Origin of the sequence: Myroides indicus (assembly GCF_004364575.1) — a bacterium.
GTDB classification, from domain to species: Bacteria; Bacteroidota; Bacteroidia; order Flavobacteriales; family Flavobacteriaceae; genus Flavobacterium; species Flavobacterium indicum_A.
Genome location: NZ_SOAG01000005.1, coordinates 1 through 115,343, shown reverse-complemented (window position 1 = coordinate 115,343; position 115,343 = coordinate 1). Strand labels below are relative to the sequence as shown.

Genomic DNA, 115,343 nt, shown 5'->3' with positions numbered 1-115,343 from the left:
AGGACCTATACGGTTGAAAAAAAATACGAAGCCAAGCTGGAAACCGCCATTAGCTGTAACGGCGATGGTACGTACAAAGTGGTGCTGCACAACAACACCCTAACGTATAATATACCGCTTAGTACGCTGAGCTATGCTTATTCCGGACCGGGCGTTTCGGCAGGAGCATCCGGCAACAGTACGACCATAAGCAGCATAGGACCGGGTACCTATACTTATACCATGAAAGTAAACTCTACCCAGGGTACGCCGGAATGTGAAACTTCGGTAACGGTAACTTTAGAACCCGAACCGGATCCGAACTTTACGCTGTCGCCGTTAAATTATTGTTCTGAGGAGGTGATTACTTTAACCACACCGGATTATAACCCCAACAACACCTATGAATGGAGCTTTAATGGCACATCTTTTATTACAAAGGAAGAACACACACCAGTTCAGTTTGCGAAACCGGATGATTATCAAGTTAGTTTAAAAGTTACTACCCTTTATGGTTGTACTTACACATCAACTAATACTGTTGAAGTAATTATCAATGAAACTGATTTAAGTACAGGAACTATTTTGCCCGTTAATCCGGATTATTGCGATGGTAATGCTACACCATTAACTTATGAATCGCCACTGGGGTCAACACCTCCCGCCGATGTCATCTGGATGCGCGGTGATCAGCAAGTAGGTACGGGCATGACCTATCAGCCGGTACAAAGCGGAAGTTACTGGGTGGTATTGGTGGATGACAAAGGGTGTAAGAACTATGAGATGGTGTTTTATCCTAAAAATTATGTTTTGCGTCAGCCTCCGTTTGCTATTATCAACGGAAACACCAGTGTGTGTTATGGCGGAGGTACTGTTTTGGTGGGTATAACCACAGATAATGTGGTAGAACACCGCTGGAGCGGACCGGCACTGCCGGCGGGGTATAATACGTGGGTAAGCGGAAGTACCAATATGACGTTAACCCTAAACGGACTGTCTCCGGGTACGTATAACTATACCTTCCATACCCGTGCGGCAAGCGATCCGCTGTGTACCAACAGTTTTACGGCAACGGTGGAGGTACATCCTCCGGTAACCCAGCCAGCCATTAGTTACACCGTGATTAATTGCGATCCGTACACCATCCGATTAACGGCAACCGGACCGGTAACAGGGGTGTATAACTGGAGCAACGGCATGACCGGAAAGGTGATAGAAGTAACCCACGGCGGGGCGTATAGCGTAACCTATACCGAAACGTCCGGATGCAGTGCTGTTGGCTATCTGCAGGTGCCTCATAACCCAAACCGCGCATTGTGGGTAGTACCGGATGGCTGTTATACGGTTTGCGATGCGTATTTGTTAGGACCTTTGGGCGTTTATGAAAATTATAAATGGGAAGTAAACGGGGCGGTTACCCAAAGCGGAACTTATTTTATTCCTAACCAGTCAGTGAATACGGGTGGCATTTACCAGTTAACGGTTACTCAGGACGGTTGTACCTTTGGCAGCAATACTCCTTCTATTATGTTTGACCTGGACAGATGCCCGCCAAATGACTGTGGATTTGAACCTCACTTTGAAAGGATGGAAATTATACCGGGCGGAATCAAGTACTACGTTCAAATGAATAACCCAACGGGCAGCCCGGTTACGGTACACCTGAACAGTGCTAACGCTTACGGAACATTTGTTCCGTCTGTGCTGGTGCTTAATCCGGGCTTCAACTCTTTTGTGGTTGATTTTTACGTCAGCGGTGCTTATATGCCCGGAGCGCCGGATCTGTTTGTGGTAAGCGGACCAAATTGTGCAGACACCGTACCGGTAGAGCTGCCCGATATCTATAGTAAAACCACAACAAACGTAGCCACGCAGGCTGCTTCGCTGATACTGTCACCCAATCCTGCTTCACAAAATACAGTGCTGACGTTTAGCACGGGTACTAAGTACAAAAACGCAGATGTTATTGCAGTTTATGACCTTTTGGGCGTACAGCGGTACAAACAGAAAGTAAGCGGCAAAACGGGCGAAATCACACTGGATATCAGCCATTTTGCTCCGGGAACATATATTGTTATACTGGAAGCAGACGGCAAACGCATTGCGACCGAAAAATTGATTAAAAAATAACCTGTTTAATTCAAAAACGGTGCTAAGAGCTTGACTTTTAGTGCCGTTTTTATTAATTTTAGATTTTATTAACTTTTTTTTCTGTTATCCCCACCGAAGCGGAGGGATCTTGCAAAATATAATTATCATTTAAAAACTAACAAACTATGAAACAAAAAATACACATATCCTTTTATACTGAACCGTCACTACGAGTAGCGGAGCGTATCGAGAAGTCAGCATCTCATTTTCAAATTCCCAAATTAATAAATTTCCAAATCCTTCTATTCTCCATTCTCCATTCTTTATTTTCAATATCTGTCAACGCCCAGCAAACCCAACCCTACCAGTGGCAATGGGCAATGAACGGCGGAGGAAGGTGGGGGGGATTAGGAGGGATAAACGATGAACAAATCCATGATATAAAGGCGGGAACCGATAATAATTATTATTTTATAGCTACTTTAAAAGGACCCCGCGAAACAATTTATAACGGAGCATGGACACCCTCAACCCACTTGGACGGCGTACCGGTTCCGGCATACAATACTTCAAATGCTCGGGAAGGAGGAACTAAAGATATTTTTTTGTTTTCTACCACTTGTGAGGGAGAAGTACGGTGGAGCCAGACCATAGGCGGGTGGATGGATGACGATGCATATAATTTAGTATTAGATAACCAAAACAATGTATATGTAGGGGTTAATGTCAGGAATGACAGTCCCGGTGATGGACCGGGGATCCGCCCCCCTTTGCACTTTACAGAAACTGATTCCGTTCCTTTTGCAGATCTGAAAAATGGGAATGCAGAAATTCCACAGGAAGGGTTTAAAACAACCTATCTGGTTAAATACAACAGTGACGGAAAACTGGTAAAAAGAGTTGCTTTGCAAGGTGACGTAAATAGTTCTAATTTTCAATCCAGGGTTTTGGACTTGGCAATCAGTAATAATAAAATACATTTTATTGTCGCCTTCGATACCGGTACACATTTAGACGGTAATGTAACTGTTATAAACGATACCACCAACCATTTTAAATTTTTGATAGCACAATATGACCTCAATTTAAATTATGTAAATAGTTTTGAATTGCCTGTTGCGCCAAATACAGGTTTTGATGCTTATGGACGAACTCGTTTTGCTTATGATGAAAACAAAAAACAATATTATATTGCCGGAATGAGAGGAAATATAACTGGTTCTGTGCTACCTTTTTCTTATGAAAGTAAAGCATTTGTAGAACGTTCGTTTATATTAGCTATAAATGATCATGATGGTAGTGAAGTATGGCGTAGGGAGATTTATTCTCAGCTTACGGGCGGGGGAAATCTACCCCCAAATTGTATTTTTTCCTTGGTTGTGGATAAAGACTCCGATGTATATGTGGGGGGGAGTTTTTTTAGGCGTCCCAATGAAAACAACGTTAAAATATATGATCCGACCGATTCATCTGTTCAACCCTATTTTTTTACCCCCGGAGCTCACGGAACGGTTCCTATGATTATCAAATTTAACAGTGATGGCGATGTACAATGGGTACAGGCTACAGCAGCTTATGCAGGAAGTGGCAAAGGAGTTGCACCACGTTATGGTAAAGGCATTGCAGTAAAAAATGATGAAGTTGTACTTGGAGCACAGGGAGGGGGGGATTTTTGGGATAATATAGAAATAGTACGTCCAGTAAAAAATTACCAACCTGATCCTATATTAGTTCGTTTTGACAAGCAGTCCGGAAAAGTGTTAGGTGTACACGACATAGCGGGAGAAGCTATTAGCAGTAAAAGAATGACAGCCGTTGCCGTGGATAATGACGGCAATTATATTGCCGGAGGTAGCTTTGATGCCAATTTGTTTTGGGACAACGATTTGGGGTTAGATCCTTTAATCAGTACCGGCGAAGCCGATTTTTTTGTTGCCAAACTGGCAAACAGCGAATGCGGTTCGGGCAATATGGGTACGGATGAGTTTAATAAACTGTCATTTAATGTCTATCCCAACCCAACCACGGGGATTGTTAATGTGGAAACTACAGATACCCTGTTGGGTTACACGATATATGATATGAGCGGTAAAGAGATTAAACAAAGCTTGTTTGCAGGCAACAACCAGATAAATCTGGAAAACGTCAGCAACGGTGTGTATTTTATTGTTATTACCACGGTTGAAGGCAATAGTGGAACGGTTAAGGTGGTGAAGCGGTAGGTTTTACACTTTAGACAGTAACTTATAAGCAAACTCTGGCAGAGTTGTTAAACATAGCAAAACTTAAAATTAATTATACACTTTAGAGAAAACTCATCCATAAATTGTACTTAATTAGTATATACCTAATTCATTGATTATTCATAAATTTGTATATAAACAAAATCCTGTGAAGAAACTGTAGTTTTCCTCCAATATGATTAGCAAGAGAAGATTACAAAATCAATTAAACATATAATGAAAATAAAAAATAAAATTTTAAGAGTATTATTTTTCACGGGAGTTATTACCCTTATGAATTCCTGTACATCTATTCCCAAAAATGCTAAAGCAGTTGAAAATTTTGATGTTAATAAATACTTAGGAACCTGGTACGAAATTGCCCGTTTTGATTTCCGTTTTGAAAAGAATCTAAACAATGTTTCTGCTCAATATAGTTTAAACGAAAAAGGAAATGTCATTGTACTCAACAGCGGCTATAATTTTATAGAAAAAGAATGGAAAAAAGCAGATGGTTTAGCTAAGTTTAGAGGAAATAAGGATACTGCAGCTTTGAAAGTAAGTTTTTTTGGTCCTTTTTACTCTGGTTACAATGTAGTAGCATTAGACGGAAATTACCAATATGCTTTGGTTGCAGGAAAAAACCTGGATTATTTATGGATTTTGTCAAGAACAAAAGATATTCCTGAAACTATTAAAACAGATTATTTAAAAATTGCAGAAGAAATAGGATACGATACATCCAAATTGATTTGGGTAACACACGATAGAGATGACAATCCATTTTTGAATGAAAAGTAAAACGCTTTAACACGAAAATAAACAAAAATCGTACTATGTTCAATCTATTCTCATTGTTTTAATTATCAATGACATAGTTATGGTTTGCAAGTATTACATTGGTTGTCAATTTGGATAAATGAGCTTCTGATTAAAAAAAGTGTATCATATAGCCATCGTATTTGGAAAAAGGATTAGGTTGCCCACTTAAAGCGAACTTGTTTACGAATGAATATTTGGTTTTATATTTATAATTAATATTCAAAAAGATGCAAAAAAATACAAGTCAAGATTCTATACCTGTTGTAAGTATTCAGGGATATCGGCAAGAGCAATCGGCGGGGCGGGAGGAATTGCTGTTTAACGAATTGCATGGTAAACGACATATTGATAAACCACATAAGCACGATTTTTTTATCATCATACTTTTTGATCGGGCTTCTGGAACGCACAGTATTGATTCTAAAGATTACACAATTGGCAATCGGGAAATCCATGTTTTGTTTCCGGGACAAATTCACAAATGGGATATTAACGACGGAACTATTGCCTATCAATTAATGATAGAGCGCGCTTTTTTTGAGCAATTTGCCCCTTTTTTTCGATTTTCTTTTACCAATTATCAAAATCATCCGGTTATAAAATTAACAAATAATGCCTTTGCAATGTTGATGTACGAATTTGATGCCATTAAGGAAGAGTTAAACAATGATGATTCGCTGGTACATTTGATTAATGCACGGGCTGCGGTTATTGCAGCAATAGTAAGCAAGCAGGCAGAGCACACTTTTACGGAATTTAAAGTATATCAATCCAATCCGAGGCTGGCTAAGTTTAACATGCTTATTGATGAATTTTATAAAGAACAAAAGTCGGTGGCTTTTTATGCGGAACAATTGCATATTTCTGCAAATTATCTCAATATTTTATGCAAGAAAAATTTAAAAGTTTCTGCTTCTGGACTCATTCAGCAGCGCGTTTGTACCGAAGCGAAAAGATTGTTACAAATTGAAAGATTATTGTCAATTAAAGAAATTGCCTTTGAATTGGGATATGCTGATCACGCTTATTTTTCTAACTTTTTTAAAACACAAACAGGTGTTACGCCAACTGAATTTCGAGAGAAAAATGCTTCTATCTTATTTTGACTTCTTCTTTTTTAATACAATTGGATTGTCAGGAAAATGACAAATACTTGAAAACACTCTAAAAAGATAAATTTTACAAGCATTCGCAGTTTTTATGATAGTGTGAGTAATATTTATATCGCGTACTTTGTGGTGAACATAAAATAAACTCATTATGGAAAAGATAAACCTATCGCGTAAAGATTTTTTAAGAAACTCTAGTTTAGGACTTGCCGGGTTAACACTTGTTCCGGGGATGTTGCATGCAAAATCACAATCAGCTAAAACTGCACAAAACGAAGATGAAACACTTTTAAGTCAAATAAAATCAAAAAGTTTTAAATTAAAAAACGTTCGGTTAGAAACTGGCTTCGAATATGAAAATGATGAAGTCATCGGAACAAAAACAGAACTTTTTACGATTGATATAGCCGACGGAAAAATTAAAAAAATAAGTGCTAATCAAACTGATATAAACGCAATTGATGCCAAAGGCTTGCTTATGCTGCCATCGTTTAAGGATATGCACATCCATTTAGACAAGACTTTATATGCCGACCGATGGCGTGCGGTACGCCGTTCGGGTGGAATTAAAGGAATGATAGAGCTTGAACAGAGAACGCTTCGGAATATGCTGAAAAACTCTACGTATAAAGCAGAAAAATTGATCGAATTATTGCAGTCTTTTGGAACAGGATTTGCCCGCAGCCATGTTAATATTGAGCCTACTTCCAAAATGGATTCACTAAAAAATCTGGAAATCGCTTTAGAAAACAAAAAAGACAGCTTTGGCGCGGAGCTGGTTGCTTTTCCTCAGCACGGATTATATTATACCGATTCGCTTCCGTATATGAAAGAAGCTGCAAAAATGAACGTTGACTTTATTGGCGGGCTGGATCCTTCAACTGTGGATGGCTCAATTGGAAAAACGATAGATACAACCGTTCAATTAGCATTGGATTACAATAAGGGAATCGATATTCACTTGCATGAATCAGGAGAGTCTGGATTTAAAACTATTGAATACCTAATCGAGAAAGTCAATGAAAATCATTTTTTAAAAGGAAAAACATTTGTCAGCCATGCTTTCGCACTGGGGACTTTAGAAAAGGACAAACAAGAAGAAATAGCAGAAAAATTGGCTGCAGCACAAGTTGGCATTATTTCTACTATCCCGTTTGGCGGATTAATTATGCCTATTCCAATATTGTTAAAACACGGTGTAAAGGTGATGACAGGAAATGACAGTATTATAGATTATTGGAGTACGATGGGAACCGGAAGTGTTTTGCAAAAAGCTAATTTAGCTGCCCAATTATATGGACAGGTTACTGAGTTTGGATTATCCAGAATGTTAAAACTGGCTACAGCAGGACCAATTCCTTTAGACGACAAAGGTGTTCAGCAATGGCCAAAAGCTGGCGATGATGCTGATATAGTATTGATAGATGCAGGCTGTTCTGCAGAAGCAGTTTCAAGAATGTCGCCTGTACATTCGTTGATTTATAAGGGGAGTATAGTTTATTAATCTGATAGTAGAACAGAAAAATGAAATTAATTTTTATAGCATTGGCAATGATGGTGACGATAGCCTCATGTCATTCAAGAACAGACGATGTAAATACAGAAATTATGAATGAGGAGAATATTTTAAAAGCAGTTAAAAAGAACAACCTGCAAATGGTTGCTAAAGCTTTGGAAAACGGTGCAAATGTAAATACTGCGGACAACAATAAACGCTCGATATTATTGATTGCAGTAAATAACAAAAGTTTTGAAATGGCAAAATTACTGGTAGAGCATGGTGCAGATGTTAATCAGCAAGCGGATAATTTGGACAGCCCATTTTTATATGCCGGAGCCAGCGGACAAACTGAATTGGTTCGGCTTTTTTTAGATAACGGAGCTCGTTTTGATGTATTTAATCGGTATTACGGTTCAGCTTTGATTCCCGCTTGTGAACGTGGTCACGTAGAAACCGTACGATTATTGGCAAATACTAAAAGTTATCCTGTCGATCATGTGAATCGTTTGGGTTGGACAGCTTTGATGGAAGCCGTTATTTTAGGAGATGGAAGTAAAAAATACCAGCAAATCGTTCAAATTTTAAAAGATGCAGGAGCTAAAATGGATATTGCGGATTACGATGGTGTAACGCCTTTACAGCATGCCGAACGGAAAGGTTATAAAGAAATTGTTGCAATTATTAAATCGTAAATCGTTTGTCAGATGATTTATAGCATTTATTAAGGTCTGTTTACAAACTGGTCTTTTTTAAGGTAAATCAAAGTTTGCTGGAGTGTACTGTACTGGTTGAAGCTTATGGTTGTAAGTATTTTTGCTTTATGTATTGCCTAAAAGTGTAAATAAAACTAATCAAGGGTAAAACCGAATAATGCCGGCAGCGGATTGTATTTTATGAGAGTTAATACTGCAGTGGCTATCTCCCGAGCGCTTAAAGTGGATAAGAAAGAAGTGTTTTTTGCGCTATAAGTTACATGCTCAGAACTAACAGCATTTAACTAATAAATTATAAGGGGAAACTTAAATACCAATCTCAGAAAAGTATTATTTCTTTGATTTTTTGTAAATTAGACCTTATAAAAATATAAAGATGTCAAAAACGTATAAAAATACTACTGTTTACGAAGCTACTGTAAATCGTTTTGACTTTATCTATTCTAATTTCCGAAAAGTATATGTGTCTTTCAGCGGAGGAAAAGACAGCGGTGTGATGCTTAATATGGCTATTGAAGCAGCCAGACTTCATAACAGATTGCCTGTTGATGTTTTGATTGTAGATCTTGAAGCGCAATATCATCATACGATTGATTATATTATGCGGATGGTATCTCGTCCGGAAGTGAGAGCATATTGGGTTTGTCTTCCTATTCATCTGCGCAACGCGGTAAGCCAGTTCCAACCTCACTGGATATGTTGGGATAAAGAAAAACAAGGTGCTTGGGTTCGTGAATACCCTGATCATTCTTCAGTGATTAAAGATCAAAATTTTTTTCCGTTTTTTCGCAAGGGAATGGAATTTGAGGAATTTGTTTTAGAGTTTGGCAAATGGTTTGCACAAGGCGAAGATACTGCTTGTTTGGTTGGAATTCGTACGGATGAAAGCTATAATCGATACAGGACGATTACAAACTTTTCAAAGAAGCGCTATAAACTCCAACAATGGAGTACGGGGATAGCTCCTAATCTTTTTAATTTTTATCCTTTATACGATTGGGCTACAAAGGATATATGGATTGCTAATGGAAGATATAGCTATGATTATAACAAAGTGTATGACTTGATGTATCTGGCGGGTGTTCCTTTATCCCAGATGAGACTTTGTCAGCCTTATGGAGATGATCAGAGAAGAGGCTTATATCTCTATAAAATACTGGAGCCTGAAACCTGGACAAAAGTGGTTACCCGTGTGGAAGGAGCTAACTTTGGAAACAGGTATTCGGAAAACAAAAGAACCATATTTGGTAATTTCAGAATGACGCTTCCCGAGGGACATACCTATAAAAGCTATTCTCGGTTTTTACTCAATACAATGCCTCCCTATTTAAAGAATCATTACCTTAAAAAGATAGATAAATTTCTTGAATACTGGAAAAATCACGGGTTTGAAAATGATATTCCGGAAACTGCAGATCCAAAACTGGAATCGCAGCGTAAAGCCCCTTCTTGGAGAAGAATATGCAAAGTACTGTTAAGAAATGATTACTGGTGCAAAGGTCTTTCATTTTCCCAAACAAAAGGTGAAATGGAAAAGCAACTAAATATATTTTTAAAATTACCTCATTACGCAAATGATAACACAAATACTGGAACAGAATAAAGAAGCCTCTTTTGACGAAAAAGTGGCGATATACAATAAAATCACTAAACAGCTATATGAATTTATCGGATTGGAACATCCGGCACTCAATATTCAGCTGGTACCTATGGATTGTGTGGAAGGAAACGATTATAATCCGAATAAAGTGGCTCCGCCTGAGATGAAGCTGTTGGAATTATCTATACGCAAAGATGGCTTAACGATGCCGGTTGTAGTAGCAACAGAGAAAAAAGATGACAATTGGGTTGTTGTTGATGGTTTTCATCGTACAACAGCATGTAAAAATATACCGGATATAAAAGAAAGTCTTAAGGGATACTTGCCGGTGTCCTATTTAAATAAAACGATTGAAAACAGGGTAGCATCAACAGTCCGCCATAATATGGCTCGTGGTACACATCAAGTGGAGCTATCGGCAAAACTTGTTGCATTTCTTAAAAGAAATGACTGGACTAATCATAGAATAGGAGAAGAACTGGGGATGGATCCGGATGAAGTGTTGAGGTTAAAACAGATTACTGGATTAGCCGAAGCTTTTCAGGATAAAGAGTTTTCCCGATCATGGGAAGCGAGATAAAGAAAAGAAGAAAGGATATATTTATTTTTATGTTTGGAAAAGGGAGATTTGAAGTTTTAAAATAATACTTTTAATTTTACAATATGAATAAGCTTATAATTTGTATTTTATTATTGCTGTTTCCATGTATTGGTATTGGACAGAATAATATTAATGATTATTTAAAAGGTTATATAGAACATTCGGGAACATTTGAACAAAATGCTTCGGTGATCCAGAATGACCGTTACTATCCAATCATTGAAGTAGAAATAATCGGTAAAAAATATAATTTTCTATTTGATACCGGCGCAATGATGACTGTTGTTTCTGACAAAATAATTGATATTGATAAAATAAAAGAAGATAATAAAATTACAATATCAGGCGGAGCTTCTACCGATGAAAAAGCAAAGCAAACAGAGGCTTATACGGTTATTGAAAATATAAAAATTAATGATATTGAGTTTAATGATATTTTATTAGCCGTAGTCGATTTGGATCAGATTAATAAGCATCTTTGCACTAAAATTGATGGGATTATAGGGATGAATCTTATAAAACTTTGCAATTGGAAAATAGATATTTTTAACGGAACCGTATCCTTTTCTGACCGAGTTTTTGAACATCCGGATCAATCTAAAAAAATTGCTTTAAGCTATCATCAGGGCTTATTGCCTTTGGTAGATATAAGTCATCGCAGAAATAAATTTAAAGCATTATTAGATACAGGTTTTGATGGTACACTTCAGCTTTTTTCTGATTTTAAAACAACAAATAAAATGAAAACCAGAAAAGGAGAAGGATACTATACGTTGACGATTAATCAAATGGAAAGCGGTAAAAGAGAAGAAATTATATTAGATAAATTGTCTATAGGTGATGATTTTGAAATTAAAAATGTTACAGCATATATTTTGGATGGTAAACCGCTTTTGGGAATGGGCATACTCAAAGAATATATTACCTTATTAAACTTTGCAGAAGACAATATGATATTAGTTCCGAAAAGCGCTGAATCGGCTATTGGAGTTCATAGAGATTTTGGTGCTAAATTCTGTATAAACAACAGAGATGAATTGCAGGTTTGCTTTATGTGGGATGGTTCACAACTTAAAAAGAACGGAGTTAAAGTTGGCGATAAAATTACAGCAATTAATAATAATCCGATTGACAGAATTACGGAAGAACAATATTGCAACTTTACTAAAATACAAAAAGAAGACAGTATTCTAACCTTGACTTTTAAAACAAGAGACGGCGAAAAGACTATAGAAATACATAAATGAACAGGATGTTTATTGTAAAAAATATTAAAGCTTTATAATTAATTATTATGTAGTTTATATAAATAAAAACCGCCTCCTTAAAAATTTAAGAAGACGGTTTGACCAACTTACAAACAACATATTTCTTTTTCAGTGAAATAATCTCTTTTATTTGCTTCTCCTCGATATCCCTACAGTTTAAGCTTTCTATTTGTTGTAATTCCAAAGGCAAAGATCACACTGAAAATGTAGAAAGTCAATAGGTAATTTACCTATATTTTAGGGTAACACTGTTAAATTTAATGCTTTTAAAAGTTCTTGTTTTATATAGTGCTGTATAATAATCAAAATATTACTTATAGAAAATAGAGGTTTAAGATATTGTTTTTAATTTTATATATAGTTGATTATCAGTGTTTTGTTATAGATTAATTGCGTTTTTTTAAACCCGGTCTGTATGGAATCTTGAAACCGGTCTATCTTATTGTTGAGGTTATCTAATATTTTTGAGTTGTAAACAAATTTAAAATTACCTATGCAGACAATTCAAAGAGCAATTATCAGAAATAATTGGACTAAAGAGGAGATAGAGGCAATATATAACAAGCCTTTATTGGAACTGATTTATGAAGCAGCTACAGTTCACAGACAATATCACAAGCCAGATGAGGTACAGGTAAGTACACTTTTATCCATAAAAACCGGAGGATGTCCGGAAGATTGTTCGTATTGCGGACAAGCAGCAAGATATCATACCGATATTAAAGTTCAGAAACTCTTGCCTACAGAAATGGTTGTTGCACATGCTCAAAAAGCCAAAGAAAATGGATCTTCTAGATTTTGTATGGCTGCAGCTTGGAGAGAAGTGAGAGATAATAGGGATTTTGACAGAGTGATAGAGATGGTTGAGCAGATAAATGATTTAGGACTGGAAGTGTGCTGTACGTTGGGAATGCTTACCGAAGATCAGGCAAAGCGTTTGCAGGAAGCCGGATTATATGCTTATAATCATAATTTGGATACTTCTGAGGAGTTTTATGATGAAATTATCTCCACCCGAAGTTTTAATAACAGGCTGAATACACTTCAAAATGTAAGAAAAGCAGGTATTACTTTGTGTTCTGGAGGTATAATTGGCTTGGGAGAAACCGATAGAGATAGAGTTTCATTACTGCTGACTTTAGCTAATATGGAAACACATCCGGAATCTGTACCTATAAACGCATTAGCTCGCGTGAAGGGAACACCGATGGAAAATATGCCTAAAGTTGATATTTGGGATATGGTGCGCATGATTGCGACTGCACGAATTACTATGCCAAAATCGATGGTGCGCTTGAGTGCAGGGCGAATAGAAATGACAGAAGTAGAACAGGCATGGTGTTTTATGGCAGGCGCAAACTCTATCTTTGCAGGAGAAAATAAAACCTTATTAGTTACCCCTAACCCTGAATTATCTTTAGATATGCAGATGTTTAATCGGCTTGGAATAAAACCAATGCAAAATAGTAAGCAGGAAACAGAAACTGTTTTTTAATTTTTTTTGGTAGAAAAACACGTACAAGATTTATTATATTTTTTATTGTTGTATGAATTGATTGCAGGAAAACAAGGCTCGTGACCGGAAGGAGAAATGCAATTGTTTGATCCTAATATTAAAAAATAAGTCTCAATGTTTGGAATTTCTGTAAGATGTAAAAGAGTAAGTATGACAGATTGATTGGAATAGGTGCTTTTTAAAAAATATGAATTATTGTGAGTAATAACCTCAATATCTTTAATTTTTCCGGAGCAACCTGTAGCACTTTTAAAATAATTAGCGAGTTCGTTTTTTAACTCTCGTTCTTTGATTAGAAACAAGTATTGAAATAGAGTGTCATTTGCAAAGCTTAAAACTTTTGCCAGATTTTTTTCGTTTATTTCATAAGGTCTGTATACCGTTGAACTATTTTTTTGACCAAAACATACAGCAGAAACTAATAAAAGAAAGAAAATGCAGCTCTTCATACCTTCTAAAATTTGAAAAGTTGAGTACAAATAATGTTCCACAAAAGAATAAAGGTAATTTGAAGCAAGATTTAATTTTTAAAACAAGATAAAAACTAATGATTTTGTACTATTTTTGGTGCAAATAACAACACATAAGTATGATTCTTAAGTATAAGGGAAAGACAAAAGATGTATATAGCCTTTCCGACAATCAGGTTCTTTTGAAATTTAAAGATGATGTAACGGGAGAAAACGGAGTTTTTGATCCGGGTGCCAACACGGTAGGTCTGACAATTGACGGAGCAGGAAAAAGCGGATTAAAAATGACTAAATATTTTTTTGAAGTTTTAGCTCAAAAAAATGTTTTGACACATTATGTTTCAGCAGATTTAAATGAGGTTTCTATGATTGTAAAAGAAGCTGTTCCGTTTGGAAAAGGACTGGAGGTAATTTGCAGATATCGAGCAGTGGGTAGTTTTTTGAGAAGGTATGGTGCCTATTGTACCGAAGGGCAAAAACTGGATGCTTTGGTGGAAGTTACCATCAAAGATGACGAAAGGGGAGATCCTACGATTTCAGATGATACTTTGGCGGAATTAGGTGTTTTAAAACGGGAAGAATACGCCGTTTTAAAAGAAAGAACTAAAGAAATTTGCCATATCATAAAAGACGAGCTGGCGAAGAAGGATTTAGAGCTTTATGATATTAAATTAGAATTCGGAAGAGATAAAGCTACCGACGAAATTATCTTGATAGATGAAATTTCCGGTGGAAATATGCGAGTTTACAAAGGAGGAGTTTATATATCACCTTTAGATTTGGAAAAAGAATTTTTAGGATAAAATACATTTATTAAAACAAATAAGGTCGGAAATTTTCCGACCTTATTTGTTGTTACGCAGGATTATTATTGGTATCGTTTGTAATATCAGTAACTTTTGATCCTGTTTCTTTAGCTTGCGATGTTTGAACGTTAACATCTGCGTCACGGGTAGCTTGTTTAAATTCTCTAATTCCTGTTCCAAGCCCTCGCATTAATTCCGGTATTTTTTTACCGCCGAATAGTAAAAGAGCAATTGCAACAACAACTATGAGTTCTGATGGAGCTACTCCGCCTAAAGGAATAATTGTTGAAATCATAACAAATTATTGTTTTAAATGATGAAAACAAATTTAAAGGATTGTTTTATTACTGAAATTATTTTTAACAGAATATTAATGTGTGTTTTATGTAATTCAAGATAATTGTAGTCTGAATATTATACTGTTATTTTGGTTACATAATTGGAATTCATAATGCGGAGAATGCCCATATAATCCATGTGAAAAGGAATAGTATCACCTACTTTGAGTCCTCTTTTATTATTTCCCAAATCAAACACAATCATGTCAGAACTCGCTCCTACAAGCTCTACTTCTTTCCAAACGGGAGTGATGTGCTCCGAATCTATATCGAGTAACCCCAAATCAATAATAGCTCTGTAGTTGACAGAATTTTCCCATTCCGGATTAAACTCTACTTTTTCACCTGTCATATTAATGCCAATGTCTCCTTCAGGCATCATGGGCTTTTCGTATAGTTCTATTATTTCTGCGTGAAGCTCAAATATGTTTTGCTTCAGATTTTCATATACTCCGCCATCATAAGCATTAGTTCCCATAAATAAAGTTTCTCCAATTCTAAAGTGATTGATTGTTTTTGGCATACTATCGTTTAAAATAAGAGGAATTGTTACGGAGGCACCGCCTGAGAGATAGGGAATAGGATGATTAAACTTTAACTCCAAGAGTTCTTTGTATAAACTGAGCTGTATTAATTTGTCCTGATTGGGCAGAACGCCATACATACACGTAAGATTGGTTCCTAAGCCAATAATCTTAATATTTGGCAAGTTTATTACTTGTTTATAAAATTCGGTCAGATCTTCTCTTATTACGCCTTCACGAAGCTCCCCCAATTCTACCATAATCACTATTTTGTGAATTTTGTTTTGTTTGAACGCTTCTTCGGATAAAAGTTTTATCGTTTCTAAATCTGTATTAAAACTGATATCGGCGTATTCTACAATCTCGTCTATGCTTCCGTTTGGTGCAGGCTTAATGTAAATTGTTTCTATATCAGGATTTAAGCTTTTAATAGCTTTTAAATTTGAAACTCTCGAATCACAGATTTGCGATGGATTCATATCCAGCACTTCTTTTAAAAAAGTTTCGTCTCCGCATAAAACTTTTGCTACAACTGCCCATTTAACACCTGATTTGCTGAATAAATCATCTAAATATCGATAATTGTATAATAGTTTTGATTTATTTAAAGTGATAAATGCCATTTTTATCTGTTTAATCTCATTTCGATATATTTTTTCTCAAACCCTTTTTTCTCATATAAAAATTGAGCAGGATTAGATTCTTCCACATGCAAAGCGATAGCTCCGGAGCATTCTTTTTTTAATTGATCCATCAAAAGGCTGCCAATGCCTTTTCCTCTTACTTTGGAATCTGTAGCAATGTAAACTAAAATATGGTCGGGAATAAAACCACTCATAAGCGTATTTAAGATTACAGCTATTCCTACAATTTTGCTTTGTTCGTCTTTGGCGGTTAAAATAAACCCTCCGGGCTTATTATCTATACCTAAAGCATAGTCTAAAGCCTTTTTTATATCTTCTCTTTTATCTCCGTATTGTTCTAAATGCTGATATAGGAAATCTACGTAATATTGAACTTCAGTTGAATTAGGTTGTTGATTTTTGTCTTTTTTTTCAACAGTAAACATAATGTGATTTTTGTGCTTACCTGACTTAAAAAAGTCCCCCAAAATTAATTGCTAAAAAAGGATGGAGAAAATTCAGAAAAAACTAAAAAATAGTTTGATGTAGTTGATACTTTTGCATGTCAAATAAGCTTATTAAACATGATTTTTATACTACAAAAGTATTGGAAAATAAATAAAAAGCCAAATATTTTACCAAAAATATAAAATATTTGGCTTTTTGGTTGAAAATAAAATTGAATTATCTTTTTTTAATTGAGTTGGAAAAATTAAAAATCCAAACGAAATGTCTTGCGTCTTTTATGTATTTCCGGACTTAAATTTTTCCAAAGCTGTTGTATTTTTGTATTTTCTTCCAACATCGGGTTTGTTTCGATAAAAGTGATGTTGTGCTTTTTGAAGCAATTGTATATTTCTTTAAAAATCAAGGCAGTAACCCCCTTGTTTCTGTATTCAGGATCTACGCCTATTAAATAATATTCAACATGATTATTTTTTTTCATAGCCTGAAGAATATGCCAAAAGCCAAAAGGAAATAATTTTCCATTTGCTTTTTGAAAAGCTCTTGAAAAGGAAGGCATAGTAATGGCAAAAGCAATCATTTTATTGTGTTTGTCCATAACACATGAAATAAAGTCAGGATGTATAAAAGATAAATACTTTTTTTTGTAGTGTTCTACCTGAAAAGGCTCGATAGGTACAAAACTTTGTAAATCAGCATAGGTTTTATTTAATAGCGCAAACATTTCATCCACGTAAGGCATTAATTCTTTTATTGTTTTGAAATTTAAGTTTTTAACTCCGTAACGCTGGGCAACTATGTTAGAAATATGATTTATTTTATCTTCTTGAAACGAATCTATATCAATTTTGTATTCAACCCATTCTGCTTCCGGTTTTAACCCTAATTTTATCATGTGTTCCGGGTAATAAGGCAAATTATACAGACCTATCATAGTAGCAATGTAATCAAAACCTTCTGTAAGCATACCCGCTTTATCCATATTAGAAAAACCCATTGGTCCTTCCATATATTGCATATTGTGTTTTTTTCCAAAATTGGTTACTGCATTTAAAAGTGCCTTTGTTACTTCGAGATCGTCAATCATATCAAGCCAGCCGAATCTGACTTTGGGTTTGTGTAAGTCATTCACTTCTGACCAATTAATGCTACAGGCAACCCGCCCTACAATTTTATTGTTTTTATAAGCTAAAAGAAGCTGAACACTGACGGATTTGAAAATATCGTTTTTTTTGTTGAAACTTCTAATTTCTTCTTTGATAATCGAAGGTACCCAATAGGGATTATCTTTGTACAGCTTAAAGGGGAATTTGACGAAATCTTTCAGGTCTTGTTTGGTTTGAACTTCTTTTATCTGTATCATAGCGCATAATTACTTGTCTTCTGCTCTAAAAAAGAGAGAATACAAATATAACTTCTTTTAACTATTTGGCAATTTTGTATTAAAAAGCAATTTTTAAAAATCGGCTATTTATGTCTTTTTATGGTTATAACCTCATTTAAATTTTGCATATTAGGATATCTTTTGACCGAAAAAATATCTGCTTCATATTGTGTAGTATAATGATTGTTTCTATTCTTATTTTTTTTATTTAAAACGATAGTATTAAATATTATAAAACCATTTAAGTTAAGTAAAGATTTAAGCTTGTCTATAAAGTATTTTTCAAATAAAAAAGCAGGCATCTCTGCATCTTTAAAAATATCAATTACAATCAGGTCAAAAGTAGCTTCTGTTGTCAATACATATTCAAAAGCATCCATTTGCATAATGGTGTGATTTTCGGACAGGGCATCCAAATTAAAGTATTCATTAGCTACAAAAATAATAGCAGGATCTAATTCAATACTTGTTATAGTCCCTTTAAATTTTATATCTTTTCGCAGTAAATGAATGATACTGCCGCCACCTAAGCCTAAAATTAGCGCATTTTCCATGTTTCTAATTTTAGAAAAGCCAACATATTTTAATCCTTTTCGCAATACTTTTTCAAGATTTCCGAAAGAGTAATTAGTGTTTTCAGTATCTAAAACCAAACGTCCGTTATTCCACGTTATTTCAAGCTGTTTATTAGTTTGAGAAGGAATCTTCTGTTCTATAATTGGCGTAAAAAAACTGAGTAATTTCTTTATCATAGCTTAACTATTCAGACAAATATAATCCAAAAATATATTCTGAAATAATTGAACGATGTGTTTTTCAAGGCTACTGAGCATTGTATTTTTTAAATGTTCCATTTTTGTAAAAAACAACAATATTTTCTATTTCAGAATTATTATTTAATTCTTGTAGTTTAACAGGCTTATTATCGGCGATAGCAGAGGAAGAATTAGAAATGTTACAGCTGTTTTCATTTTCTTTTTGAAGGGTAATAGTTTGTTTTTCGAAATTTTCTTCAAGAGGAAGAGTAGGTGTTTCTTTTTGATTTAAAAAGTTATTTTCACCTTTTAAAAGCCATTCTAAATTGAACTCAGGATAGCTTTCATTTATTTTTAAAATAAGATCTAAACTAGGCTTATTTCTGCCAGATAAAAGATGCGATAAACTTGATCTTTGTACCCCGATTTTATCCGCAAAAAAGGAGGCGGAGATATCTAAATAGTCCAATATAAATTTAAGTCTGTTTACAAAGCCATTCATCTTTACATTATTTAATTATACTTTCTTTTGTTGTTTACAAATGTAATTAAATAAAATTTAATTTTTGTAAAACGCAATTATTTAAAAGTGTTTAATATAAAGTTAAGCTTTATTGTAACGTATTTAATGTACTGGATTATATGTTTTTAAATAAAACAAAACACGTAGATTTGTTTTTATATTGAAAAATTAATTTAGAAAAAGAGATATTGTTTACAAATGTAATTTAAATCAAAAACGAAGATGTTTACAATTGTAAAAGATAAGTTGTTTACATTTGTGATAGTAGAAAATAATGCAAAATGAACTATTTGGACTTAATCAAAAACTATACGTATAAACATCTTTCCGGAAGGTATATTCCCCTTGAAAAAATTAATCCTTTTTTGAGTATTCTGAACGGTAATTTTAAAGTAAAAACGGAAGGATTTTCTGTAGAAAATAGAGCAATAAAAACAATTGAATGGGGGGCTGGAAAAAAGAAAATTTTGATGTGGTCGCAGATGCATGGAAATGAATCTACCACAACGAAAGCCTTAATAGATTTTTTACATTTGCTCAATCAGCAAAAAGAAACTTTTGTAGCGGAATGGTATAACGAATTCACTTTTTTAATTGTACCGATTCTAAATCCAGACGGCGCATTTAAATATACCAGAGTTAATGCTAATCAGGTAGATTTAAATAGAGACTCCGTCAATTTGACCCAGCCGGAGAGCAAATTGTTGAGAAAGCTGTTCGATGAGTTTAATCCTGATTATGCTTTTAATCTTCATGATCAACGTACTATTTTTGGTGTGGGAAACTCTGAAAAACCAGCTACAATTTCGTTTTTAGCTCCTGCGTTTGATGAAATGTGTTCATTAAATCAGTGTCGAGAAAAGGCAATGAAGTTAATTATATCAATGAATCAGGAAATTCAGAAAGTGATACCGGGACAAGTGGGGCGTTTTGATGATGGGTTTAATATAAATTGTATAGGAGACTATTTTCAATCCAGAAACGTGCCTACTATTTTGTTTGAAGCGGGACATTATCCTGACGATTATGAACGCGAAAAAACAAGAGAAATAGTGTTTTTAAGTTATTTAGTTATTTTAGATTCTATAAAAGAGCAAAAATATCTTAAAAATGATACAATGGATTATATGGAGATTCCTGAAAATTGTAAAAATTATAATGATATTGCATTGAGAAATGTTATTGAGCCTCAAACAGGAGAACAATATATAGTGAAAGCTCAATATTTAGAAGTTTTGGAGGATGAGGAGATTAAGTTTTGTCCTGTAATTGTTGAAATTGAGAAAAAAGAAACTAACTTTGCACATTTAGTTTTAGCAGAACAATGTGTGTTTTTAAATTCTCTTTCAATTAAAGAGGATAAAATAGGTGAAAAACTAGAGGAAGTTGTAGATTTATCAAATATAGGAGTTAATTATTTGCTAAAAAAATAATAAAGTCTGTCTTTTTTATCAAAAAATGATTTTTATTCAGTATTATTGTGCAAGATTATAGATTAGAAAAAAGATAAATAATTGATTTATGAGTAAATTTCGTTTAGATGAAATCGATCACCAAATCTTAGATATGTTGATTGATAATACGAGAGTTCCTTTTACAGATATTGCAAAAAAACTTTTGATTTCTGCAGGTACTGTTCACGTACGTGTAAAAAAGATGGAAGATGCCGGAATTATTCAGGGCTCTTCATTGACTTTGGATTATGAAAAATTAGGATATGCATTTATTGCGTATATCGGAATATTTTTACATAACACTTCACAAACTAAATTTGTTTTAGAGAGAATAAATGAAATTCCGTTTGTTACTGTAGCACACGTTACAACAGGTAAGTTTAATGTTTTCTGTAAAATCAGAGCTAAAAATACTCGTCATGCCAAAGAGGTAATTTATATGATTGACGATATCGATGGAGTCTACAGAACTGAATCGATGATTTCTTTGGAAGAAAGTATCAATGATAAAAAACGATTGATGCATACTATTTTTAAAGAATTGTAGTAAAATTTAAAAAATACAAATAATCAAAAACTGCCTTTTGGCAGTTTTTTTCTTTTGTAATGTAGAACGAACTATGGATTCTCTTACACAAATTATTTTAGGAGGAGCGATAGGAAATGCTATTGCTGGAAAAAAATTAAAAAATAAAGCTGTTTTATACGGAGCTATCGCAGGAACAATACCGGATTTAGATGTTTTAGCCATTTTGTTTACTGATCCTATTTCGGCATTAGAAATTCATCGCGGTTTCTCTCACTCTCTTATATTTGCTATTTTTGGTTCTTTGTTATTTGGCTATCTTGTTTATCTGCTTGAAAAAAAGAAAGGACTTGCTTTTAAAGAAGCTGTGGGGGTCTTTTTCTGGGGCTTTGTGACTCATTCCTTATTAGACGTATTTACTACCTGGGGAACCCGGATATTGTGGCCATTTGATTATCCGTTTGCATTTAAGGCTGTTTTTGTAATAGATCCCTTGTATACACTTCCGTTTATGTTTTTTTTAATTCGTTCTATGTTTGAAAAAAACAATGTTGCCAAAAGAATGTATTGGAATAAATTGGGGTTAATTGTGAGTACTGCTTATCTCTTTGTTGCTCTGCTATTAAAAGGGATTGCTTTTTACGCCTTTACATCAGCTTTAAAAGAAGAAAATGTAGTGTATACGTCCATTTCTGTAAAGCCTACGATTGGCAATACGATTTTGTGGAATGGAATTGTAGAGACACAGGATTCATTTTTGATTGGAGAGTATTCGTTTTTTGATCACTCTTCAATACAATTTAGAAGTTACCCTAAAAATCTGGCATATGGTGAAAAATTGGAGAATAATAAGATAGTTGAAAGATTAATTCAAATATCAGAGGGATATTATACATTTTCAGAAAAGGAAAATGAAATTTATTTTAATGATTTACGATTTGGATTGCTAAAAAATGACGATGAAGACCTGCAATTTGCGTTTAGTTACCGCTTTGTGGTTGACGATAACGGCAAATTAACGGTAGAAGAGGTAAAAAAAGAGCGAAAGGATGGAGTTTTATTGTTAAAAAAGCTATGGGAAAGATTGAAAGGGATATAGCCTTAAGTATGAAAATACAAATAGATACCCTATATTTGAAATTGAAAATTGATGACTATGAAAATGCTAATATCGCCAGCTAAAAGCTTGGATTACAATACGGAAATACCAATTAATAAATCTACAAAACCTGCTTTTTTAAAAGAATCTAAAATAATTAATGAAGAACTAGTATCTAAAACACCTATGGATTTAGAAGAGCTAATGAAGATTTCTTCTAATTTGGCAGAGTTAAACTGGAAGAGAAACCAGACCAGAACATTTTCTAAGAAAACAGGTAGGGAAAAAGACTTTAGACAAGCCGTATATGCATTTAACGGAGATGTGTATGTCGGGTTGGATGCATATAGTCTTTCAGAAGCCAAAATGGATGTTTTGCAGAATAAGCTTCGGATACTTTCCGGTTTATACGGTATATTAAAACCACTGGATGAAATAGAACCTTATCGATTGGAAATGGGAACTAAAATAAAAGTGAAAACCAGTGAGAATTTATATGAATTTTGGAAACCTGTTATTACCGATGCGTTGAACAAGGAAATGAGGAAAGGAGAATTGCTCGTAAATTTAGCAAGCAATGAGTATTTTAGTGCAGTGGATAAAAAAGCGTTAAAGTCAACCTTAGTTATTCCCGAATTTAAAGAATTGCGCAACGGAAAATTAAAAACAATAAGCTTTTATGCTAAAAAAGCTCGCGGACAAATGGCGCGTTATATTGTTGATAATAACATTGATGATGTTGAGGGGATAAAAGGGTTTAATGTAGACGGATATATCTGGAGCGAAGCAGAGTCAAAAGAAAATAATTTAGTATTTACAAGATAAGATTAAAGACCAGAATTAGTATGGAAACAATACATTACATTAGTTCCGATGTGTTTACTATCGAAAAACTGAACGAAATATTGGTTCAAAACCAAAAAATACAATTATCAGAAGAAGCTCGTGCAAACATTGTTAACTGCAGAGATTATTTAGATAGAAAAATGGAGACACAGCAAGAACCTATTTATGGAATCAATACAGGATTCGGTTCATTGTACAGTGTTAAAATAAATAACGAAGATTTGACTAAACTTCAGGAAAATCTGATGAAATCTCATGCGTGCGGCACGGGCGAACTGGTTCCGGAAGAGATTGTAAAGATTATGTTGCTTTTAAAAGTCAAGTCATTAAGTTATGGAAACTCCGGAGTACAGCTGGAAACAGTAGAAAGATTGATTGATTTCTACAATAATGATATTTTGCCGGTGGTATATAATCAAGGATCGTTGGGTGCATCAGGAGATTTAGCACCTCTGGCGCATTTAACTTTACCTTTAATAGGAGAGGGGGAAGTATTTCACAATGGATTTCGCCAGCCTGCTAAAAAAGTACTCGAGAAATATGGTTGGGAATCAATAAAACTCAAATCTAAAGAAGGGTTGGCGCTGCTAAACGGAACGCAGTTTATGGGAGCGTACGGCTGTTATATATTGATAAAGTCGCAAAGACTTTCTTATTTAGCTGATCTTATCGGAGCAGTTTCTTTAGAAGCTTTTGATGGAAGGATTGAACCTTTTAACGCCTTGATCCACTATGTTAGACCACATAAAGGGCAAATTGAAACCGCTCAGTTCTTTACTGATATTTTAGAAGGATCAGAATTAATTTCAAGATATAAAAAACACGTTCAGGATCCTTATTCTTTCAGATGTATTCCTCAAGTTCACGGAGCATCAAAAGATACAATTGACTATGTAAGTAAGGTTTTTAAAACAGAAATTAATTCCGTAACAGATAATCCCAATATTTTTCATAACGAAGATATTATCGTTTCCGGAGGAAATTTTCACGGACAACCCTTGGCATTGGCATTGGATTTTTTGGGAATTGCCTTGGCGGAATTGGGTAATATATCAGAAAGGCGTACTTATCAGTTGATTTCAGGATTGAGAGATTTGCCTCCGTTTTTGGTTTCTGATCCGGGATTAAATTCCGGGTTTATGATTCCTCAGTATACTGCAGCAAGTATTGTTAGTCAGAACAAGCAATTGGCAACACCGGCAAGCGTTGACAGTATTGTGTCTAGCAACGGACAAGAAGATCACGTGAGCATGGGATCTAACGGAGCAACAAAAGCGTTGAGAATTGTGGATAATTTAGAACGTATTTTAGCAATAGAGTTAATGAATGCTGCTCAGGCTCTTGAATTTAGAAGACCAGCAAAGTCAAGTGATTTTATTGAGTCATTTGTAAAACTGTATAGAGAAGAAGTTTCTTTTGTAGACGTGGATCGAATTTTACACTATGATATAGAAAAATCAATTGCTTTCTTAGGATCTTTTCAAATAGAACAAGATAGTTAAAAAAAGTTAAAAAATAAAGTAAAAAAACAGCGTCTATTTTAGTGAAAAAGGGGCTGTTTTTTTATTATATGTCTATATTTGTACAATATGCTTTAAAAATATATTCTTTGGCAACAATAAATAAACAGAAAATATTAAACGACCCTATATACGGATTTATATCAATTCCAAATTCTTTGTTATATGACTTGATAGAACATCCGTTTTTTCAACGATTGCGCAGAATCAATCAAATGGGAGTTTCTTATCTTGTATACCCAGGAGCGCAGCATACTCGTTTTCATCACGCTCTGGGATGTATGCATCTGATGCAAAAAGCTGTTCAGGTTTTGAGATTTAAAAATGTAAAAATATCAGAAGAAGAAGAAACAGCCCTATATGTTGCTATATTGCTCCATGATATCGGACACGGACCCTTTTCTCATGCGATGGAAAGAAGTATTGTGGAAGGGGTGCATCACGAAGAAATTTCCACTTTATTTATGAACCGATTGAATCAGCATTTTGAAGGAAAATTAGATTTAGCGATTCAGATTTTTCAAGGAAAATATCACCGTAAATTCATGTTGCAGTTGATTTCAAGCCAGTTGGATATGGATAGAATGGACTATCTGAAAAGAGATAGCTTTTACAGTGGAGTCGCAGAAGGTAATATCAATTCGGAGCGATTAATTCAAATGTTGAATGTGGTAGATGACGAATTAGTAGTTGAGGAAAAAGGAGTTTATTCGGTCGAGATGTTTTTGGTGGCAAGGAGATTAATGTATTGGCAAGCGTATTTACACAAAACCAGTGTTTGTGCCGAATTAGTATTAGTGAGAATCTTAAAAAGAGCAAAAGAACTGACTCATAAAGGAATAAAATTATGGGGAAGCGATTCGCTTTTGTTTTTTTTAAACAATCAGATTGATTATGAAGAGTTTGATAGCAGAGCATTGGATAAGTTTGCCTTGCTGGACGATTCAGATATTTTAGGAGCTTTAAAAATGTGGCAATTTCATGAAGATTTCATTTTGTCAAATCTCAGTAAAATGATTGTTAACCGAAAATTGCTTCGGATTGAAATTATGTCAACTAAAGATGAAATAAGTAAAACAATAGAAGCCAAACGGGCAGAAGTAGCTCAAGAATATGATTTGTCTGTAGACTCCGCCAAGTATTTTGTGTTTAAAGGAAAAATGACTAATCAGGCATATCGCAAAGATAAAGAGCCTATTATGATTTTAAAAAAGGATAGCAGTGTAGAAGACGTTTTAGTTGCTTCGGATCAATTGAATTTAAAAGCACTGACTAAACCTGTAATGAAGTATTTTGTGTGTTATCCAAAAAATGATTTGGAACGTTAATTTTCAATTATATTTTATATTTTTGCCAAGATGAAAATAGCAGCAGAACAAATAGCATCGGTATTAGGAGGAGAGGTTGTGGGAGACGCAACAATTCAGGTAAGTACTTTGGCTAAAATAGAAGAAGGACAGGAAGGATCAATATCTTTTTTGTCAAATCCTAAATATGTCCATCACATTTATACCACTAAGGCTTCTGTAGTAATTGTAAATAAAACGTTTCAACCTGAATATCCGGTTTCAACGACAATGATAAAAGTAGACGATGCTTACAAAGCTTTTTCAAAATTATTGGAATATTATAATCAGGTAAAATTAATGAAATCCGGAATAGAACAGCCTTCTGTAATTTCGGAGGGAGCGGTTTATGGGGAAGAATTATACTTGGGAAGTTTTTGTTATATTGGCAAAAATACAAAAATAGGAAATAATGTTAAAATTTATCCTAATACATTTGTTGGAGATAACGTTATTATAGGCGATAATACAATTCTATTTGCTGGGGCTCGTATTTATTCCGAAACTGTGATTGGAAATAATTGTACGGTTCATGCCGGGGTTATCATTGGTTCGGATGGATTTGGTTTTGCACCAAATGCAGACGGTACTTACAATAAAGTTCCTCAGATTGGAAATGTAATTATTGAAGATAATGTGGAAATCGGTGCGGGAACTACTATTGACAGAGCGACCTTAGGTTCTACAATAATAAGAAAAGGCGTAAAGCTGGATAATCAAATCCAGGTTGCACATAATGTAGATATTGGCGAAAATACAGTTATTGCTTCTCAATCAGGAGTTGCAGGATCTACCAAGATTGGTAAAAATTGTATGATAGGTGGTCAAGTAGGAATTGTGGGACATTTGGTAATTGGTGATAACGTAAAAATTCAGGCGCAATCCGGAGTTACGAAAAGTTTGGAAAGCAATTCTGCTGTGCAGGGATCGCCGGCATTAAGCCATGCAGACTTTTTGAGATCGTACAGCCACTTTAGAAATCTGTCTAAAATAGCTGAAGACTTGGAAAAAGTTAAAAAGAATGTAATATAGAGGATTAATAAAACCTATCAAAATATTAAAAGATTTTATTATGGTTAAACAAAAAACCATCCAGAATGAAGTAACCTTAACAGGGGTTGGATTACATACGGGGCAAGAAGTGGTCATGACATTTAAGCCTGCCCCAGTGAACAATGGGTTTACTTTTGTGAGAATGGATTTGGAAGGACACCCGGTTATAGAAGCAGATGCTAATTATGTTGTAAACACTCAGCGAGGAACTAATTTAGAGAAAAAAGGAGTACGTGTTCATACAACTGAGCATGTTTTGGCAGCTTTAGTCGGTTGTGATTTAGACAATGTCATTATAGAATTAAACGCATCAGAGCCTCCTATTATGGATGGATCATCTAAATATTTTGTAGAGGCTGTAGAAAAGGCAGGAATTAAACCACAAGAGGCAGAAAGAGAAGAATATGTTGTAAAAGAAGTTATTTCATATGTAGATGAAAATACTGGAAGTGAAATAATCGTAATGCCTTCTGACAGTTATCAGGTAACTGCTATGGTAGATTTTGGGACAAAAGTATTGGGAACTCAAAATGCGACTTTAAAATCTTTGACAGAGTTTAAAACTGAAATTTCGGAAGCCAGAACTTTCAGTTTTTTGCATGAATTGGAAGCTTTACTGGCTAATGGACTGATAAAAGGTGGGGATTTAAATAATGCTATAGTATATGTAGATAAAGAAATATCTCCGGAAACTATGGGACATCTTAAAGAGGCCTTTGGAAAAGAAGATATTAGTGTAAAACCAAACGGAGTATTAGATAACCTTACCTTGCATTATCCCAATGAAGCCGCGCGTCATAAATTGTTGGATGTAATAGGAGATTTAGCCTTAATAGGTACCCGCATTAAGGGTAAAGTGATTGCAAACAAACCTGGGCATGCAGTAAATACCAGTTTTGCCAAGAAAATGGCTAAGATTATAAAAAATGAAAAGAGAAATCAGGTTCCAACCTATGATTTAAATCAGGAACCTTTGATGGATGTAACAAAGATAATGTCATTGTTGCCACACAGACCACCATTTTTATTAGTAGACAAGATTTTTGAGATGTCCGAAAATCATGTGGTTGGGGTGAAAAATGTGACTATGAACGAACCTTTCTTCGTAGGACATTTTCCGGGTGCTCCTGTTATGCCAGGAGTATTAATCTGTGAAGCAATGGCGCAATCAGGAGGAATATTGATATTGAGTACTGTACCAGATCCTGAAAATTATTTGACTTATTTTATGAAAATGGATAACGTCAAATTTAAAAATAAAGTTTTGCCAGGAGACACGTTGATTTTCAAACTCGAACTGATAACTCCGATCAGGCGAGGAATTTGCCATATGCAGGGATATGCTTATGCAAATGGAAAACTCGTTGCTGAAGCTGAATTGATGGCTCAAATAATTAAAGTAAAAAATTAAAAAACTAATAACTAAGCATATGAATCAGCCTTTAGCATACGTACACCCAGGTGCAAAAATCGCTCGAAATGTTGTAATAGAACCTTTTGCGACGATTCATAATAATGTAGAGATTGGAGAAGGAACTTGGATAGGCTCTAATGTTACGATAATGGAGGGTGCTAGAATCGGAAAAAATTGTAAGATTTTTCCCGGAGCGGTAATTTCAGGAGAGCCTCAGGATCTGAAATTTGAAGGAGAAATCACTACGGTAGAGATAGGCGATAATACTACAATCCGCGAATGCGTAACTATAAACCGAGGAACTAAAGATAGATATAAAACAGTAATAGGAAAAAATTGCCTAATTCAGGCATATAGTCATATTGCACACGACTGTATTGTAGGAGATAACTGTATTTTTTCTAATGCCAGTACATTGGCAGGACATGTGACAATAGGCGACTATGTAGTACTTGCCGGACTAGTAGCTGTGCATCAGTTTTGCAAAATAGGTTCGCATACTTTTGTAACAGGAGGTACTCTGGTTCGCAAGGATGTTCCTCCTTATATCAAAGCTGCCAGAGAACCAATCTCCTATGCCGGAATAAACTCTGTAGGATTAAGACGAAGAGGCTTTGATACAGAAAAAATAAGAGAAATTCAATTGATTTACAGAATCCTTTATCAGAAAAAATATAATACCACACAAGCTTTGAATATTATTGAAGCTGAAATGGAAGCCACTCCGGAAAGAGATGAGATAATTATGTTTATTCGAAATTCTTCAAGAGGAATTATGAAAGGATATTCAGGAATCGATTAATAAGTAACATATAAATAAAGATAAAGAAAGATGGCAACAACATCAGACATCAGAAACGGATTGTGTATTAAATACAATAATGATATTTATAAAATTGTTGAATTTTTACATGTAAAACCAGGAAAAGGACCCGCTTTTGTCAGAACTAAAATGAAAAGTTTAACCAACGGCAAGGTATTAGAAAATACATTTTCAGCCGGACATAAAATAGATCCGGTTAGAGTGGAAACTCATAAATTCCAGTATTTATATCCTGAAGGCGACCAATTTCACTTTATGAATGTAGAAACATACGAACAGATTACACTTTTAAGAGATATTCTTGATGCTCCTGATTTGTTAAAAGAAGGAGATACAGTAATGGTTCAGATTAATACAGATACAGAATTACCTTTGGCTGTTGATATGCCTGCTTCTGTAATATTAGAAGTTACTTATGCAGAGCCGGGAGTAAAAGGAAATACAGCAACAAATGCTACAAAACCGGCAACTGTAGAAACGGGAGCATCTGTCAATGTACCTTTGTTTATTAATGAAGGAGACAAAATAAAAATAGATACAGCTACCGGAGCGTATATCGAGCGTATTAAAGAATAAGATAAAAGAAAAATGCGTTTTGCAAAAGTTCAGGATTTACAGACCATAGCCGAGATTATAGGTTGTAAGTTTATAGGAGATACTCACTTTCCTGTGTATGGAATGAATGAAATTCACGTTGTGCAGGAAGGAGAAATTGTATTTGTAGATCACCCGAAATATTATGACAAAGCTTTAAATTCTAAGGCAAGTATAGTCTTGATAAATAAAGAAGTGCCCTGTCCGGAAGGCAAAGCACTTTTGATTTCTGAAGACCCGTTCAGAGATTTTAATAAACTGTCTAAGTATTTTAATCCGTTTAATCCGGCAGTAAAGCTGAAAGCTGAAAGCGCCGTAATTGGAGAAAATACAATTGTTCAGCCTAATGTTTTTATCGGGCATAATGTTGTAATCGGAAAAAACTGCATTATACATCCTAATGTTGTTATTTATGACGGAACACTAATAGGAGATAACGTAATCATTCATGCCGGAACTATTTTGGGAGCAGATGCTTTTTACTACAAAAAACGCCCGGAAGGATTCGATCCTTTGATATCCTGCGGACGTGTGGTTATTGAGAATAATGTTGGGATAGGCGCAGCTTGTACCATTGACAGAGGGGTTACAGGAGATACAACTATTAAAGAGGGGACAAAAATAGATAATCAGGTGCATATCGGACATGATACAGTAATAGGAAAGCACTCCTTAATTGCTGCACAATGCGGTATTGCAGGATGTGTTATAATGGAAGATGAAGTAACTCTTTGGGGGCAAGTAGGAACTACAAGCGGTATTACGATTGGAGCAAAAGCAGTGGTTTTGGCACAGTCAGGTGTTTCCAAATCTCTGGCTGGCGGTAAAGTTTATTTTGGATATCCGGCAGAAGAATCCCGAGATAAATTGAAACAATTAGCAAGTCTCAAAAAGATTCCCGAAATTTTAGAAAAAACAAGAAAGCTGTAAAAGCATTGATAAATTTAATGTTAAATCAAAATTAAGCTCATTAATAAAGCAGCTTAGGCAATTATAGATTCTAAAAAAGTTTTATGGATGAATAGAATTGCGTATTTTTGTAGGAATTAAGTTATTATAATAAATAAAAACAAGATCAAGATCATGAGTGTTTTAGTAAATAAAGATTCAAAAATAGTCGTTCAAGGATTTACAGGAAGCGAGGGAACTTTTCATGCTTCTCAAATGATTGAATACGGAACAAATGTTGTAGGTGGAGTAACTCCAGGAAAAGGAGGATCAACGCATTTAGACAGACCCGTATTTAATACAGTATCTGAAGCGGTTGAAAAAGCAGGAGCAAATACTTCAATTATTTTTGTTCCGCCTGCATTTGCTGCTGATGCTATTATGGAAGCTGCTGATGCAGGAATCAAAGTAATTATCTGTATTACAGAAGGAATTCCGGTAGCAGATATGATTAAAGCTTATGATTATATTAAACACAGAGATTGCAGATTAATCGGACCAAACTGTCCGGGCGTTATTACACCTGACGAAGCAAAAGTAGGTATTATGCCAGGTTTTGTTTTCAAAAAAGGAACAGTTGGTATCGTTTCAAAATCAGGAACTCTAACGTATGAGGCAGCTGATCAGGTTGTGAAACAAGGTTTGGGAATTACTACAGCTATCGGAATCGGTGGAGATCCTATTATCGGTACAACAACTAAAGAAGCTGTTCAATTATTAATGGCTGACCCGGAAACAGAAGCAATCATTATGATTGGCGAAATCGGCGGACAATTGGAAGCTGATGCTGCACGTTGGATTAAAGAAAACGGAAACAAGAAACCGGTTATCGGATTCATTGCAGGGGAAACAGCGCCAAAAGGACGCACAATGGGACACGCAGGTGCAATTGTTGGAGGGGCAGATGATACAGCTGCAGCTAAAAAGCGTATTATGAGCGAATGCGGTATTCATGTTGTAGATTCGCCGGCAGAGATCGGTAAAAAAGTAAAAGAAGTTTTGGGATAATTATCAAAATTGAAGCTATATAAAAAAAAGGGGGGCTGTCTCGCAATTGCAGACAGCCCCCCTTTTTTGTTAGATATTTTAAATAAAAAATGATTAACTTATATATGAATTAACCATTTTATATTTTGCAGATTATATTAGTAATATTATCTTAACTGCGCTCCTACATTATTTTCAAGCTGATATTGGATTTTACCCATAATTTTATCAACGACGCTGTCAGTTAGAGTTTTGGTGTTGTCTTCCATCAAAACGGATATAGCGTATGATTTTTTGCCTTGTTCTATTTTATCGCCTTGATATACATCAAATAATGTAACATCTTTTATAATATTTTTATCTACTTGTTTTACAATAGAATAAATTTGATCAAATGTAACCTGCTCATCGATAAGAAGAGCATAATCTCTTTTTACAGATGGGAATTTGTTGAGTTCTGTAAATTTTATTTTAGCAGAAATAACTTTTAAAATATTGCCCCACTGAAAATCAGCATAAAAAACTTCTTGTTTAATATCAAAGGCTTTTACAACAGCTTTCTTTAAAATACCAAATTCTACAATTAATTCTTTACCCAAATAGTAAGCCATTCCTTCAGAAAAAATATCGCTTTCCAAGGGCTGTGTAGATATTTTTATTAGCCCCAATCTTTCTAAGACAGAGTGAATATAACCTTTAAATTCAAAAAAGTCAAAAGCTTTTGGATTTGAATTCCAATTAGATTTATTGTTATTTCCAGTTAAGAAAATTGCAAAATGCTTGTGTTCTTCGTGATTGTTAAGCATTTTGTGATATGTTTTTCCAAACTCAAAAAGTTTTAAATCTGCCCTTTTGCGATTGATATTGTAAGCAATCGATTCTAAACCGCCAAATAACAAAGACTGTCTCATTACGGACAAATCATGACTAAGCGGATTTAAAATATTTACCTGAAAGCTGTTCTTTATATTTTCTGATAAAGCAGTATAGTCAGGAGTAGTCAAAGAATTAGACATAATCTCATGAAAACCCTGAGAAACTAACTGATTGGCTACTATGTTTTGTACTTTATAATCTTCGGTACGAGAACTGTTTGAAATTGTAGCGTTTAATTTAGAAGAAAAAGTGATATTATTATATCCGTAAACTCTTAAAATTTCTTCAATGACGTCAATTTCTCTTGTTACATCTGCTCGATAGGAAGGCACTGTTATACCTAAACCAACGTCAGACATGCTGTTTACTTTTATATCTAACGAAACCAATATCGTTTTAATAGTTTCTTTGGAAATATCTTCCCCGAGAAGCCTGTTGATATTATTAAAGTTTAGGAACACGGAGTGGTCTTCGATCTTTTTAGGATATAAATCAACAATATCAGAAGTGATTTCCCCGCCTGCAACTTTTTGAATGAGCAAAGCAGCATGTTTTAAGGCGTATTCTGTTATAGAAGGGTCAATTCCTCTTTCAAATCGAAATGAAGCATCTGTGTTTAAGCCGTGTCTTTTTGCAGATTTTCGGATAGTTACGGGATTAAAATAAGCACTTTCAAGAAAGATTGATGTAGTATTTTCAGAAACTGCACTTTTAATTCCGCCAAAAACACCGGCAATACACATTGGTCCGCCTTCATCGCAAATCATTAAATCTTCTTCGTGAAGTGTTCTTTCTATCCCGTCTAAAGTAGTAAATTTTGTACCGGCAGCAACCGTGCGGACAATTACTTTATTTCCTTTAATTTTAGCTGCATCAAAAGCGTGGAGAGGCTGACCCAAATCGTGTAAAACATAATTAGTTACGTCTACAATATTGTTTTTAGGCGTAATTCCGATTGCTTTTAATCGGTTTTGTAACCATTCAGGAGAAGCTTTTACTTCAATTCCGGATATAGTAACTCCGCAATAGCGAGGGGCTTTTTTGTAATCTTCTACTGAAACATCTATTTTTAAGGTTCTGCGTTCAACTTTAAATTTGCTGACAGAAGGAGTTATTAATTCTTTGTGATGAGTATCATTTTTTTCGCTTTGAAGTAAACCAGCTCTCAAATCTCGAGCTACTCCCCAATGACTCATTGCATCGGAACGGTTTGGTGTCAGTCCTATTTCAAAAACATCATCAATAACAATTTCAAAAATAGTGGCAGCAGGAGTGCCCGCTTCCCATTTATCTTCTAAAACTTTGATTCCGTCTCCATTCGTCCCTATTCCCAATTCAATTTCTGAGCAAATCATACCCAAGCTTTCTTCGCCTCGTATTTTCCCTTTTTTTATTTGAAATGCATTTCCTTCACTGTCATATAGTTCGGTTCCGATAGTGGCAACCAGCACTTTTTGCCCGGCAGCTACGTTTGGAGCTCCGCAAACAATTTGAACTGGTTCACCAATTCCCAAATCAACTTTTGTTACGTTTAATTTATCCGCATTCGGATGTTTGGTGCAAGATAGTACATGACCTACAACAACTCCTTTAAGTCCGCCTTTAAGGCTTTCGTATCGTGAAACGCCTTCTACTTCTAAACCTAAGTCCGTTAAAATTTCAGAGGTTTCTTCAGGGGTAATATCTAATTTAATGAATTGTTTTAACCAATTATATGAAATATGCATTAGAATAGTTTTTATAAGTACGCAAATATAATCATTGCCTAACTTTAAGTAAAATTATTTAAGAGTAAAAAATCACAAAATAGCGTTAAGCGTTTTTAAAAAAACTTGCTAGTGATGCTTTTATCCGGTATCATGCAACTGTCTTTTTTTCCATACCATTTATAGCGGTTTTTAGCTATAAAATCATAGAGGTGATCAGTTAAGGTTTTGGGAAAAATAGAAAAAGGGGATAGTAAGGAATACCATCCGCCTAAATGAGAGGCAATTTTAAATGCGGCTTGAGATTTTATATAATAGGCAATACCTGGCTCATATAGCACAATACTGTCTATTTGTGATCGATCGACACCGATGTAGTTTAAAATTTCTTTCCCCTTGTCTGAATCCAGAGAAGTGAATCGAAATTGATCTTTATGATCAGCCTTGATAACCTTTTGAACAACACTATCGCACAAGTTGCATACCCCGTCAAAAAGGATTATTTTTTTATTTTTTGGAATGTCTTGTATCATTTTTTTCGCTCAACCATTTCTAACAAGTCCAAATTGACTTGTGATGTAAAGATACCATAATTAACAATAGCTTTGTTTTTTTCTATGGAATCAATTGTTCCCACAGCTTTGCCGTCTATCATTCGTACCCTGTCTCCAATTTTTAAGAGGAATTTAGGCTTGTTTTGTTCCTGCTGTTTCTTTTTTTCTTTTTCTTCTTTTTTTTCTTGGCGAATAATTTCTATTTTTTCTTCGACTTCCTTTAAAATCGTTTTTTGTTCTTTTTCTTTAATCTTCTTTTCCTTGACAGAGACTTTTTTGCGTTTGGAATTTTCTACTTCTACTATTTTTAAAACTTCGCCGAAGAGATTCTTTTTACTTTTGTTGTTAAAGTATTTTTCCGCCAAATCATCTAATCTTTGCCCTAAGGAGACTAAACGCTGATTGGAATCAAACAGTTCCTGATATCGCTCTAACTTGTCCTGAACTCTGGCGTTTGTAGTTTCCAGTTTCTTGTTTTCTTCACGGGCTTTTATTTCCTCTTCTTTTAACGTTATAGAAGTGCGCTCCAGTTTGTGACGTTCTTTTTGAAGATTGGCAATCGTTTTGTCAAAACGTACTTTATCGCCTTCTATTTTTTTCTTGGCTCTGTTGATTAAACTATAAGGAATGCCGTTTTTTTGAGCTACCTCAAAAGTAAAAGAGCTCCCTGCTTGCCCTACGTTTAATTTGTACATCGGTTCAAGCGACTTTTCATCAAAAAGCATATTTGCATTAGTTGCATATGGCAATTCGTCAGCAAGTATTTTCAGATTTGTATAATGCGTGGTAATAATTCCGTAAGCACTTCTATTGTAGAATTCTTCTAAAAAAACTTCAGCCAAAGCTCCGCCCAGTTCCGGATCTGATCCGGTTCCAAATTCATCAATTAAAAACAAAGTGCGGTCATTGCACTTTTTTAAAAAATAATTCATGTTTTTAAGCCGGTAGCTATATGTACTCAGGTGATTTTCTATGGATTGATTGTCTCCGATATCTGTTAAGATGCGGTCAAACAAAAAAGTTGTGCTGCGTTCATGTACCGGAATTAATAACCCTGATTGAAGCATAAGCTGTAGTAAACCGACTGTTTTTAAAGTAATACTCTTTCCGCCGGCATTGGGACCTGAAATGACAATAATTCTGCCACTTTTGTCCAAATTGATGGTTTGTGGAAAAGTAGGTTTGCGCTTGGTTTTGTTGTTTAAATATAAAATAGGGTGGTATGCTTCTTTAAAATATAAAGTTTGCTCTTTATTGATTTCCGGAAGTAGACCATTGATTTTGTTAGCGTATTTTGCTTTTCCTGAGGTTATATCAATGTGCGTTAAAAAGTTTTGATAATCAATGAGCTTTTCTCTGTGCGGACGTATAATATTGGTTAGTTGTTTTAAAATCCTAACAATTTCTTCGCGTTCTTCATATTCGAGATTGTTGAGTTCTCTGGAAAAGCGCAACGTTGCTTCAGGTTCAATATAAATAATGCTTCCTGTTTTTGATTGTCCTAAAACGCTGCCTTTTACTTTACGTCTGTGCATGGCTATAACAGCAAGCACACGACGATTTTCGACCACTGTTTCACGAATGTCATCCAGATATCCGGCACTATTGTATTGACTGAGTGCGAGGCTGAAACTTTGATTAATTTTTCCTCTAACCAGATTCATGCTTTTTCGGATGTTTAAAAGATCTACAGAAGCATTGTCTTTTATTTCTCCGTATTTGTCTAAAACGCTTTCAATGGATTTGATAATTTCTTTTTCTAAGACTATTTGTACTGTATCCTGATGAATAAAAGGATAATAATCTTCAAACTTTTTTAAAAAAGTAATTAAATTCAGTGTAGTTTCAGTAAGTGCAAATATTTTTTTAAAGCTGCTGATTTCTAAAAAACTGTCTTCAATTCCCAAAAATTTTAATTCGTAATCAATGCTGTCAAAATAATGATTTGGAATTATGTTGTTATTGGAAAATGAAGAAACATATTCAGAAGTTTGTTTTAGTGCTTTCAGCGTATCTTTTTCCGTGTGAAAAGGTACAATTTTCATAGCGGCTTCTTTACCGGTTTCGGTAATACACAATTCGGAAACGCTGTTTAGCACAGTTTCAAATTCTAAATCTTGTAAGGTTTTTTTATTGATTGATATCATTAACAAAAGGATTGTGCTGCAAAAATAATATTATTTGATGAAATAGTTGACAGAAACATTTTTTGGTAAAGTCTGAATAGATTAAAACATCTATATAAATACGAAAGATATATCATATTAGTAAATAATTGACAATTAGAACAACTATAAAATTTTTAATTTTTGTAAATTAGATACCATATTAATAGTACTCTAAAAATTACAGATAAATGAAATATGTAACAGCAGAAGAAGCCGCAAAAGTTGTTCAATCTGGCAATAGAATTTACGTTCATGCAGCGGCGGCAACCCCTAATATTTTAACGAAAGCCATTTCTGACAGAGCAGATGAATTGAGAGGAGTAGAGTTTTGCCATATTCATACAGAGGGACCGGCTCCTTATGCAGATCCGGCTTTATCAGAAAGTTTTCATACTAATTCATTTTTTATCGGAAAAAATGTTCGCCATACAATATCGGCAGGAAATGGATCGTATACACCTGTTTTTTTGAGTGAAATCCCAAATTTGTTTAAACGAGGAATAGTTAAAGTAGATGTAGTTTTAATTCAGGTTTCTCCTCCTGACGAACACGGATTTTGTTCACTGGGTGTTTCTGTGGAAGGAACAGTAGCAGCGATAGAATCGGCAAAATATGTTGTGGCTCAAATAAACAAATATATGCCGAGAACTTTTGGCGATAGTATTTTGCATGTTTCAAAAATAGATTTGGCAGTAGAATATCATTGTCCGATATATGCCTCAGAGGTACTTCAGATTTCGGAAAAAGAGGAAATTATAGGAAAATATGTTGCTAATTTAATAGAAGATGAAAGTACACTTCAAATGGGAATAGGTTCTATTCCTAATGCAGTATTAGCGCAACTGACTTCACATAAAAATCTAGGGTTGCATACCGAAATGTTTTCGGATGGCGTAATTGATCTGATTGAAAGTGGGGTGATTAATTGCTCTCAAAAAACGGTGACAAAGGGCAGAGCGTTGGCAACTTTTTTAATAGGATCTGAGCGTTTGTATAAGTTTGTCAATAATAATCCGTTTATTGTATTGAAAGAGTCTAGTTATGTAAACGATACAGCTGTTATTCGCCAAAATCCAAAAGTAGTGGCTATAAATTCTGCTTTGGAAGTGGATTTAACCGGGCAAGTATGTGCGGATTCTATTGGTGTAAAAATGTATTCCGGAGTAGGCGGACAAATGGATTTTGTAAGAGGAGCATCGCTGAGTAAAGGAGGAAAAGCAATTATTGCTTTAGCCTCTACGAGCAATAAAGGGCATAATCGAATTGTTCCTTTTTTAAGGCAGGGTGCAGGAGTTGTAACAACCCGGGCACATGCACAGTATATCGTGACAGAGTATGGGATAGCAGATTTGTATGGAAAAACCTTAAAACAACGTGTAGAAGCTATGGTGGAAATTGCTCATCCAGATTTTAGAGAAGAAATTTTAAGTGCATATCATGCTAGCATAAGATAATTTTTATGTGTTTAAAAAATAAGCTATCTAAATTTTAGATAGCTTTATCCTTTATTTATTTACCCTTTATATCCGAATAAATGTTTTTCTTTAATCATTTTTGAAACGCCATCCGGAAGTTTGTCTTCCCATCCATTTTCGTTTTGTTGAAGAAGCTTGAGCACATCTCTTGAAAAAATGTCAAGATTTTTTTCTTCATAACTTTTAATATCAACAATTTGATTATTCTTTTTAAAATACTTGTATAGTTCTTTAATATGTAAATCTACTTTTAGATTAGTTGAGTTAATGATATTGCCATTTTCATCCTTAACAGGGTATAGGTAAATTTTCATTTGATTTCTAAAAAGCTTGCCTAGCGCTTCCAAAATACCGCCGGTTAGGTTATAGTAGTATTTTTCTTCAAAAATGTTGAGTAAACTGCTTACGCCCATTGCCAAAGCTACTTTTTCATTGGTATAATGAGCAAAGTATTCTGTAAGCTTATAATATTCTTGAAAACACGAAATCATAACAGTTTGACCTAAAGAGCAAAGAAGATCAGCCCGATGAAGAAAATCAATCTCATCGATTTTTCCTTCCATCAGCAAATTAGACAGCGTAATTTCAAACACTACAGTTGTATCATGCGGATCTAAATTGTTTTCGGAAACAAAAGAATCCATTGACTTTTTGTACATATTCATATTAACAATAGTAACGGGTCTGAAGCTTCCGCGAAGAGCCAGAATATTTTTTCGATATAAAACGTTGGCAGGAAGCTTGCTTTGTCCGTCCGGTCCAAACATTACAGCTTGCGTCATTCCGTTTTTAACTAAGAAAAGACTCATTAACCGGTTGTCTATATTCTTAAATAGGGGGCCGGAGAAGTTAATGCTGTCAATTTCGACCTGATCTTTGTCAAGATGGTCATATAAGCTGTGAATTAATTTTTTAGTATCGTGGTGTTGATAATATGCACCATAAATAAGATTAACTCCTAAAATACCAAGAGTTTCCTGCTGTAATTTAGAGTCCGTTTCTTTAAACTGAATATGTAAAATAATAGTACTGTAGCTTTCGTTGGGTTTAGACTGGAATTTGAGTCCTACCCACCCGTGACCTTTATTTTTTTTTGCGTAATCTATTGTTGCTACTGTATTGGCGTAACTGAAAAAGGTTTTTGTGGGGTTATCTTCTCGAGGGATACGTTCTTCTATTTTTCGAGTTTCATAATCCAGCATTTTTATCAATCTGCTTTCCGTAACATATCGTCCGTCTTTTTCTACAGTATAAATAGCATCGCTAAAAGATTTGTCGTAGGCAGACATGGCTTTAGCTATTGTCCGGGAAGAACCTCCCGCTCTAAAAAAGTGACGAACGGTTTCCTGTCCGGCACCGATTTCTGAAAATGTTCCGTATATATTGTGATTTAGGTTGATTCTGAGTGATTTGTCGGAAATAGAAGGTTGATGTTCAATCATTCTGTCGCCTTCCAAAACTAAATCTTCTTCAAAGGTGTTCATTGTTTAGCTTTTTAAACAAACCTAATAAATTCTGTACAACAAAAAAAGATAAACAGTACTTTTGTATAAAAAATTATACGTTTTGGAAGTTTATTTTTTGGGTACAGGTACTTCACAGGGAATTCCTATCATCGGGATTGATCACCCGGTGGCACACAGTAAAGATTTTCGAGACAAAAGATTGCGTACTTCTGTGCTGATTAAGTGGGATGATGTAACCTTACTCATCGATTGCGGTCCGGATTTCAGGCAACAGATGCTGACAGCAAATTGCTCTTATTTGGATGGAATATTGTTTACTCACGAGCATGCTGACCACATTGCAGGTTTGGATGAAATAAGACCTTTGTGCTATTTGCAGGGACCTATGCCTATTTACGCTTCCGATAGGGTTATGGAAGCATTGGAAAAACGATATGAATATATTTTTACTACAGTTAACCGTTATCCCGGTGCACCGTCTGTAGTTGAAAATATTGTGTCCCCTGATTTGGTCTTTACAATAAAAGGAAAAACAATTTATCCAATTGAAATCATGCATGGCGATTTACCTGTTTTAGGATATCGATTAGATAAATTAGTATATATAACAGATGCTAAATATATTTCTGAACAAGCCGTAGAAAAAATAAGCGGTTGTGAGGTTTTAATTTTAAACGCTTTAAGGATAAAAGACCATCCTACTCATTTTAATTTGGAAGAAGCTTTAGATTTTATAAAGTTAATTAATCCTGAAAAGTGTTTTTTAATACATATCTCTCAGGATTTAGGATTTCATGCAGAAATTGAAAAAATCTTACCAAAAAATGTATATTTGGCGTACGATAATTTACACATAGAATTTTAAATATATTCACGATATGAAGCACAAAGTCTTTTTTTATTTGTTTTTATTTTCTATAGTTATTATAGCATTACTCTTTAATTCTAATCGGAATATGTTGAATTCAGAAGAAAAAAAAGTATCAGTATTACACAAACGCATTGAAATTCTCCGAGATTCACTTCACATGACGTCTAAAGATAATGATGCAGATTATTTTTCGCTGGATTACAATGACGACGCACAAGAGTATTTTGACTTTCAAAATATGGATAGTGATATCAAAAAAATAAGAGAGGAAATTTTGACCCTAAATCATCAGGAAAATGGAAATCCTCTGGTGCCTTATGGCGTTATTGACGGACAAAAATGCATTATTGATAAAATGAAATTTATTAATCACAGATGGATTATAGCAGATTTTTATGCCGGAGCTATCCACGGAGAAGTATTGATAAAATATTTTTTTTCAAAAGAAGAACCTACACAGTTTTCAACTATTGAGACGGTGTTGTATCCAAGCCGGTAATATCCTAAATTTTACAAAACATGAAGATATTTTGTTTAAAACTATTTGTCGTATTGTTTTTGATGTTTTTTGTTTCGTGTGATTATATTTTGAAAGAAAAAAAAGACCGTCAAAATACAGATATGATTCTAACAGATGGTGGGAAAACTGTTATTGGAGAAGAAGATGAATTTGGATGTGCCTACTCTGCAGGATATAGATGGAGCGTTTTAAAAAATGATTGCATTAGAATATTTGAACACGGATTCAGATTAAATCCGATAACGCTGGAAAGCGGCAGTCAGGAAGAAAATGAATTGGAAGATAATGATGTCAGTTGTTTTGTAATTATAGGAAAAAATAAAAAAGAAGCAGAAATATTTTTGCCTAATCAGCAAAAAAGTATTGTTTTAGAGCAAAAAAATATGCAAGGATTATATAGTAATGAGGGTTGGGAGTTAGACACTAGACAAGATTTGATATTGAAACAAACCGGACAGATTAAATTTACTGCCGCCAAAACGATAGAGTTGATGCTGATAAATCCGGATCAGGTAATGGAATCAGAAGAAGAGTTATAGTCAAAATGGTACTGTTCAGGTTATATATTGAATCTTTTTCTCTGATCAAATGATAAATATTATAAAAACTAAAAATCCCTGCATTGTTTTTTGCAGGGATTTTGTTTTATATAAAAAAAAAATAAGCACTATTCTGTAATAAACTTTTTAAAATCTATAAAATTATTGGGGTGGACACCATGTCCTACCGGATATTCCCTGTATTCAAAAGGAATTTTAAAAGGTTCTAAAAAGTCTTTTGTTTGTCTTGCCCATTCAATTGGAATTATCTGATCCGCTGTTCCGTGAGATCCAAATATTTTTAAGTGGCTGTATGCTGAAATGTCTGTTTTAGGATTCATAATTGCCGAATTAAAATACCCGCTTAGTGCCACTACCTTATGGATCTTTTCAGGATAGGTAAGGGCAATAGCATAGCTTATAATAGCTCCCTGACTAAAGCCGACCAAGTTAATGTTTTTAGAATCAATAGGGTATTTTGAGCATAATTCATCAATAAATTTTACTAATAAATCACGAGATTCAATTGCTTGATCATCGTCGCTAAATTTATTCATATCGTTGTCAAAAGTGATAGCATACCACGCAAAACCATAAGGAGGAACGGGGTAAGGTGCCCGTGTAGAAATTACATAATAATCATCGGACAGTTCAGATGCAAATGAAAATAAGTCTTCTTCGTTGCTGCCATAGCCGTGAAGCAGTAAGATTAATGGATTTTTATCATTTTTTTGCTTTGGTTCTTGTAGCAGATAAGATAGAGATAAGTCAGTGTTCATTTTTAAGCAGATAATTTGTTAAACCATTTTTGAAAATAAACCCCTATTTTGGGTAAAACTTTTATTTCTCCAGATACTGCTCCAATAAAGCTGTATAACCAAAGCATAATAAAAATAAGGTAAAAAGGACCAGTCACAAACCATGAATTCATTCCACCTACTATATAAGCGAGGATATAAAAAAGCACGTGTATGCCAAAAGCTTGTTTGATATAAAACCCGGAAAATCTGTTTTTATTCTCAATATTCATGAAAATTGCTACCAAACATCCTATAATAGTAATATGGGCAACAATAGCCATGGTTTTCCCGGTTTCTATTTCGTGCTCGTTAAACGTTTTAAGCATATTAATTTGTTTTCAATTATATTTTTTTATTGATAATCAGCTGGTTGTTGTTGAATATTCCATAAACTTCCCCCTGCATATCACAATCCAGAAATGCAGAGTTTTTAGATTTTGAAAGAATATTCGATTTACTGAACTTCCATTTGCCCGTTGGATTAAACAGTGTTAAACAAGTCTGGTTATTTTCTGCAATGCTGTACTGTTTTTGATGGAAAAGACCTTTTGCAGCCGTTAGTTTTTTGATAACAATTTCAATAGGCAAAATTGTGCAAAGTGCTCCAAAAGCACTTTCCAAACCAATAGTTCCAAAACTAGCCTGATCAAATTCTAATTTTTTGTGCTCTATGTCTAACGGATTATGCTCAGAGGTGATACAATCAATTGTTCCGTCCAAAACACCTTGTATGAGACTCTGACGATTGGCTTCATCTCTTAAAGGAGGTAACACTTTAAACCTTGTGTCAAATCCATTCAATTTTTTATCGGTTAGCACCAGATGATGTACAGAGACACTACAGGTTACCTGAAGTCCTTTTTGTTTAGCTGCTTTAATCAGCTCAACTGATTTTGAGGTAGAAATGGTAGGTATATGCATTTTTCCACCAGTGTATTCCAGTAAAAATAAATTGCGTGCAATCTGTAATTCTTCTGCCAGTGCGGGAATTCCCTTTAAGCCTAATTTGGTGCTTTCGACACCTTCATGAGCAACACCTTTTCCTTGAATGCTTTCATCCTGCGCAAATGCAATCAGCAATCCGTCAAAGTCCTGAACATATTGTAAAGCAATTTTTAATACATTAGCATTATCGATGGCTTTTTTATAATCACCAAAAGCAATAGCCCCGGCGTTTTTCATATCAAATAATTCTGCCAAATCACTTCCGTCAGAGTTTTTGGTTAAAGCAGCGATAGGTAGCGCATCAGTTGCTTTGCCCCAAGCTTTTTGTTTGATAAAGCTAACAATACTCTGAGAATCAGTAATCGGGTATGAGTGAGGTTCGATTGCTACTTGGGTGAATCCGCTTTTTGCAGCTACTTCCAAACCGTGCTCTATAGTTTCTCTTTCTTCAAATCCCGGTTCCCCAAAACAAACCGAACTGTCAAACCAACCTTGCGACACATGCAGGTTATCTAAAGAAACGGTTTTAAAATCGGCGTGATTGATTTCCTTATCGATTTTAATTATTTTGTTGTTTTGTATTTGTATATCAACAATTTGATTATTATAAGGACTGTCCGGATCAATTATTTTTGCCGCTTTGAGAATGATATTCATTTTAATCAAGTAGTTTAATTAATGATGTGTTGCTAAACACTACAAAAATAACTTTATTTTTTGTGATGAAACACATTAGACGACGTAAAAAGAGAAGAATCAATTTTTCTTTCTACAAAGATCTTCTCTCTTGTTTTTTGGCAAGCACTTTTGAATTGTCATAGCAATCATTTAATGCTTGATAAATCTGAAAATCTGTTGCCGTGTAAATAAAGCGATCTGAATAATGGCAACTCTGGAGTGTTTTGACAATATCTTCGCGTGTAATTTCCAGCAATCCGCAAACAATCTCCCTATCGTATCGCGTTTGCATTAAAGCAATCATATTTTGATCTTCTTTGATTGTATTCAACTTTTTCAGATTTTTGTCTTTGCCTTTAAACAAATTGTAAATAGCATCTACCGGACTGAAAAAAGACCCCATAGCCGTTCCATAATAAGGCTGCTGGTTTTTTCTGTAGAAGTCAAATTCTAATTTATCATTTAGTTCGATAAGTTTAGTATCGACTTCCAGTACTCCGGTTAAATCATATTTTTTAATGATAATTTCATCTAGTTCAATGGATTGTTCAGCCATGTATATTTTTAAATTATCATTATTTAGCCAATCATTGGTTACTTTAAGTTTAATAGGTATATATCCCGGAAATGAAAAATGAATGGAATCATTTAAGTCGGCTTCAATTGAAAAACTTCCGTCTCTTTTTGTTACCGTTCCTTTTACTTTGGTAAGATTAATTACGTTAACATCGTCTATCGAAAGGAAAGATTTGTCATTGAGTACTGTTCCGCTTACGTTGGTTCTGTCTTGTGCAAATACGAAACAGGTTGAGAGGAATAAGAATAAAAAAACTGTAAAATTTCTCATAGTTTTAAGATTGCCCTAAAAATAAAAGATATTTTACAGTTTTATGCGTTATTTGAGAAACATTAACAAATTAGCTTCTGCGGGAGCGTCTTGGAGAAGATTCTCTAGTAGTTCTTCTCGATCCGCGTTCGTTTTTTGCGGTTCTTTCATTTCTTCCCGAATCAAAAGATTTATTTCTTCTCTCTCCTCGATCTGAACGGCGATCTGACTTAAAATCACCATTTCTACCTTTTCTTCCGTTGTGATCGCGGCGGTTAAAGTTTCTGCCTCCTTCATTATTGGATATTTCTACATTAATGCGTCGTCCGTTATAACTTTCACCGTTTAAGATACTCATTACTTTTTCTGCGTACTCTGCATTGGTATTGAAAAAAGAGAACCCTTCTTTTACATCAACTTTAAACAAGTCATCTCTGCCCAAGTCTAGAGTATCTCTTAAATAATCTTTTAAAGACATCCAGTCTAAACCTTCTTTTGAACCAATGTTTACGAAGAAACGAACAGCACCATCAGATGGAATATCTTTATTGCCGCCTTTTCCGTTAGAAACAGAAGTAAGGCTGTTGGAGGCTTTTTTGTAATAATCTAAAAACCTGTTGAATTCTACAGAAATAACCTTTTTTATGATTTCTTCTTTGTCAAAATCTTGAAGAAGCTCTGTAATTGCAGGCAAATAAGTTTCAATTTCCGGATTTATTTCTATATCCTTAATTCTATTTGCTAAGTGATATAGCTGAATCTCACAAATTTCTATACCAGATGGAATAGGTTTTTCCTCAAATTTAGTTTTAATGATGCGTTCAATTTGGGAGATTTTACGCAATTCGCTTTTGGTAATGATAACCATAGAAACTCCTGATTTTCCTGCACGTCCTGTACGTCCGCTGCGGTGAGTATAAGTTTCTATTTCATCGGGCAGTTGGTAGTTTATAACGTGAGTAATATCATCTACGTCAATACCTCGGGCAGCAACATCAGTTGCTACTAACATCTGGATTTGCTTTCCACGGAAGGATTTCATTACGGCATCGCGTTGAGCCTGAGATAAATCTCCGTGCAGGGCAGCGGCATTATATCCGTCTTCAATCAGTTTTTCAGCAATAGCTTGAGTATCTCGTTTAGTGCGGCAAAAAACTACTGAAAATATATCCGGATTAGCATCTGCAAGGCGTTTTAACGCAGGGTAGCGATCACGCGCAGATACTAAAAAGAATTCGTGGCTTACGTTTTCTGAAGCTTGATTTTTATGTCCTACCGTTATTTCTTCCGGAGAGTGCATAAATTCCCGGGCTATCCTGGCCACTTCTGCCGGCATTGTTGCTGAAAACAGCCAAGTGCTTTTCTCTTCGGGAGTATCTGAGAGAATGGAAGTGATATCTTCATAAAACCCCATGTTAAGCATTTCATCAGCTTCATCCAAAACACAGTATTCGATATGCTTGATATTAACCATATTCCGGTTAATCATATCCTGCATTCTACCTGGAGTTGCTACAATAATATGTGCTCCTCTTTTGATTTCTTTTGCTTGTTCTGTTATACTGGCTCCACCATAGATTGCTACAGTGTGAAGCCCTTTTACGTATTTAGAATATTGTTTTATCTCATTTGCTATTTGCAAACAAAGCTCTCTGGTAGGAGATAAAATTAATGCCTGAGTGTGTTTTTTAGATAAATCTACTTTTTGAATCAGCGGAAAACCAAATGCTGCGGTTTTCCCAGTTCCCGTTTGGGCTAACGCAACAATATCGGTGTTTTTTTCTAAAAGTAAAGGAATTGCTTTTTGCTGAATTTCAGATGGATTCTCAAATCCTAAGTCATTGATTGCAGACAATAGCAATTCATTTAACCCTAATTGTTCGAAATTGTTCATATAAATATTAAAAATAGCTGCAAAGGTATTTCTTTTTGTTTAGAAATCAGGTAAGAAAGATGTTATATTATTGAAAAAATATTGAAGGACCTCTTTTTATTTTTGTTTTAATATAAAATCAACCAATTGCTCAACAGCTTTTCCTCTATGGCTTATTTTATTTTTTTCCTGTAAACTCATTTGAGCAAACGTTTTATTCATTCCTTCGGCTATAAAAATCGGATCGTATCCAAAACCATATGTTCCCCGTTTTTCCGTAATAATTTTGCCATTTACTGTTCCGGTAAACAAGTACTGGTTGTTATTAAGGTTGAGTGCTATCACAGTTTTAAAATTGGCTTTTCGGTTTGTTTGGTCTTTTAACTCTTCAAGAAGCTTATCAATATTGTTATTGTCATTTTTTTCGTTGCCGGCATATCGGGCAGAGAATACTCCGGGAGCTCCGTTTAAAGCATCCACTTCTAAACCGGAGTCATCCGCAAAACAATTATAACCGTAGTGCTTTTTTATATAGTCAGCTTTTAAAATTGCATTTCCTTCTATAGTATCTGCGGTTTCGGGAATATCAACATCACAGCCGATATCTTCTAAACTTAGAATTTCTATATTTTCGGAGAGTTGATTTTTAATTTCTTTAATTTTATTTTTATTGTTTGATGCAAAAACTAATTTCATATTGTTTAACTTATATAGTTCCAAATGGTTGCTTTCTTATTTAACAAAGCTAATTTATTTTTTATTCTTTGGTGTTCGGGTAATTCTAATGCGGGATCTTTTTTTAATAACTGTATGGCTTGATGCCGGGCGTAGTGCAGGATGTCCTGATCTTTAACTAAATCGGCAATTTTAAGTGGAAGAGTTCCGCTTTGTTGTGTTCCCATAATATCTCCCGGACCTCGTAATTTTAAATCTACTTCAGAAATTTCAAAACCATCGTTGGTACGGCACATCGTTTCCATCCGTATTTTTGAATCGTTGGAGAGCTTGTCTCTCGTCATTAAAATGCAATAGCTTTGTTCAGCGCCTCTTCCTACACGACCTCTTAACTGATGAAGCTGAGATAAGCCAAACCGTTCAGCACTTTCTATAATCATAACGGAGGCATTAGGAACATTTACACCTACTTCAATAACGGTTGTAGCCACCATTAAATTAGTTTCTCCTTTTGAAAATCGCTCCATTTCTCTGTCTTTTTCAGCCGGAGTCATTTTTCCGTGAACAATACTTACACTGTATTGCGGCAATGGAAAATCACGAGAAATTCCTTCATATCCTTCCATTAAGTTTTTGTAATCTAAACTTTCACTTTCTTCTATTAATGGGTAAACAATATAAACTTGTCTGCCTTTAGCAATTTCTTTCCGAATAAAATGCCAAACTGTCAGTCTTTTTCTTTCGAAAAAATGCATGGTCTGAATGGGTTTTCTTCCTGGGGGAAGTTCATCAATAACAGAAATGTCTAAATCTCCGTATAAGCTCATCGCAAGAGTTCTTGGAATTGGGGTAGCAGTCATCACTAAAACATGAGGAGGAATATGGTTTTTTTTCCACAATTTTGAACGTTGTTCTACTCCAAAACGGTGTTGTTCATCAATTATGGCTAATCCTATATTTTTGAATTTTACTTTGTCTTCAAAGACAGCGTGTGTTCCTATCAAGATTTGCAGACTTCCGTTTTCCAGTTCTTCATGGATAATTTTTCTTTCAGCGGTTTTAGTAGAGCCGGTAAGCAGTTTAATGTTTATATTCATTGCTTTCCCTAATTCGGAAATTCCTAGGAAATGCTGTGTAGCTAAAATTTCTGTTGGAGCAACCATACAAGCCTGAAAGTTATTGTCTAAAGCAAGTAAACAGCTCATAAAGGCAACAATAGTTTTTCCCGAACCGACATCGCCTTGAAGCAGTCGATTCATTTGGGCGGGAGCACCTACATCCTGACGTATTTCTTTTATAACTTTCTTTTGGGCATTGGTTAAGGGGAAAGGAAGGTGGTTTTTGTAAAAGCTATTGAAATAACTTCCTACTTCATTAAAAGGAAAGCCTTTTATTTTTCCTTTTCGGGCAATGTTTTTTATTAATAGCTGCATCTGAATGTAGAACAACTCTTCAAATTTGAGGCGAAACTGTGCTTTGGCTAATATTTCGGCATTTTTAGGAAAATGAATTTGAATAAGTGCTTCTTTTATAGAGATTAATCCCAATGTTTTTAATAAATCTTGCGAAAGGGAATCCGTGAATAATGCATGCGTTTCCATAATTAATTGCTGCATCAGCTTTATCATTGATTTATTTGAAATCTTAGCGCTGAGCTTTTCTGTTGAGGGATATACCGCCTGCATGGCGGAAGAAATGTTTTTTTTATGCTCTTCAAGTAATTCTAATTCGGGATGAGGCATTGAAATTCCTTGATTAAACCTGTTTGTTTTTCCAAAAATTACGTAAGGTGTGTTTAGTTTTAAAGAATCTTTAATCCATTTTATACCCTGAAACCAAACTAATTCTATTTCTCCTGTTCCATCAGTAAAAGTTGCGACTAATCGTTTTCCTCTTTTTTGTTCTACTACTTTAATATGGATAACTTTTCCAACAATCTGTACTTCGGTATGATTGTTAAAAAGCTCATTGATTTTATAGTATTTTGTTCGGTCTATATATCTGTTAGGATATAAATGTAGTAAATCACCATATTTAAATATACTCAATTCTTGTTTGAGTAAATCACCACGCTGAGGACCAACGCCTTTTAAGTATTCAATGGAAGTTTCAAGAAGGTTGTAATTCATTTTTGATAAAAAACAGCACTAAGATAATGTTTTTTTGGGGAATATCTTAATGAGATAATAGATCATTTTAGGCTTTTTCTTTTTTTATTATTTCCAACCTCCACCTAAAGATTTGTATAATTGAACACGTGATAGCAGTTTATTTTGTTTTAATTTATTTAAGTTTAATTCATTGTCTAACATGTTTTTTTGGGCATTGATAACTTCAATATAAGTGGCATATCCACTGTTAAATAGTAGATTGGATTGTTTTACACCTAGTCGGGAAGTAGAAACTTGTTCTTCGGCAATTTCTATTTGTTCGTCAATAGTACTTAGATTATTAAGCGCGTCAGTAACTTCTGTAATAGCTGTATAAACAGTTTTTTGTAAATTTATTTCGGCTTTATTTCTCTCTAATTTTGCTACTTCAAAATCTGTCTTCAGTTTTCGTTTGTTAAAAACAGGAGCGGCTAATTTTCCTATAACGCTGCCAAATAATGAACCGGGGATATTGAACCAGTTTTTACCTAACATGCTGTTTACACCACCCGATAAGTCAATGGTTAATTCTGGATATCTATTAGTTTGAGCAACTCCGACGGCGGCATTTTTTGCTTTTAATTCTAATTCAGCAGCTTTCACATCTGGTCTATAGTTTACCATATATAAAGGTACGCCAGCACTTAAAGTTTCTTCGTATTCAACGGTTGCTAATTTTGCTTGTCTTTCAATATCTTGTGGAAATTGCCCGGTTAATAGAGAGATAGCATTTTCCTGAACAGCAATCTGTTGTTTTAGAGAGGGAATTAAGGCTTTGGCTACTAACATTTGATTTTTAGTTTGTTGTATTGCCAATGAAGTTATTTGCCCAGCATCGCGTTGGAGCTCTACTATTCTCAACGTATTTTTGGTCAGCTCGTAATTTGTTTCCGCTACTTCCATTTGAGCATCCAGCAATAACAAGTTGTAGTATCCTTCAGCAATTTTGGCAATCAGTTCTGTTTGGATTGCTTTTTTGGCTTCATGTGTTTGTAAATATTGAGCCAATGCTTCAATATTTTTACTTTTTATTTTCCCCCATATATCAAGTTCCCAACTTAAAGATAATCCGGAAATATATTGAGCGGAGTTGACATACATTTTGGCAGGAGCATCACTTCCCTTGTGCTTATAATAATTAGACGAAGGAGTACCATAATAATTTTCTGAGCGATATTGATAACTTATATTGCCCATATCCATTCCTAATGATGGCAACCATTCTAGCTTTGTTTGTCTGATTTTTTGATCAGCAATTTCTATATTTTTTAAAGCAGTCTGAATATCAAAATTGTATTCTAATCCTTTTTCAATGAGAGAGAGAAGTTGTGCATCTTCAAAAAAGGATTTCCAATCAATATCAGCTATATTAGTAGAGTCATTACTTACTTTTAAGGAGTCTTGTGTTCTATAGCTATCCGGAATTTCAAATTTAGGAGCACTGTATTTAGATTGAGGAACGCATGAAACAAATATCAGAAATCCTGAAAAAGTAAAACTGTAAACAGCGTATTTATATAAGTGTTTTTTCAACATAAATTCTTTTGTTTAATCATTAGTAAATTTTGTTTTTAACTTTTCATCCCAATTCTGAAAAATATAAAATAAGACGGGAATAATAAATATCCCAGACATTACTCCAAAAATCATTCCGCCTGCCGCACTAAAGCTTATTGAGTGATTTCCTTGTGCAGAGGGACCTACTGTGAACATCAATGGGATTAATCCGGCAACAAATGCAAAAGAAGTCATCAGAATAGGTCTCAGACGCATTTTGGCTCCTTCTATTGCAGCATTAAAAATAGAAGAGCCAGCTTTTCTTTGTTGTAGAGCAAACTCAACAATCAAAATAGCATTTTTAGCTAATAATCCGATTAACATAATTAATCCCACCTGTACATAGATATTATTTTGTAAACCCGCAAGGTAAATAAATACGGCAACGCCTAATAATCCGGTTGGAACAGTAAGCAAAATTGCGATGGGAAGTAAGTAGCTTTCGTATTGTGCACATAATAAAAAGTAAACAAAAACAATGCTCAGTACAAAAATTAAAATTGCCTGATTACCTGAATCCTTTTCTTCTAGAGACATTCCGGTAAACTCATAGGAATAGTTTCCAGGCATTTTAGAGGCTACTTCTTCAATTGCTTTCATTGCATCTCCTGTACTGTATCCGGACGAGGGATTCGCTTTTATCGAAATAGCATTGTATAAATTATATCGGGTAACAGTTTCCGGACCTAAAACTTTTTTTAATTTAACCAATGTATTGGCCGGCAGCATTTCACCGTCTTTATTTTTGACATAAATAGAATTAAAGGATTGCGGATTTTCTCGGTATTCTATATCTGCCTGCATATATACACGATAGGTGCGACCAAATCTGGTGAAATCGCCGGCTTTTACTCTGCCGTAGTAGTTTTTTATGGTTGTCATCAAATCTTTGACACTTACGCCTAATGACTTTGCTTTTACGTAATCAATCTCTAGCAAATATTGCGGGAAATTAGCTTTAAAAGAAGTAAATGCATCATCAATTTCCGGTCTGTCATTTAGTTCCTTAATTACACCTTCAGTTATCTTGCTAAATTCATCAAATCCGCCTCCCATTCTGTCCTGAATAACAAATTCAATTCCTCCAAAATCTCCAAATCCTTGAATAGTAGGACGAGGGAAAACATTAAAATTGGCTTCATTTATTACCGATAAATCTTTTTGGATATCGGAGATAATTTTATCTATATTCTTAATTTTTCCACGTTTTTTATAAGGTTTTAAATTAATATAGCCAACGGCAAAGGAAGGACTGGCATTTCCGTCAATGGTATTATATCCTGATATGGCTGTCATGCCTTCAATATCACTTCGAAGTTTTAAAATGCTGTCAGCTTTTGCCAAAACGATTTTAGTTCTTGCCAATGATGCCCCTGGAGGCATTGCTAAAGAATAAGTAATAAAACTGTCATCTTCCCGTGGAATAAAAGAAGAAGGTGTTTTGTAAAGTAAAGCAATTCCTAATCCGATAATTAGTGCTAAACCAGAGATTGCTACTTTTTTGTTTTGTATTAATTTTTTAATTGTAATAACGTAGCGGTTTGTAAAAGATTCGAATGCAGTATTAAAGGCAAAAAAGAATCTTCCCATAATGCGCTTTACATTGCTTTTGTTTCTTTTACGGATAATTGGTTCATCATGTTGCTGCTTTAGGAATAATGCACATAATGCAGGGCTAAGTGTCAGGGCATTAACAGCTGAAATTAAAATGGCAAAAGCAAGTGTATAGGCAAACTGTTTATAAAATAAGCCTGCTGGTCCCTGCATAAAACCAACTGGTAAAAATACAGCAGCCATCACCAGAGTGATAGAAATAATCGCACGAGTAATCTCGCTCATTGTAGAAATCGTAGCTTCTTTAGCTTTTAATCCTGTCTGATGCATTTTTTCATGAATAGCTTCAACTACAACAATAGCATCATCAACAACAATTCCTATGGCTAAAACTAAAGCAAACATAGTTAAGACATTGATGGAAAATCCCATCAAATACATAAAAAACAAGGTTCCTATTAAAGAGATCGGAATGGCAATGACAGGTATTATAGTAGATCGAATATCTTGCAAAAAGAGATAAACGATGATAAAAACTAAAAAGAAAGCTTCAAAAAGTGTACTTCTTACCTGAGAGATGGATTCGTCTATTTGATCTTTTACTGAATAACTAATCTCATAGTGTATGCCTTGTGGGAATGATTGTGAAACGCGTTCTAATACTTTTCTGACGGCAATGTCGATATCTCTGGCATTGGAACCTGCCGTCTGCGTGATGTTCATCGTTAACCCGGGATAGCCGTTGACACTGTTATCACTTCCAACATTTGAAGCTCCAAATTCAACTCGTGCAACATCCTTAAGCATTAAAACAGAACCATCAGTATTAGTTTTGATAACGATGCTTTCATATTCTTCGGGAAGACTGAATCTTCCTTTATGTTTTAAGGCTGTTTCAAAGGCTTCTTCTGACGTCTCTCCAAAATTACCCGGAGCAATTTCAAAATTTTGATCTTTAATAGCGGCAATTACATCTTGAGGGGTCAGACTATAAAGAGCCAACTTTTCAGGATTTAGCCAGGTGCGCATAGAATAGTCTCTTGCGCCTACGCGTCCGACAGATGCAACTCCCGGAACTCGCAGTAGCTCTCTATTGATATTGATCTGGGTGTAGGCCTGTAAAAAAGTTTCATTATAAATTCTTTCAGGATGATCACTGTAAAAATTTATAGTCATGATATTTCCGCTTTGACGGGGAGTAACTGAAATTCCGTTTTCATTTACCTCGGAGGGCAAGTCATTAGACGCCTTGCTTACTCTGTTTTGGACGTTTACCGCAGCTTGATCGGGATCTGTTCCTGCTTCAAAAAATACATTAATGGTTCCGGAACCGCTATTACTAGCTTTAGAGCTGATATAGGTCATGTTATCAACTCCGTTAATAGCTTCTTCAATAGGCAGCAATACACTTTGTGCTACCGTTTCGGCATTAGCTCCAGGGTAAGAAGTAGTAACTGTTACACTTGGGGGAGCAATTTCAGGAAAGCGCGTAATAGGAAGCAGAGTAAGTCCTACTAATCCCAACAGAACAAACATAATAGATATTACAGTGGCAAGTATAGGACGATTTATAATGGCTTTTAGCATAGTATCATTTTTTTGTAAGGCGAGTTTAAAAACTCCGTTTGCAATATTTTTTGATAGATTTACTTGATAGGTTTTACATACATCCCTTCGGATAATTTGTCAAATCCGGTTTTTATGACTCTGTCTCCGATGGCTAGTCCTGAAGTAACAATATAATTGCTGCCAGAAACACCGTCTATTTCTATAGTCTGAAGTTTGACTTTATCTTCATCGTCTAAAACATAAACAAAGGTTTTATCCTGAATAGAATTTGTCACCTCCTGCGGAATAAGGATAACATGCGTTTTAGTTTCTTGAAGTTTGACAGTTCCTGTATTTCCTGAACGCATAATGTCTTGTGAATTTGGAAAAGAAGCTCTTAAAGAGATGGAGCCGGTATTTCTATTTACCTGTCCGTTTACCATATCTACTTTTCCTTTTTCGGCATATTCATGACCATCAGCAAGTATAAGACTTACCTCGGGTAGGATTTGCCCTGAAGAGGTAATGTTTGTGCTATCCGTTTTTTTAGAGTCTTTAGCAAAATATAAGAAATCGGATTCGCTCATTCCAAAGTATACATAAACTTCGCTTACATCTGATAAAACCGTTAAGGGCTCTTTGTCGCTTTTGCTTACTAAGTTCCCTATCCGCTTAGGTATTCTGCCGATGTATCCGCTTACAGGAGCTTTAATTACTGTATAGTTTAAGTTAATTTTTGCACTGGCTACTTCGGCAGATGCTTTTGCTAAAGATGCTTTTGCTATTTCATAATTCGACTTAGCGGTCTCTAATTGAACTTCAGCAATCACTTCATTGTCAATAAGAGGTTTTAAGCGGTCTATTTCCAGTTGAGCATTTTTTAGCTTTGCTTTTTCTACATTTTCTGTAGCCACCACGTTATTTAAAATTTCCTGATAAGGTTGTGGATTAATCTGAAATAGAGGTTGTCCTTCTTTGACAAAAGCACCTTCATCAACAAATATTTTTTCTAAGCTGCCTTCTACCTGAGGGCGAATCTCTACATTGATTTTCCCTTCTATATTTCCTATATAATCTTTTACGGTAATCGCTGTAGTAGTATCTACTTCTATAATGGGTAATGCGAGGGCATTTTCTTTAGGATCGATGGTTTTGGATGAACCAATATTACAGCTGTTAATAGCTATTAATGTTCCAATCATTATTAACGCAGAAAATGCAATTAAAATTGTTTTTTTATTTGTTATCATTTTGTTAAGAACTGTTTTTTTAAGTTGAAGGTGAGAAATATTCTCCGTATGAATATATTCCAAGTCTAATGCCAAAATACTAAAATGATTAGTTAAAATGAGGTTTTGGAATATATTTTGCTGTTTTTCAAATTGTTGTTTGTATTTACAGAACGTTATATATCACAAAAATGTAAATAAATTTGATTCAAATAAATAAATTTTGATTCTCGTTTCGTAGAGTAGTTCTACAAAAACGCAGTAAATATATTAATAATGAGAAGAATATGTAGTAATTGGGCTTTGAATAAAATGGTTATTTCTAATTTTTAAAGTAAAAAAATATGTTAATAAAAATATATGGCAGTGCTGTTTTTGGTATTGATGCAGTTACTATTACGGCAGAAGTAAACATAGATACAGGTATTGGATATCATTTGGTAGGATTACCTGATAATGCAATTAAAGAAAGCAGTTATAGAATTGCTGCAGCTTTAAAGAATACGGGATATAAACTTCCCGGTAAAAAAATTACAATTAATCTGGCGCCGGCAAACATGCGAAAAGAAGGCTCTGCGTATGATTTGACGATTGCAATGGGAATTTTGGCTGCTTCAGAACAACTCAAAATAAAGAGAAATTTAACCGATTATATTATTATGGGCGAATTATCATTGGACGGTTCTCTTCAAAGTATTAACGGTGCATTACCTATAGCTATTAAAGCGAAAGAAGAAGGGTTTAAAGGAATTATTATTCCTAAAGAAAATGAAAAAGAAGCAGCTATAGTGGATGGATTAGAAGTATATGGAATAGAAAACATTAGTCAAGTAATTGATTTTTTTGAAGGTAAAAATACTGTTCAGCCTGCTTTATTTGATATTCTTATGGGAGAGAATCACAGCGAAGAAGTTGATTTAGATTTTAAGGATGTTAAAGGACAGGAAAGTATTAAAAGGGCTATGGAAATTGCTGCTGCCGGCGGACATAATATTATTTTAATAGGACCTCCGGGATCAGGAAAAACAATGCTTGCAAAAAGATTGGCAGGTATTTTGCCTCCTATGACTTTAGGCGAAGCTTTAGAAACAACAAAAATCCACAGTGTTGTTGGAAAAGCAAAAGACAGCGGGTTAATTACAAGCAGACCTTTTAGAAGTCCGCACCATACCGCTTCTTCAGTTTCGTTGGTAGGAGGGGGGAGCTATCCTCAACCGGGAGAAATTTCATTGGCACATAATGGTGTATTGTTTTTAGATGAATTGCCGGAATTTAAAAGAGAAGTACTGGAAGTTATGCGGCAACCTTTGGAAGACAGAGAAGTGACTATCGCCCGAGCCAAATTTACAATAACTTATCCGTCATCATTTATGTTAGTAGCAAGTATGAATCCAAGTCCAAGCGGATACTTTAATGATTCCAATGCTCCTGTCCGGTCTTCTCAATCAGAAATGCAGCGTTATATTAACAAAATATCAGGACCTTTATTAGATAGAATTGATATTCACATTGAAGTAAATCCAGTTCCCTTTGAAAAATTAGCCCAAAAAGAAGTGTCAGAATCCAGTGCAGAAATTAGAAAAAGAGTTATTAAAGCCAGAGAAATTCAGTCTGAACGGTTTTCTAATCACAAAGGAATATATTACAACGCTCAAATGTCTTCTCGTTTACTGCGAATTTACTGTTCTTTGGATATAGCTTCTTTGGATCTTTTAAAAGCAGCCATGGACAAACTTAACTTATCAGCAAGAGCTTATGACAGAATTTTAAAAGTATCCAGAACTATTGCTGATTTAGAAGCACATGAAAAAATAATGCCTCAACATATTGCAGAGGCTATTCAATATAGAAGTCTGGATAGAGATGGTTGGTTTAGTTAATCTTTCTCTTCCGGAATATAGCCTATAACTTGCTTGTACAGAGTAAAATATATGGAGAATAAGTACGGAAGTGTAAATAAAAAGCCAATGACGAAAAAGAATAATCCCGACAAAACTAAAAAATAGTTTAAAACAACTGTAAGTATAATAGGTACAGGTTGTTTGTTTACTACCATTATACTGTTTTTAATTGCTTCCAGAGGCTTTTGATTGCCAAAAATAATCAACGGTGTGATAAAAATAGTCAGTGTATTTATCAGCCAGTTAATTGCCATTGAAACCATCTGAAGGTTTTTAAGCTGAAGGGCAAAAGTAATAAGACTAAAAACAGATGAAATCAGCAATTGTGCTAAAAAAATATAGATACCTTTTTTACTGACAAAATATTTAAATACAGTTAAAAAAGAAGGTTTTTTTCCCTGACTTATTTCGGCATTTACTTTTAAATATCCTGCAAGTAAAACACTACTTAGTGCTGTTAAAATAGTAACTCCAATTATGTAATAATAAATATAGGGTGGTTGTAGCAAAAGATTTATTATACCATTAATTTGTTCTTGTAAATCAGGACTATCTGCGTCAATGTATCTGCTTATAAACAAAGAAGAAATAAAAGACAGAAAAAGAATAACTGTCAGTAACGAGATTGTTATTAACAGAAATGATCTTTTAAAATATACAAAAGCTTCACTCATAACATTAAAAGGGGACAGCTGGTAACCATTTTCTCTAATGTCACTGAGTTTTTCGTTTAAATTGCTCATAAGTTGGTTTGTCTGATTAAATCAAACTAAAAATTATAGATGAATTACTTGTTTTTTTAAATATGCTTAGCGTAGAAAGTCTAATGTATTGCCTTGTTTTATATCTCCGGTATTAAATCCTTTCATAAACCATTCTTTTCGCTGCTGTGAAGTTCCGTGAGTAAACGAATCCGGATTGACCTGACCGTTAACTCTTTTTTGAATAGCATCGTCTCCAACTGCCTGTGCCGCACTTAAGGCAATGTCAATATCTTTAGGTTCTAAATATTTTTGATTGTATTTTGACCAGACTCCCGCATAAAAATCAGCCTGTAATTCCAGACCTACTGATAATTTATTGGATTCTTTTTGATTTTTGCCTTGCTGCAATTGATGTACTTTACTGTTTGTGCCTAAAAGTGTCTGTACATGATGTCCTACTTCATGGGCAATAACATAGGCAATTGCAAAATTCCCTCGCTCTGCACCAAACCGATTGTGCAATTCTTCAAAAAAACGCAAATCCATATAAACCGTTTCGTCTGCAGGACAATAAAAAGGACCTACATCAGCTGTTGCAGAACCACATTTGGTATTTACTTTGTCATCAAAAAGCTCCATTTTAGGTTCGCGGTATTGCATGCCGTTTTCTTCAAAAATCTGATGCCATACGTCTTCGGTGTCAGCAAACATGACAGCTACCATTTTTCCCATTTGGCGCTCTGTCTCAGTCAGATTTCGAGTGGTTTCTGTTTGCTCCGTATTCTGTTGCGAATTCATTTGTTCAAGAACCGGTGCAATCTGCTTACCCGTTTCGCCACCAAATAAATAAAGTAAAACAGCAATAATTCCTATTAAACCACCACCTAAAGCTGTTTTACCTGCTGCTGATTTTCCTCGCTTGTCAGATACATTTTTACTTTCTCTTCTGCCTTCCCATTTCATAACTTAATTTTATTTACAAAAATAGTAAAAATACCCGATGTAGAAATTAGGATATGTATAAGCATAAAAAAATCTATCAGATCTGATAGATTTTTTAAAATATAAATTGCTAACGACGATTATGCCATGGTTGTAAATACATTTTGAACGTCATCATCTTCCTCTATTTTCTCTAATAGCTTATCAACATCTGCTTGTTCTTCTTCTGTAAGTTCTTTAGTTACTTGTGGAATTCTGTCAAAACCAGAAGATAAAATTTCAATTTCTCTTTCTTCCAATTCTTTTTGGATAGCCCCAAAACTTTCAAAAGGAGCGTATATCATAACACCGTCTTCATCTTCAAAAATTTCATCTATCCCAAAATCAATCAATTCAAGTTCAAATTCTTCAAGATCTCGATCTTCTTCTTTTGGAATGCGAAAATTACAAGTATGGTCAAACATAAATTCAACCGAACCCTGCGTTCCTAAAGTTCCGTTGCATTTATTGAAATAGCTGCGGATGTTAGCCACAGTTCTGTTGTTGTTATCAGTTGCACATTCGATTAAGAAAGCGATTCCGTGCGGACCATATCCTTCAAAAATAACTTCTTTATAATTTGCAGTATCTTTGTCTGATGCTCTTTTTATAGCTCTTTCTACGTTGTCTTTCGGCATATTTGCCGCTTTTGCATTTTGAATTACGGCACGCAGACGGGCATTGCTTTCTGGGTTTGGTCCCCCTTCTTTTACTGCCATTACAATGTCTTTTCCTAATCTTGTAAACGTTTTAGCCATAGCAGACCAACGTTTTAGCTTACGTCCTTTTCTAAATTCAAACGCTCTTCCCATTTTATATTAACTTTTATTTAAGTATATTCGCAAAGTTACAAAAAACTAATCGTTAATAAAAAATGATTAAATCTATTTTTATGAAGAAAAAGCTACTATTTATTTTGTTTGCTTCAACTTCGTTAAGTGCTCAAATAAGAGAGAAAGGAGATGTTGAAATTATACCCTTTATAGGATATTCGACTAGTGATTATATCTTTTCAGATAGTGGCAATCTAACTACTACGTCTGCTAGTTCAATAACTTTTGGAGCTGATTTTTATTACTTTTTTAATGATAGATGAAGTTTTCACTCTGGATTAAGCTATCAAAGAAAAGGGGTAGAATCCGAAGGGTTCTTTTCGTCAGTTGGGGAACAGAAATTAAATTATTTAACTATACCTCTTAATGTGAATTGGCATTTTGGAAGTACTAGAAAGTGGTACTTAAACTTTGGACCTAATTTAGGTTTTTTGACAGCAGCTAAGTTAGAATCTCAAAATATAAAAGGAGCTTTGAATTCTTTTGAATTAGGAATAGGAGTGGGAATAGGCTATAAACTGGAAGTTTCTGATAGTTTTAGTCTAGGGTTTGATTTCCAAGAAAATATAGGGCTTACTTATGTTAATAAAGAAGAATACTACAGAGTTCATAAATTCAAAAATATTTGGGGAGGCTTTAATCTCAAAGCAATTTTTAAACTTGGAAATAAAAAAACAGATAAGAGCGATTAATCGCTCTTATCTGTTTTATAAAGATTTCTAATTATAAATTTTATTTTTTATAAAATGGTGTTTTTACAACTTTAGCTTCTATATCATTTTTTCGGATTCTAATAAAAATCTGATTTCCTTCAACTGCTGATGCAACGGGTACATATCCCATTCCAATGCCTTTACCTAAGGATGGCGACATAGTTCCTGAAGTTACTTTTCCAATAACATTTCCTGCTGCATCTACAATTTCATAATCATGGCGTGGAATACCTTTTCCGATTAATTCAAAACCAATTAATTTGTTTTTTATTCCGTCTTCTTTTTCTGCTTTTAGATTTTCGCTGTTTACAAAGTCTTTCGTGAATTTAGTAACCCATCCCAAACCAGCTTCTAATGGAGAAGTTTCATCTGTAAGTTCATTTCCGTATAAGCAGTATCCCATTTCTAAACGAAGTGTATCACGTGCAGCGAGACCAATTGGTTTAATTCCCCAATCTGCACCAGCTTCAAAAACTTTATTCCACACAGTTTCTATATCTTCATTTTTCACATATACTTCAAATCCTCCGGAACCAGTATATCCAGTTGCTGAAATGATAACATCTGATGCTTCGGCAAAGTTGCCTGTTACAAAATTGTAGAACTTAATGTCAGATAAATTAATATCCGTTAAGCTTTGCATCGATTCAATTGCTTTTGGACCCTGAATAGCTAAAATAGAATATCCATCTGAAAGGTTTTCTACAACAGCTTTCATATCATTGTGTTGATTAATCCAATTCCAATCTTTTTCAATGTTAGAAGCGTTGACAACCATTAAATATTCGTTGTCGTTTACTTTATAAGTAATGATATCGTCAATAACACCGCCTTTTTCGTTTGGAAAATAGCAATATTGCGCTTTTCCATCGGTTAACACAGAAGCATCATTTGAAGTAACTTTTTGAATTAAACTCAATGCGTTAGGTCCGGAAATTTTGAATAATCCCATGTGAGATACATCAAAAACACCTACACCTTTGCGTACTGTTTCATGTTCGATATTGACACCTTCATATTGAACAGGCATATTAAATCCTGCAAACGGAACCATTTTTGCTCCTAAACTTTCGTGTATATGATTTAAAGCTACTTGTTTCATTGTATTAAACTATAAAATTTTAAGATGCGCTAAAGTACATTATTTTTAATTGATTCAAAAACATACTTTATGTTAAAGTAATTTAACGATTATACGTGTAAAATAAAGTTAAAATAAGGGTAACTATAACTTTTTACTATTCTTAGTTTAAGCATAAAACATCAGTTTTCGTAAGGCATCTTACCTAATCCAAGATATATGTATTTTAAATAACCGTTAACTTTGTGTAAAAATCATAAAATTAACAAATTAGATTATAAATTTTCTTATCTTTGCAGAGAATAAAAAACATATTTGTTATGGAAAAAGGTGTAAAAATTGGAATAATAGCACTTTTATTGTTGTGCTTATTATCCTTACCGGCAGATTTTTATCAGTTAACAAGATTTATTTTAGTAGCTTTATTCAGTATTATGGCCTATAACGCACATACTAAGGCTAGTGTTTTTGAATTAGGTTTTTATATTGCTATGGTTTTCTTGTTTCAACCGTTTGTAGAAATTCCTTTAGGAATAATGGGATGGAAAATCGTCCATATTGGAGTAGCAGCTATTTTAGCTGGATCTTTCTTTATTGGAAAAAAGAAACAAAAAGAAGTTTCTGTTAATCAATAGTAAGACAGATTAGTTAATTTGATTATTATATTTACATGTTTATTATTACTTTATAACAAAAAACTGTGATAAAGGTATTATCATTATGATTTGTATATAGTAAAAGATATATTAAGAAAAGCCTGAAATTTTCAGGCTTTTCTGTTTTTGAACCATCAATTTCACCTGGTGTTTCGAGATATTTTAGGAGTATCACCATACTGATTTTTTGCGTGTTGTCCATCTTCAAATAACAACCAAAGTATGTAAAAAGGAATAAACTGCCACCAACCACTTTTGCCAATATCATGACATCTTTTAGTGCTTTGTGCCCATAAAAACCAGAACATAGGTGGAGTATAAGCGAATAGAAGAATGAAGGTTTCTTCGTCAACTTCGATCATAATATTTAAAATTATAGCACAAATAGCGTAAATGACTAAACTGAGTCCGTATTCAGTTCTTCTGATACGACCCTCAAATGAAAAAGGTCTTTTAAACATAGCTTTAAGTTTAAAGATTAGTATATATAAGGTTTTTTCTATGTTTCGCTTTTTGGGTATTATACAATGAGCGTGAGCTAATTCTCATTACTTGTTATCTGAGGCTCTACCACGAACCCGAACCACAAAGCAAAAGAGAACGCCCACGCATATTATAGGCGTTTTCGCTTTTACTCTCCTGTGATTCTTCAGATAATGTGGTAGATTTCAGATTAAAGGAAACTTTAAAGCGAAACGCTGGTTTTTTATATGTAAGTTGTTGTTTTTTAATTCATATTTACGAGTTTTTATTTTTTACAAAGGTATAAAAATATCATTGGTTTTATAGCCTGATATTTTTCAATCGGAGTGAATTTAAAATAACGGATACCGAGCTGAAACTCATTGCCAATGCAGCTATCATTGGCGATAGAACAATTCCGAAAACAGGATATAGTATGCCTGCTGCTATGGGAATTCCTATAGTATTGTAAATAAAAGCAAAAAACAGATTCTGTTTAATATTCTGCATTACTTTGTGACTCAATTTAATTACTTTGTGTATTCCGCTGATATCTCCCTGCAATAAGGTAACTTCTGAGCTTTCTATTGCTACATCTGTTCCGGTTCCCATCGAAATTCCTATATTAGCTTGTGCTAATGCAGGCGCATCGTTGATGCCGTCTCCTGCCATTGCAACGATTTTACCTTGTTCCTGTAATTTTTTAATAGCTTCTAACTTATCTTGTGGCAATGCTTCCGCTATAAAATCATCTATTCCTAATTCATCCGCAACTGCTTTTGCCGTATTTGGATTATCTCCGGTAATCATAACTACTTCAATACCTTTTTCGTGAAGCAATCGAATAGTTTCTTTGCTACTTTCTTTAATTTTGTCGAACAGTACGACATAACCGATTATTATTTTATTTTCAGCGAGATAAGAAACGGTTTTTCCAAGCAGCTGTTCTTTAGATGCTTGTTCAAGTAATTTGTCAGATATTGTAATTCCTATGGTTTGCATTAATGCAGAATTTCCTAAAGAGATGCGCTTTTTATCCACAATTCCCTGAATTCCTTTTCCGGTTTGATTGACAAACATTTTAACAGGAGAGAGAGAAGTGTTTTTTTCTTTTGCTTTAGATATAAAGGCTTTTGATAAAGCGTGTTCGCTATTTTGGTTTAATGAAGCAGATAAGGCAAGTAAATCATCAGGAGTATATTCGTTGGAAAGTGAAATTATTTTTTCTACAGATGGTTTGCCCTCGGTTAGTGTTCCTGTTTTATCCGTAATTAAAACGTTTATTTTATTAGCTGTTTCAAGTGCTTCAGCGTTTTTGATTAAAACTCCGTTTTGAGCACCTTTACCAATTCCTACCATAACGGACATTGGCGTGGCGAGTCCTAATGCACACGGACAGGCAATAATTAACACTGCTAGTGCATTTACAAATGCATAAACTAAAGTTGGCTGAGGACCTAATAGTTTCCATAAAATAAATGTAAGGATAGCTATAGCTATAACTGTTGGAACAAAATATTTCGCAACCTTATCTGCTAATTTTTGTATGGGTGCTCTGGAACGGCTAGCATTATTGACCATTTCAATGATTTGTGACAGGAGAGTTTCGCTTCCTACTTTTTCTGCAATCATAATAAAGGTGCTATTACCGTTAATAGTTCCGGATATTACTTTATCACTTGATTTTTTGTGTACAGGAATAGGTTCTCCGGTAATCATAGATTCGTCAATGTAACTTTCTCCTTCCGCAATAACTCCGTCAACCGGGATTTTTTCGCCGGGTTTAACGCGCAATTTATTTCCTTTTACAATATTTTCAATAGCAATTTTGTCTTCACCATTTTCAGTTATCAAAGTAGCTTCGGTAGGGGATAGTTTTAATAATTCCTTGATAGCTGTATTAGTTTTACTGTGGGCTTTGGCTTCCATAACCTGACCAACTAATACCAGCGTGAGAATTACGGCTACGGACTCAAAATACAAATGAATGCCGTGTTCGCCTTTAAAATCTTCTGGAAAAATACCCGGAAAAAACAAGGCAAAAACACTAAATATGAGTCCGGCTGCTGCCCCCAATCCAATTAGACTGAACATATTTAAATTCCAAGTTTTAAACGATGTCCATGCTCTTTGAAAAAATATCCAGCAGAAATAGACAACTGGAATAGTAAATAAAAACTGCAGATAATTATTAGCTTGATGCGAAAGGATTTCATTTAAAGGATTATTGGAAATCATACCCCCCATAGAAAGTATAAAAACAGGAATGGTAAACGCAATAGATAACTTTAGTTTCTTTACCATTTCTTTATACGTTGTATCTTCCGGTTCTATTGCGATGGATTTGGCAACTAAATTCATACCGCACACCGGACATGATCCGGGGTGATCGTAAGTTTTATCTCCTTCACAAAGCATAGGGCAATAGTATACTGTTTTTTCTATTTTTGGAGCCGGAATTTGTTCAAGATTCATACCGCACACCGGACAGCCTACATTACTGTCATAGATTTTGTCCCCTTCACATAACATCGGACAGAAATATTTACCTGCTTTGTTTTGCATATTTTTGGGTATTTTGGGGTGATAGTGATCTTCTTCACTGATTTCAACCGGAGGTAAAATCTCCTCTGTTCCATCGGGGTGCGTCATTATTTCCTGCAAAATGTATTGCCCTTTTTTTAAGAGCGCTTTTTGAAGTATTGAGGTTTCTACAGGTTCTTTCATTTCTATGTCTGCCAGTTCTTTCTCTAACGAAACTGTAGCATTGATATTCGCTATTTCGTTTAGAGTTTGTTCTACTTTTGTTCGGCAGCCATTGCAACTCATGCCGCTTATTTTATATTGTTTTTTCATGTGATATTACAATTGAGGATTATAGTACTACAAAATTCGTACTAAAAAATGTAACATCTGTTATACAATTTTTTAAAAGAGTTATATAATTTCACATTTAAAATTAGTGAAATATAAAAACAGATTAATATATAAAAAGTTAATATTGAGTTTTACCAAAATTTCGTATCTTGTTATACAAAGTTTAATTTAAAAGATACTGATATGAAAAGTAAGGCAATAAAAATTTTAATGGTGTTTATATTCTTGTTCACGATTAGTATGAATGCTCAAGAGTCAATCATAACCAAAGAAGGACTGCCAAAATCGGCACAACAATTTATTTCAGCTAATTTTACTACTTATACGATTGATTATGTAAAAATGGATAAAGAAATCCTTTCTACAGATTATAAAGTTAAGTTTACAGATGGAGCAGAAATAGAATTTGATTCAGAAGGAATTTGGCAGGAAGTTAGCGGTAAAAAAGAAGCAATTCCCACCGCGTTTATTCAAAAAAGCATTTTAACGTATGTATCAGAAAAATTTCCTCATGCACATATTGTTAAAATTGAAAAAGGACGTTTTGGTAAACAAGAAGTAAAACTTTCAAATGGACTTGAGTTGGAATTCAATTCTAAAGGGGAATTTAAAAGAATAGATGACTAAACAGTTGTTAATAAAATGTCACAAGTATAAAAACCGTCCCTTTCCAAAAAAAGAGACGGTTTTTTTCAAACAAACTAAACCAAATTGTTGTATCCTAATATTTAGAATGCATATTCGTTAGCATCAATTAATTTAGTGGCAATAATTTCTCTAAGTGCATTTACATTCGGCAAATTAGTATATTTTGTAAATCTGCGTAACCCCATTAGCATAATGCGTTGCTCATCATCTTCTGCGAAAGAAGCAATACCTTCTTTTCCTTTTTGAGTGATGATATCTACAGCATGATATAAATACAATTGAGCCATCGCTATTTGCTCTTTTACTTTTTCCTGTCCTTGATTTTTTGCTAGTTTTTCAGTTCTAAGAACAACACTTTCTGCCATATAAATTTCTATCATCATATCAGCAGCTGCCATTAATAAAGGCTGGTGCTCCTCTAAATCAGGACCATATTTTTGAACGGCGCTGCCGGCAACCATTAAAAAGGCTTTTTTAAGCTTGTCTATCATTTCTTTTTCTTCCGCAAATAATTCTGAATAATCAGGAGTATCAAAACTTGGAATACTCATCAATTCATCCACTACTTTCATCGCCGGACCTAATAAGTCTACATGTCCTTTCATTGCTTTTTTAATCAACATTCCAACTGATAGCATACGATTAATTTCGTTCGTACCTTCATAAATGCGAGAAATACGGGCATCTCTCCAGGCACTTTCCATAGGTGTATCTTCTGAAAAGCCCATTCCGCCAAAAATCTGGATACCTTCATCAGCGCAGTTTTGTACGTCTTCTGATACTGCTACTTTCAGGATAGAACATTCTATGGCAAACTCTTCAACTCCTTTTAACTCTGCTTCCTGCTGTGGATTTCCTTCCGCAATGCGCTGTTTTATTCGTTCTTCTATACTGGCAGCAGCTCTGTAAGAAGCTGCTTCTCCTGCATATACGTTGGTTGCCATTTCGGCCAATTTGGTGCGGATTGCACCAAAAGTTGATATAGGAGTTTTAAACTGAATGCGTTCGTTGGCATATTTTACAGATTGAGTTATTAAACGACGTTGCGAATCTAAACAGGCAGCTGCTAGTTTAATGCGTCCTACGTTTAAAGCATTCATTGCAATTTTAAAACCGTTTCCTCTTTCAGAAAGCATATTTTCTACAGGAACTTTTGTTTCGCTAAAGAAAACCTGACGGGTAGAGGAGGCCCTGATTCCGAGTTTATGTTCCTCTTCACCCAGTGTAATTCCGTTATCGGGATCATTTTCTACAATGAACCCGGTAATATTTTTATCATCTTCGATACGGGCAAATACAATAAATAAATTACAGAATCCTGCATTGGAAATCCACATTTTTTGTCCGGTAATGGAATAGTATTTTCCATCTTCAGATAAGACAGCCTTTGTTTTTCCAGAATTGGCATCAGATCCGGCATCAGGCTCGGTGAGGCAATAGGCGCCAAACCATCCTCCTGAAGCTAATTTGGGAACATATTTATTCTTTTGTTCATCATTTCCATATAGCGTAATCGGCATAGTTCCAATTCCGGTATGTGCACCAAATGCAGTAGAGAATGATCCGGTTGCACCGGAAATGTAATCACATACAAGCATTGTGGAAACAAATCCCATGCCTAATCCGCCGTATTCTTCAGGTACAGATACGCCTAAAAGACCAAGTTCACCAGCTTTTTGCATACACTCTTTGGTAAAAGCATAGTCTTTTTTTTCAAAACGATCTTTGTTAGACCATAATTCTTTATCGACGAATTCTTTAACCGATTCGCGCATCATCATCTGTTCCTCCGTAAAATCTTCTGGTGTGAAAATGTTTTCACATTTTGTTTCTTTAACCAGAAATTGACCTCCTCTTGTGATATCTTGATTCATATTTTCTTTTTTTATTGGTTAATTAGTTTTTATAATAACTCATATACTCCTGCAGCTCCTTGTCCTGTTCCTACACACATGGTTACGATACCATATTTTGAGCTGCGGCGTTTCATTTCGTCAAATAACTGTACGGAGAGCTTGGCTCCGGTGCAACCCAAAGGATGTCCTAAAGCAATTGCTCCTCCGTTGACATTTACAATTTCAGGATTAAGACCAAGCTCTCGGATGACAGCTAAAGACTGAGAAGCAAAAGCTTCATTTAACTCAATTAAATCAATATCTTTTAATTGTAATCCTGCTTGTTTTAAAGCTTTTGGAATAGCTTTTACTGGTCCTATTCCCATAATGCGGGGCTCTACACCAGCTGCGGCATAACTTACCATTCGGGCAATTGGTTCCAGATTTAGTTCTTTAACCATCTCTTCGGACATAATCATTACAAAGGCAGCTCCGTCGCTCATTTGAGACGAATTACCAGCAGTGACTGAGCCGTTGGCAGCAAATACAGGTCTCAATTTGTTTAGTATTTGTATGGAAGTATCTGCTCTGGGACCTTCATCTTTGTTTACGGTGTAAGATTTAGTATCTTTTTTCCCTTTTTCATTAACAAAAACTTCTTCTATTGTAATAGGAACAATTTGTTGGTCAAACTTTCCTTCTGTCTGTGCTTTTAAAGCTTTTTGATGAGAATGATAAGCAAATTCATCTTGGTCTTCTCGGGATACATTAAATTGATTGGCTACCGCTTCGGCAGTTAATCCCATTCCCCAATAATAATCTTCATGTCCTTCTTTGGCAACGCCGTAATCAGGTGTAGGTTTATAGCCCCCCATGGGAATATAACTCATGCTTTCTGCACCTCCGGCAATGATGCAATTTGCCATTCCTGTTTGAATTTTAGCTACGGCCATTCCAATTGTTTCTAATCCGGAAGCACAATAACGGTTAACCGTTACACCTGGTACATCGCTGATTTTTAATCCCATTAGGGATATTAATCTACCAACATTCAAACCTTGTTCGGCTTCAGGCATCGCATTTCCGACCATGACGTCATCAATGCGTTTTTTGTCAAATTCCGGCAATTGACTCATCAGATATTGGATCGTTTCGGCAGCCAGTTCATCCGGTCTTTTAAATCTAAAAACTCCTTTTGGAGCTTTGCCTACGGCAGTTCTGTATCCTTTTACTATATATGCAGTTTTCATGATTTTATTTTTTTAGATGAAAGAAACAAGATTAAAAAACAGAGTTTTATTTACGATCTTGATTCTTGACTCATTATTTTAATTTCTGAGAGGTTTCCCCGTTTTTAACATATATTGAATTCTTTCTAGGGTTTTTCGCTCACCACAAAGCGACAAAAAGGCTTCTCTTTCCAAATCCAATAAATATTGTTCAGTAACTAGTGTTGGTTCTGATAAATCTCCTCCTGCCATTACATACGCAAGTTTATTGGCAATTTTACGGTCGTGTTCAGAAATGTATTTTCCTGCCATCATACTGTCTGTTCCTACATAAAACATCCCTAAAGCCTGACGACCTAAGACCTTAATATCTCTTCGTTTTACTGGTTGTGTGTATCCGGATTCGGATAGTAGTATAGCGTGTTTTTTTGCTTGTGCTAATTGAAGATCTTTATTAATTACTACAACATCCTTTCCTTTTTGTAAGATATTTAAGTCATAAGCTTCGTGGGCAGAAGTAGCTACTTTTGCCATGGCAATGGTCAGAAAGTGCTCCTGTAATGTATTTAACTCTACATCGTTTTTTCGATATAAGTCAGAGGCTCTTACCGTCATTTCTTTAGAGCCACCACCTCCCGGAATAAGCCCTACGCCAAATTCAACCAAACCGATATAAGTTTCAGCAGCAGCTACAACCTTATCGGAGTGCAGGCTAATTTCACAACCTCCCCCAAAAGTCATTCCGTGTGGTGCAGCAATAACCGGAATAGCAGAGTAACGCATTTTCATTGTTGTATCCTGAAACATCTTAACAGCTATATTTAATTCATCCCAATCTTGTTCTGCGGCCATCATAAAAATCATCATGAGGTTAGCTCCTACAGAAAAATTAGAGCTTTGATTTCCTATTACTAAACCTCTAAAATCTTGTTCAGCTATTTCTACTGCCTTGTTAAGACCTGCTAAAACACCTCCGCCTATTGTATTCATTTTGGAGTGAAATTCAAGATTTACAATTCCATCGCCTAAATCAATTAGGGAAGCTTCACTATTGCCCCAAACTTTATTTGTATTTCTTATATTATTGAGAATAATAAATGCATCTTGTCCCGGAATAGCTTCGAAAGCTTTTGTGTTTTGATTGTAAAACAGCTTTTTGCCATTTTCAATTTTATAAAAACTGCTGGCTCCCGTAGACGCAAGTTCTTTTACCCATTCCGCTGCCTGATAGCCTTCACTTTCAATTAAATCAATTCCTTTTTTCAATCCTACGAGATCCCATGTTTCAAATGGACCATATTTCCACGCATATCCTGCGCGCATGGCATCATCAATAGGGTAGAAGCTATCTGTGATTTCAGGTACACGCTGAGATACGTATGCAAAAAGAGAGGCAAAGTGTTTGCGAATCAATTTACCCGCTTTACTTTTATCTGCGAGTAATACTGCTAATTGTGCTTTTGTTCCAGCAACTTGTTTGGCTGCTTCTACTGCTGCAATTTTGCTGCGCTCGAGCGGACGATATTGTAATTTTTCTAAATCAAGAGCAAAGCGATTTGTTTTTCCGCTTTTATCAGTTTCCTTGTAATAAAAACCTTTTTGAGTTTTGTCTCCCAAAAAATTATTTTCAAGTAAATAGTTTAAAGGCTTGCTGTCTTTGATTTCCTGAATCATTTTATCTTCGGGACAGTTTTGCTTTAAGCCATTTGTAACGCTCAAAGCAGTATCTAAGCCAACCAAATCTCCTAATTTAAATGTTCCTGTTTTTGGGCGTCCTAAAATTGAACCTGTTAAAGTATCTGCTTCTTCAATGGTTAATCCGATTTCCTGTGCAAGCTGCATAACCATTGCCATTGAGTATACGCCAATGCGGTTGCCGATAAATCCGGGAGTATCTTTGCACAAGACAGGTGTTTTTCCTAAATATAAACTGCTGTATTTTTGAAAGAAAGAAATAACATCTTGACTTGTATATGGTCCGGGAATGATCTCAAATAACTGCAAATATCTCGGCGGATTAAAAAAGTGAGTTCCACAGAAATGTTTTTTAAAATCTTCTGATCGCCCCTCTACCATCAGCTTCATAGGAATACCAGAAGTATTTGAAGTAACCAGAGATCCGGGTTTTCTATGTTTTTCGATTTGTTCAAAAACAGATTTTTTGATATCCAATCGTTCAACTACTACTTCTATGATCCAGTCACAATCTTTAATTTTTCCTAAGTCATCTTCTATATTGCCAACGGTTATAAAATCAGCAAATTTTTGGACGTATATAGGAGATGGTTTTGACTTTAATGCGTTTGCTAAATGTGAACTGGCAATTCTGTTTCTCACGGTTTTACTTTCCAGAGTTAGTCCTTTTTGTTCTTCGGCAGGCGTTAATTCACGAGGTACAATGTCGAGGAGGAGTACCTCTAAGCCTATATTTGCAAAATGACAAGCAATAGCGGATCCCATAACTCCGGAACCGATTACTGCGACCTTTTTTATTTGTCTATTCATACTTTAATTTTTTTGGTTCACTCTATAAATTTACTAAAAAAAAGCGATTTTATTTTAATATGCTACTTCTCAAAAATTGTTTTATTGTTAATTAACTCATTGATAACATCTGTGACTTCTATAAAATGTCTGATTTTTTCATCAGATACATTTGCTCTGATCATTTCATTAAAACGCTTCACTTTTGCTTTTGATAATTCGCGTTTTTCTAATCCAAGAGGAGTGAGTTTAATAATTACACCGCGCCCATCATTTGGATTTTTTTCTTTTAAGATTAATCCTTTTGTTTCCATTTTTTTAAGTGTTCTGGTTAAACTGGTTGCTTCCATTCCCATATTTGGTCCTAAAAGGGTAGAAGAAATTCCTTCTCTGTCAATACTCAATAAGGCAAAAGCAATTGCCATGCTTGCATCGTACTTAATAGCTTCTTCATTATACATTCTGGAAACTGCCTGCCAAGTTGCTCTGAGTATGTAATCTATTGTTCTGTTTTTCATATTTTAAATATGTCTATTTCAAATATACAAAAAAAAATAGTATGCATGCATACTATTTGTGCGAAAAAAACTCCTAAAAGGAGATTTTTAATTGCGGTATATTTTTTCGTATAGATCTTTATATTTATTAAGTATTACTCTTCTTTTGAGTTTTAGAGTAGGAGTGAGGTGTTCATTTTCAATACTCCATACTTCGGGAGTTAATTCAAATTTTTTGATTTGTTCCCACTTTCCAAACTTGTTGTTTATACTTTCTACTTCTTCTTTAATTCGTTCAATTACTTCTTTTGATTTAATAATATCTTCATTAGTTTTTCCGATAGTAAGACCTTTTCTTTTTGCCCATTCTTTTACGAATTCAAAATTAGGCTGAATAAAAGCAGCCGGCATTTTTTCGCCTTCACCGATAACCATAATTTGTTCGATAAACCGCGACTGTTTCATGGTGTTTTCTATCATCTGAGGAGCAATATATTTTCCGCCGGATGTCTTAAACATTTCCTTTTTTCGGTCGGTAATGCGCAAAAAACCTTCTTTGTCTATATCGCCAATATCTCCTGTATGAAAATAACCGCCTTGCATTGCTTCTTGAGTTTTTTCTTCATCCTTATAATAGCCTATCATAATATTGGAACCCTTACAAAGAATTTCTCCGTCTTCAGCAATTTTTACCTCTACATTACTTAATGGACGACCTACAGTACCGATTTTCATACCTTTGTTTCTTCTATCATTTACGGCAATCACAGGAGAAGTTTCGGTTAATCCGTATCCTTCTACGACCGGAATTCCTGCGGCATTAAACACGCGTGTTAACCGGGGTTGAAGTGCAGCACTTCCGGAAACGATGATTTTTATTTCTCCTCCTAATGCTTCTTGCCATTTTTTAAAAACTAATTTACGGGCAATATTTAGTTGTAGATTATAAAAGAAGCCTCTCTCGTAGGGCTCGTATTTAAAACCCAGTTCCAATGCCCAAAAAAAGATTTTTTTCTTGATGCCGGTCAAGGCTGATCCGGTTGTGAAAATTTTGTCGTAAACCTTTTCAAGCAGTCGCGGAACAACTGTCATTACGTTGGGTTTAACTTCTTTTAAGTTTTCCCCCATTTTATCAATGGATTCCGCATAATAGATGGAAACCGCATTATATTGATAAAGATAGATGAGCATTCGTTCAAAGACATGGCAAATTGGCAAAAAACTCAATGATCTATATCGATCAGAACGTTTGAAAGGAACTCTTTCCGTACTTCCTAAAGCATTGGCTAAGATGTTTTTGTGAGAAAGCATTACACCTTTTGGTTTACCGGTTGTACCAGAAGTATAGATCAGGGTAGCCAAATGATTTTCATTAATACTGCTTTTGAGGTTGTCCACTTCATCCTGATTGCCAGAATCCATTCCTAATGCTAATAACTCATCAAAGTTTTTACATCCTTCAATAACGTCAAAGGAATAAATATCCTTTAAGAAAGGCAGCTGTTCCTTGACAGAAATTAATTTGTCGTAAACTTCCTGATCAGAAACAATACAGTAAACCGATTCTGAATGACTAAGGATATAGTGATAGTCTTCTGCGGCAATGGTAGGATAAATAGGTACATTTTGCGCTCCTATCTGTAATATACCAATATCGGCTATATTCCATTTAGTTTGATTATTGCTTGAGATGACAGCAATCTTATCATTTTTTTTAATTCCTAACCGAAGGAGAGCTCTGGAAACAGCGTTGGCTTTGTCAATGTATTCTTGGGTAGAAGTTTTTTGCCAAACGCCATTGACTTTAGTTACCAATGCATCCTCTAAAGGAAATTCCTGATTTTGAAGATAAGGAATGTCAAAAAGCCTTGTTGGATTTATCATGTTTCACTAGTTTTACATGCAAAATACGAAAAAAATATTATATCTGCTAAAATTAGTTTAAACTTATTAGTCTAAAGTTTTAATTAAATTTGCAGTCTTAAAATTAATAGCTTATGATTTCTAATCAATTTAGATTGAATGAAATACTTGTAATGTTTTACAGGCTTTTTCTGGCATTTATTTTCTATTTTATAGCCAGAACCTTATTTTTCTTTTACAATTCAGATTTGCTAAACGTAGATTCATTTAGTCAGTTTATGAGTTTAGCTTATCACGGACTTACTTTTGACCGCATGGCAATTTTTTATGTCAATAGCTTGTTTATTTTGCTTTCCATTCTTCCTGTTTTTAAAAATACTTCTCAAGGATACCAGAAGCTGTTGTTTTGGGTTTATATCATTCCCAATTTAATTGCTTATTCGACCAATTTTATTGACTTTATATATTATCGGTTTATTTATTCCAGAACAACTATTGCTGTTTTTGACAGTTTAGAGCACGAGTCAAACAAAACTCAATTATTGCTTAATTTTTTAATTAATTACTGGCATGTATTTGTCCTGTGTATTTTACTGTGTATTTTTTGGGTATATCTATATAAAAAAGTAAAGTTTAAAAAACCGATAAAAGTAGAGTTTAAAAAAGCTTATTGGATTTCTTCTGCTGTAATTTTTGTAATTGTTACAATCGGTTTTGTAGCGGGGGTAAGAGGTGATCTGAAAAAAACCACTCGCCCGCTTAATATAATTGATGCCAACAGGCATGCTGAAAAGCCGGAGCACGCTGATATTATACTGAATACTCCTTTTGCTATTTTGAGAACTATAGGAAAAACGAGTTTTAAAAAAGTAGCATACATGGATGAAAAAACGTTACAGGAAAATGTTAGTCCTATTAAACACTACGCAAATAATGAACCTTCGACCCCTAATATAGTTCTTTTTATTACAGAAAGTTTTGCAAGAGAATATATTGGCACATTTAACCGGGATATGGAAATTCCAAATTATGTAAGCTATACTCCTTTTATTGATTCTCTGGCGCAACACAGTCTTATTTTTACTAATGCTTTTGCCAACGGATACAAGTCTATTCATGGAATGTCCTCTGTCATTGCCGGAATCCCCTCCTTTAAAGATGCATTTACCTCGTCGCCTTATCCTAAACAAGATATAGAATCCCTGGTGTCAACTTTAAAAAGCAAAGGATATGATACTTCATTTTTTCATGGAGCGCCTAATGGTTCGATGGGGTTTTTAGGATTTGGAAATATTTTGGGCTATGATCACTATTACGGAAAAACAGAATACAATAATGATGAGGATTTTGACGGTACATGGGGAATTTGGGATGAGCCTTTTTTTCAGTTTATGAGAAAAACGCTTAACGATAAAAAAGGACCTTTTTTTGCAACGCTGTTTACGGTTTCTTCTCATGAACCATTTAAAGTTCCGGCAGATTATGAAGGGAAATTTCCAAAGGGAAATCAGCAGATTCATCAGACAATCGGCTATACAGATTATGCGTACAAGCGATTTTTTGAAGAAAGCCAAAAAGAACCTTGGTTTGAAAATACAATTTTTGTCATTACAGCTGATCACACCAATCAGGTTGATTATGAAGAATATCGAAAGTTAGTTAACCGAACTGCGGTTCCTATACTTTTTTATACGCCAAATGAAAGTTTGAAGGGTATAAATAGAGATTTGGCGCAGCAGATTGATATTTATCCGACTCTGTTAGATTTGATTGGATATGATAAACCTTTTAGAAGTTGGGGCAGAAGTCTTATAAACGACACGGTAAACAAACCTTTTGCTATTAATTACGGAGGAAATGAATACACCTATCAGGAAGGGAATTATATATGCCGATTTAACGGGAGAGAAGTAACGGGTTTTTATGATATTAACGACAAAGGTTTAGAAACCAATCTTATTCGTAAGAAAAACAAAGAAATGGAGCGCATTGAGATGAAGTGTAAAGCATTCATTCAGGATTATTTTGAAAGGATTATTGACAGGAAGTTGGATTAATAAAAAAGGGGTGTTTAAAAAACATCCCTTTTTTATTCTGCAATATCATTTTCTAATAATAATTGTTTAGCTTTTTCCAATTCGATTTCTTCAACAAAAACGTGAACAGCTTTATCCGCTGACCCAAATCCGGCTGTAATAGCAGAATCAATATCATCTCTAATAATGTACGGTATATTATTCACTTCCAAAATACTTTTGACCGCTAAAACCATAATTTCACTTCCTGCAAATAACTTCTTATGACTCATAACTTATCTTTTTTAATACTATAAAGTTAAATAATTTTTTAAAAAGAACCTTTATTTACAGTCAAAAAAACTTAGCGGTGCTCTAATAAAACCACATTTTCTACGTGATGAGTTTGCGGAAACATATCTACCGGTCTTACTTTTATTACTTTGTATTGCTCATCCATTAAGGCTAAGTCTCTCGCCTGAGTGGCTGAATTACAACTTACATAAACTACGCGTTTTGGGGCAATTTTTAAAATCTGCATCACTACGTCTTTATGCATTCCGTCACGAGGAGGGTCGGTAATTATAACATCCGGGTGTCCGTGAGATTGAATAAAGGCGTCGTTGAAAACATTTTTCATATCCCCTACAAAAAAATCGCAGTTTGTAATATTATTGCGTTTAGCATTTAGTTTTGCATCTTCAATAGCTTCCGGAACGGCTTCTACGCCAATTACTTTTTTTGCTTTTTTAGATACAAACTGGGCAATAGTTCCTGTTCCGGTATATAAATCATACACAAGCTCGTTACCTGTTAATCCTGCAAAATCTCGCGTTATTTTATATAATTCGTAAGCTTGTTCCGAGTTAGTCTGGTAAAATGATTTAGCATTGATGCTAAAATAAAGACCTTCCATTTCTTCTAAAATGTAATCTCTTCCTTTGTATAAAATTACTTTCTGATCGTAAATTGTATCATTTCCTTTGTTGTTAACAACGTATTGCAAAGAAGTAATCTCAGGAAATTTATCTGACAAAAAGTTTAACAGTAATTCTCTTTTAGATTTATCCTCATAAAAAAACTGAATCAGAACCATAATCTCCCCGGTAGATGCAGTTCTTATCATCAAGGTACGCAATAGACCTTCTTGCTCTCTCGGATTAAAAAACGATAAATCATTATCATTGGCAAATTTTTTAATCTCGTTTCGTATCTGATTGGAAGGATCTTGCTGTAAATGGCATTTCTCAATATCAAGGATTTTATCCCACATTCTCGGAACGTGAAAACCCAGGGCATTTTTTTGTCCGATTTCTTCTCCGCTTGCAATTTCTTCAGGAGTAAGCCATTTGCTGTTAGAAAATGAAAACTCCATTTTATTGCGGTAGAATAACGTTTTTTCAGAGCCTAAAATAGTTTCAAATTCCGGTAATTCTACTTTGCCTATTCGCTTTAAATTATTGTGTACTTCTTGGTTTTTGTAAAACAATTGCTGAGGATAGTTCATGTTCTGCCATTTACATCCTCCGCAATAACCAAAATGCTGACAAACAGGATTAATTCTGAAAGGCGATAATTCGTGAAATTTAATTGCTGTGCCTTCGTAATAAGCCTTGCGCTTTTTTAGCGTTTGTATATCTACAACGTCTCCCGGAACCACATTCGGGATAAATATAACTTTTCCGTCAGGAGCTTTTGCCACTGAAACGCCTTTGGCTCCGGCATCTAAAATTTTAATATTTTCAAAAACTATTTTTTCTGTTTTTCTTTTTCCCATGGCACAAAAATAATGTAATTTTTGATTGAAAATCAATAACAGATTAGTTTTTGACACTTGTCAGCTATACGTATCGAATTAGAGCTTTGTTTTGTAAAAAGTGCATTTGATAATATGCTCTAAATAAAGGGTAGCTGGATTTGTAGCCGCATGAATCTGCTATTTCAAAAATTGTATTATCTGTAAATAAAAGCATTTCCAAAGATTTCATCAATCGTTTTTTACGCAGATATTCCTTAAAATCATCGCCAAAGTAATATAAAACATTGGCTTTAAAATCATCTTCAGCCAAATCATTTTGTTTTAAAACAGAAAGTAGTGTAGTTTCATCAAGACTTTTGATTTCTGATAAGGATTGGTAAATATGTTGGAGTTTTATTTTATCATTCAGATAATAATCCGGAGCTAGAAACATATCGTCGTAATCTGTTTTTATCTTTAAATAATGAAGATCGAAAATATAACTGTTCGAATTAGAATCAATCAATAACGTACCACAAATCATACACAATTTATTTTCTCTGTTTAAACAGTCAAAGCGAATAGATTGATATTTATTTTTACTATTTAATACTTGTAGTGTATCTAACTTTTGAATTATTGTCTTTAATATTGATTTTTGGCTCTGTTGATCTAGTTTGTCAAAAAAGATTTGTTTTTTTAAAGCTCCTTGCGAATTTAACGATATCGAAAAACTTTGAGAGTATACGATATTATTTTCTTCTTTTCCCAATTGTGCATAATTGATATGTGTCATAGCGTCAATTATTATGCTTGCCATCGCTTGAAAATAATGAAAATGATAATGCTGATAAGCTAATGATGAGGGATTTCCTTTTATAGGTAAAGAAACGAACCGTTTCACAAAGCGTTCAAAATTACTTTGCACTTCTTCAAATAATTCAAGTTTCATGGTTTGTTAGTGTGTGTTAGGTTGTATTTATCTACGGTAATTTTATATTCATATATTGTTTGTTACGAATTGCAGTTTATAAACTATTTTTCATATAAGCAAATTTAACCGCAAAATTTTTGATTATTTTTTAGTATGTATATACTATATGTAAAATTATTACCATTTATTCAGTAAAATAGATGTGTAATTATGTGATTATTTGTTTTGTTAGAAAGGAGGGAGACTTTAGGAAACTAGATAAGTACAGAGGATGAGTGTTTTATAATTTCGAATAATTCACTAACTTGCCGCCTTTCTAATTGACTTAATAAATTATGCAACAAAATACAATTTATACTCCAAAAAACAAAGTGCGTATTGTAACTGCAGCTGCTCTGTTTGATGGACACGATGCTGCGATTAACATTATGCGCCGGATTATTCAATCTACAGGCTGTGAAGTAATTCATTTGGGGCACGACAAATCGGTAGAAGATGTTGTAAATACTGCTATCCAGGAAGATGCAAATGCGATTGCTATGACTTCTTACCAGGGTGGGCATAATGAATATTTTAAATATATGTATGATTTGCTACAAGAAAAAGGAGCAGGTCATATCCGTATTGTCGGCGGCGGTGGCGGGGTAATTCTTCCATCAGAAATTAAAGAATTGATGGATTATGGAATTACGCGAATTTATTCGCCGGACGATGGTAGAGAGTTAGGATTGCAGGGAATGATTAATGATATGGTTGAAAAAGCTGATTTTCCAACGGGTGACTTAGAATTGCCTAAAGGAAAAGATGTTTATCAATCGTTGAAAGACAAAGATATTACAACTATTTCTCGTTTGATTTCATTGGCAGAGAATAGGGAAGAGGATTTTTTAAAAGCATTTGATTACGAAAAGGTTGAAGACAAATCTGCGCCAGTGCTGGGGATTACAGGAACAGGAGGAGCAGGTAAATCGTCCATGGTAGATGAGATTGTACGACGTTTTCTAATGGATTTTCCAGAAAAAACCATTGCTTTGGTATCAGTAGATCCATCAAAGAAAAAAACTGGTGGAGCTTTGTTGGGAGACCGTATTCGTATGAACTCTATCAATGATCCTCGTGTTTTTATGCGTTCTCTTGCAACGCGTCAATCAAATCTAGCACTATCAAAATATGTAGAAGAAGCGCTTCAGGTATTAAAAGCAGCTAAATATGATTTGATTATTTTGGAAACTTCAGGAATCGGTCAGTCTGATACTGAAATTTTAGACCATTCGGATGCATCCTTATATATCATGACTCCGGAATTTGGTGCAGCTACGCAATTGGAAAAAATTGACATGTTGGATTTTGCCGATATTGTAGCTATTAATAAGTTTGATAAACGAGGCGCATTGGATGCTTTGCGCGACGTGAAAAAGCAATATCAGCGAAATCACAATCTTTGGGATGTAAATCCTAATGAAATGCCGGTATTCGGAACTATTGCTTCCCAATTTAACGATCCTGGAACAAACCAATTGTATCAAGCGATTATTAGTAAAGTAGTAGAAAAAACAGGAGCTGATTTACAGTCTGCTTTTGAAATTACAAAAGAAATGTCGGAAAAGATATTTGTAATTCCGCCATCGCGTATTCGATACCTTTCTGAAATTGCAGAAAATAACCGGGCTTATGACAATAAGGCACTTACTCAAAAAGAAGTTGCACAAAAATTATACGGATTCTTCAAGACTATAGAAACTATTTCGGGCAAACAGCCTGTTTTGACACAACACGGGATTGAAATTACGGGAACACATAATAAAGATCTGTCAAAAGTTTTATTGGCAGAATTTGACAAGTTGAAGAGAGATTTAGATCCATACAATTGGGAAGTTATTACCACTTGGGAGGAAAAGGTAAATAAATATAAGAATCCGACTTATTCCTTTAAAGTCCGGGATAAAGAAATTAAAATCAAAACCCATTCGGAATCATTGTCCCATTTGCAAATTCCTAAAGTAGCACTTCCAAAGTATGAAGCTTGGGGAGATATTTTGCGTTGGGTTTTGCAGGAAAATGTGCCGGGTGAATTTCCGTTTACATCCGGCCTATACCCTTTTAAAAGAGAGGGGGAGGATCCAACTCGGATGTTTGCAGGAGAAGGAGGTCCTGAAAGAACCAACCGTCGTTTTCACTATGTGTCTAAAGGAATGCCGGCAAAGCGCTTATCCACGGCTTTTGATTCCGTAACTTTATATGGAAATGACCCGGGGCACCGTCCTGATATTTACGGGAAAATTGGAAATGCCGGAGTTTCTATTTGTTGTTTAGACGATGCTAAAAAATTATATTCAGGATTTGATTTATCTCATCCGATGACTTCTGTTTCTATGACAATTAACGGTCCAGCACCTATGCTGTTAGGTTTTTTTATGAATGCAGCTATCGACCAAAATTGTGAAAAATACATCAAAGAAAATGGATTAGAGATAGAGATTGAAGCAAAAATTAAAGCAATTTATGAAGATAAAGGTCTAGAAAGACCTCGTTACAACGGAGAACTACCTGAAGGCAATGATGGTTTAGGATTGATGCTTTTAGGTGTAACAGGAGATCAAATACTACCTGCTGATGTTTATGCAGAAATTAAAAAAAATACCCTTGCTCAGGTTCGCGGAACGGTTCAGGCAGATATCTTGAAAGAAGATCAAGCACAAAATACCTGTATTTTCTCGACTGAATTTGCTCTTCGATTGATGGGAGATGTACAGGAGTATTTTATCAATAACAATGTTAGAAATTTTTATTCTGTATCTATTTCGGGTTACCACATTGCCGAAGCAGGAGCAAATCCAGTTACTCAGCTGGCGTTTACATTGGCAAATGGTTTTACGTACGTAGAATACTATTTGTCACGAGGAATGGATATCAACGCGTTCGGACCAAACTTATCATTCTTCTTTTCAAATGGAATTGATCCTGAATACTCTGTAATCGGTCGCGTAGCGCGCCGTATCTGGGCAAAAGCACTGAAACAAAAATACGGAGCAAATGAACGTGCACAGATGTTGAAATACCATATTCAAACATCAGGGCGTTCACTCCATGCACAGGAAATTGATTTTAATGATATTCGTACAACCTTACAGGCATTATATGCTATTTATGATAACTGCAATTCGCTGCATACTAACGCTTATGATGAAGCAATTACTACCCCTACAGAAGAATCAGTACGTCGTGCGATGGCAATTCAGTTGATTATCAACAAAGAATTGGGATTAGCTAAAAATGAAAACCCTATACAGGGCTCTTTTATTATTGAAGAATTGACAGATTTAGTGGAAGAAGCCGTTTTATCTGAATTTGATCGGATTACGGAAAGAGGGGGGGTTTTAGGAGCAATGGAAACAATGTACCAGCGGTCAAAAATTCAAGAAGAATCATTGTACTACGAGACTTTGAAACACAACGGAACATTTCCAATTATTGGCGTAAATACATTTTTGAGCTCAAAAGGTTCGCCTACTGTGATTCCTGCAGAAGTAATTCGGGCAACGGAAGAAGAAAAGCAATTTCAAATAAAAACCAAAGAAAACCTTCACAAAACGAAAGGAAAAGAAGGAAACGTCCAATTGGAACACATTCAAGAAGTCGCTATTAAAAACCAAAATATTTTTGAAGCGTTGATGGACGTTACCAAAGTCTGCTCTTTAGGACAGATTACTGACGCCCTATTTAAGGTAGGGGGGCAGTATAGAAGAAATATGTAGTTTAACTAAAAAAGTGTATATTGATGTTAATTAACACTGTATCTTCAAATGTGTAACTTCGCAAAATAAAGCTTGGGTTAGGTTTTTAATTAAAGCCTAATCCTTTCTTTATATAGGGATAAGAATTGATCAATACCACCTTCCTACAAGTTTTTGATTGTCATTGACCATTTTTTAGTCGCTTCGGATCTAATTGATTACAATTACACAGATTTATAATTTATATTTTTGTGTCCATCTCGCTTTAATACTACTAAGATATAAATTGTTTTATTAATTATTTTGGAATTTTACTTTAAATGTAATACCATCCAAACGATTAAATAAAAAGGCTTTAATGGAATATTTTTTAAACTGCGATATAAGGATAAGGAAAAATGGTTAATTGAGAAACGTTCAAATTATACACTTCTCTAATCTGTTCTTCAATATCAGAAACGGACATTCCTTTGGCATAACGTGAGACTATAATGTTTTACAAGCTCTCTACCATGCTTTTCGTTTGGGGTTAATCATATGGTTAAAACTAGTATCGTAATCCTTGGGGACTTTTACTTCTTCCTTTCGTAAATCACGCTTATCGTAATCCAGGTAAGTATCTAACTCGTCTTGTAGCATTTTTTCAATTTCTCACTTTTGCAACTCTTTTAGAAAGTTTTGTAGCTGTACTCCAGTTTTATACTGTTTGAAAAAATCATCCGAAATAGATATTCTTTTTCCATAACTACCTAAATATTAAATATATAAAAAATTCTGCTTGGTTTAAAACCGAGCAGAATTTTATACTTACATAATTTTTGGTACAGTGTCCTTTTTGGTATAGTACCGCTATTAATTTCCAATTATATAATTGTTTTATTATTTCTAAATACTAATTGATCATTAAAACAATCCAATAAAATAATGCTGTCTGCTTTTACATTTCCAGCAAGAATCTCTTTAGAGAGTTTATTTAAAACTTCTTTTTGAACAACTCTTTTAACCGGTCTTGCTCCAAATTCAGGTTCATATCCTTTTTCTGCTAAAAAATCTTTGGCTTCAGGTGTCGCTTCCATTATAATATTTTGCTGTTTGAGCATATTAATTACATTTTGTAGCTGTAAATCTACAATTTGAATAATGTTATCTTTAGTCAAAGGAGTAAACATTACAATTTCATCAATCCTGTTTATAAATTCCGGACGTACGGTTTGCTTTAGCAAATTGAGAACTTCTGATTTAACTTCTTCAGATGCCATTTCAGGATGAGCTGCATTTTCAAATTTTTCCTGTATAATATGGCTTCCCATATTTGAAGTCATAATAATAATTGTATTTTTAAAATCAGCTAGCCTTCCCTTATTATCAGTAAGTCGTCCTTCATCTAATACCTGTAACAAGATATTAAATGTGTCAGGATGTGCTTTTTCTATTTCATCTAATAAAACTACTGAATAAGGTTTTCTTCGAACCGCTTCTGTTAATTGTCCTCCTTCATCGTATCCTACATATCCCGGAGGTGCACCTACCAGACGACTCACGCTGTGACGTTCTCCATATTCGCTCATGTCAATTCGCGTCATAGCATTTTCATCGTCGAATAAATAAGAAGCTAGCGCTTTTGCCAATTCCGTTTTACCAACTCCTGTTGTTCCTAGGAATAAGAAAGAACCAATAGGTTTTTTAGGATCTTGCAATCCTGCACGGCTTCTCCGTACTGCATCGCTGATTGCTTCAATTGCTTCATCTTGTCCGACTACTCGTTTATGCAATTCTTGTTCTAAGTGGAGAAGTTTTTCGCGTTCGCTTTGAAGCATTTTTGTAACGGGAACGCCAGTCCATTTTGCAACAACCTCAGCAATGTCGTCGCTTGTGACTTCTTCTTTAATCAAAGAATGTCCTTTTTGATTTTCGTTTAACTGAAGCTGGGCTTTCTCTAATTCTTCCTGAGCTGTTTTGATTTTACCATATCTTAATTCAGCAACTTTACCGTAATCTCCGTCTCGTTCTGCTTTTTCGGCCTCAACCTTATACATTTCCATCTGTTGTTTGATGTTTTGTACCTGGTCAACTACTTCTTTTTCTGATTGCCATTTACTAAAAATATTATTGCGCTCTTCTTTGAGATTGGCTAATTCTAATCCTAAGGATTTTAGCTTTTCATCATCATTTTCTCTTTTAATGGCTTCAATTTCGATCTCAAGCTGCATGACTTTTCTGTCCAGTACATCTAATTCCTCCGGTTTAGAGTTGATTTCCATTCTCAGTTTAGAAGCGGCTTCGTCCATAAGGTCAATAGCCTTATCTGGTAAGAAACGATTAGTAATATATCGCTCGGATAGATTTACAGCAGCAATAATAGCCTCGTCTTTGATGCGAACTTTATGGTGCGTTTCATATTTTTCTTTGATTCCCCGTAAAATAGAAATTGCACTTTCAGTATCCGGCTCATTTACCATAACTTTTTGAAAACGACGTTCTAAAGCTTTATCTTTCTCAAAATATTTTTGATATTCATCTAGTGTGGTTGCTCCAATAGCACGAAGTTCTCCACGCGCTAAAGCAGGTTTTAGAATATTAGCTGCATCCATTGCTCCATCACCGCCTCCAGCACCTACCAAAGTGTGGATTTCATCAATAAATAAAATGATATTTCCGTCTGAAGAGGTAACTTCTTTAACTACTGATTTTAAGCGTTCTTCAAATTCTCCTTTATATTTGGCACCGGCAATTAAGGCTCCCATATCTAAAGAAAAAATCTGTTTGTCTTTGAGGTTTTCCGGAACATCTTGTTGAATAATTCGATGAGCAAGACCTTCTGCAATAGCCGTTTTACCAACTCCTGGCTCTCCAACAAGCATAGGGTTGTTTTTAGTTCTCCGGCTTAAAATCTGTAGCACTCTTCGGATTTCTTCATCCCTTCCGATTACAGGGTCTAATTTACCTTCGTTTGCTAATTGGGTAAGATTTTTGGCATACTTACTCAAAGAATTATATGTATCTTCAGCTGAAGCTGAAGTTACTTTTGCACCCCCTCGCATTTCAGCAATTGACATTTCTAATTGTTTTTCAGTAACTCCTTGATCTTTTAATATTTGTGATACTTTGCTTTTGGATTTAAAAATAGCTAAGATCAGGTGTTCGACAGACACAAACTCGTCTTTCATTTTTAAAGCGATGCTTTGAGCTTCCGTAAGAGAAGTTGTCGCTTCTCTTGAAAGCGCGATTTGCCCGCCTGACACTTTAGGAAAATTTTGAATAGTGGCTTCCAAAACAGATTTAAAAGTATCTGTATTTATATTTAATTTTTTTAATAGATAAGGGGTTGCGTTTTCGTCAACTTCTATAATAGCCTTAAAAATGTGTTCATTTTCTATTTGTTGTTGTCCTAAACTTTGTACAATAACCTGAGCACGTTGTAAGGCTTCTTGGGATTTTATTGTAAAATTATTTAAGTTCATAGTATTTTGTTTTTAGTTGCTAATAATAAAACAATTTACATTCCATTTTTTAAATAGTGCCTTTTTGGCATTATATATCTGATTACCACTATATTTAAATGTCAAAAAGTCATTTTTGTATGATAATATTACAAAATAGATGTTAATTATGGTTCCCAAATAGAAATATATATAAAATATTATAATAGCAAAAAAGAGTCATCTATGCTGATTTTATTTAAATACAAACTAATATATCAATAATATAGAAAAACACAAGAGGAAACCAAATTCGGTTTCCTCTTGCTTATAAATGTTTGTTTATGGTTTTTTAATATAAGATACTAAAAAGTCCCTCTTTTTTGTTTTCAAGATTGTCAAAGCGCTCTTTGCATTCTTTTATCATTTGTACAGCTGCTGCTTTGTTTCCAAATCCATTTGTTGTCACTGCTTTGTTTTCAAGATCTTTATAGACTTTAAAAAAGTGCTCAACTTCTTTTTTGAAATGTTCGTTAATATCATCAATATCATTGATTTTATTCATGATAGGATCCGAAACAGGTACACAGATAATTTTTTCATCGTCTCCTTTATCATCTGCCATATAAAAAATACCAACTGGTTTTACTTCAACCACTAGTCCTGGAAGAGATGGCTCTGTAAACATTACCAAAACATCTAACGGATCCCCGTCTAAAGCCAGAGTTTCAGGAATAAATCCGTAATCAGCCGGATATCTCATATTAGAATATAACAAACGGTCAAAACGCAGTCTCTTTAAATCAAAATCGTATTCATATTTGTTTCTGCTTCCTGCGGGAATTTCAACAAAAGCATCAAATGTTTCAAATGTATTCATTTCTAAACTTATTTTATATCAAATTTTAAAATAGAATGCAAAATTACTGTAAATCCTTGTTTATTACAAGTTTTGAACTTAATATTAAAAATAAAAACCAAAAGATCCTCTTACGGCAAATTTTCGGCTATCGGGTATATCTAAATAATTTCCTCTCCAGCTTAAGTCGAGCCTGAAAACTTTGAAAATATTTCCAACTGCAACATAGTATTCGTAGTAAACATCTTCCGGGGCTTTATAGATAAGATTAGAGTCATTTAAATCTATGTTTTCCTGAGATATAGTTCCGTAAATACCTCTTATTCCTACAATTTCACGCAGGTTAAAATCTCTCAGCCACGGTATTCTCGAAAACAGGCGTCCTCCAAAATTGTGCTCAAGATGTAGAGAGGCATATTCATTGGTTACGAATTCGTAGTAGTCTAAGTTGGCAAACGTATTTTCTATATTAAACCACGACTGATTTCCGGGAACAACGCTTAGTAATCCTAAAGGAACCTCGCCAAAAGTTTTACCTGCTTCGAAAGTAGTTGTTAATGTTCCAAATCCTCCCAACAAAAGAGGTTTTCTAGCATAAAACTGTAGCTTATTGTATTTGAAATCACTTTCTAAAACACCCTTCATCCCCTGAGTAAATCTAAGATAGAGACGCAGATATTTTTCGTCAATATTTGTTCTGTCAACGCCATATCCGACAGTTTTTTTTCCGGGAGTATAATCAATAGAAAATTCTGCTTCGGATTGTTTTGTTTCGTCTTTTACTAGGTTGTTTATTTTGTCAACATAATAGTTTAGATTAAATCTGTCAGATGCAGGTTTTAAAGTTCTGTAGGTAAAAGTTGTCGAGAGTTTTAAGTTTTTTACCGGTTCTATTTCTAATCCAAGTGTACTTAAATTGATAGAGGTTAGTTTAGAATTGTCTCCGCTTGCGAATAAAGAACTCGAAGCAAAACTACGACCTAAAACATCATTGGTTTCTGTTAAACTCACTCCGATTTGTTCTATGTCTCGTCTGTTTCCTCCAAATAAAATTAAACGGGTATTGTTGTGCAGTAAAACTTTTCCGCTGATACCATATTTAAATTGATTGTCTTTAAAGCCATAGGCTGTATAGCCCTCTAAGCGCCATTTGTCGTTGGGACCAAAATAGGTTCGCCCGCCCGCGCGGAGTCTTATACCTTCAATATCATTATATCCGAAAGAAGAAAAAATAGGGCCATAATCAAAATTTCCAACGTTGTAATAACCGCTGGCTAGTGTAGATGATAAATCAAATAGCAGTTTGAATTTGGGAACAGTCTTTAGGGTATCCAGCATTTTGTATATTCCCAACTCATCTTTGCTTAAAGGTTCAAAGCGATAGGTTTTCCAAAAATCGTCCGAACGGGTATAGATATCTTCGTCATAAACATTTACATCTTCTTGATAAAATTCTGCCGGATGTTTGATGTTGAACTTATGATCCTGATATAAAGAAGTTCGTTTGCCATATACCCCTTTGGAGGTTTCTTTTTTAGATAAGGCAAAATCAGACATAAAGTAATCTTTTGTCAATAAAAAGACAGAGTCATTTAAAACATCAAACTCTTGTTCTATATAAATATCTTTAACCCAGTTGATATTGGCATCTTTACTGGCTTCCATATTTATTTTTTTGATGGCAAACGTAGTGTCGTTTACCCAAAAATCGCCTTTAAAAGTAAGTTCTCCTTTTCTTCTTGGATAATAAACTATATTGTAGCACCATTTGTCGTCCACATAGGCGCTGTCTGCTAAAACATAATTATATACGTTGATCCCTGTTCTGGATAAAGGACTCACAAAATCTTTATCAAAGATTTTTATATAGTTGTTGTATATGTTGTATTCTGCATACAAGTCTTTTACGAAGGCAATAATGTGTTGATTGGTATCAAAGCCTGAGTTTTTATTTCCTAAAGTTTTCTCTTTTTTGTAATTATTTTCATTATCTCCGTAAACTTGAGAAATATTTTCGTTGATGAAAATGGGCAGATATGTTTTTCCGGTAACTCTATTGGTATCAACTTGATCAAAAATAAACTCCATGCCTTTAAATATTTTTTTCTTTTGATAGGCGCTGTCTATGGAGTTTAGGTCGAACTGTATCTTCTCGTACTTGTCATATTCGTATTGAGAAAACATGTGAAGACCATTTTTTCTTTTTCTTTCCCATATTTTTCTAAGAATATCAAGGGCAGGATTGTTTTTCTTTGATGTTTTTCCTGCATATATTTTTACTTCAGACAATAAATTGTCTTCTTCTAATACTATTTGTAAATCAAGATTGTTTTTTGAGATTAAAGGAATTTCCTTTGTTTTATATCCGACAAAAGAAATAACCAAAGTGTCATAGGTTTTTTCGCTTTCAAGGTAAAATTTTCCATATTCATTAGCGACAACCCCTTGTGTGGAGTTTTTGAAATATACGCTGGCAAAAGAGACTTCCAGATTATTATTATCAGATATTTTTCCACTTACTTTGGTTTGTCCCCAATTAATAAAAGGAAAAAGTGACAGTATGATTAAAAACTTAATGTGAATTTTCATAGCATAAATTCAAATAAATAAAAAACTCCATCTTATGAAATTTTAAGATGGAGTAATCAAATATAATCTAAAAATTATTTATACATAACTTTTTTTACTGCATTTATTACATCATTTGCATTAGGCAGCCATTCTTGTAGCAATACTGGAGAATACGGAGCAGGGGTATCTGCTGTTGTAATTCTTTGGATAGGAGCATCTAAAAAATCAAAAGCTTGTTCTTGTACAATATACGTAATTTCAGAAGAAATACTTCCAAATGGCCAAGCTTCTTCAAGAATAACCAGACGATTGGTTTTTTTGACAGAGTTTAAAATGGCTTCGTGATCCATTGGACGAATTGTACGCAAATCGATAATTTCACAGGAAATCCCTTCTTTATCCAATTCCTCTGCTGCTTTAAATGCTTCTTTTATAATTTTTCCAAAAGAAACTACAGTTACATCAGAACCTTGTCTTTTTATATCAGCTACACCTAACGGAATGAGATATTCGCCTTCCGGAACTTCCCCTTTGTCTCCATACATTTGTTCTGATTCCATAAAAATAACAGGGTCATCATCTCTAATAGCAGATTTCAAGAGTCCTTTTGCATCATAAGGATTAGAAGGTACCACTACTTTTAGCCCTGGAACATTTGCATACCAATTTTCAAAAGCTTGAGAGTGGGTAGCTCCTAATTGTCCGGCAGAAGCTGTAGGTCCTCTGAAAACAATAGGAATGTTAAATTGCCCACCTGACATTTGTCTCATTTTTGCTGCATTGTTGATGATTTGGTCTATTCCTACCAGTGAAAAGTTAAATGTCATAAATTCAACAATAGGACGGTTTCCATTCATGGCAGATCCCACGCCTATTCCGGCAAACCCCAACTCAGCTATAGGAGCGTCTATCACGCGCTTCTCTCCAAATTCGTCAAGCATTCCTTTTGATGCTTTGTAAGCACCATTATATTCGGCAACTTCTTCTCCTATTAAATATATTGATTCGTCGCGGCGCATTTCTTCGCTCATCGCTTCGCACACTGCTTCTCTAAATTGAATCGTTTTCATATAATGTAATTTATTTCCGCAATTGATTTACAGAAAGCAAAAGTATAAAATTATATTTATTATTTGAGTACACAGCTATGATTTAATATTTGTAGAAGTAAGTAAGGAAATTCATTTTTAACCTTTTGGTAGAAAAATATTGTGCTTTTATTTGTTTTAAATATAGTAATTAATTTAAGGTAATTTTTGTTGATTTTGTCGGTATCTTGATTTAAAGCTGATTATTTGTTAAATGATTGTAAGGTGTTGCATTATGAGCTGCAAAGTAAAACTAAAAATTATATGCCTGCATAGTAAATATGTGCGAATAAATTCTTATTTTCGTTGACTGAATAAGATATAATGTAGAACAAAAACTATATAATAATGAAAATATTAGTTTGCATCAGCCATGTGCCTGATACTACTTCAAAAATTAATTTTACAAACGGAGATACAGAATTTGATACTAACGGAGTTCAGTTTGTAATCAATCCAAATGATGAATATGCCTTAACAAGGGCTGTTTGGTTTAAGGAAAAACAAGGAGCTAATGTAACGGTGGTAAATGTGGGAGGAGCAGAAACAGAAGCTACTCTTAGAAAAGCATTGGCGATAGGTGCAGACGAAGCTATCAGAGTAAATGCTAATCCTACCGATGGTCTTTTCGTTGCTAAACAATTGGCAGAAGTTGCAAAAAAGGGAAGCTATGATTTGATTCTTGCCGGAAAAGAATCTTTGGATTATAACGGCGGAATGGTTCCGGGAATGCTTGCAGCTTTGCTGGGAGTTGATTTTATTAATTCATGTGAAGGACTTGAAATTGAAGGTACTGCGGTAAAAGCAATCCGTCAAATAGATGGGGGAAAAGAAACTATTTCTGGAAATTTACCTATGGTAATTGGTGGACAAAAAGGATTGGTGGACGAAAAAGATTTGCGTATTCCAAATATGCGAGGAATTATGTCTGCCAGAACAAAAGCCTTAGCTGTATTGGAACCGGTAGGAGCAGAATTGGCAACAAAAGCAGTGAAATTTGAAAAACCAGCGCCAAAATCTGCATGTAAAATGATTTCGCCGGACAATTTAGATGAGTTGATTGATTTGTTGCACAATGAGGCAAAAGTTATCTAAGCTTGTATTTATTCATCAGATTAAAAACTAAAAAGAAAAGATTATGTCAGTTTTAATATATGCTGAATCAGCAGAAGGAAAATTTAAAAAAGTAGCATTAGAATTAGCTTCTTATGCTAAAAAAGTAGCGGAGTCTTTAGGTACCACTGTTACGGCTCTTACCGTAAATATGACAGATACCAGTGAATTGGGGAAATATGGTGTAGATAAAGTATTAAAGATATCAAATGATAAATTAAATACATTTAATGCAAAAGCTTATGCAGATGCTATTAAACAAGCTGTAGAAAAAGAAAGTGCTAAATTGGTTATCTTGTCATCTACAACGGACAGTTTATATACGGCTCCGAGTGTAGCCGTTGCATTAAATGCAGGTTTTGCTTCTAACGTGGTTGCCTTGCCGATCAGCACGTCTCCTTTTGTGGTCAAAAGGAATGCTTTTTCAAATAAAGGATTTAACCAAACAGAAATTACTACAGATGTTAAAGTAATTGCTTTGGCAAAAAACTCATATGGATTAAAAGAAGCTCAAGGAGCTGCCACAGCTGAAGATTTTTCTCCTTCATTAAATGATGCAGATTTTTCTCTGAAAGTAGAAAATGTTGAGAAAATGTCCGGAAAGGTTACTATTGCCGATGCAGATATTGTAGTTTCAGGAGGAAGAGGATTAAAAGGTCCGGAAAATTGGAAAATGCTTGAAGATTTAGCAGAGGTTTTAGGAGCAGCATTAGCGTGTTCGAAACCGGTATCCGATTTGGGATGGAGATCTCATGAAGAACATGTAGGGCAAACTGGAAAACCGGTTTCTGCAAATCTTTATATTGCAGTCGGAATTTCTGGAGCAATCCAGCATATTGCCGGTATTAATGCTTCTAAGGTAAAAGTGGTTATCAATACAGATGCTGAAGCACCTTTCTTTAAAGTAGCTGATTACGGAATTGTAGGAGATGCATTTCAAGTTGTTCCTCAATTAGTAGAAAAATTAAAAGAATTTAAGACTAATAATTAATAATAGCTTTAGTGTACCATAAAAAAGCAGCTGTGAATTATTTACAGCTGCTTTTTTATGGCTATATTTAAAACTTCTTCTTAAATAGAAGTCACATCTCTAAAAAAAGCTTTTACCTTTAGCATAAAACAGGTAATTAAAATAAAGAATTACTATCTTTGTTTTCAGTAGCTTTTTGCCGATAAATAAAAAATATGAGTTTAATAAAATTAACGGTCAAAGGAATATCGTACAGTCATACACAAAATGGTGCCTATGCTTTGATCTTGGATGAGGTAGATGGAGATAGAAAATTACCTATTGTCATAGGAGCCTTTGAAGCACAATCTATTGCTATTGCAATAGAAGAAGAGATTAGACCGTCCAGACCTTTGACTCACGATTTATTTAAAAATTTTGCAGACCGATTTGATATTGTTGTAAAACAGGTAATTATTCATAAATTAGTTGACGGAGTCTTTTTTTCAAGTATGATTTGTGAACGTGATGGAATAGAAGAAATTTTAGACGCTCGTACTTCAGATGCCATTGCTTTGGCAATCCGTTTTTTTGCTCCTATTTTTACATATAAAGATATTATGAATAAAGCAGGAATAATTTTAAATACCGATACTCAAGAAGAGCGAGAAACAACAGATAAAGTAGAAGATACTCAAACAGAAAAAATTGTTCAAACAAGTGATTGGGGAGAGTTCTCTATTTCAACTCTGAATAATATGTTAGATGAAGCTATTGATAATGAAGATTACGAAAAAGCAGCAAAAATAAGAGACGAAATCAGTAAACGAGAAGAATAGAAAAGAAAAGAAAGCAAGGTAGCTATGAAACAATATTTAGACTTAGTAAGAGAAGTGCTTGAAAAAGGTGTTCAAAAAGGAGATCGAACCGGAACCGGAACGAAAAGCATTTTTGGCTATCAGATGCGTTTTGATTTGTCTGAAGGCTTTCCTTTGGTTACAACTAAAAAAGTCCATTTAAAATCTATTATTTATGAATTACTCTGGTTTTTAACAGGAGATACAAATATTGGTTACTTAAAGCAAAACGGAGTAAGAATTTGGGATGAATGGGCTGACGAAAATGGTGATTTAGGACCTGTATATGGGTATCAATGGCGCAATTGGAACGGAGAGGGAATTGATCAGATTAAGGAGGTAATTCACACTTTAAAAAATAGTCCTAATAGCAGAAGAATTATGGTTTCTGCTTGGAATCCAAGTGTATTGCCGGATACTTCTGTTTCATTTGCCCAAAATGTGTCTAACGGAAAAGCTGCTTTACCGCCTTGCCATTCCTTTTTTCAGTTTTATGTTGCGGATGGAAAATTGTCTTGTCAGTTGTACCAACGTAGCGCCGATGTGTTTTTAGGAGTACCTTTTAATATTGCGTCTTACGCATTGTTAACGATGATGGTGGCTCAGGTTTGTGATTTAGAAGCAGGAGACTTTATTCATACTTTTGGCGATGTCCATATTTATAATAATCACATAGAACAAGTACAGCTTCAACTGTCAAGAGAGCCAAAAGCATTGCCGATTATGAAATTAAATGAAAAGATAAAAGATATTTTTGGTTTTCAATATGAAGATTTTGAGCTTCAAAATTACGATCCTCACCCGGCAATTAAAGGTAAAGTCTCTGTCTAATTAATACCTGAATACTATGAAAAAAGATGAATCCATTGAGCAGTATGAGTATGCCAAACAAAGAGTAAAGCAAAAAAAAATGCTTTTTTTCCACTTTGTAGTTTTTGTTTTAGGAAGTTTGTTGATGTTTTGCGTTAATACTTTTGTACAGGATCCGGCAGTATCTTCAGTTTGGTGGCCGTATGCAATAGGAATATGGTCGTTTTTTGTTTTTTTGCATGCTGTAAATGTTTTGATAGTCAATCGATTTATGGGTAAAAAGTGGCAGGATAGACAGATTGAAATATTAATAGATAAACAGCAGACGAGAATCAAAGAATTGAGAGCAAGCGTTGAAAAAGATTTCCCATTAGTAGATACTAAACGAGATTTGGATCAAAATCAAGATCACTCTACTTCAGGATTATAATTTAAATAAGAATGTTATGTTAACGTTGGTTGCAGCTGCGGCTGAAAATAATGCATTAGGAAAATCAAACCAAATGATATGGCATTTACCAGATGATTTTAAGCACTTTAAAAATCTTACTTCACATCATTATATTATTATGGGAAGAAAAACGTTTGAATCTTTTCCAAAACCGCTTCCCAACAGAACGCATATTATCATTACAAGACAGAAAAATTACGATGTGCCTGAGAATTGTATAGTTGTGAATAGCCTATCAGAAGCAATAGAGCTTGTAAAAAAGGAAACTGAATCTTTTGTTATCGGGGGAGGTGAAATTTATAGGCAAACTTTACCTTATGCTGATAAAATTGAATTGACCCGGGTACATCACTCTTTTGATGCTGATGCCTTTTTTCCGGAATTTTCAAAGGAAGAATGGGATTTGATCCGAGAAGCTTTTCATCCACAGGATGAAAAGCATGCGTATTCTTTTACTTTTCAAACTTTTATCAGAAAAAATAAAGGATGAAAAGTGTACACTGTATCATTTTTATTTTTTTTGGACTAACTCTCTATGGGCAAGATTTGATTAGTGTACAGTGGTTAAATTCCGAACAATTGGAAAAAAATCAACAGTTTATCGGAAAGGACATTTATGACAATACATATTTGTTGGAAAATAATACGCTGAAAAAGAAAAATAATACGCAAACAGGCAACTATACTAACCTGAAGCTAGGTAAACTTTACAGGGTGGATATTACTAATCCTTTACAGTTGCTATTGTTCTATTCTGATTTTAAAACATTTATTTTGTTGGATAAAGAGCTTTCAGAAGTAAAAGAAATTAATCTTGAAACAGAATTTTCTACACTTGATATAACATACTTAGGTGTCAGTATTAAAAAAAGGTGCTGGATGTTTAATTCTGCTAATAACACAATATTTCAATATAATTTATCTGACTCAAAAATAACTCCAATTTATATTATTAAGAGTGATAAAGTGAAATATTGCTATTCAACTTTGAATAATTTTTTTTGGATAGATAGTGAGAATACAATACTAGGAATAGATATATATGGAAAGGAAGTGCTAAGATATAATTTGGATTCGGATTTGGATGAAATTCAGATAGAAGGGTTGAAAAAAATATTTTATCGATATCAGCAAAAAATCTATTATATTGATTTGTTGGAGAATAAAAAATATCTAATTCAAATACCTGAAAAAACAGTTGACGGGTTCTTTTATAACACTCAAAAATTGAGTATTTTTACCAATCAAAAAATAAATAACTATCTTATAAATATACCGTAATGCATATCGCTATTGCCGGAAATATTGGAGCAGGAAAAACTACGCTTACAAAACTATTGTCCAAACACTATGGATGGGAACCTCATTTTGAAGATGTAGTTGACAATCCTTATTTAGACGATTTTTACCATCAGATGGAGCGATGGTCTTTTAATTTACAGGTATATTTTTTGAATAGTCGCTTTCGTCAGGTTTTACAGATTAGAGAAAGTGGTAAAAATGTGATTCAGGATAGAACTATTTATGAGGATGCTTCTATTTTTGCACCCAATTTACATGCAATGGGATTGATGTCTAACAGAGATTTCCAGAATTATTCCTCTTTATTTGATTTGATGCAGGAGTTGGTGGGAGCCCCTGATTTGCTTATTTATTTAAAAAGTTCTATTCCTAATCTGGTGGGACAAATACACAAAAGAGGCAGAGAATACGAGAACTCAATTTCTATTGACTATCTGAACAAGCTAAATGAGCGCTATGAAAGTTGGGCAAAAACGTATAATAAAGGCAAATTGCTGACTATAGATGTCGATCAGCTCAATTTTGTAGATAATCCTGAGGATTTAGGACATATTATTAACCGTATTGATGCTGAAATTAATGGGTTGTTTTAGTTCAAAAAATGAATTTAGATAATTAGTTAAAACTAATTACTTTAGTGTTTTACCTTTTAATTTCTAAAAATAATCAACTTTGATATATTGTCTATATTCTTGGAGGAATCATTAAAGTGTTTCCCTGTTTAATAACTCATATGGTTTGGTAATCAAGGTTGCTAAAAAATAAATGTCTTGAGTATCGGAAATGATATTTTAAATATATTTATAAATAGAAGAATGATGATGCTTTAGCAAATTTGATGGGGAAATTGTGCTTTTTAGTTCTAAAACAGGTAGTACTTTTTGGATAATTTTTGTATGGTTTAAATTAATTACCAACTTACATGTTAGGGAAAAGCATTATTTTTTACTATATCGTATAACTTGCTATCATTAGAATAATTGATTACTTTTATAGTTATAGATTCATTTTTTTTATTGATGCCATTAATAATATAAATTTTTCCGTTTTCAAATTCTATATTACTTTTAGAAAAATCTACTTTGCCGTGTTGAAGTATTTTTTCAATATCCTTTTTTTCAACCCAGTTTTGCTGTAGGATACTATCTGCTTCAGGACTGTATGTCATAGGTTTTGTTCGTAGCTCTTTTAAAACGCGACAGTTAGGAAGGTAACAAAATTCTGTTTTCTTTTCTCCAAAAAAGTACAGTAAAAAGATACATCCAATTAATAGACCAAACAAATAATAAGCTAATCTTTGAGAAAATTTCATTCAAAATAGTTTTGTGCAAAATTAGTAATTCATAGCTGTAAAACTAGTATGAAGACTAAATTAAAATATAAATAACTGAATATCTCTGTAATCGAGGTTAAACCAATTGGCAATTAATTGATTAGTGATAAGTCCTTTATAAGAATAAATGCCCGATGTCAATATATTTTCCTGGTGGAGAATTCCATCCAATCCGCCGCTTTCTGAAAAATTGATTAAAAAGGGAGTAATGATATTACTTATTGCCATTGAGGCAGTTTTACAATAACGGGAAGTAATATTAGGAACACCGTAATGAATAACGCCGTTTTTTATTATTGTTGGTTTTTCATGAGTAGTTAGTTCAGATGTCTCAAAACACCCGCCTGTATCGATTGAAACATCAATAATAATGGAACCCTTTTTCATGTTCTCAACCATAGTTTCTGTTACAATAATCGGAGCTCTGTTTTTACCTCTAATAGCTCCAATAGCTACATCACAACGCATTAAAGCTTTTTGTAATATTTTCTCCTGAATAGTAGAAGTACTGATTCGAACAGGTAAGTTGTTTTGCAGTTTTTTTAGCTTTTGTATAGAGTTGTCAAAAACTTTTACATTTGCTCCTAGTCCTACTGCTGCTCTTGCAGCATATTCTGCGACAATTCCCGCTCCCAGAATAACAACTTCAGTAGGCATTACTCCAGTAATGTTTCCAAACAATAGTCCTTTTCCTTTGTTCGAAGTAGCCATAAGTTCAGAAGCAATTAAAACTGACGAAGTACCGGCAATTTCGCTTAATGCGCAAATGGCAGGATATGAACCGTTTTCATCTTTGATAAAATCAAGTCCTATGGCAGAAATTTTCTTTTTTAAAAGTGCTTCAAAGTATTTTTTATTTGTTGTTTTGGGCTGAATGGTTGACCATAAGATACTGTTTTGAGTCATCATTTTAATTTCTTCCAACGTGGGAGGCACAACTTTTACTACAATTGGACAACCAAATACTTTCTTGACATCTGTAGTTATTTCTGCTCCAGCTTTGCTGTATTCTAAATCAATATAGCCGACAGCTTCTCCGGCTCCTTTTTCAATTAAAATTTTGTGTCCATAAGAGCTTAAAGTCTGAACAGCTTCTGGGGTTATGCAAATCCTTTTTTCAATAGAAAAGTTTTCTTTAGGAACTCCAATAAATAAATCGCTCTTTCGAGGTTGAATAAAAAGGCATTCCTCTTGAGGAATTAAATCTTTTGAAGTAAAAGGAGTTGACTTTGCCATTTTTTTAATTATTAATCAAAATTAATTTTCGTCTGTCATCAGATAATATTTCCAGTTCAATTAAAGCGTGTTGCTCTGGAATTAAAGTAGGGGTTTTATCAGGCCATTCGATAAAACACCATTCTCCCGAATATAAGTATTCATCCATTCCCATATCATATGCTTCCTCTTCATTGTTTAAACGATATAAATCTAAATGATATATTTTATTTCCAGTTAGCTTGGATCTATATTCGTTTACAATAGAAAAAGTAGGACTGTTGGTCATATCTAAAACACCTAATTCTTTTGCTATTGCCTTGATTAAGGTGGTTTTTCCAGCTCCCATCGGAGCATTAAAGATAACTATTTTATGTTGAATATAGGTCAATACTTCTTTTGAAACTTCCTGAATTTCTTCTAATGAAAAGATGATTTCCATTGTGATTTTTATCTTGGGTTTAAAATTATAAATGGAACAATCATTTCTTCCAGAGATATACCACCGTGCTGATAGGTGTTTTTAAAATAGGACACATAATAGTTATAATTGTTCTGATAGGCTAGAAAATTATCATTTTTTGCAAAAATAAACGAGCTGCTAAGGTTTATTGCAGGCAATTGTATCTTTTTAGGATCTTTTACATAATAGACGTCTTTGTGCTCAAAAGTAAGGCTTTTACCAGTTTTATATCTTAGATTCAGGCTTGTGTTTTTATCACCTATAACCTTTGAAGGAGTTTTGCAGTTAATGGTTCCGTGATCGGTTGTAATTATTAATTTGTAACCTGCTTGTTGCGCTTGCTGGATGATTTCTAATAAAGGCGAGTTCTTAAACCAACTCACAGTAAGTGAACGATACGCTTTATCGTTAGAAGCAAGCTCTTTTATCACTTCCATTTCAGTTTTCGCATGAGAAATCATATCTACAAAATTGTAGACAATCGAAATTAATTTATTATTTTTAAGTGAATTAAAATTATCAACTAATTTTTTTCCGTCGCGCTGTCCGGTAATTTTAAAATATTCATTTGAAATATTAAGCCTTAATCGTCTTAATTGCGCTTGTAAAAATTCATTTTCAAACATATTTTTTCCACCTTCATCTACATCGTTTTTCCAATAATCAGGATGCTGACTCTCCATTTGCAAAGGAGTTAAGCCCGAAAAAATGGCATTTCGCGCATATTGGGTAGCTGTTGGCAAGATAGAAAAAAAACTGTTTTCGCTTTCTGTTTTATAATGATTGGCTACAATCGGTTCAAAAGCTCGCCATTGATCATATCGTAAGTTGTCAATAACGATAAATAATACTTTGCTGTCTTCTTTACTTAATTCCGGAGCAACCCATTTTCGAAAAATCTGATGGGATAAAACAGGACTGTCTTCCGGATTATTAATCCAGTATTCATAGTTTTTTTCTATGTACTTTCCAAATAAAGAATTAGCTTCATCTCTTTGTCCTTCCAATATATTGAGCAGGTTTTGATCTTCTATATCCTCTAGTTTACTTTCCCAATACAATAGTTTTCGATAAAGTGATGTCCAATCTTCATATGAATTGACATTCATCAAATCCAGCGAAATGTTTCTAAACTCGCGTTGGTAACTCAAAGAGGATTTTTCTGAAATTAAGCGAGAATCATCTAAGTTTTTCTTTAAGCTGAGTAAGATTTGATTGGGATTAACCGGCTTTATTAAATAATCTGAGATTTTGGCTCCGATAGCCTCTTCCATAATATATTCTTCCTCACTTTTGGTTATCATAATAACCGGAATATTATTTTTTATGGCTTTAATTTCGTTTAAAGTTTCTAAACCTGATAATCCGGGCATATTTTCGTCTAAAAAGACAATATCAAAATCTTTTTCTTTAAATAGATCAATAGCATCTGCGCCGTTGGTACACGTACTTACTTCGTAATTTTTTTTCTCCAAAAATAGAATATGAGGTTTTAATAAATCCACTTCATCATCCACCCATAGTATATTGATTGTACTCATAGTTTGTTTTATAAAATTAATAACAACTTCAGTTTGGCTTTCGCAAATAAATTTACGAAAACAAACAAACTTTTAAAAAAGTATTGATAAATATAATAATCAATTTTTGTTTTACAATACTTAGCGATATTTTTGTTATTAGTTTAATAAAAAAATATAAATGTTTTATTCTTTTATCATACCTGTTTACAATAGACCAGATGAAATAGATGAACTTTTGCAGAGTTTAGTTTTGCAAACTTACGAGAAGGAATTTGAAATTGTAATCGTAGAGGATGGATCTTTAATTGATTCTCGTAATATTGTAAAGAAATATGACGATAGGCTGACTATATCTTATTTCTATAAAAGCAATTCCGGTCCCGGGGATTCAAGAAATTATGGGATGAAAAAGGCACGAGGGAACTACTTTATTATTTTAGATTCTGATTGTATATTGCCACCTCAATATTTAAGCACGGTAGATTATTATCTGGCAGAAGACTTTGTTCATTGTTTTGGCGGTCCAGATAAAGCATTAGAGAGCTTTTCTAATATTCAGAAAGCAATTAATTTTTCGATGACTTCTTTTTTGACTACAGGTGGAATTCGAGGTAGTTCTGAAAGAATAGGGAAGTTTCAGCCTCGAAGTTTTAATATGGGAATATCAGCAGAAGCTTTTATTCGATCTGGAGGATTCGGAAAAATCCATCCGGGCGAAGATCCCGATCTGACTATCCGATTATGGAATCTGGGATTTGAAACAGAATTGTTTCCCAATGCGTTTGTTTATCACAAAAGAAGAATAGATTGGGGTAAATTTTATAGGCAAGTTAGAAAGTTTGGAAAAGCAAGACCAATTTTAAACCAAAGATATCCTGCCTATTCAAAAATTACTTATTGGTTCCCATTAATCTTTACTGCAGGCTTGTTAGTAAGTACACTCTTTATTTTTTTTGGAAATCTTTATTTTATTACAGGATATTTTATCTATTTTTTTATAATTTTTGTACTTGCGATAAAGCAAGAAAAAAGTCTGTTGATTGGTTTTTTGTCGATAATAGCTGTATTAGTACAGTTTTTCGGGTACGGTATTGGGTTTGCTAAATCCAATTTTGTATTGAATGTACTGCAAAAAACACCAGAAGAAGGAATGCCAGAAATGTTTTTTAAATAAATAAGAGATGACAAAGATAGTAGGATTGACAGGAGGAATAGGAAGCGGAAAAACAATGGTTGCTAATTTTTTCAAAGAGGAGGGAATTCCCGTTTACATTTCAGATGAAAGAGCAAAAATCATAATGGATAAGCCGGAAGTTATACAGAAAATACAAGAAATATTTGACGAAAATGTACAAAAAGAAGGGAAATTAAACAGAAAAAGGATAAGAGAAATCGTTTTTAAAGAAAGTCATTTGTTGGAAAAATTGAACGCTATTGTTCATCCGGCAGTTAAAAAAGATTTTAAACAATGGGTAGATCTTCATCAAAAATATTCTTTCGTGATAAAGGAAAGTGCTTTGCTTTTTGAGCAAAAATTATATAAAACTTGTGATTATATCATTTTGGTTACAGCTCCAGAAGAAATTAGAGTTAAAAGAGTTGTAAAAAGAGACGGAGTAACAGCAGAAAGTATTAGGGATATTATAAGGAATCAGCTCAAAGACGAAGATAAAATACCTTTTTGTGATTGGGTAATTATTAATGTTGATAAAGAATTAGTAAAAAAAGAGATTAAAAATATTATTGAGGATATTAATTTGAGAAATAATTCAATTTAGTCTGTTAATTTTATGTTATCATCTTGTGTAGGTGCCTTTTTAATGTTAAATTTGAATGGTTATGAATAAAATACGTTTTCGACTATTGGTTGGCGTAATGAGCTTTTCTTTGATAGGAATTATCATTGTGCAATTATATTGGATTATTAGTTCCTATAAAAACAATGAGGAGCAATTCAAATATCATGTTCAACAAGTTATTGGTAATGTTGCTAGTATTATTCAACAAAATGAAGCCACAGACTTTTATAAAAAGTATAATCAGCTTAAGGATAGTATAGGGACACCACCTAAACAGGTAGAATTAAAACAATATTTTATTGCTGAGAGAAATCCTTCAACCAATGAGCAGATTATTTATTCTAACACATTAATATTAGAAGATTATAATTTAAAAAGTTCGCTCTTTGATAATAAAGCAGATGACAGTTTAAGGGTGAAAAACCTTGTTTCGAAAAGAAAGACTGAAATCTACAAAGGAAATAGTTTTGACAGAAATAGCGGATTACAGCAAAACTATCCGGATGAGGTAATAGAAAAATCAGAGAACTTAGATGTACTTGATAAAGCACAATTTGAAATTTATTTTAAAGATATTGTTGCTTTGAGAAGCATAGATGAACGTATTTCTAAGGCTAAACTGAAAGAGCTTCTAGAGAAAGAATTAAAGCAATCTGGAGTAAATGCTCATTTTGAATATGGTATTTACAACAAAGGACTGTCAACTAAAGTTAAATCGGAAGATTTTGTATATGAAGAAGGTTCATCCTATGGAGTACCGTTATTGGCGGATAATGAAGGAAAAAGTAAATATCATTTATACGTTACTTTTCCTGAAAAAACGAAGTATTTGTTTTCTTCTTTAATTGGAATTACGCTTTTATCCGTATTATTCACCATTGTGATTATAGCAGCATATTTAAATGCTATTAATCAGTTGATAAAACAAAAACAGATTTCTGAAATTAAGACAGATTTTATCAACAATATGACGCATGAATTTAAAACGCCGATTGCAACAATTAATTTAGCTTTAGATGCAATTAGAAATCCAAAAGTAATTGGAGATGCTGAGAAAGTCAATCGCTATCTTCAAATGATACGAGACGAAAACAAGAGAATGCATGCACAAGTAGAAAATGTGTTGAGAATATCCAAGTTAGAAAAAAGAGAATTAGATGTTGAAAAATCGACAATGGATGTGCACGAAACAATTGAGTCTGCCGTAGATCACGTCAGTTTAATTATTCAGGATAAAGGAGGAGAAATAAATCTTCATCTGGATGCTAAACGATACGATATATTAGGAAATGATTTTCATTTTACCAGCGTTATAGTGAATATTTTAGATAATGCTATTAAGTATTCAAAAAACAGTCCGGTTATCAATGTATACACAGAAAATGTAAAAGATTATATACTGATAAAAATTGAAGATCAAGGAGTAGGTATGAGTAAAAATGCCCAAAAGAGGATTTTTGATAAATTCTATCGCGAACACACAGGAGATTTACACGATGTAAAAGGACATGGATTAGGTTTGGCTTATGTACAGCAAATAGTAGAAGACCATAATGGACAGGTGTATGTCGAAAGCGAAAAAGGGAAAGGAAGTACCTTTATTATAAAAATACCATTAATAAATTAAGCAATAATATATATATGGAAACAACAAACAACAAAAAGATTTTATTAGTAGAAGACGATCCAAATTTTGGAGCGATTTTGAAAGATTATTTAGCAATTAATGACTTTGATGTCACTTTGGCTAAAAACGGGATGGAAGGTTTTGAAAAATTTAAACGAGACACCTTTGACCTTTGTATCTTGGATGTAATGATGCCTTATAAAGACGGATTTACATTGGCAAAAGAAATTAGAGAAAAGAATAAAGAAATTCCTATTATCTTCTTAACTGCAAAATCAATGAAAGAAGATGTGTTAAAAGGATATAAGGTCGGTGCGGACGATTACTTAAATAAGCCTTTTGATTCAGAAGTTTTATTGATGAAAATCAAAGCGATTATTCATAGAAAATCGTCAGAGATAAAAACAGATAATACAAAATTTGAATTTCAGATCGGAAAATTTCATTTGAATTCTAAATTGAGATTTTTAACTTATGAAAATGAGGAGCCGATCAAATTATCTCCGAAAGAAAATGAACTATTAAAAATATTGGCAATTTATGAAAACGATTTAATGCCGCGTGAAGTTGCTCTGACTAAAATCTGGAGAGATGATAATTATTTCACTTCTCGTAGCATGGATGTTTATATTGCTAAACTGAGAAAATATCTGAAAAGAGATGAATCAGTTGAAATTTTAAATATTCACGGAGAAGGATTCAGACTTGTCATTAAAGGTGAAGATGAAGAGTAATAAAACAGAATAAGGGAGTGCTTTTAGGACTCCCTTATTATTTTCTTTTTTTCGGACTTATGATTTTTACATCCTGAAAAGCGATTGCTCCGCGTATAATGCCCAAAATAGAGTCGTATAATGCATTTATAATTTGAATTTTTAATTCGTTTTTAGCGTATATTAGACTGATTTCACGAGCGGGCTTGGGGTCTTTAAACTGAATTAAATTGCTTTGATCTTCGCGATTTAAAATTAAAGTATGCAAATAAGGAAGTAAGGTATAGCCAAACCCTTCCTTAGAAAGTTGGATGAGGGTTTCAAAACTTCCGCTTTCCAATTTAAACTTCCTGTTTTCTAACATGTTTTTATTATTACAAATATTTATGATTCCATCTCGAAAGCAGTGTCCGTCTTGTAATAATAACAGTTTTTGTAAATCTAATTGATCGGCAGTAATTTCTTTGTCAAATCCGCTTCTGAATTGAGGAGGAATGTAGCCTACAAAAGGCTCATAAAAAAGTACCTTTTCAAAAATATCTTTTTCTTCCAGTGGTGTAGCTGCAATTCCTGCGTCTAAATAGCCATTTCTTAATCTCGATATAATTTCTTCGGTAGTATATTCTTCAATAATCAGTTCTACTTCACTGTGCTTTTTTAAAAATGATTTTAAAAACATGGGTAATAAAGTAGGCGTAACGGTAGGAATGATTCCCAACCTGAATTCACCGCCTATAAAGCCTTTTTCCTGGTCTATTAAATCTTTTATTCGGTCTGATTCATTTACTATTTTTTGAGCCTGCTTAATAATAATTGTACCGATTGCCGTAGGCTGAATAGGTTTGGTAGAACGATCAAAAATCAAAACATCTAATTCCTCTTCCAACTTTTGTATCTGCATACTAAGTGTGGGTTGGGTTACAAAAGTTTTTTCTGCGGCAAGTGTGAAATTTTTATGCTCAGCAACTGCTAAAACATATATTAACTGTGTAATAGTCATTGTCCGTTTCTTAAAAAAGATGTAACTGCAAGATAAGTAATTAATATTATTCCAAATCTATTTTTTCAAGTTCTTTGTGATTTTTCATCAGTCGCTTAATCAATATCCCGTACACTAGTTTATAGTATAGCCAAACAACTCCTAAAAATAACAGACATACAATAGATAAAACGCTAATAGCAATAATATAGTTTTCTGTAGAGAATTGCTGGTTTTCATTGCTTTGAAAAATATTTACTGTAGCAATGATGAAGCAAATTAAGATCATTACAATATTAGTGTAGATATAATAATTTACTGTTTTTCTTGTTTTTATTATTTGTTTCATTAACATTTTAGTAGATGAAGCAACGTGTATTTTTCTGTAGTTAAAGTAGAAAAGCACAATAAAGAAAAGAGAAATTGTACCGGAAATATAATCAATATTTTCAATCATGAATGCGAAAGATGAATTGCTTTCAGGTCTGTTTACACTAACATTTACATTGATGCCGTCATCGTCCAGAAAAAAATAACTCACGAGATTTAGACATAAAAATTCTAAAATACTGATAAAAAGAATCCACATAACAATAGATGATGATTTTTTGTGAATCATCTTCTCAATTTCTGCAGTAGAAACTTTTGGAAAATCCTTGGTTTCATTCCAATGCTTTTTTAATAAATCAAGCTCCTTCATATATACTTTCCTATGGATTTAAGATCTTTTTTAGTTTAGACTTTATTCTATTCATTTTTACTCTGGCATTAATTTCACTGATTCCTAATGTTTCGGAGATTTCCTCATAATTTTTATCCTCCAAATACATGAAAACCAAAGCTTTTTCAATGTCATTAAGCTGGTGTACAGCTTTGTACATTAACTTTAACTGCTCTTCTTCTTCGTAATTGTAATCACTGTATTCAAACTTGTGAATAGTATTATCAAAAACGATAGTATTGACACTTTTATCCTTTTTCCGGTAAAGTGAAATAGCCGTATTTAAGGCAACTCTGTATGCCCACGTTGTAAATTTGGAATCACCCCGAAATTTTGGAAAAGCGTTCCAAAGTTGAATAGAAATTTCCTGAAACAAATCCTTGTGAGAAAAATCATCTGATGTATACAGCCGACAAACTTTATGGATAAGATTTTGATTTTTATCCAGCAGTTGTATAAAATCTTGCTCTAATGATTTGTTCATGTCTATATGTCGTCTGTAATCAAAAATTGTTACAGAATTACCTCAAAAAATATGATTAGAGAATAATAAAGTTATGATTTTTGAATAATTAATTGGTATATAGTGCTCTAGTTGTTTAGGTGTTTTTGAACAGTATTATATAAATCTTTGTTTATATTATTAATTTCCAAAACTTTGCCGTTTTTGTCTAAAATAAATAAAGTAGGAATTGTTTGTATCCCATATAAATCCTGAATAGGTGCCAGATCAGAAATATGGAACCAATCTAGTTGATACTCTTTAATTTCACTTCGCCATTCTTCTCCATCTTCTCCTACGCAGATACTAATAATATTTAGTCCTTTTTGCTTGAAATTTAAATAGGCTTCCTGTAAAAAATGTATTTTTGCTCTACATGCGGGACACCATGGAGCCCAAAAATGAACAATTGTAACTTTACCTAAATTGTTGTTTAAAGTAATTGTTTTGCCTTGTGGATTTTTTCCGGAGAAATCGGGTGCTATATCACCAACGCGTACTTTAGTTAATTCCATTTCATCTATAAGTTTAGAAATAGTCATACCAATATTAGAGTTTTTTAAACTTGGTTTGACTTTTGAAAACAAAGCATCTGCATTGCTTTTGCTAATCAGGTTGCTTTCTATTTTTTGGTATAGAATAACTAATGAAGTATAAGAATTAGGATTATTTGCTAATTGTTGGTCTATAACAGTAGATATTTTATTTACATATTTACTGAATTCCTCTGAAAATTGTTCTAATTTTTTTTGATCCTGATTGAGAATAGCATTAGTCAGCTCATCTTGATTTTTGTCTCGATACTGAGAAGTTTCGCTTTGCAATTTATATAGTTTTTGCGAAAATGCGTTAAATTCATCATTGGTTTTTGTTCCCGTGACAGAAGTTTTTACTTCGTGCTCTTCCTGATTTGTTTTTTCAAGATTAGCTTTTATATTTCCTTTTTCTAGGAAGAAAGGATATTTATCCTTTCCAATATAAAATGAAGCATAAGAGATGTTTTCAATATTGCCTTGAAATTCAAACTGTCCGTTTTCTATTTTGACAGAATCTATATTTACAAAAATATTTTGGTCAGCTTTTAGTGTTCGCAGATATACGATTTGATGATTATCAATATTTTTCACCGTGCCATTAATATTAAAATCAGAACGGTTTTGTGCTGTCAAAAAGGTTATTGAAAATAATGCAGAAAAAAATATAAATATGTATTTCATAAAATTATAATTTTTAAAAAGAAACGTGTAAATATAATAATTTATACTATCCTTATTATTTGTTATGAGAAAGATATTATTGAAAAATGAAGAAGAAATGAAAGTTTATATTTAAAAAATAAATGAAAATGGAGAGGTTTTTATTGAAAAAAGTCATTCTTTATAGATTAATTATTAACTATAAATTATCATTTTGTTTTTTTTCATTAAAAAAATGAATCCTATTTTGATATTAAAATAAACTGTATAAATTTGCTAAAAAAGTTAAGGTAATGGAACAAGTAACATCAAAGGACGCACAGCCGATCCAAGACAACAAAAAAGTAGTAGCGGGAATACTGGGTATTCTTTTGGGAACATTTGGAATACACAAGTTTTATTTGGGATATACTAAAGAAGGAATAATTCAGCTTGTAATTTCTCTTGTAACATGCGGGGCATTAGGAATAATAGGATTTATTGAGGGTATTATTTATCTGACAAAATCAGACGAAGATTTTTATCAGACATATCAGGTAAATAAACGACCTTGGTTTTAGAAGAAGTTTAAAGATTAAAAAAGTTGCTTTTAAAGCAACTTTTTTAATAAATACGATTAATAAGGAATGTATATTTTTTGCAAAAGCTCTTCATATTCTTTTTTGACATCACTGGAAAAAGTTATTCCACCACCGCTTTTATAAAAATAGTTGTCATTTTCTTTTTCAATAAAGCGGATTAGTACTGCGCTATCTATAGAACTTCCGTCATAAATTCCTCCAATGCCTGTATAGTATTTTCGATGATAGGTTTCTGTATTTTCAATAATATTAACTGTACTTTCTTTAGGTGAACCAGTTACGGATCCGGCAGGTAAAAGTTTTGAAAAAATATCACCTATATGATTGTGCCAGTTTGCAGATAGTTTACCACTAATCTGTGAACTTGTCTGAAAAATAGCACCTTTGGCACTTTCTATTTTATCTACATATCGAAATCGATCCACTTTTACTTTTTTAGCAACTATATTCAAGTCATTTCTAATAAGATCAACAATAGTGTAGTGTTCTGCAATTTCTTTGGAATCGTTTAAAAGAGTTTGTTCAGCATTAGGGAGGTTGGCATTTATAGTTCCTTTCATGGGAAAGGATAAAATGGTATTATTTTTTATTTGGACAAAAATTTCCGGTGAAAAACAAACAAACTTATCTTTTATATATAGTTTGTATTTTGCTTTTGAAGTATAGTAGACATCTTGTAGACTAGCAGTCAATTTAATCGGAGTTTTTAAGGTCAGATTGAGTAAATAGGTGTTACCTCGCTCTATTTGTTGATAAACTTTATCAAATTGCGATTTGTATTGTTCAAATGAGATTGGAAAAACGTTGCAATCAATATTAAAATTAGAGATGTTTAGCGTATCTTTGGTATTGCTTACTCCGTTAAAACAGAAAGATATCTCATTATTATTTAAATTATCTAAAGGTTTGATAATTGCGTTTTCTCCTTTAAAATCAACGATAAATAAAAAAGGTTTTCTCTTTTGACCAAGTTCATTCATTGTTGAGATAATCGTATCTTTGAGTCCCATTTTAACAACTATTTGAAAACAAAAATACAAAATTGTTTATGAGCAAACAGCAGAAGAAAATAGTTATTATAGATAATCACGACTCTTTTACTTATAATCTTTATCAGATTTTCGACGAACATCCCCATTGTGTGGTAGAAGTTGTACCAAATGATGCGGCAGATTTAAATGAACTGAAAAAATACCATGGAATCGTACTTTCTCCAGGACCGGATGTGCCGGAAAAATATCCTGTGCTGTCGGAAATTATTTCAAGATATAAACATACTACACCGATATTGGGAGTTTGTTTAGGACATCAGGCAATAGCTGAGTTTTTTGGGGCGGAGCTAATAAATCTACGTAGAGTTTATCATGGACAACGATTTGAAATTGAGATAGATAATACTGAATTGCTTTTTCATTCTCTTTCGTCGTATATTCAGGTGGGGCTATATCATTCATGGGCTGTAAAAAGAGAAAATCTACCAAAAGATATGGAGGTTACAGCATGTACTAAAAGCGGTATTATTATGGCTCTTCGCCATCGAACCTACAATGTAAGAGGAATTCAGTTTCATCCGGAGTCATATATGACAGCGGAAGGTAAAAAAATAGTAGCCAATTGGATTGAGCTACAGCTTTAATTTTTTGGTATAATATTAACGATTCAAAAACAGGTTTGATTTTAGTGACATTTTATATTGTTTTATCTTTGTCGTGTTTCGGAATTTCAGCTAATTGTTGAATAGTTTAAAGACGGAAATAAAAAGAAACGCAATGAAAGCAGGCGTAATTCGAGATCCTAAAATTCAAAAATATTTACCTTGGTTAGGTGCTTTAGCTATTTTCATGCAGGCGCTAGATGGAACAATCTTAAATACAGGATTACCTTCTATAGCAAAGAGTTTGGGTGAGTCGCCTTTAGAAATTCAAAGTATTATTGTTTCTTATACTTTAACGGTAGCTCTCTTAATTCCTCTAAGCGGATGGTTGGCAGATAAATACGGAACTAAAAGGATTTTTATTCTGGCAGTAACTATTTTTACATTAGGTTCGCTGTTTTGTTCGCTTTCTGATACGCTAAGTGAATTAATTTGTGCACGTATATTCCAAGCTATTGGAGGTTCTATGATGGTGCCTGTAGCCAGATTGACATTGATTTATGCTTATCCAAAAGAAAAACTACTTAAAGTAATTAACTTTATTACCATACCTGCATTGATAGGACCTATGCTAGGACCCACGGCAGGGGGATTCTTAGTGGAAAAATTTTCTTGGCACTGGATTTTTTTAATTAACATACCAGTGGGTATTATAGCCGTCATGATGGCTCGCTCTGTGATTCCCAACTTTACTAATAAGGTTGGCAAGTTCGATTTATTGGGGTGGATACTTTTTAGCGGTGGATTGACCGCTATAACATTGGTTATTGAACGATGGAACTCTCCTCGTATTTCTTTGTTTCAACTTGTTTTGTTATTAATTTTATCTTTAATACTTATATTTTCATATATAATCTATGCTAGAAAAAAGCCGAATCCGCTTATAAAATTAAACTTATTAAAAATTACGACTTTAAGAATCGGATTAATAGGTAATCTTATTACGCGGTTTGGAGTAGGAGGTATGCCCCTCATGGTACCTCTTTTATTGCAGGTAGGATATGGATACTCTGCTTTTTATGCCGGATTAATGATGATACCTCAAGCTTTTTCTAATCTTATTTCTCGCAGTTTTGTAGTGCCGATCGTAAAGCGTTTCGGTTATCGTAATACGTTGGTATTTAATACTATATTGACTGGAATGCTAATTTCAATGTTTTTCTTTATCAGTAAAAATACTCCCTATTGGGTTGTTATTTTGTTAATGATAGGGAACGGAGCTTTTAATGCGGTACAATTTACGTCTATGAATACTATTTCATTAGCTGATTTAGACAATGAAACGTCTAGTGATGGTAATAGCTTATTATCAGTTACGCAGCAATTAGCAATTAGTCTAGGGATTTCCATTTCAGCAATGTTTTTAATACTGTTTAAAAATAGCAATATAGGTTTAAGTAGTGATAATATATCGGTATTCCGATATACTTTTCTGGTTATGGGAATGCTGACAGTGTTTTCTAGTTTTATTTTTACCAAACTGGATAAAAATGCAGGAGCAAATATGTCAGGGAAGCGGGTTTATAAGGGAGAAGAAAAATAAAGAAATTGGATAAGTTTTTTAATTAATTTTTACTTTTTCCTTATGAAGTCTTTCTTTTTCTATATTTGTTGTTTTGTCTGATCTTTATTCTATAATTTATGAATGAAACTACTCCTTTCGGGTTAATTACAACGATTAGAACTTCTTTTGCTCTTTATGCTGTTGATAGTTGTTGGAGTAAAAAGGGAGTTTTATCGGTAAATTATATTTTGGAAAATGAAGGTGAATCTATTTCGTCTAGATTGGTATATACATTTATAGATGATAGAGGAAAAATAAAAGAAATTATAGGGGGTAATGATAAACTTCCCATACTTTTTATTAGCCCCAAAAAAGAAAACTGTGTGTTATTACAACAGGAAATAAGTGACCAACTATGTGTTTTTTCTGTGAATGATGCATTGAAAAAAGAACAGCTTATACATCACGAAAAACTGGATAGTATAAGATTTGCAGGAATTGTTAAGTCTAACTCTATTTTCTATGGTGTAGATATTTGGAATAAAAATAGGGAAGATGTTTTATTTTCTATTAATTTTCAAAATGATAAAGCTCAAAGTGAAGTTTTACAAAAAATTCCTTTTCCTAAAGGAAATAAAATTAGTGTTAGACAGGATGAAATTCACTTGATAACTGAAGTAGAATCAGGATGGTTACACAGACAGTTAGATGAGGAAGGCAAAGAGTTGAAAAAGAGAATTTTAAATTTTGATCTACCTTTTGTTCATGAAGCTTTAACACTATCTTTTACATCTAATTCTTATTTGCTGACAGAAGAAAATGGAGAAATTGGAATTGTAGAAATTGATCTAAAGGGGAATTGTTCTTATGGAAAGCTATACGATATCGGTGATGAGTTTTTTGGTACATGGTTTCCTGTTCAAATTAATAAGAATACAAGTACTGTTCAGTTTACCACAGAGTTCGGAAATGGTTGGTTGGTTATTAAAGAAGATGAATTGCTTGAACTTTTTTATAATAAAAATAAACAAGGATATAGAAACTTGCTGAGTAATGAAGTTTTATATATTGATGATAATGACTTAACTATATCCAGCATCTGTCCAAGTGGAGATAATAAAATCGGAATTATTTTTCATCCTCGTAAGAGCAGAAAAGAATATTATAATGAAATTTATGTTTTGCAGAGAGAATTGGCACATAGCTAAATATCATAATAAAAAAAGCATTGATATGTGATTCAAAATATCAATGCCTTTTTATTTTTAAATTATAAGAGTTTTTGGCTATTTTCTTTTATACGTTACTGTAACAGGTAATGTGGCTCCTCTCATAGTAATATTGTATTTTAATTCTAGGCGTGAATCAGAATAACTGACGATGATTCTTTCGGTATGGTATTCTTTTCCGTTAAATTTTATAAGATCTTCGTTGATTGTGCCATTTACTTTCTCTAGCTGTTTAGTTGATCCATTTTCTAATTTTTCGGTTTCAACAAGAGATGCTGTTTTTTCAGTTAAAGTCAAAATTTCCTCTATAATAGTGGGTCTTGTATCATCAGGAGGCATTTGACTAAAAAGGTGTTTCCCTTCGAAGTTTCCAGCTTTGTAAAATAAACTATCTGTTACCCAGGTTCCTTCATAGGAAGCCTCTTTTCTTATAGGGGTATTGTCATCACTTGAACAGCTTGTAAAACCAATAGCTGCTGAAATAAATAATACTGAAGCGATTAATTTTTTCATGATTTTGTATTTATTTTTGTTATTGTAAATATTAGAATCCTTTTACGCTGTTTCTGTAGATAGAATCTTTTTGTGATGTGGTAAGATCTTTTTTATATTGAAATAAGGCAGCTTCCCAATCGCCATATCCTGTATTTGGAAGAATAATGAATTTTTCACCGAATAAACGTTTATTTTTTATTACATTTTGCATTCGCTCTTGTGTTGTTTTATGGTCAAAAGCTGCGGAGAAATCCGAAAGATTATCTCCTAAAAGTAATACGATTTCATGAGTTTCACTCAATTTTTGCCTACGGGTTTCTTTGCTTGACTCAGATGTTCTAACAACAATGTGAGTTTCATCGGCAAAAGGGTAGTTGTACTTTTTCAGATTTTTTAGTGTTCCTGCTTTGTCATCTTCGTTTCTGTTGGTGATATAAAAAATTTCAACTCCTTTAGAAGCAGCATAATTAAAAAACTCCTGACTGCCTAAAAAGGGAAGAGCCTCTCCTTTAGAAGTCCACTCTGTCCATGATGCTTGATCAAAGGATTTTCCTTTATGCGCCATTTCTACTGCATAGGGCGAGTTATCTAGAAATGTTTCGTCAATATCAGAAACAATAGCTAATGGTTTATTGTGCTGCTCTTCGAGAATTTTATTTAATTGTAATGTGGCAATATTGAAAGCCTGAGCGGATAAAGCTTGGAATTCTGCAGCATTTTGTTGAAAAACAGCAGCATATAGTTTTCCGTTTACTTCAATATTATTTAAATTGTTCCCTTTTTCAACAGAAATAATATTCTGATTTGATTTGCAAGAAATTAATGCTATAAAAGAAGCACCTGCAATAAAAATGGATTTTTTAAGCATATTTTTGAGTTGTTCTAAATAACCGATTGCAAAAGTACGATTTTTATTTTAAACCTGAGTTCGATTATAACAAGGCCAATTGATTAGTTATTACTTTCTCATATCTAATTGCAGGTTTCTTAGGCAAGAAATGATATGCAATAATTCCAGCGATAAGGTTAGTAAAGAAATTAATAGGCGATCTATGTCTAGAGTGTTCTACCTGACATACATTTTTTAATTCATCGTTAACAGTTTCAATTACAGATCTTTTTCTAAGTAGTATTTTATCAGACATACTCATAAGGGAGTTCTTCATATTATTTCTTATACTAGTAATTAATTCAATTCCATCTAGAAACAGTAATTCAGCAAGCTTAGCGCCAATATATCCCTTATCACCGAATAGTTTTCCAAAGATATTATTT

101 protein-coding genes and 1 pseudogene (1 of these 102 running past the window's edge) are annotated in these 115,343 nt (G+C 33.9%); 50 read left to right on the top strand and 52 right to left on the bottom strand.

What is annotated here, in order from left to right; genetic code table 11:
* The 10 genes from C8P70_RS03435 to bioB form a co-directional block, all read left to right on the top strand.
* Positions 1-2,109: the 3' end of a PKD domain-containing protein gene (locus tag C8P70_RS03435; RefSeq protein ID WP_243832652.1), read on the top strand. The gene continues 2,385 nt to the left of window position 1, outside the view; only the last 2,109 of its 4,494 coding nucleotides appear in the window; the start codon falls outside the window, past its left edge; the stop codon is at positions 2,107-2,109.
* 146 nt (positions 2,110-2,255) lie between these two features.
* On the top strand, positions 2,256-4,292 hold the full coding sequence (locus C8P70_RS03430) for a T9SS type A sorting domain-containing protein (protein ID WP_133711946.1): 2,037 nt from the start codon (positions 2,256-2,258) through the stop codon (positions 4,290-4,292).
* Between the two features lie 237 nt (positions 4,293-4,529).
* Positions 4,530-5,093, top strand: coding sequence for a lipocalin family protein (locus tag C8P70_RS03425; RefSeq protein ID WP_133711945.1), 564 nt, complete (start codon positions 4,530-4,532; stop codon positions 5,091-5,093).
* Positions 5,094-5,341: 248 nt separating this feature from the next.
* On the top strand, positions 5,342-6,220 hold the full coding sequence (locus C8P70_RS03420) for a helix-turn-helix domain-containing protein (RefSeq protein ID WP_133711944.1): 879 nt from the start codon (positions 5,342-5,344) through the stop codon (positions 6,218-6,220).
* Positions 6,221-6,374: 154 nt separating this feature from the next.
* Complete coding sequence (locus C8P70_RS03415; protein ID WP_133711943.1) at positions 6,375-7,727, top strand: amidohydrolase; 1,353 nt, start codon at positions 6,375-6,377, stop codon at positions 7,725-7,727.
* Positions 7,728-7,747: 20 nt separating this feature from the next.
* Positions 7,748-8,416 carry an ankyrin repeat domain-containing protein gene (locus C8P70_RS03410; protein ID WP_133711942.1) on the top strand — a complete coding sequence of 223 codons (669 nt, stop codon included), beginning with the start codon at positions 7,748-7,750 and terminating at the stop codon, positions 8,414-8,416.
* A 397-nt stretch (positions 8,417-8,813) separates the two neighbouring features.
* Complete coding sequence (locus C8P70_RS03405) at positions 8,814-10,040, top strand: phosphoadenosine phosphosulfate reductase (RefSeq protein ID WP_133711941.1); 1,227 nt, start codon at positions 8,814-8,816, stop codon at positions 10,038-10,040.
* Positions 10,012-10,617, top strand: coding sequence for an IbrB-like domain-containing protein (locus tag C8P70_RS03400; RefSeq protein ID WP_133711940.1), 606 nt, complete (start codon positions 10,012-10,014; stop codon positions 10,615-10,617). Before C8P70_RS03405 ends, C8P70_RS03400 begins: the two co-directional genes overlap by 29 nt.
* Positions 10,618-10,700: 83 nt before the next feature.
* Positions 10,701-11,885: an aspartyl protease family protein gene (locus C8P70_RS03395; protein WP_133711939.1), complete on the top strand. Its 1,185-nt coding sequence runs from the start codon at positions 10,701-10,703 to the stop codon at positions 11,883-11,885.
* A gap of 514 nt (positions 11,886-12,399) precedes the next feature.
* Positions 12,400-13,401, top strand: a complete 1,002-nt coding sequence (gene bioB, locus C8P70_RS03390; RefSeq protein ID WP_133711938.1) for a biotin synthase BioB — start codon at positions 12,400-12,402, stop codon at positions 13,399-13,401.
* On the opposite strand, the gene C8P70_RS03385 is transcribed toward bioB, so the two are convergent.
* A complete protein-coding gene (locus tag C8P70_RS03385; RefSeq protein ID WP_133711937.1) occupies positions 13,398-13,871 on the bottom strand; it encodes a hypothetical protein in 474 nt (157 codons plus the stop codon). The genes bioB and C8P70_RS03385 overlap by 4 nt on opposite strands.
* 140 nt (positions 13,872-14,011) lie before the next feature.
* Between C8P70_RS03385 and C8P70_RS03380 the strand changes: the two genes are divergently transcribed.
* Entirely contained in the window at positions 14,012-14,695 is a 684-nt protein-coding gene (locus tag C8P70_RS03380) for a phosphoribosylaminoimidazolesuccinocarboxamide synthase (protein WP_133711936.1), read from the top strand.
* Positions 14,696-14,747: 52 nt separating this feature from the next.
* Here C8P70_RS03380 and C8P70_RS03375 read toward each other — a convergent pair whose 3' ends face one another.
* The 6 genes from C8P70_RS03375 to C8P70_RS03350 form a co-directional block, all read right to left on the bottom strand.
* Positions 14,748-14,993 (bottom strand): Sec-independent protein translocase subunit TatA/TatB, encoded by a 246-nt coding sequence (locus C8P70_RS03375; protein ID WP_133711935.1) that lies wholly within the window; start codon positions 14,991-14,993, stop codon positions 14,748-14,750.
* Between the two features lie 119 nt (positions 14,994-15,112).
* Entirely contained in the window at positions 15,113-16,183 is a 1,071-nt protein-coding gene (locus C8P70_RS03370; RefSeq protein WP_133711934.1) for an alanine racemase, read from the bottom strand.
* 2 nt (positions 16,184-16,185) lie between these two features.
* Complete coding sequence (locus C8P70_RS03365) at positions 16,186-16,629, bottom strand: GNAT family N-acetyltransferase (protein ID WP_133711933.1); 444 nt, start codon at positions 16,627-16,629, stop codon at positions 16,186-16,188.
* Positions 16,630-16,895: 266 nt separating this feature from the next.
* Positions 16,896-18,011, bottom strand: coding sequence for a GNAT family N-acetyltransferase (locus C8P70_RS03360; RefSeq protein ID WP_133711932.1), 1,116 nt, complete (start codon positions 18,009-18,011; stop codon positions 16,896-16,898).
* Between the two features lie 104 nt (positions 18,012-18,115).
* Complete coding sequence (locus tag C8P70_RS03355) at positions 18,116-18,784, bottom strand: spermidine synthase (protein ID WP_133711931.1); 669 nt, start codon at positions 18,782-18,784, stop codon at positions 18,116-18,118.
* A gap of 70 nt (positions 18,785-18,854) precedes the next feature.
* Complete coding sequence (locus C8P70_RS03350; protein ID WP_133711930.1) at positions 18,855-19,289, bottom strand: helix-turn-helix transcriptional regulator; 435 nt, start codon at positions 19,287-19,289, stop codon at positions 18,855-18,857.
* Positions 19,290-19,591: 302 nt separating this feature from the next.
* On the opposite strand from C8P70_RS03350, the gene C8P70_RS03345 reads away from it, so the two are divergent.
* From C8P70_RS03345 to sucD, 12 genes are all read left to right on the top strand, one after another.
* Complete coding sequence (locus C8P70_RS03345; protein WP_133711929.1) at positions 19,592-20,743, top strand: M14 family metallopeptidase; 1,152 nt, start codon at positions 19,592-19,594, stop codon at positions 20,741-20,743.
* 88 nt (positions 20,744-20,831) lie between these two features.
* Positions 20,832-21,311 (top strand): Lrp/AsnC family transcriptional regulator, encoded by a 480-nt coding sequence (locus C8P70_RS03340; RefSeq protein WP_133711928.1) that lies wholly within the window; start codon positions 20,832-20,834, stop codon positions 21,309-21,311.
* 73 nt (positions 21,312-21,384) lie between these two features.
* Positions 21,385-22,389: a metal-dependent hydrolase gene (locus tag C8P70_RS03335; RefSeq protein WP_133711968.1), complete on the top strand. Its 1,005-nt coding sequence runs from the start codon at positions 21,385-21,387 to the stop codon at positions 22,387-22,389.
* Positions 22,390-22,446: 57 nt separating this feature from the next.
* Entirely contained in the window at positions 22,447-23,214 is a 768-nt protein-coding gene (gene yaaA, locus C8P70_RS03330) for a peroxide stress protein YaaA (RefSeq protein WP_133711927.1), read from the top strand.
* A 20-nt stretch (positions 23,215-23,234) separates the two neighbouring features.
* A complete protein-coding gene (hutH, locus tag C8P70_RS03325; protein WP_133711926.1) occupies positions 23,235-24,737 on the top strand; it encodes a histidine ammonia-lyase in 1,503 nt (500 codons plus the stop codon).
* A gap of 107 nt (positions 24,738-24,844) precedes the next feature.
* On the top strand, positions 24,845-26,083 hold the full coding sequence (locus tag C8P70_RS03320; protein WP_133711925.1) for an HD domain-containing protein: 1,239 nt from the start codon (positions 24,845-24,847) through the stop codon (positions 26,081-26,083).
* Positions 26,084-26,113: 30 nt separating this feature from the next.
* Positions 26,114-27,133, top strand: coding sequence for a UDP-3-O-(3-hydroxymyristoyl)glucosamine N-acyltransferase (lpxD, locus tag C8P70_RS03315; protein WP_133711924.1), 1,020 nt, complete (start codon positions 26,114-26,116; stop codon positions 27,131-27,133).
* 40 nt (positions 27,134-27,173) lie between these two features.
* Positions 27,174-28,565, top strand: coding sequence for a bifunctional UDP-3-O-[3-hydroxymyristoyl] N-acetylglucosamine deacetylase/3-hydroxyacyl-ACP dehydratase (locus tag C8P70_RS03310; protein WP_133711923.1), 1,392 nt, complete (start codon positions 27,174-27,176; stop codon positions 28,563-28,565).
* A 19-nt stretch (positions 28,566-28,584) separates the two neighbouring features.
* The gene (lpxA, locus tag C8P70_RS03305) at positions 28,585-29,370 is read left to right on the top strand and encodes an acyl-ACP--UDP-N-acetylglucosamine O-acyltransferase (protein WP_133711922.1); all 786 of its coding nucleotides are present in this window, start codon (positions 28,585-28,587) and stop codon (positions 29,368-29,370) included.
* Positions 29,371-29,400: 30 nt separating this feature from the next.
* The gene (gene efp / locus C8P70_RS03300; protein ID WP_133711921.1) at positions 29,401-29,967 is read left to right on the top strand and encodes an elongation factor P; all 567 of its coding nucleotides are present in this window, start codon (positions 29,401-29,403) and stop codon (positions 29,965-29,967) included.
* 12 nt (positions 29,968-29,979) lie between these two features.
* A complete protein-coding gene (locus C8P70_RS03295) occupies positions 29,980-30,915 on the top strand; it encodes a UDP-3-O-(3-hydroxymyristoyl)glucosamine N-acyltransferase (protein ID WP_133711920.1) in 936 nt (311 codons plus the stop codon).
* Between the two features lie 153 nt (positions 30,916-31,068).
* The gene (gene sucD, locus C8P70_RS03290) at positions 31,069-31,941 is read left to right on the top strand and encodes a succinate--CoA ligase subunit alpha (protein WP_133711919.1); all 873 of its coding nucleotides are present in this window, start codon (positions 31,069-31,071) and stop codon (positions 31,939-31,941) included.
* A gap of 146 nt (positions 31,942-32,087) precedes the next feature.
* Here sucD and pheT read toward each other — a convergent pair whose 3' ends face one another.
* The 3 genes from pheT to C8P70_RS03275 form a co-directional block, all read right to left on the bottom strand.
* A complete protein-coding gene (pheT, locus tag C8P70_RS03285) occupies positions 32,088-34,523 on the bottom strand; it encodes a phenylalanine--tRNA ligase subunit beta (protein WP_133711918.1) in 2,436 nt (811 codons plus the stop codon).
* A gap of 95 nt (positions 34,524-34,618) precedes the next feature.
* Positions 34,619-35,032 carry a thiol-disulfide oxidoreductase DCC family protein gene (locus C8P70_RS03280; protein ID WP_208293376.1) on the bottom strand — a complete coding sequence of 138 codons (414 nt, stop codon included), beginning with the start codon at positions 35,030-35,032 and terminating at the stop codon, positions 34,619-34,621.
* Positions 35,032-37,203, bottom strand: coding sequence for an endonuclease MutS2 (locus tag C8P70_RS03275; protein WP_133711916.1), 2,172 nt, complete (start codon positions 37,201-37,203; stop codon positions 35,032-35,034). The genes C8P70_RS03280 and C8P70_RS03275 overlap by 1 nt, the downstream gene beginning before the upstream one ends.
* A gap of 209 nt (positions 37,204-37,412) precedes the next feature.
* Here C8P70_RS03275 and C8P70_RS03270 point away from each other — a divergent pair, with 209 nt between their 5' ends.
* A complete protein-coding gene (locus C8P70_RS03270) occupies positions 37,413-38,678 on the top strand; it encodes an acetyl-CoA hydrolase/transferase family protein (protein WP_133711915.1) in 1,266 nt (421 codons plus the stop codon).
* A gap of 59 nt (positions 38,679-38,737) precedes the next feature.
* Here the strand turns inward: C8P70_RS03270 and C8P70_RS03265 are convergent, their stop codons facing one another.
* Positions 38,738-40,183: a TonB-dependent receptor gene (locus C8P70_RS03265; RefSeq protein WP_133711914.1), complete on the bottom strand. Its 1,446-nt coding sequence runs from the start codon at positions 40,181-40,183 to the stop codon at positions 38,738-38,740.
* Positions 40,184-40,265: 82 nt separating this feature from the next.
* Here C8P70_RS03265 and C8P70_RS03260 point away from each other — a divergent pair, with 82 nt between their 5' ends.
* From C8P70_RS03260 to C8P70_RS03250, 3 genes are all read left to right on the top strand, one after another.
* Positions 40,266-41,030 carry an MBL fold metallo-hydrolase gene (locus tag C8P70_RS03260; protein ID WP_133711913.1) on the top strand — a complete coding sequence of 255 codons (765 nt, stop codon included), beginning with the start codon at positions 40,266-40,268 and terminating at the stop codon, positions 41,028-41,030.
* A 91-nt stretch (positions 41,031-41,121) separates the two neighbouring features.
* Positions 41,122-41,535 carry a hydrolase gene (locus C8P70_RS03255; protein ID WP_243832651.1) on the top strand — a complete coding sequence of 138 codons (414 nt, stop codon included), beginning with the start codon at positions 41,122-41,124 and terminating at the stop codon, positions 41,533-41,535.
* 20 nt (positions 41,536-41,555) lie between these two features.
* Positions 41,556-42,095, top strand: coding sequence for a hypothetical protein (locus tag C8P70_RS03250; protein WP_133711911.1), 540 nt, complete (start codon positions 41,556-41,558; stop codon positions 42,093-42,095).
* A gap of 128 nt (positions 42,096-42,223) precedes the next feature.
* On the opposite strand, the gene C8P70_RS03245 is transcribed toward C8P70_RS03250, so the two are convergent.
* The 10 genes from C8P70_RS03245 to C8P70_RS03200 form a co-directional block, all read right to left on the bottom strand.
* Positions 42,224-42,874, bottom strand: coding sequence for an alpha/beta hydrolase (locus C8P70_RS03245; protein WP_133711910.1), 651 nt, complete (start codon positions 42,872-42,874; stop codon positions 42,224-42,226).
* 2 nt (positions 42,875-42,876) lie between these two features.
* Positions 42,877-43,221, bottom strand: a complete 345-nt coding sequence (locus C8P70_RS03240) for a hypothetical protein (RefSeq protein WP_133711909.1) — start codon at positions 43,219-43,221, stop codon at positions 42,877-42,879.
* Positions 43,222-43,237: 16 nt separating this feature from the next.
* Entirely contained in the window at positions 43,238-44,497 is a 1,260-nt protein-coding gene (locus C8P70_RS03235) for a dihydroorotase (RefSeq protein WP_133711908.1), read from the bottom strand.
* A 112-nt stretch (positions 44,498-44,609) separates the two neighbouring features.
* Positions 44,610-45,365 carry a carboxypeptidase-like regulatory domain-containing protein gene (locus C8P70_RS03230; protein ID WP_133711907.1) on the bottom strand — a complete coding sequence of 252 codons (756 nt, stop codon included), beginning with the start codon at positions 45,363-45,365 and terminating at the stop codon, positions 44,610-44,612.
* A gap of 70 nt (positions 45,366-45,435) precedes the next feature.
* Positions 45,436-47,238, bottom strand: coding sequence for a DEAD/DEAH box helicase (locus C8P70_RS03225; protein ID WP_133711906.1), 1,803 nt, complete (start codon positions 47,236-47,238; stop codon positions 45,436-45,438).
* Between the two features lie 96 nt (positions 47,239-47,334).
* On the bottom strand, positions 47,335-47,913 hold the full coding sequence (locus tag C8P70_RS03220; protein WP_133711905.1) for a non-canonical purine NTP diphosphatase: 579 nt from the start codon (positions 47,911-47,913) through the stop codon (positions 47,335-47,337).
* Positions 47,914-47,918: 5 nt separating this feature from the next.
* Positions 47,919-50,021 carry an ATP-dependent DNA helicase RecG gene (recG, locus tag C8P70_RS03215; RefSeq protein WP_133711904.1) on the bottom strand — a complete coding sequence of 701 codons (2,103 nt, stop codon included), beginning with the start codon at positions 50,019-50,021 and terminating at the stop codon, positions 47,919-47,921.
* 87 nt (positions 50,022-50,108) lie between these two features.
* Positions 50,109-51,578 carry an efflux transporter outer membrane subunit gene (locus C8P70_RS03210; RefSeq protein ID WP_133711903.1) on the bottom strand — a complete coding sequence of 490 codons (1,470 nt, stop codon included), beginning with the start codon at positions 51,576-51,578 and terminating at the stop codon, positions 50,109-50,111.
* Between the two features lie 12 nt (positions 51,579-51,590).
* Positions 51,591-54,740: an efflux RND transporter permease subunit gene (locus tag C8P70_RS03205; RefSeq protein WP_133711902.1), complete on the bottom strand. Its 3,150-nt coding sequence runs from the start codon at positions 54,738-54,740 to the stop codon at positions 51,591-51,593.
* A gap of 59 nt (positions 54,741-54,799) precedes the next feature.
* Entirely contained in the window at positions 54,800-55,951 is a 1,152-nt protein-coding gene (locus C8P70_RS03200; RefSeq protein WP_133711901.1) for an efflux RND transporter periplasmic adaptor subunit, read from the bottom strand.
* 323 nt (positions 55,952-56,274) lie between these two features.
* On the opposite strand from C8P70_RS03200, the gene C8P70_RS03195 reads away from it, so the two are divergent.
* On the top strand, positions 56,275-57,810 hold the full coding sequence (locus C8P70_RS03195) for a YifB family Mg chelatase-like AAA ATPase (protein WP_133711900.1): 1,536 nt from the start codon (positions 56,275-56,277) through the stop codon (positions 57,808-57,810).
* Here C8P70_RS03195 and C8P70_RS03190 read toward each other — a convergent pair.
* The 3 genes from C8P70_RS03190 to C8P70_RS03180 all read right to left on the bottom strand — a co-directional run bounded on the left by C8P70_RS03190 (position 57,807) and on the right by C8P70_RS03180 (position 60,328).
* A complete protein-coding gene (locus C8P70_RS03190) occupies positions 57,807-58,574 on the bottom strand; it encodes a hypothetical protein (RefSeq protein ID WP_133711899.1) in 768 nt (255 codons plus the stop codon). The two genes, C8P70_RS03195 and C8P70_RS03190, sit on opposite strands and share 4 nt — an antisense overlap.
* Positions 58,575-58,640: 66 nt before the next feature.
* A complete protein-coding gene (gene ypfJ, locus C8P70_RS03185; RefSeq protein WP_133711898.1) occupies positions 58,641-59,498 on the bottom strand; it encodes a KPN_02809 family neutral zinc metallopeptidase in 858 nt (285 codons plus the stop codon).
* 119 nt (positions 59,499-59,617) lie between these two features.
* A complete protein-coding gene (locus tag C8P70_RS03180; protein ID WP_133711897.1) occupies positions 59,618-60,328 on the bottom strand; it encodes a YebC/PmpR family DNA-binding transcriptional regulator in 711 nt (236 codons plus the stop codon).
* Positions 60,329-60,408: 80 nt separating this feature from the next.
* On the opposite strand from C8P70_RS03180, the gene C8P70_RS03175 reads away from it, so the two are divergent.
* Together C8P70_RS03175 and C8P70_RS03170 are read left to right on the top strand one after the other, a co-directional pair.
* Positions 60,409-60,612: a hypothetical protein gene (locus C8P70_RS03175; protein WP_133711896.1), complete on the top strand. Its 204-nt coding sequence runs from the start codon at positions 60,409-60,411 to the stop codon at positions 60,610-60,612.
* A 21-nt stretch (positions 60,613-60,633) separates the two neighbouring features.
* Positions 60,634-61,041 (top strand): annotated as a pseudogene (locus tag C8P70_RS03170) (outer membrane beta-barrel protein); the annotation flags it as partial.
* Positions 61,042-61,081: 40 nt separating this feature from the next.
* On the opposite strand, the gene gcvT reads toward C8P70_RS03170, so the two are convergent.
* On the bottom strand, positions 61,082-62,164 hold the full coding sequence (gene gcvT, locus C8P70_RS03165) for a glycine cleavage system aminomethyltransferase GcvT (protein WP_133711894.1): 1,083 nt from the start codon (positions 62,162-62,164) through the stop codon (positions 61,082-61,084).
* A gap of 299 nt (positions 62,165-62,463) precedes the next feature.
* On the opposite strand from gcvT, the gene C8P70_RS03160 reads away from it, so the two are divergent.
* Positions 62,464-62,778 (top strand): DUF6804 family protein, encoded by a 315-nt coding sequence (locus tag C8P70_RS03160; RefSeq protein ID WP_133711893.1) that lies wholly within the window; start codon positions 62,464-62,466, stop codon positions 62,776-62,778.
* A 161-nt stretch (positions 62,779-62,939) separates the two neighbouring features.
* On the opposite strand, the gene C8P70_RS03155 is transcribed toward C8P70_RS03160, so the two are convergent.
* The gene (locus tag C8P70_RS03155; RefSeq protein ID WP_133711892.1) at positions 62,940-63,260 is read right to left on the bottom strand and encodes a DUF805 domain-containing protein; all 321 of its coding nucleotides are present in this window, start codon (positions 63,258-63,260) and stop codon (positions 62,940-62,942) included.
* A gap of 322 nt (positions 63,261-63,582) precedes the next feature.
* Entirely contained in the window at positions 63,583-66,117 is a 2,535-nt protein-coding gene (locus C8P70_RS03150; protein WP_133711891.1) for a heavy metal translocating P-type ATPase, read from the bottom strand.
* A 204-nt stretch (positions 66,118-66,321) separates the two neighbouring features.
* Here C8P70_RS03150 and C8P70_RS03145 point away from each other — a divergent pair, with 204 nt between their 5' ends.
* The gene (locus tag C8P70_RS03145) at positions 66,322-66,765 is read left to right on the top strand and encodes a PepSY-like domain-containing protein (protein WP_133711890.1); all 444 of its coding nucleotides are present in this window, start codon (positions 66,322-66,324) and stop codon (positions 66,763-66,765) included.
* A 101-nt stretch (positions 66,766-66,866) separates the two neighbouring features.
* Here C8P70_RS03145 and C8P70_RS03140 read toward each other — a convergent pair whose 3' ends face one another.
* The 5 genes from C8P70_RS03140 to C8P70_RS03120 all read right to left on the bottom strand — a co-directional run bounded on the left by C8P70_RS03140 (position 66,867) and on the right by C8P70_RS03120 (position 74,715).
* Complete coding sequence (locus C8P70_RS03140; protein WP_133711889.1) at positions 66,867-68,660, bottom strand: acyl-CoA dehydrogenase family protein; 1,794 nt, start codon at positions 68,658-68,660, stop codon at positions 66,867-66,869.
* A 29-nt stretch (positions 68,661-68,689) separates the two neighbouring features.
* On the bottom strand, positions 68,690-69,871 hold the full coding sequence (locus C8P70_RS03135; RefSeq protein ID WP_133711888.1) for an acetyl-CoA C-acyltransferase: 1,182 nt from the start codon (positions 69,869-69,871) through the stop codon (positions 68,690-68,692).
* 78 nt (positions 69,872-69,949) lie between these two features.
* On the bottom strand, positions 69,950-72,355 hold the full coding sequence (locus C8P70_RS03130) for a 3-hydroxyacyl-CoA dehydrogenase/enoyl-CoA hydratase family protein (protein ID WP_133711887.1): 2,406 nt from the start codon (positions 72,353-72,355) through the stop codon (positions 69,950-69,952).
* Between the two features lie 62 nt (positions 72,356-72,417).
* On the bottom strand, positions 72,418-72,852 hold the full coding sequence (locus C8P70_RS03125; protein WP_133711886.1) for a MarR family winged helix-turn-helix transcriptional regulator: 435 nt from the start codon (positions 72,850-72,852) through the stop codon (positions 72,418-72,420).
* 87 nt (positions 72,853-72,939) lie between these two features.
* Positions 72,940-74,715, bottom strand: coding sequence for an AMP-dependent synthetase/ligase (locus C8P70_RS03120; RefSeq protein ID WP_133711885.1), 1,776 nt, complete (start codon positions 74,713-74,715; stop codon positions 72,940-72,942).
* A gap of 113 nt (positions 74,716-74,828) precedes the next feature.
* Between C8P70_RS03120 and C8P70_RS03115 the strand changes: the two genes are divergently transcribed.
* Positions 74,829-76,751 (top strand): LTA synthase family protein, encoded by a 1,923-nt coding sequence (locus tag C8P70_RS03115; RefSeq protein WP_133711884.1) that lies wholly within the window; start codon positions 74,829-74,831, stop codon positions 76,749-76,751.
* Positions 76,752-76,783: 32 nt separating this feature from the next.
* On the opposite strand, the gene C8P70_RS03110 is transcribed toward C8P70_RS03115, so the two are convergent.
* The 3 genes from C8P70_RS03110 to C8P70_RS03100 all read right to left on the bottom strand — a co-directional run bounded on the left by C8P70_RS03110 (position 76,784) and on the right by C8P70_RS03100 (position 79,399).
* Positions 76,784-77,002, bottom strand: a complete 219-nt coding sequence (locus C8P70_RS03110; protein WP_133711883.1) for a putative signal transducing protein — start codon at positions 77,000-77,002, stop codon at positions 76,784-76,786.
* A gap of 71 nt (positions 77,003-77,073) precedes the next feature.
* Positions 77,074-78,486, bottom strand: a complete 1,413-nt coding sequence (gene rlmD, locus C8P70_RS03105; RefSeq protein WP_133711882.1) for a 23S rRNA (uracil(1939)-C(5))-methyltransferase RlmD — start codon at positions 78,484-78,486, stop codon at positions 77,074-77,076.
* Positions 78,487-78,550: 64 nt separating this feature from the next.
* A complete protein-coding gene (locus C8P70_RS03100) occupies positions 78,551-79,399 on the bottom strand; it encodes a helix-turn-helix transcriptional regulator (protein ID WP_133711881.1) in 849 nt (282 codons plus the stop codon).
* 317 nt (positions 79,400-79,716) lie between these two features.
* Between C8P70_RS03100 and C8P70_RS03095 the strand changes: the two genes are divergently transcribed.
* Positions 79,717-83,136: a methylmalonyl-CoA mutase family protein gene (locus tag C8P70_RS03095; RefSeq protein ID WP_133711880.1), complete on the top strand. Its 3,420-nt coding sequence runs from the start codon at positions 79,717-79,719 to the stop codon at positions 83,134-83,136.
* Positions 83,137-83,622: 486 nt separating this feature from the next.
* Here the strand turns inward: C8P70_RS03095 and C8P70_RS14125 are convergent, their stop codons facing one another.
* The 5 genes from C8P70_RS14125 to C8P70_RS03075 all read right to left on the bottom strand — a co-directional run bounded on the left by C8P70_RS14125 (position 83,623) and on the right by C8P70_RS03075 (position 91,034).
* A complete protein-coding gene (locus C8P70_RS14125) occupies positions 83,623-83,754 on the bottom strand; it encodes a hypothetical protein (protein WP_262708895.1) in 132 nt (43 codons plus the stop codon).
* A gap of 224 nt (positions 83,755-83,978) precedes the next feature.
* Positions 83,979-86,576, bottom strand: coding sequence for an ATP-dependent chaperone ClpB (gene clpB, locus C8P70_RS03090; protein ID WP_133711879.1), 2,598 nt, complete (start codon positions 86,574-86,576; stop codon positions 83,979-83,981).
* Positions 86,577-86,886: 310 nt separating this feature from the next.
* A complete protein-coding gene (locus C8P70_RS03085) occupies positions 86,887-87,414 on the bottom strand; it encodes an inorganic diphosphatase (protein ID WP_133711878.1) in 528 nt (175 codons plus the stop codon).
* Between the two features lie 84 nt (positions 87,415-87,498).
* Positions 87,499-89,982 carry a DUF5686 and carboxypeptidase-like regulatory domain-containing protein gene (locus tag C8P70_RS03080; RefSeq protein ID WP_133711877.1) on the bottom strand — a complete coding sequence of 828 codons (2,484 nt, stop codon included), beginning with the start codon at positions 89,980-89,982 and terminating at the stop codon, positions 87,499-87,501.
* Positions 89,983-90,056: 74 nt separating this feature from the next.
* Positions 90,057-91,034, bottom strand: a complete 978-nt coding sequence (locus C8P70_RS03075; protein WP_133711876.1) for a pyruvate dehydrogenase complex E1 component subunit beta — start codon at positions 91,032-91,034, stop codon at positions 90,057-90,059.
* A gap of 366 nt (positions 91,035-91,400) precedes the next feature.
* Here C8P70_RS03075 and C8P70_RS03070 point away from each other — a divergent pair, with 366 nt between their 5' ends.
* The 8 genes from C8P70_RS03070 (at position 91,401) to C8P70_RS03035 (ending at position 97,127) form a co-directional block, all read left to right on the top strand.
* The gene (locus tag C8P70_RS03070) at positions 91,401-92,147 is read left to right on the top strand and encodes an electron transfer flavoprotein subunit beta/FixA family protein (protein ID WP_133711875.1); all 747 of its coding nucleotides are present in this window, start codon (positions 91,401-91,403) and stop codon (positions 92,145-92,147) included.
* 43 nt (positions 92,148-92,190) lie between these two features.
* Positions 92,191-93,156, top strand: coding sequence for an electron transfer flavoprotein subunit alpha/FixB family protein (locus C8P70_RS03065; protein WP_133711874.1), 966 nt, complete (start codon positions 92,191-92,193; stop codon positions 93,154-93,156).
* Between the two features lie 194 nt (positions 93,157-93,350).
* Positions 93,351-93,953 (top strand): bifunctional nuclease family protein, encoded by a 603-nt coding sequence (locus C8P70_RS03060; protein WP_133711873.1) that lies wholly within the window; start codon positions 93,351-93,353, stop codon positions 93,951-93,953.
* Between the two features lie 24 nt (positions 93,954-93,977).
* The gene (locus tag C8P70_RS03055; protein WP_133711872.1) at positions 93,978-94,802 is read left to right on the top strand and encodes a thymidylate synthase; all 825 of its coding nucleotides are present in this window, start codon (positions 93,978-93,980) and stop codon (positions 94,800-94,802) included.
* A 16-nt stretch (positions 94,803-94,818) separates the two neighbouring features.
* On the top strand, positions 94,819-95,211 hold the full coding sequence (locus C8P70_RS03050; RefSeq protein ID WP_133711871.1) for a 2TM domain-containing protein: 393 nt from the start codon (positions 94,819-94,821) through the stop codon (positions 95,209-95,211).
* 16 nt (positions 95,212-95,227) lie between these two features.
* On the top strand, positions 95,228-95,722 hold the full coding sequence (locus C8P70_RS03045; RefSeq protein ID WP_133711870.1) for a dihydrofolate reductase: 495 nt from the start codon (positions 95,228-95,230) through the stop codon (positions 95,720-95,722).
* On the top strand, positions 95,719-96,513 hold the full coding sequence (locus tag C8P70_RS03040; protein WP_133711869.1) for a hypothetical protein: 795 nt from the start codon (positions 95,719-95,721) through the stop codon (positions 96,511-96,513). The genes C8P70_RS03045 and C8P70_RS03040 overlap by 4 nt, the downstream gene beginning before the upstream one ends.
* Positions 96,513-97,127 (top strand): deoxynucleoside kinase, encoded by a 615-nt coding sequence (locus tag C8P70_RS03035; protein ID WP_133711868.1) that lies wholly within the window; start codon positions 96,513-96,515, stop codon positions 97,125-97,127. The genes C8P70_RS03040 and C8P70_RS03035 overlap by 1 nt, the downstream gene beginning before the upstream one ends.
* A gap of 332 nt (positions 97,128-97,459) precedes the next feature.
* Here C8P70_RS03035 and C8P70_RS03030 read toward each other — a convergent pair whose 3' ends face one another.
* From C8P70_RS03030 to porX, 4 genes are read right to left on the bottom strand one after another with little or no spacing between them, the layout of a single operon-like run.
* Entirely contained in the window at positions 97,460-97,846 is a 387-nt protein-coding gene (locus tag C8P70_RS03030; RefSeq protein ID WP_133711867.1) for a DUF4258 domain-containing protein, read from the bottom strand.
* A gap of 60 nt (positions 97,847-97,906) precedes the next feature.
* Positions 97,907-99,103, bottom strand: a complete 1,197-nt coding sequence (locus C8P70_RS03025) for an alanine dehydrogenase (protein WP_133711866.1) — start codon at positions 99,101-99,103, stop codon at positions 97,907-97,909.
* Between the two features lie 4 nt (positions 99,104-99,107).
* Positions 99,108-99,524: a tRNA (adenosine(37)-N6)-threonylcarbamoyltransferase complex ATPase subunit type 1 TsaE gene (tsaE, locus tag C8P70_RS03020; protein ID WP_133711865.1), complete on the bottom strand. Its 417-nt coding sequence runs from the start codon at positions 99,522-99,524 to the stop codon at positions 99,108-99,110.
* Positions 99,525-99,532: 8 nt separating this feature from the next.
* Positions 99,533-101,086: a T9SS response regulator signal transducer PorX gene (gene porX, locus C8P70_RS03015; RefSeq protein ID WP_133711864.1), complete on the bottom strand. Its 1,554-nt coding sequence runs from the start codon at positions 101,084-101,086 to the stop codon at positions 99,533-99,535.
* Between the two features lie 160 nt (positions 101,087-101,246).
* Between porX and C8P70_RS03010 the strand changes: the two genes are divergently transcribed.
* The 4 genes from C8P70_RS03010 (at position 101,247) to C8P70_RS02995 (ending at position 105,228) form a co-directional block, all read left to right on the top strand.
* Positions 101,247-102,242 carry a glycosyltransferase gene (locus tag C8P70_RS03010; protein ID WP_133711863.1) on the top strand — a complete coding sequence of 332 codons (996 nt, stop codon included), beginning with the start codon at positions 101,247-101,249 and terminating at the stop codon, positions 102,240-102,242.
* A gap of 7 nt (positions 102,243-102,249) precedes the next feature.
* Entirely contained in the window at positions 102,250-102,846 is a 597-nt protein-coding gene (gene coaE, locus C8P70_RS03005; RefSeq protein WP_133711862.1) for a dephospho-CoA kinase, read from the top strand.
* A gap of 61 nt (positions 102,847-102,907) precedes the next feature.
* Entirely contained in the window at positions 102,908-104,494 is a 1,587-nt protein-coding gene (locus tag C8P70_RS03000) for a sensor histidine kinase (RefSeq protein WP_133711861.1), read from the top strand.
* A gap of 14 nt (positions 104,495-104,508) precedes the next feature.
* Complete coding sequence (locus C8P70_RS02995) at positions 104,509-105,228, top strand: response regulator transcription factor (RefSeq protein ID WP_133711860.1); 720 nt, start codon at positions 104,509-104,511, stop codon at positions 105,226-105,228.
* 37 nt (positions 105,229-105,265) lie between these two features.
* On the opposite strand, the gene C8P70_RS02990 is transcribed toward C8P70_RS02995, so the two are convergent.
* The 4 genes from C8P70_RS02990 to C8P70_RS02975 all read right to left on the bottom strand — a co-directional run bounded on the left by C8P70_RS02990 (position 105,266) and on the right by C8P70_RS02975 (position 108,626).
* Entirely contained in the window at positions 105,266-106,207 is a 942-nt protein-coding gene (locus C8P70_RS02990; protein ID WP_133711859.1) for a LysR family transcriptional regulator, read from the bottom strand.
* 46 nt (positions 106,208-106,253) lie between these two features.
* The gene (locus tag C8P70_RS02985) at positions 106,254-106,886 is read right to left on the bottom strand and encodes a hypothetical protein (RefSeq protein WP_133711858.1); all 633 of its coding nucleotides are present in this window, start codon (positions 106,884-106,886) and stop codon (positions 106,254-106,256) included.
* 10 nt (positions 106,887-106,896) lie between these two features.
* Entirely contained in the window at positions 106,897-107,391 is a 495-nt protein-coding gene (locus tag C8P70_RS02980; protein WP_133711857.1) for an RNA polymerase sigma factor, read from the bottom strand.
* A 107-nt stretch (positions 107,392-107,498) separates the two neighbouring features.
* Positions 107,499-108,626, bottom strand: a complete 1,128-nt coding sequence (locus tag C8P70_RS02975; protein ID WP_133711856.1) for a TlpA disulfide reductase family protein — start codon at positions 108,624-108,626, stop codon at positions 107,499-107,501.
* 272 nt (positions 108,627-108,898) lie between these two features.
* Here C8P70_RS02975 and C8P70_RS02970 point away from each other — a divergent pair, with 272 nt between their 5' ends.
* Positions 108,899-109,165 carry a TM2 domain-containing protein gene (locus C8P70_RS02970; protein WP_133711855.1) on the top strand — a complete coding sequence of 89 codons (267 nt, stop codon included), beginning with the start codon at positions 108,899-108,901 and terminating at the stop codon, positions 109,163-109,165.
* Between the two features lie 56 nt (positions 109,166-109,221).
* Here the strand turns inward: C8P70_RS02970 and C8P70_RS02965 are convergent, their stop codons facing one another.
* On the bottom strand, positions 109,222-110,196 hold the full coding sequence (locus tag C8P70_RS02965; protein WP_133711854.1) for an aminodeoxychorismate synthase component I: 975 nt from the start codon (positions 110,194-110,196) through the stop codon (positions 109,222-109,224).
* A gap of 38 nt (positions 110,197-110,234) precedes the next feature.
* Between C8P70_RS02965 and C8P70_RS02960 the strand changes: the two genes are divergently transcribed.
* The 3 genes from C8P70_RS02960 (at position 110,235) to C8P70_RS02950 (ending at position 113,552) form a co-directional block, all read left to right on the top strand.
* Complete coding sequence (locus C8P70_RS02960) at positions 110,235-110,822, top strand: anthranilate synthase component II (protein ID WP_133711853.1); 588 nt, start codon at positions 110,235-110,237, stop codon at positions 110,820-110,822.
* Positions 110,823-110,955: 133 nt separating this feature from the next.
* Positions 110,956-112,383, top strand: a complete 1,428-nt coding sequence (mdtD, locus tag C8P70_RS02955) for a multidrug transporter subunit MdtD (RefSeq protein WP_133711852.1) — start codon at positions 110,956-110,958, stop codon at positions 112,381-112,383.
* Positions 112,384-112,481: 98 nt separating this feature from the next.
* Positions 112,482-113,552, top strand: a complete 1,071-nt coding sequence (locus tag C8P70_RS02950) for a hypothetical protein (protein WP_133711851.1) — start codon at positions 112,482-112,484, stop codon at positions 113,550-113,552.
* 78 nt (positions 113,553-113,630) lie between these two features.
* On the opposite strand, the gene C8P70_RS02945 is transcribed toward C8P70_RS02950, so the two are convergent.
* From C8P70_RS02945 to C8P70_RS02935, 3 genes are all read right to left on the bottom strand, one after another.
* Entirely contained in the window at positions 113,631-114,086 is a 456-nt protein-coding gene (locus tag C8P70_RS02945; RefSeq protein WP_133711850.1) for a hypothetical protein, read from the bottom strand.
* A gap of 31 nt (positions 114,087-114,117) precedes the next feature.
* A complete protein-coding gene (locus tag C8P70_RS02940; RefSeq protein WP_133711849.1) occupies positions 114,118-114,936 on the bottom strand; it encodes a 5'-nucleotidase, lipoprotein e(P4) family in 819 nt (272 codons plus the stop codon).
* 64 nt (positions 114,937-115,000) lie between these two features.
* The coding region (locus C8P70_RS02935) for a transposase (protein WP_166666164.1) at positions 115,001-115,343 on the bottom strand (343 nt) is incomplete at its 5' end.

Bases quoted from the DNA above. Each gene is read 5' to 3' on its own strand.
- C8P70_RS03430 (WP_133711946.1), top strand. From the start codon at position 2,256: ATGAAACAAAAAATACACATATCCTTTTATACTGAACCGTCACTACGA.
- C8P70_RS03425 (WP_133711945.1), top strand. From the start codon at position 4,530: ATGAAAATAAAAAATAAAATTTTAAGAGTATTATTTTTCACGGGAGTT.
- C8P70_RS03420 (WP_133711944.1), top strand. From the start codon at position 5,342: ATGCAAAAAAATACAAGTCAAGATTCTATACCTGTTGTAAGTATTCAG.
- C8P70_RS03415 (WP_133711943.1), top strand. From the start codon at position 6,375: ATGGAAAAGATAAACCTATCGCGTAAAGATTTTTTAAGAAACTCTAGT.
- C8P70_RS03410 (WP_133711942.1), top strand. From the start codon at position 7,748: ATGAAATTAATTTTTATAGCATTGGCAATGATGGTGACGATAGCCTCA.
- C8P70_RS03405 (WP_133711941.1), top strand. From the start codon at position 8,814: ATGTCAAAAACGTATAAAAATACTACTGTTTACGAAGCTACTGTAAAT.
- C8P70_RS03400 (WP_133711940.1), top strand. From the start codon at position 10,012: ATGATAACACAAATACTGGAACAGAATAAAGAAGCCTCTTTTGACGAA.
- C8P70_RS03395 (WP_133711939.1), top strand. From the start codon at position 10,701: ATGAATAAGCTTATAATTTGTATTTTATTATTGCTGTTTCCATGTATT.
- bioB (WP_133711938.1), top strand. From the start codon at position 12,400: ATGCAGACAATTCAAAGAGCAATTATCAGAAATAATTGGACTAAAGAG.
- C8P70_RS03385 (WP_133711937.1), bottom strand. From the start codon at position 13,871: ATGAAGAGCTGCATTTTCTTTCTTTTATTAGTTTCTGCTGTATGTTTT.
- C8P70_RS03380 (WP_133711936.1), top strand. From the start codon at position 14,012: ATGATTCTTAAGTATAAGGGAAAGACAAAAGATGTATATAGCCTTTCC.
- C8P70_RS03375 (WP_133711935.1), bottom strand. From the start codon at position 14,993: ATGATTTCAACAATTATTCCTTTAGGCGGAGTAGCTCCATCAGAACTC.
- C8P70_RS03370 (WP_133711934.1), bottom strand. From the start codon at position 16,183: ATGGCATTTATCACTTTAAATAAATCAAAACTATTATACAATTATCGA.
- C8P70_RS03365 (WP_133711933.1), bottom strand. From the start codon at position 16,629: ATGTTTACTGTTGAAAAAAAAGACAAAAATCAACAACCTAATTCAACT.
- C8P70_RS03360 (WP_133711932.1), bottom strand. From the start codon at position 18,011: ATGATACAGATAAAAGAAGTTCAAACCAAACAAGACCTGAAAGATTTC.
- C8P70_RS03355 (WP_133711931.1), bottom strand. From the start codon at position 18,784: ATGATAAAGAAATTACTCAGTTTTTTTACGCCAATTATAGAACAGAAG.
- C8P70_RS03350 (WP_133711930.1), bottom strand. From the start codon at position 19,289: ATGAATGGCTTTGTAAACAGACTTAAATTTATATTGGACTATTTAGAT.
- C8P70_RS03345 (WP_133711929.1), top strand. From the start codon at position 19,592: ATGAACTATTTGGACTTAATCAAAAACTATACGTATAAACATCTTTCC.
- C8P70_RS03340 (WP_133711928.1), top strand. From the start codon at position 20,832: ATGAGTAAATTTCGTTTAGATGAAATCGATCACCAAATCTTAGATATG.
- C8P70_RS03335 (WP_133711968.1), top strand. From the start codon at position 21,385: ATGGATTCTCTTACACAAATTATTTTAGGAGGAGCGATAGGAAATGCT.
- yaaA (WP_133711927.1), top strand. From the start codon at position 22,447: ATGAAAATGCTAATATCGCCAGCTAAAAGCTTGGATTACAATACGGAA.
- hutH (WP_133711926.1), top strand. From the start codon at position 23,235: ATGGAAACAATACATTACATTAGTTCCGATGTGTTTACTATCGAAAAA.
- lpxD (WP_133711924.1), top strand. From the start codon at position 26,114: ATGAAAATAGCAGCAGAACAAATAGCATCGGTATTAGGAGGAGAGGTT.
- C8P70_RS03310 (WP_133711923.1), top strand. From the start codon at position 27,174: ATGGTTAAACAAAAAACCATCCAGAATGAAGTAACCTTAACAGGGGTT.
- lpxA (WP_133711922.1), top strand. From the start codon at position 28,585: ATGAATCAGCCTTTAGCATACGTACACCCAGGTGCAAAAATCGCTCGA.
- efp (WP_133711921.1), top strand. From the start codon at position 29,401: ATGGCAACAACATCAGACATCAGAAACGGATTGTGTATTAAATACAAT.
- C8P70_RS03295 (WP_133711920.1), top strand. From the start codon at position 29,980: ATGCGTTTTGCAAAAGTTCAGGATTTACAGACCATAGCCGAGATTATA.
- sucD (WP_133711919.1), top strand. From the start codon at position 31,069: ATGAGTGTTTTAGTAAATAAAGATTCAAAAATAGTCGTTCAAGGATTT.
- pheT (WP_133711918.1), bottom strand. From the start codon at position 34,523: ATGCATATTTCATATAATTGGTTAAAACAATTCATTAAATTAGATATT.
- C8P70_RS03275 (WP_133711916.1), bottom strand. From the start codon at position 37,203: ATGATATCAATCAATAAAAAAACCTTACAAGATTTAGAATTTGAAACT.
- C8P70_RS03270 (WP_133711915.1), top strand. From the start codon at position 37,413: ATGAAATATGTAACAGCAGAAGAAGCCGCAAAAGTTGTTCAATCTGGC.
- C8P70_RS03265 (WP_133711914.1), bottom strand. From the start codon at position 40,183: ATGAACACCTTTGAAGAAGATTTAGTTTTGGAAGGCGACAGAATGATT.
- C8P70_RS03255 (WP_243832651.1), top strand. From the start codon at position 41,122: ATGTTGAATTCAGAAGAAAAAAAAGTATCAGTATTACACAAACGCATT.
- C8P70_RS03250 (WP_133711911.1), top strand. From the start codon at position 41,556: ATGAAGATATTTTGTTTAAAACTATTTGTCGTATTGTTTTTGATGTTT.
- C8P70_RS03245 (WP_133711910.1), bottom strand. From the start codon at position 42,874: ATGAACACTGACTTATCTCTATCTTATCTGCTACAAGAACCAAAGCAA.
- C8P70_RS03240 (WP_133711909.1), bottom strand. From the start codon at position 43,221: ATGCTTAAAACGTTTAACGAGCACGAAATAGAAACCGGGAAAACCATG.
- C8P70_RS03235 (WP_133711908.1), bottom strand. From the start codon at position 44,497: ATGAATATCATTCTCAAAGCGGCAAAAATAATTGATCCGGACAGTCCT.
- C8P70_RS03230 (WP_133711907.1), bottom strand. From the start codon at position 45,365: ATGAGAAATTTTACAGTTTTTTTATTCTTATTCCTCTCAACCTGTTTC.
- C8P70_RS03225 (WP_133711906.1), bottom strand. From the start codon at position 47,238: ATGAACAATTTCGAACAATTAGGGTTAAATGAATTGCTATTGTCTGCA.
- C8P70_RS03220 (WP_133711905.1), bottom strand. From the start codon at position 47,913: ATGAAATTAGTTTTTGCATCAAACAATAAAAATAAAATTAAAGAAATT.
- recG (WP_133711904.1), bottom strand. From the start codon at position 50,021: ATGAATTACAACCTTCTTGAAACTTCCATTGAATACTTAAAAGGCGTT.
- C8P70_RS03210 (WP_133711903.1), bottom strand. From the start codon at position 51,578: ATGTTGAAAAAACACTTATATAAATACGCTGTTTACAGTTTTACTTTT.
- C8P70_RS03205 (WP_133711902.1), bottom strand. From the start codon at position 54,740: ATGCTAAAAGCCATTATAAATCGTCCTATACTTGCCACTGTAATATCT.
- C8P70_RS03200 (WP_133711901.1), bottom strand. From the start codon at position 55,951: ATGATAACAAATAAAAAAACAATTTTAATTGCATTTTCTGCGTTAATA.
- C8P70_RS03195 (WP_133711900.1), top strand. From the start codon at position 56,275: ATGTTAATAAAAATATATGGCAGTGCTGTTTTTGGTATTGATGCAGTT.
- C8P70_RS03190 (WP_133711899.1), bottom strand. From the start codon at position 58,574: ATGAGCAATTTAAACGAAAAACTCAGTGACATTAGAGAAAATGGTTAC.
- ypfJ (WP_133711898.1), bottom strand. From the start codon at position 59,498: ATGAAATGGGAAGGCAGAAGAGAAAGTAAAAATGTATCTGACAAGCGA.
- C8P70_RS03180 (WP_133711897.1), bottom strand. From the start codon at position 60,328: ATGGGAAGAGCGTTTGAATTTAGAAAAGGACGTAAGCTAAAACGTTGG.
- C8P70_RS03175 (WP_133711896.1), top strand. From the start codon at position 60,409: ATGAAGAAAAAGCTACTATTTATTTTGTTTGCTTCAACTTCGTTAAGT.
- gcvT (WP_133711894.1), bottom strand. From the start codon at position 62,164: ATGAAACAAGTAGCTTTAAATCATATACACGAAAGTTTAGGAGCAAAA.
- C8P70_RS03160 (WP_133711893.1), top strand. From the start codon at position 62,464: ATGGAAAAAGGTGTAAAAATTGGAATAATAGCACTTTTATTGTTGTGC.
- C8P70_RS03155 (WP_133711892.1), bottom strand. From the start codon at position 63,260: ATGTTTAAAAGACCTTTTTCATTTGAGGGTCGTATCAGAAGAACTGAA.
- C8P70_RS03150 (WP_133711891.1), bottom strand. From the start codon at position 66,117: ATGAAAAAACAATATAAAATAAGCGGCATGAGTTGCAATGGCTGCCGA.
- C8P70_RS03145 (WP_133711890.1), top strand. From the start codon at position 66,322: ATGAAAAGTAAGGCAATAAAAATTTTAATGGTGTTTATATTCTTGTTC.
- C8P70_RS03140 (WP_133711889.1), bottom strand. From the start codon at position 68,660: ATGAATCAAGATATCACAAGAGGAGGTCAATTTCTGGTTAAAGAAACA.
- C8P70_RS03135 (WP_133711888.1), bottom strand. From the start codon at position 69,871: ATGAAAACTGCATATATAGTAAAAGGATACAGAACTGCCGTAGGCAAA.
- C8P70_RS03130 (WP_133711887.1), bottom strand. From the start codon at position 72,355: ATGAATAGACAAATAAAAAAGGTCGCAGTAATCGGTTCCGGAGTTATG.
- C8P70_RS03125 (WP_133711886.1), bottom strand. From the start codon at position 72,852: ATGAAAAACAGAACAATAGATTACATACTCAGAGCAACTTGGCAGGCA.
- C8P70_RS03120 (WP_133711885.1), bottom strand. From the start codon at position 74,715: ATGATAAATCCAACAAGGCTTTTTGACATTCCTTATCTTCAAAATCAG.
- C8P70_RS03115 (WP_133711884.1), top strand. From the start codon at position 74,829: ATGATTTCTAATCAATTTAGATTGAATGAAATACTTGTAATGTTTTAC.
- C8P70_RS03110 (WP_133711883.1), bottom strand. From the start codon at position 77,002: ATGAGTCATAAGAAGTTATTTGCAGGAAGTGAAATTATGGTTTTAGCG.
- rlmD (WP_133711882.1), bottom strand. From the start codon at position 78,486: ATGGGAAAAAGAAAAACAGAAAAAATAGTTTTTGAAAATATTAAAATT.
- C8P70_RS03100 (WP_133711881.1), bottom strand. From the start codon at position 79,399: ATGAAACTTGAATTATTTGAAGAAGTGCAAAGTAATTTTGAACGCTTT.
- C8P70_RS03095 (WP_133711880.1), top strand. From the start codon at position 79,717: ATGCAACAAAATACAATTTATACTCCAAAAAACAAAGTGCGTATTGTA.
- C8P70_RS14125 (WP_262708895.1), bottom strand. From the start codon at position 83,754: ATGCTACAAGACGAGTTAGATACTTACCTGGATTACGATAAGCGTGAT.
- clpB (WP_133711879.1), bottom strand. From the start codon at position 86,576: ATGAACTTAAATAATTTTACAATAAAATCCCAAGAAGCCTTACAACGT.
- C8P70_RS03085 (WP_133711878.1), bottom strand. From the start codon at position 87,414: ATGAATACATTTGAAACATTTGATGCTTTTGTTGAAATTCCCGCAGGA.
- C8P70_RS03080 (WP_133711877.1), bottom strand. From the start codon at position 89,982: ATGAAAATTCACATTAAGTTTTTAATCATACTGTCACTTTTTCCTTTT.
- C8P70_RS03075 (WP_133711876.1), bottom strand. From the start codon at position 91,034: ATGAAAACGATTCAATTTAGAGAAGCAGTGTGCGAAGCGATGAGCGAA.
- C8P70_RS03070 (WP_133711875.1), top strand. From the start codon at position 91,401: ATGAAAATATTAGTTTGCATCAGCCATGTGCCTGATACTACTTCAAAA.
- C8P70_RS03065 (WP_133711874.1), top strand. From the start codon at position 92,191: ATGTCAGTTTTAATATATGCTGAATCAGCAGAAGGAAAATTTAAAAAA.
- C8P70_RS03060 (WP_133711873.1), top strand. From the start codon at position 93,351: ATGAGTTTAATAAAATTAACGGTCAAAGGAATATCGTACAGTCATACA.
- C8P70_RS03055 (WP_133711872.1), top strand. From the start codon at position 93,978: ATGAAACAATATTTAGACTTAGTAAGAGAAGTGCTTGAAAAAGGTGTT.
- C8P70_RS03050 (WP_133711871.1), top strand. From the start codon at position 94,819: ATGAAAAAAGATGAATCCATTGAGCAGTATGAGTATGCCAAACAAAGA.
- C8P70_RS03045 (WP_133711870.1), top strand. From the start codon at position 95,228: ATGTTAACGTTGGTTGCAGCTGCGGCTGAAAATAATGCATTAGGAAAA.
- C8P70_RS03040 (WP_133711869.1), top strand. From the start codon at position 95,719: ATGAAAAGTGTACACTGTATCATTTTTATTTTTTTTGGACTAACTCTC.
- C8P70_RS03035 (WP_133711868.1), top strand. From the start codon at position 96,513: ATGCATATCGCTATTGCCGGAAATATTGGAGCAGGAAAAACTACGCTT.
- C8P70_RS03030 (WP_133711867.1), bottom strand. From the start codon at position 97,846: ATGAAATTTTCTCAAAGATTAGCTTATTATTTGTTTGGTCTATTAATT.
- C8P70_RS03025 (WP_133711866.1), bottom strand. From the start codon at position 99,103: ATGGCAAAGTCAACTCCTTTTACTTCAAAAGATTTAATTCCTCAAGAG.
- tsaE (WP_133711865.1), bottom strand. From the start codon at position 99,524: ATGGAAATCATCTTTTCATTAGAAGAAATTCAGGAAGTTTCAAAAGAA.
- porX (WP_133711864.1), bottom strand. From the start codon at position 101,086: ATGAGTACAATCAATATACTATGGGTGGATGATGAAGTGGATTTATTA.
- C8P70_RS03010 (WP_133711863.1), top strand. From the start codon at position 101,247: ATGTTTTATTCTTTTATCATACCTGTTTACAATAGACCAGATGAAATA.
- coaE (WP_133711862.1), top strand. From the start codon at position 102,250: ATGACAAAGATAGTAGGATTGACAGGAGGAATAGGAAGCGGAAAAACA.
- C8P70_RS03000 (WP_133711861.1), top strand. From the start codon at position 102,908: ATGAATAAAATACGTTTTCGACTATTGGTTGGCGTAATGAGCTTTTCT.
- C8P70_RS02995 (WP_133711860.1), top strand. From the start codon at position 104,509: ATGGAAACAACAAACAACAAAAAGATTTTATTAGTAGAAGACGATCCA.
- C8P70_RS02990 (WP_133711859.1), bottom strand. From the start codon at position 106,207: ATGACTATTACACAGTTAATATATGTTTTAGCAGTTGCTGAGCATAAA.
- C8P70_RS02985 (WP_133711858.1), bottom strand. From the start codon at position 106,886: ATGAAGGAGCTTGATTTATTAAAAAAGCATTGGAATGAAACCAAGGAT.
- C8P70_RS02980 (WP_133711857.1), bottom strand. From the start codon at position 107,391: ATGAACAAATCATTAGAGCAAGATTTTATACAACTGCTGGATAAAAAT.
- C8P70_RS02975 (WP_133711856.1), bottom strand. From the start codon at position 108,626: ATGAAATACATATTTATATTTTTTTCTGCATTATTTTCAATAACCTTT.
- C8P70_RS02970 (WP_133711855.1), top strand. From the start codon at position 108,899: ATGGAACAAGTAACATCAAAGGACGCACAGCCGATCCAAGACAACAAA.
- C8P70_RS02965 (WP_133711854.1), bottom strand. From the start codon at position 110,196: ATGGGACTCAAAGATACGATTATCTCAACAATGAATGAACTTGGTCAA.
- C8P70_RS02960 (WP_133711853.1), top strand. From the start codon at position 110,235: ATGAGCAAACAGCAGAAGAAAATAGTTATTATAGATAATCACGACTCT.
- mdtD (WP_133711852.1), top strand. From the start codon at position 110,956: ATGAAAGCAGGCGTAATTCGAGATCCTAAAATTCAAAAATATTTACCT.
- C8P70_RS02950 (WP_133711851.1), top strand. From the start codon at position 112,482: ATGAATGAAACTACTCCTTTCGGGTTAATTACAACGATTAGAACTTCT.
- C8P70_RS02945 (WP_133711850.1), bottom strand. From the start codon at position 114,086: ATGAAAAAATTAATCGCTTCAGTATTATTTATTTCAGCAGCTATTGGT.
- C8P70_RS02940 (WP_133711849.1), bottom strand. From the start codon at position 114,936: ATGCTTAAAAAATCCATTTTTATTGCAGGTGCTTCTTTTATAGCATTA.